At 59.0% G+C, this 113979-nt stretch carries 111 protein-coding genes, 4 tRNA genes and 1 pseudogene (1 of these 116 only partly in view); 22 read left to right on the plus strand and 94 right to left on the minus strand.

Annotation, left to right across the window (positions count from 1 at the left end; all coding sequences use genetic code 11):
* From ACYU70_RS13835 to ACYU70_RS13855, 5 genes are all read right to left on the minus strand, one after another.
* Positions 1-54: the beginning of a T9SS type A sorting domain-containing protein gene (locus ACYU70_RS13835; protein WP_342300625.1), read on the minus strand. It extends 1644 nt beyond the left edge of the window; only the first 54 of its 1698 coding nucleotides appear in the window; it begins with the start codon at positions 52-54; the stop codon falls past the left edge of the window.
* Between the two features lie 140 nt (positions 55-194).
* Positions 195-3605 (minus strand): preprotein translocase subunit SecA, encoded by a 3411-nt coding sequence (gene secA / locus ACYU70_RS13840; RefSeq protein WP_342300626.1) that lies wholly within the window; start codon positions 3603-3605, stop codon positions 195-197.
* Positions 3606-3848: 243 nt separating this feature from the next.
* Positions 3849-5027 (minus strand): UDP-galactopyranose mutase, encoded by a 1179-nt coding sequence (gene glf, locus ACYU70_RS13845; protein WP_342300627.1) that lies wholly within the window; start codon positions 5025-5027, stop codon positions 3849-3851.
* An 83-nt stretch (positions 5028-5110) separates the two neighbouring features.
* A complete protein-coding gene (locus tag ACYU70_RS13850; protein WP_342300628.1) occupies positions 5111-6415 on the minus strand; it encodes a glycosyltransferase family 1 protein in 1305 nt (434 codons plus the stop codon).
* A gap of 177 nt (positions 6416-6592) precedes the next feature.
* Positions 6593-7096 carry a GNAT family N-acetyltransferase gene (locus tag ACYU70_RS13855; protein WP_342300630.1) on the minus strand — a complete coding sequence of 168 codons (504 nt, stop codon included), beginning with the start codon at positions 7094-7096 and terminating at the stop codon, positions 6593-6595.
* A gap of 127 nt (positions 7097-7223) precedes the next feature.
* Between ACYU70_RS13855 and ACYU70_RS13860 the strand changes: the two genes are divergently transcribed.
* From ACYU70_RS13860 to ACYU70_RS13870, 3 genes are all read left to right on the plus strand, one after another.
* On the plus strand, positions 7224-7676 hold the full coding sequence (locus ACYU70_RS13860) for a MarR family winged helix-turn-helix transcriptional regulator (RefSeq protein WP_342300632.1): 453 nt from the start codon (positions 7224-7226) through the stop codon (positions 7674-7676).
* A gap of 45 nt (positions 7677-7721) precedes the next feature.
* Positions 7722-8156, plus strand: coding sequence for an organic hydroperoxide resistance protein (locus ACYU70_RS13865; protein WP_342300633.1), 435 nt, complete (start codon positions 7722-7724; stop codon positions 8154-8156).
* 105 nt (positions 8157-8261) lie between these two features.
* Complete coding sequence (locus tag ACYU70_RS13870) at positions 8262-8942, plus strand: type 1 glutamine amidotransferase domain-containing protein (RefSeq protein WP_342300634.1); 681 nt, start codon at positions 8262-8264, stop codon at positions 8940-8942.
* A gap of 74 nt (positions 8943-9016) precedes the next feature.
* Here ACYU70_RS13870 and dapF read toward each other — a convergent pair whose 3' ends face one another.
* From dapF to ACYU70_RS13885, 3 genes are all read right to left on the minus strand, one after another.
* On the minus strand, positions 9017-9814 hold the full coding sequence (dapF, locus tag ACYU70_RS13875; RefSeq protein WP_342300636.1) for a diaminopimelate epimerase: 798 nt from the start codon (positions 9812-9814) through the stop codon (positions 9017-9019).
* A gap of 50 nt (positions 9815-9864) precedes the next feature.
* Entirely contained in the window at positions 9865-11688 is a 1824-nt protein-coding gene (locus tag ACYU70_RS13880; protein ID WP_342300638.1) for a peptidoglycan D,D-transpeptidase FtsI family protein, read from the minus strand.
* Positions 11689-11791: 103 nt separating this feature from the next.
* Positions 11792-12280, minus strand: a complete 489-nt coding sequence (locus ACYU70_RS13885; RefSeq protein ID WP_342300639.1) for a DinB family protein — start codon at positions 12278-12280, stop codon at positions 11792-11794.
* Between the two features lie 201 nt (positions 12281-12481).
* Between ACYU70_RS13885 and ACYU70_RS13890 the strand changes: the two genes are divergently transcribed.
* The 3 genes from ACYU70_RS13890 to ACYU70_RS13900 all read left to right on the plus strand — a co-directional run bounded on the left by ACYU70_RS13890 (position 12482) and on the right by ACYU70_RS13900 (position 15639).
* A complete protein-coding gene (locus ACYU70_RS13890) occupies positions 12482-13366 on the plus strand; it encodes a class I SAM-dependent methyltransferase (RefSeq protein ID WP_342300640.1) in 885 nt (294 codons plus the stop codon).
* 104 nt (positions 13367-13470) lie between these two features.
* Entirely contained in the window at positions 13471-14424 is a 954-nt protein-coding gene (locus ACYU70_RS13895) for a Ppx/GppA phosphatase family protein (RefSeq protein ID WP_342300642.1), read from the plus strand.
* Between the two features lie 150 nt (positions 14425-14574).
* A complete protein-coding gene (locus tag ACYU70_RS13900; protein ID WP_342300643.1) occupies positions 14575-15639 on the plus strand; it encodes an Ldh family oxidoreductase in 1065 nt (354 codons plus the stop codon).
* A 76-nt stretch (positions 15640-15715) separates the two neighbouring features.
* On the opposite strand, the gene ACYU70_RS13905 is transcribed toward ACYU70_RS13900, so the two are convergent.
* The 6 genes from ACYU70_RS13905 to ACYU70_RS13930 form a co-directional block, all read right to left on the minus strand.
* The gene (locus tag ACYU70_RS13905) at positions 15716-16561 is read right to left on the minus strand and encodes a murein L,D-transpeptidase catalytic domain family protein (RefSeq protein WP_342300644.1); all 846 of its coding nucleotides are present in this window, start codon (positions 16559-16561) and stop codon (positions 15716-15718) included.
* Positions 16562-16920: 359 nt separating this feature from the next.
* Complete coding sequence (rffA, locus tag ACYU70_RS13910) at positions 16921-18057, minus strand: dTDP-4-amino-4,6-dideoxygalactose transaminase (protein ID WP_342300646.1); 1137 nt, start codon at positions 18055-18057, stop codon at positions 16921-16923.
* A 62-nt stretch (positions 18058-18119) separates the two neighbouring features.
* Positions 18120-18839, minus strand: a complete 720-nt coding sequence (locus ACYU70_RS13915; protein ID WP_342300648.1) for a GNAT family N-acetyltransferase — start codon at positions 18837-18839, stop codon at positions 18120-18122.
* Positions 18836-19738 (minus strand): glycosyltransferase family 2 protein, encoded by a 903-nt coding sequence (locus ACYU70_RS13920; protein WP_460616028.1) that lies wholly within the window; start codon positions 19736-19738, stop codon positions 18836-18838. The genes ACYU70_RS13915 and ACYU70_RS13920 overlap by 4 nt, the downstream gene beginning before the upstream one ends.
* A 93-nt stretch (positions 19739-19831) precedes the next feature.
* Positions 19832-21313, minus strand: a complete 1482-nt coding sequence (locus tag ACYU70_RS13925; RefSeq protein WP_460616029.1) for a DUF6056 family protein — start codon at positions 21311-21313, stop codon at positions 19832-19834.
* Positions 21314-22335: 1022 nt separating this feature from the next.
* Positions 22336-23226, minus strand: coding sequence for a murein L,D-transpeptidase catalytic domain family protein (locus tag ACYU70_RS13930; RefSeq protein WP_342297468.1), 891 nt, complete (start codon positions 23224-23226; stop codon positions 22336-22338).
* 530 nt (positions 23227-23756) lie between these two features.
* Here ACYU70_RS13930 and ACYU70_RS13935 point away from each other — a divergent pair.
* Positions 23757-24692, plus strand: a pseudogene (locus ACYU70_RS13935) (alpha-amylase family glycosyl hydrolase); the annotation flags it as partial.
* A gap of 945 nt (positions 24693-25637) precedes the next feature.
* Positions 25638-25940 (plus strand): T9SS type A sorting domain-containing protein, encoded by a 303-nt coding sequence (locus ACYU70_RS13940; protein ID WP_425293327.1) that lies wholly within the window; start codon positions 25638-25640, stop codon positions 25938-25940.
* Between the two features lie 294 nt (positions 25941-26234).
* On the opposite strand, the gene ACYU70_RS13945 is transcribed toward ACYU70_RS13940, so the two are convergent.
* From ACYU70_RS13945 to ACYU70_RS13970, 6 genes are all read right to left on the minus strand, one after another.
* Entirely contained in the window at positions 26235-28520 is a 2286-nt protein-coding gene (locus tag ACYU70_RS13945; RefSeq protein WP_342297471.1) for a TonB-dependent receptor, read from the minus strand.
* A 123-nt stretch (positions 28521-28643) separates the two neighbouring features.
* The gene (locus tag ACYU70_RS13950; protein ID WP_342297473.1) at positions 28644-28880 is read right to left on the minus strand and encodes a hypothetical protein; all 237 of its coding nucleotides are present in this window, start codon (positions 28878-28880) and stop codon (positions 28644-28646) included.
* 145 nt (positions 28881-29025) lie between these two features.
* Entirely contained in the window at positions 29026-29415 is a 390-nt protein-coding gene (locus ACYU70_RS13955; RefSeq protein ID WP_342297475.1) for a hypothetical protein, read from the minus strand.
* Between the two features lie 72 nt (positions 29416-29487).
* Positions 29488-30180 carry a HupE/UreJ family protein gene (locus ACYU70_RS13960; RefSeq protein ID WP_342297476.1) on the minus strand — a complete coding sequence of 231 codons (693 nt, stop codon included), beginning with the start codon at positions 30178-30180 and terminating at the stop codon, positions 29488-29490.
* A 1-nt stretch (position 30181) separates the two neighbouring features.
* Complete coding sequence (locus ACYU70_RS13965; protein WP_342297477.1) at positions 30182-31465, minus strand: tetratricopeptide repeat protein; 1284 nt, start codon at positions 31463-31465, stop codon at positions 30182-30184.
* A 163-nt stretch (positions 31466-31628) separates the two neighbouring features.
* Positions 31629-33821, minus strand: coding sequence for a DUF4331 family protein (locus ACYU70_RS13970; RefSeq protein WP_342297478.1), 2193 nt, complete (start codon positions 33819-33821; stop codon positions 31629-31631).
* A gap of 330 nt (positions 33822-34151) precedes the next feature.
* Here ACYU70_RS13970 and hscA point away from each other — a divergent pair, with 330 nt between their 5' ends.
* Together hscA and ACYU70_RS13980 are read left to right on the plus strand one after the other, a co-directional pair.
* Positions 34152-36023 (plus strand): Fe-S protein assembly chaperone HscA, encoded by a 1872-nt coding sequence (gene hscA / locus ACYU70_RS13975; protein ID WP_342297479.1) that lies wholly within the window; start codon positions 34152-34154, stop codon positions 36021-36023.
* A gap of 71 nt (positions 36024-36094) precedes the next feature.
* On the plus strand, positions 36095-37267 hold the full coding sequence (locus ACYU70_RS13980) for an anhydro-N-acetylmuramic acid kinase (protein ID WP_342297480.1): 1173 nt from the start codon (positions 36095-36097) through the stop codon (positions 37265-37267).
* Between the two features lie 43 nt (positions 37268-37310).
* On the opposite strand, the gene ACYU70_RS13985 is transcribed toward ACYU70_RS13980, so the two are convergent.
* The 21 genes from ACYU70_RS13985 to lepB form a co-directional block, all read right to left on the minus strand.
* Positions 37311-37847 (minus strand): hypothetical protein, encoded by a 537-nt coding sequence (locus tag ACYU70_RS13985; RefSeq protein WP_342297481.1) that lies wholly within the window; start codon positions 37845-37847, stop codon positions 37311-37313.
* A 93-nt stretch (positions 37848-37940) separates the two neighbouring features.
* Positions 37941-42311: a CARDB domain-containing protein gene (locus ACYU70_RS13990; protein WP_342297483.1), complete on the minus strand. Its 4371-nt coding sequence runs from the start codon at positions 42309-42311 to the stop codon at positions 37941-37943.
* A gap of 109 nt (positions 42312-42420) precedes the next feature.
* Complete coding sequence (locus ACYU70_RS13995; protein ID WP_342297484.1) at positions 42421-42738, minus strand: FtsB family cell division protein; 318 nt, start codon at positions 42736-42738, stop codon at positions 42421-42423.
* A 75-nt stretch (positions 42739-42813) separates the two neighbouring features.
* On the minus strand, positions 42814-44085 hold the full coding sequence (eno, locus tag ACYU70_RS14000; protein ID WP_342297487.1) for a phosphopyruvate hydratase: 1272 nt from the start codon (positions 44083-44085) through the stop codon (positions 42814-42816).
* Between the two features lie 246 nt (positions 44086-44331).
* Positions 44332-44892, minus strand: a complete 561-nt coding sequence (gene rplQ / locus ACYU70_RS14005; protein WP_342297489.1) for a 50S ribosomal protein L17 — start codon at positions 44890-44892, stop codon at positions 44332-44334.
* Positions 44893-45062: 170 nt separating this feature from the next.
* Positions 45063-46052, minus strand: coding sequence for a DNA-directed RNA polymerase subunit alpha (locus tag ACYU70_RS14010; protein ID WP_342297490.1), 990 nt, complete (start codon positions 46050-46052; stop codon positions 45063-45065).
* A 90-nt stretch (positions 46053-46142) separates the two neighbouring features.
* Entirely contained in the window at positions 46143-46748 is a 606-nt protein-coding gene (rpsD, locus tag ACYU70_RS14015) for a 30S ribosomal protein S4 (protein ID WP_210521201.1), read from the minus strand.
* Between the two features lie 26 nt (positions 46749-46774).
* Positions 46775-47167, minus strand: coding sequence for a 30S ribosomal protein S11 (rpsK, locus tag ACYU70_RS14020; protein WP_035567868.1), 393 nt, complete (start codon positions 47165-47167; stop codon positions 46775-46777).
* Between the two features lie 154 nt (positions 47168-47321).
* Positions 47322-47699: a 30S ribosomal protein S13 gene (rpsM, locus tag ACYU70_RS14025; RefSeq protein WP_196291020.1), complete on the minus strand. Its 378-nt coding sequence runs from the start codon at positions 47697-47699 to the stop codon at positions 47322-47324.
* A gap of 111 nt (positions 47700-47810) precedes the next feature.
* Positions 47811-47927 (minus strand): 50S ribosomal protein L36, encoded by a 117-nt coding sequence (gene rpmJ, locus ACYU70_RS14030; RefSeq protein WP_046246595.1) that lies wholly within the window; start codon positions 47925-47927, stop codon positions 47811-47813.
* A 21-nt stretch (positions 47928-47948) separates the two neighbouring features.
* Positions 47949-48167, minus strand: coding sequence for a translation initiation factor IF-1 (gene infA / locus ACYU70_RS14035; protein WP_035567874.1), 219 nt, complete (start codon positions 48165-48167; stop codon positions 47949-47951).
* A 5-nt stretch (positions 48168-48172) separates the two neighbouring features.
* A complete protein-coding gene (gene map, locus ACYU70_RS14040; RefSeq protein WP_342297504.1) occupies positions 48173-48958 on the minus strand; it encodes a type I methionyl aminopeptidase in 786 nt (261 codons plus the stop codon).
* A 6-nt stretch (positions 48959-48964) separates the two neighbouring features.
* On the minus strand, positions 48965-50284 hold the full coding sequence (gene secY, locus ACYU70_RS14045) for a preprotein translocase subunit SecY (RefSeq protein ID WP_342297506.1): 1320 nt from the start codon (positions 50282-50284) through the stop codon (positions 48965-48967).
* A 15-nt stretch (positions 50285-50299) separates the two neighbouring features.
* Entirely contained in the window at positions 50300-50749 is a 450-nt protein-coding gene (gene rplO, locus ACYU70_RS14050; protein ID WP_342297508.1) for a 50S ribosomal protein L15, read from the minus strand.
* A gap of 13 nt (positions 50750-50762) precedes the next feature.
* Positions 50763-50942: a 50S ribosomal protein L30 gene (gene rpmD / locus ACYU70_RS14055; protein WP_035567880.1), complete on the minus strand. Its 180-nt coding sequence runs from the start codon at positions 50940-50942 to the stop codon at positions 50763-50765.
* 5 nt (positions 50943-50947) lie between these two features.
* Entirely contained in the window at positions 50948-51439 is a 492-nt protein-coding gene (gene rpsE, locus ACYU70_RS14060) for a 30S ribosomal protein S5 (protein WP_035567955.1), read from the minus strand.
* A gap of 90 nt (positions 51440-51529) precedes the next feature.
* Positions 51530-51880, minus strand: coding sequence for a 50S ribosomal protein L18 (gene rplR / locus ACYU70_RS14065; protein ID WP_342297509.1), 351 nt, complete (start codon positions 51878-51880; stop codon positions 51530-51532).
* A 9-nt stretch (positions 51881-51889) separates the two neighbouring features.
* Positions 51890-52444, minus strand: coding sequence for a 50S ribosomal protein L6 (gene rplF, locus ACYU70_RS14070; RefSeq protein WP_342297511.1), 555 nt, complete (start codon positions 52442-52444; stop codon positions 51890-51892).
* A gap of 27 nt (positions 52445-52471) precedes the next feature.
* A complete protein-coding gene (rpsH, locus tag ACYU70_RS14075; protein ID WP_068191741.1) occupies positions 52472-52870 on the minus strand; it encodes a 30S ribosomal protein S8 in 399 nt (132 codons plus the stop codon).
* Positions 52871-53124: 254 nt separating this feature from the next.
* Positions 53125-53805, minus strand: a complete 681-nt coding sequence (locus ACYU70_RS14080; RefSeq protein WP_342297514.1) for a metallophosphoesterase — start codon at positions 53803-53805, stop codon at positions 53125-53127.
* A 154-nt stretch (positions 53806-53959) separates the two neighbouring features.
* Entirely contained in the window at positions 53960-55126 is a 1167-nt protein-coding gene (gene lepB / locus ACYU70_RS14085) for a signal peptidase I (protein ID WP_342297515.1), read from the minus strand.
* 195 nt (positions 55127-55321) lie between these two features.
* Between lepB and ACYU70_RS14090 the strand changes: the two genes are divergently transcribed.
* Entirely contained in the window at positions 55322-56044 is a 723-nt protein-coding gene (locus ACYU70_RS14090) for a hypothetical protein (protein ID WP_342297517.1), read from the plus strand.
* Between the two features lie 260 nt (positions 56045-56304).
* Here the strand turns inward: ACYU70_RS14090 and ACYU70_RS14095 are convergent, their stop codons facing one another.
* The 35 genes from ACYU70_RS14095 to ACYU70_RS14265 form a co-directional block, all read right to left on the minus strand.
* Entirely contained in the window at positions 56305-57342 is a 1038-nt protein-coding gene (locus ACYU70_RS14095) for a T9SS type A sorting domain-containing protein (protein ID WP_342297518.1), read from the minus strand.
* A gap of 101 nt (positions 57343-57443) precedes the next feature.
* Positions 57444-57713 (minus strand): 30S ribosomal protein S14, encoded by a 270-nt coding sequence (rpsN, locus tag ACYU70_RS14100; RefSeq protein WP_035567891.1) that lies wholly within the window; start codon positions 57711-57713, stop codon positions 57444-57446.
* 12 nt (positions 57714-57725) lie between these two features.
* Positions 57726-58280 (minus strand): 50S ribosomal protein L5, encoded by a 555-nt coding sequence (gene rplE / locus ACYU70_RS14105; protein WP_342297522.1) that lies wholly within the window; start codon positions 58278-58280, stop codon positions 57726-57728.
* 15 nt (positions 58281-58295) lie between these two features.
* Positions 58296-58643, minus strand: coding sequence for a 50S ribosomal protein L24 (gene rplX, locus ACYU70_RS14110; protein ID WP_342297525.1), 348 nt, complete (start codon positions 58641-58643; stop codon positions 58296-58298).
* A gap of 3 nt (positions 58644-58646) precedes the next feature.
* Positions 58647-59015, minus strand: coding sequence for a 50S ribosomal protein L14 (rplN, locus tag ACYU70_RS14115; protein ID WP_035567895.1), 369 nt, complete (start codon positions 59013-59015; stop codon positions 58647-58649).
* Between the two features lie 9 nt (positions 59016-59024).
* Positions 59025-59324 (minus strand): 30S ribosomal protein S17, encoded by a 300-nt coding sequence (rpsQ, locus tag ACYU70_RS14120; protein WP_168672178.1) that lies wholly within the window; start codon positions 59322-59324, stop codon positions 59025-59027.
* A gap of 5 nt (positions 59325-59329) precedes the next feature.
* On the minus strand, positions 59330-59542 hold the full coding sequence (rpmC, locus tag ACYU70_RS14125; RefSeq protein WP_035567897.1) for a 50S ribosomal protein L29: 213 nt from the start codon (positions 59540-59542) through the stop codon (positions 59330-59332).
* Positions 59543-59545: 3 nt separating this feature from the next.
* Positions 59546-59971 carry a 50S ribosomal protein L16 gene (gene rplP, locus ACYU70_RS14130; protein ID WP_035567899.1) on the minus strand — a complete coding sequence of 142 codons (426 nt, stop codon included), beginning with the start codon at positions 59969-59971 and terminating at the stop codon, positions 59546-59548.
* A gap of 106 nt (positions 59972-60077) precedes the next feature.
* The gene (gene rpsC, locus ACYU70_RS14135) at positions 60078-60968 is read right to left on the minus strand and encodes a 30S ribosomal protein S3 (protein WP_092676431.1); all 891 of its coding nucleotides are present in this window, start codon (positions 60966-60968) and stop codon (positions 60078-60080) included.
* 6 nt (positions 60969-60974) lie between these two features.
* Positions 60975-61397 (minus strand): 50S ribosomal protein L22, encoded by a 423-nt coding sequence (rplV, locus tag ACYU70_RS14140; RefSeq protein ID WP_227787158.1) that lies wholly within the window; start codon positions 61395-61397, stop codon positions 60975-60977.
* Position 61398: 1 nt separating this feature from the next.
* A complete protein-coding gene (rpsS, locus tag ACYU70_RS14145; RefSeq protein WP_068191730.1) occupies positions 61399-61677 on the minus strand; it encodes a 30S ribosomal protein S19 in 279 nt (92 codons plus the stop codon).
* A gap of 3 nt (positions 61678-61680) precedes the next feature.
* Positions 61681-62508: a 50S ribosomal protein L2 gene (gene rplB, locus ACYU70_RS14150; RefSeq protein ID WP_196291007.1), complete on the minus strand. Its 828-nt coding sequence runs from the start codon at positions 62506-62508 to the stop codon at positions 61681-61683.
* Between the two features lie 52 nt (positions 62509-62560).
* Positions 62561-62848: a 50S ribosomal protein L23 gene (gene rplW, locus ACYU70_RS14155; protein WP_035567908.1), complete on the minus strand. Its 288-nt coding sequence runs from the start codon at positions 62846-62848 to the stop codon at positions 62561-62563.
* Positions 62848-63486 carry a 50S ribosomal protein L4 gene (rplD, locus tag ACYU70_RS14160; protein WP_245115527.1) on the minus strand — a complete coding sequence of 213 codons (639 nt, stop codon included), beginning with the start codon at positions 63484-63486 and terminating at the stop codon, positions 62848-62850. Before rplD ends, rplW begins: the two co-directional genes overlap by 1 nt.
* A gap of 9 nt (positions 63487-63495) precedes the next feature.
* Positions 63496-64116: a 50S ribosomal protein L3 gene (gene rplC, locus ACYU70_RS14165; protein WP_196291005.1), complete on the minus strand. Its 621-nt coding sequence runs from the start codon at positions 64114-64116 to the stop codon at positions 63496-63498.
* A 161-nt stretch (positions 64117-64277) separates the two neighbouring features.
* Positions 64278-65546, minus strand: a complete 1269-nt coding sequence (locus ACYU70_RS14170) for an O-antigen ligase family protein (RefSeq protein ID WP_342297530.1) — start codon at positions 65544-65546, stop codon at positions 64278-64280.
* Positions 65547-65642: 96 nt separating this feature from the next.
* A complete protein-coding gene (rpsJ, locus tag ACYU70_RS14175) occupies positions 65643-65948 on the minus strand; it encodes a 30S ribosomal protein S10 (protein WP_035567915.1) in 306 nt (101 codons plus the stop codon).
* A 39-nt stretch (positions 65949-65987) separates the two neighbouring features.
* On the minus strand, positions 65988-68126 hold the full coding sequence (fusA, locus tag ACYU70_RS14180; protein WP_342297532.1) for an elongation factor G: 2139 nt from the start codon (positions 68124-68126) through the stop codon (positions 65988-65990).
* A gap of 102 nt (positions 68127-68228) precedes the next feature.
* Positions 68229-68696 carry a 30S ribosomal protein S7 gene (gene rpsG, locus ACYU70_RS14185; RefSeq protein WP_035567919.1) on the minus strand — a complete coding sequence of 156 codons (468 nt, stop codon included), beginning with the start codon at positions 68694-68696 and terminating at the stop codon, positions 68229-68231.
* Between the two features lie 96 nt (positions 68697-68792).
* Entirely contained in the window at positions 68793-69224 is a 432-nt protein-coding gene (gene rpsL / locus ACYU70_RS14190) for a 30S ribosomal protein S12 (protein ID WP_068191715.1), read from the minus strand.
* 183 nt (positions 69225-69407) lie between these two features.
* On the minus strand, positions 69408-69731 hold the full coding sequence (locus ACYU70_RS14195) for a DUF3467 domain-containing protein (RefSeq protein ID WP_046245258.1): 324 nt from the start codon (positions 69729-69731) through the stop codon (positions 69408-69410).
* 388 nt (positions 69732-70119) lie between these two features.
* Positions 70120-74472, minus strand: coding sequence for a DNA-directed RNA polymerase subunit beta' (gene rpoC / locus ACYU70_RS14200; protein ID WP_342297535.1), 4353 nt, complete (start codon positions 74470-74472; stop codon positions 70120-70122).
* A gap of 390 nt (positions 74473-74862) precedes the next feature.
* Positions 74863-78732 carry a DNA-directed RNA polymerase subunit beta gene (gene rpoB, locus ACYU70_RS14205; protein WP_342297597.1) on the minus strand — a complete coding sequence of 1290 codons (3870 nt, stop codon included), beginning with the start codon at positions 78730-78732 and terminating at the stop codon, positions 74863-74865.
* 276 nt (positions 78733-79008) lie between these two features.
* On the minus strand, positions 79009-79389 hold the full coding sequence (gene rplL, locus ACYU70_RS14210) for a 50S ribosomal protein L7/L12 (RefSeq protein ID WP_068191708.1): 381 nt from the start codon (positions 79387-79389) through the stop codon (positions 79009-79011).
* A gap of 63 nt (positions 79390-79452) precedes the next feature.
* Positions 79453-80001, minus strand: a complete 549-nt coding sequence (rplJ, locus tag ACYU70_RS14215) for a 50S ribosomal protein L10 (RefSeq protein ID WP_342297538.1) — start codon at positions 79999-80001, stop codon at positions 79453-79455.
* Between the two features lie 15 nt (positions 80002-80016).
* Positions 80017-80715 carry a 50S ribosomal protein L1 gene (gene rplA, locus ACYU70_RS14220; RefSeq protein ID WP_342297539.1) on the minus strand — a complete coding sequence of 233 codons (699 nt, stop codon included), beginning with the start codon at positions 80713-80715 and terminating at the stop codon, positions 80017-80019.
* A gap of 20 nt (positions 80716-80735) precedes the next feature.
* Positions 80736-81179 carry a 50S ribosomal protein L11 gene (gene rplK / locus ACYU70_RS14225; protein ID WP_342297540.1) on the minus strand — a complete coding sequence of 148 codons (444 nt, stop codon included), beginning with the start codon at positions 81177-81179 and terminating at the stop codon, positions 80736-80738.
* Between the two features lie 121 nt (positions 81180-81300).
* Positions 81301-81867, minus strand: a complete 567-nt coding sequence (gene nusG / locus ACYU70_RS14230) for a transcription termination/antitermination protein NusG (protein WP_342297541.1) — start codon at positions 81865-81867, stop codon at positions 81301-81303.
* 12 nt (positions 81868-81879) lie between these two features.
* Entirely contained in the window at positions 81880-82074 is a 195-nt protein-coding gene (gene secE, locus ACYU70_RS14235; RefSeq protein ID WP_342297542.1) for a preprotein translocase subunit SecE, read from the minus strand.
* A gap of 62 nt (positions 82075-82136) precedes the next feature.
* A tRNA-Trp gene (locus tag ACYU70_RS14240) sits at positions 82137-82207 on the minus strand.
* 149 nt (positions 82208-82356) lie between these two features.
* A complete protein-coding gene (gene tuf / locus ACYU70_RS14245; protein ID WP_342297544.1) occupies positions 82357-83547 on the minus strand; it encodes an elongation factor Tu in 1191 nt (396 codons plus the stop codon).
* 169 nt (positions 83548-83716) lie between these two features.
* Positions 83717-83788, minus strand: a tRNA-Thr gene (locus tag ACYU70_RS14250).
* A 15-nt stretch (positions 83789-83803) separates the two neighbouring features.
* A tRNA-Gly gene (locus ACYU70_RS14255) sits at positions 83804-83876 on the minus strand.
* Between the two features lie 22 nt (positions 83877-83898).
* A tRNA-Tyr gene (locus ACYU70_RS14260) sits at positions 83899-83978 on the minus strand.
* Between the two features lie 171 nt (positions 83979-84149).
* Positions 84150-86735 (minus strand): M1 family metallopeptidase, encoded by a 2586-nt coding sequence (locus ACYU70_RS14265; RefSeq protein WP_342297546.1) that lies wholly within the window; start codon positions 86733-86735, stop codon positions 84150-84152.
* Positions 86736-86831: 96 nt separating this feature from the next.
* Between ACYU70_RS14265 and ACYU70_RS14270 the strand changes: the two genes are divergently transcribed.
* The 3 genes from ACYU70_RS14270 (at position 86832) to frr (ending at position 88847) form a co-directional block, all read left to right on the plus strand.
* On the plus strand, positions 86832-87335 hold the full coding sequence (locus tag ACYU70_RS14270; protein ID WP_342297548.1) for an acyl-CoA carboxylase biotin carboxyl carrier protein subunit: 504 nt from the start codon (positions 86832-86834) through the stop codon (positions 87333-87335).
* A 45-nt stretch (positions 87336-87380) separates the two neighbouring features.
* Entirely contained in the window at positions 87381-88184 is an 804-nt protein-coding gene (gene pyrH / locus ACYU70_RS14275) for a UMP kinase (RefSeq protein WP_342297549.1), read from the plus strand.
* Between the two features lie 99 nt (positions 88185-88283).
* Positions 88284-88847 (plus strand): ribosome recycling factor, encoded by a 564-nt coding sequence (gene frr / locus ACYU70_RS14280; RefSeq protein WP_342297550.1) that lies wholly within the window; start codon positions 88284-88286, stop codon positions 88845-88847.
* A gap of 81 nt (positions 88848-88928) precedes the next feature.
* Here the strand turns inward: frr and nadD are convergent, their stop codons facing one another.
* The 6 genes from nadD to ACYU70_RS14310 all read right to left on the minus strand — a co-directional run bounded on the left by nadD (position 88929) and on the right by ACYU70_RS14310 (position 93207).
* On the minus strand, positions 88929-89495 hold the full coding sequence (gene nadD / locus ACYU70_RS14285) for a nicotinate (nicotinamide) nucleotide adenylyltransferase (protein WP_342297552.1): 567 nt from the start codon (positions 89493-89495) through the stop codon (positions 88929-88931).
* Positions 89492-90076: a guanylate kinase gene (gmk, locus tag ACYU70_RS14290; protein ID WP_342297554.1), complete on the minus strand. Its 585-nt coding sequence runs from the start codon at positions 90074-90076 to the stop codon at positions 89492-89494. The genes nadD and gmk overlap by 4 nt, the downstream gene beginning before the upstream one ends.
* Positions 90077-90094: 18 nt before the next feature.
* Entirely contained in the window at positions 90095-90385 is a 291-nt protein-coding gene (locus ACYU70_RS14295) for a hypothetical protein (RefSeq protein WP_342297555.1), read from the minus strand.
* A gap of 73 nt (positions 90386-90458) precedes the next feature.
* Positions 90459-91103, minus strand: a complete 645-nt coding sequence (locus tag ACYU70_RS14300) for a sigma-70 family RNA polymerase sigma factor (protein WP_342297556.1) — start codon at positions 91101-91103, stop codon at positions 90459-90461.
* A 290-nt stretch (positions 91104-91393) separates the two neighbouring features.
* Positions 91394-92443, minus strand: coding sequence for a glycosyltransferase family 9 protein (locus ACYU70_RS14305; protein WP_342297558.1), 1050 nt, complete (start codon positions 92441-92443; stop codon positions 91394-91396).
* Positions 92440-93207: a glycosyltransferase family 2 protein gene (locus tag ACYU70_RS14310; protein ID WP_342297560.1), complete on the minus strand. Its 768-nt coding sequence runs from the start codon at positions 93205-93207 to the stop codon at positions 92440-92442. The genes ACYU70_RS14305 and ACYU70_RS14310 overlap by 4 nt, the downstream gene beginning before the upstream one ends.
* Before the next feature lie 115 nt (positions 93208-93322).
* Here ACYU70_RS14310 and ACYU70_RS14315 point away from each other — a divergent pair, with 115 nt between their 5' ends.
* Together ACYU70_RS14315 and ACYU70_RS14320 are read left to right on the plus strand one after the other, a co-directional pair.
* Positions 93323-93553 carry a hypothetical protein gene (locus tag ACYU70_RS14315; protein WP_342297562.1) on the plus strand — a complete coding sequence of 77 codons (231 nt, stop codon included), beginning with the start codon at positions 93323-93325 and terminating at the stop codon, positions 93551-93553.
* Between the two features lie 127 nt (positions 93554-93680).
* Positions 93681-94211: a GNAT family N-acetyltransferase gene (locus tag ACYU70_RS14320; protein ID WP_342297564.1), complete on the plus strand. Its 531-nt coding sequence runs from the start codon at positions 93681-93683 to the stop codon at positions 94209-94211.
* Between the two features lie 117 nt (positions 94212-94328).
* On the opposite strand, the gene ACYU70_RS14325 is transcribed toward ACYU70_RS14320, so the two are convergent.
* From ACYU70_RS14325 to ACYU70_RS14340, 4 genes are all read right to left on the minus strand, one after another.
* Positions 94329-96452, minus strand: coding sequence for a T9SS type A sorting domain-containing protein (locus tag ACYU70_RS14325; RefSeq protein WP_342297565.1), 2124 nt, complete (start codon positions 96450-96452; stop codon positions 94329-94331).
* A gap of 58 nt (positions 96453-96510) precedes the next feature.
* Entirely contained in the window at positions 96511-97263 is a 753-nt protein-coding gene (locus tag ACYU70_RS14330) for a hypothetical protein (protein WP_342297566.1), read from the minus strand.
* A 122-nt stretch (positions 97264-97385) separates the two neighbouring features.
* Positions 97386-98372: a glycoside hydrolase family 43 protein gene (locus ACYU70_RS14335; protein WP_342297567.1), complete on the minus strand. Its 987-nt coding sequence runs from the start codon at positions 98370-98372 to the stop codon at positions 97386-97388.
* Between the two features lie 38 nt (positions 98373-98410).
* Positions 98411-98848 carry a hypothetical protein gene (locus tag ACYU70_RS14340; protein WP_342297568.1) on the minus strand — a complete coding sequence of 146 codons (438 nt, stop codon included), beginning with the start codon at positions 98846-98848 and terminating at the stop codon, positions 98411-98413.
* Positions 98849-99036: 188 nt separating this feature from the next.
* On the opposite strand from ACYU70_RS14340, the gene ACYU70_RS14345 reads away from it, so the two are divergent.
* Positions 99037-99846 (plus strand): S1/P1 nuclease, encoded by an 810-nt coding sequence (locus ACYU70_RS14345; protein WP_342297569.1) that lies wholly within the window; start codon positions 99037-99039, stop codon positions 99844-99846.
* Positions 99847-99984: 138 nt separating this feature from the next.
* Here ACYU70_RS14345 and ACYU70_RS14350 read toward each other — a convergent pair whose 3' ends face one another.
* Positions 99985-100995, minus strand: a complete 1011-nt coding sequence (locus ACYU70_RS14350; RefSeq protein WP_342297571.1) for a DUF1259 domain-containing protein — start codon at positions 100993-100995, stop codon at positions 99985-99987.
* A 62-nt stretch (positions 100996-101057) separates the two neighbouring features.
* On the minus strand, positions 101058-102554 hold the full coding sequence (locus ACYU70_RS14355) for an amidase (protein WP_342297573.1): 1497 nt from the start codon (positions 102552-102554) through the stop codon (positions 101058-101060).
* A gap of 150 nt (positions 102555-102704) precedes the next feature.
* Between ACYU70_RS14355 and ACYU70_RS14360 the strand changes: the two genes are divergently transcribed.
* A complete protein-coding gene (locus ACYU70_RS14360; RefSeq protein ID WP_342297574.1) occupies positions 102705-103061 on the plus strand; it encodes a glyoxalase superfamily protein in 357 nt (118 codons plus the stop codon).
* A 132-nt stretch (positions 103062-103193) separates the two neighbouring features.
* Here the strand turns inward: ACYU70_RS14360 and ACYU70_RS14365 are convergent, their stop codons facing one another.
* The 4 genes from ACYU70_RS14365 to ACYU70_RS14380 all read right to left on the minus strand — a co-directional run bounded on the left by ACYU70_RS14365 (position 103194) and on the right by ACYU70_RS14380 (position 107880).
* The gene (locus tag ACYU70_RS14365) at positions 103194-103940 is read right to left on the minus strand and encodes a LytR/AlgR family response regulator transcription factor (protein ID WP_342297576.1); all 747 of its coding nucleotides are present in this window, start codon (positions 103938-103940) and stop codon (positions 103194-103196) included.
* Complete coding sequence (locus ACYU70_RS14370; protein ID WP_342297579.1) at positions 103937-105061, minus strand: sensor histidine kinase; 1125 nt, start codon at positions 105059-105061, stop codon at positions 103937-103939. Before ACYU70_RS14370 ends, ACYU70_RS14365 begins: the two co-directional genes overlap by 4 nt.
* Before the next feature lie 85 nt (positions 105062-105146).
* Positions 105147-106091: an alpha/beta fold hydrolase gene (locus ACYU70_RS14375; protein WP_342297582.1), complete on the minus strand. Its 945-nt coding sequence runs from the start codon at positions 106089-106091 to the stop codon at positions 105147-105149.
* A 298-nt stretch (positions 106092-106389) separates the two neighbouring features.
* Positions 106390-107880 carry a pectate lyase family protein gene (locus ACYU70_RS14380; protein WP_342297584.1) on the minus strand — a complete coding sequence of 497 codons (1491 nt, stop codon included), beginning with the start codon at positions 107878-107880 and terminating at the stop codon, positions 106390-106392.
* 245 nt (positions 107881-108125) lie between these two features.
* Here ACYU70_RS14380 and ACYU70_RS14385 point away from each other — a divergent pair, with 245 nt between their 5' ends.
* Entirely contained in the window at positions 108126-108617 is a 492-nt protein-coding gene (locus ACYU70_RS14385; protein WP_342297586.1) for a carboxypeptidase-like regulatory domain-containing protein, read from the plus strand.
* Positions 108618-108623: 6 nt separating this feature from the next.
* On the opposite strand, the gene ACYU70_RS14390 is transcribed toward ACYU70_RS14385, so the two are convergent.
* Positions 108624-109049 (minus strand): hypothetical protein, encoded by a 426-nt coding sequence (locus ACYU70_RS14390; RefSeq protein WP_342297588.1) that lies wholly within the window; start codon positions 109047-109049, stop codon positions 108624-108626.
* Between the two features lie 37 nt (positions 109050-109086).
* Complete coding sequence (locus tag ACYU70_RS14395; RefSeq protein ID WP_342297590.1) at positions 109087-109449, minus strand: winged helix-turn-helix transcriptional regulator; 363 nt, start codon at positions 109447-109449, stop codon at positions 109087-109089.
* 223 nt (positions 109450-109672) lie between these two features.
* Between ACYU70_RS14395 and ACYU70_RS14400 the strand changes: the two genes are divergently transcribed.
* The 3 genes from ACYU70_RS14400 (at position 109673) to ACYU70_RS14410 (ending at position 113821) form a co-directional block, all read left to right on the plus strand.
* Positions 109673-110269: an FMN-dependent NADH-azoreductase gene (locus tag ACYU70_RS14400; RefSeq protein ID WP_342297592.1), complete on the plus strand. Its 597-nt coding sequence runs from the start codon at positions 109673-109675 to the stop codon at positions 110267-110269.
* Positions 110270-110593: 324 nt separating this feature from the next.
* Positions 110594-111382: a polysaccharide biosynthesis/export family protein gene (locus ACYU70_RS14405; protein ID WP_342297593.1), complete on the plus strand. Its 789-nt coding sequence runs from the start codon at positions 110594-110596 to the stop codon at positions 111380-111382.
* Positions 111383-111436: 54 nt separating this feature from the next.
* Positions 111437-113821: a GumC family protein gene (locus ACYU70_RS14410; protein ID WP_460616030.1), complete on the plus strand. Its 2385-nt coding sequence runs from the start codon at positions 111437-111439 to the stop codon at positions 113819-113821.
* The last annotated feature ends 158 nt before the right edge of the window (positions 113822-113979 follow it).

A 113979-nucleotide genomic window follows, 5' to 3' on the forward strand; every position in this document is an offset into this window, starting at 1 on the left:
CATTCCCAACGCCACCCACCGGCACCAGATAGAAAAAGAGAAGAAGTGTTTCATGCAACTACCGCAGGGAAAGAAAACTGCCCAGCCGGACAGACCGGCAAATATAGCCGACTGGCTACCGGGCCGCCTTAAAGACAAAAACGCCCCGACCAACTGGCCGGGGCGTTCCCGTTTCTACTCAAGAGGCTAACCAATTAGTCTACCAGCACAGCGCGGCCGCTTTCCACGTCCTGCTCCACGGACTTGTACTTCACGTCGCGCACCACGCGGCCGTCCATGTACTGCACGTTCACTTTGTCGTTGCGGTTGGCCACTTTCTGGCTGCGCACGGGCACCTGCTTTTCGGCTACCTGGGGGGTCTGGTAGTCGGGGCCCATATCCTCGGGGCCGGCCCCGAGCGAGTCGAGGTTGCTGGTATGCTCCACGGTGAGCTGGGGCGCGGGCTCCTCGTCTTCGAGGTAGTAGTCCTGCTCCTCGTTGGTGCCCACCATGCTGGTGTTCACCGGCACGTCGGCGTGGAAGAGGAAGGTTGTGGTTTCCTCGTTCACCTTACCAATCATGCGCTTAAATAACTCAAAGCTCTCAAATTTATACACCAGCAGCGGGTCCTTCTGCTCGTACACCGCGTTTTGCACTACCTGTTTCAGGTCGTCCATCTGGCGCAGGTGCTGGGTCCAGGCCGTGTCGATAACGGACAGCACCACCACTTTTTCCATCTGGCGCAGAATGTCGTGGCCGCCGGTGGCCTGGGCGCGGCGCAGGTTGGCAATGGCCTGCACCTGCTTCTTGCCATCGGTGAAGGGCACGGCGATGTTCTCGTAGGGTGAGCCGTTGCTCAGCAGGTCGTTCACCAGCGGCAGCGAGTTCGAGGCAATGTGCTCGTTCTTGCTCTGGAAGTAGCCCAGGGCCTCGTCGTATAGCTTCTGCGTCAAGGCCGGCACCTGCAAGCTAGTTAGGTCCTGCGCCGTGAGGTAGGTATCGTAGCCGAACACCTTGATGACGTTCAGCTTGAAATCCTCGAAATCGCCCGTGATTTTGTGGCCGGCAGCGATGTCCTCGCTCACGTCATAAATCATGTTGAGGATATCGACTTCCATGCGGTCGCCGTGCAGGGCGTTGCGGCGGCGCTTGTACACCACTTCGCGCTGGGCATTCATAACGTCATCGTACTCCAGCAGGCGCTTGCGCGTGCCGAAGTTGTTTTCTTCCACCTTCTTCTGGGCCCGCTCGATGGAATTGGTAATCATCGAGTGTTGAATCACTTCGCCCTCTTCCATGCCCATGCGGTCCATTAGCTTCGCAATCCGGTCGGAGCCGAACAAGCGCATCAGGTTGTCCTCAAGAGAAACGAAGAATTGCGAAGTACCCGGGTCGCCCTGGCGGCCGGCGCGGCCCCGCAACTGGCGGTCTACCCGGCGACTTTCGTGGCGCTCCGTGCCGATGATAGCCAGACCACCCGACTCGCGGCTGGTTTCGCGCAGCTTAATATCTGTACCACGGCCAGCCATGTTGGTGGCGATGGTCACGGTGCCGGGGTAGCCAGCGGCGGCCACAATCTCGGCCTCGCGCTGGTTCTGCTTGGCGTTCAATACCTGGTGCTGGATGCCACGCAATTTCAGCATGCGTGACATCAGCTCGGAAATCTCCACCGAAGTGGTACCCACCAGCACGGGGCGGCCGGCTTCCACCAGCTTCTGGATTTCCAAGGCCACGGCGTTGTATTTCTCGCGCACCGTTTTGTACACCTGGTCATCGGAGTCTTTGCGCGAAATCACCCGGTTGGTGGGAATCACCACCACGTCGAGCTTGTAGATTTCCCAGAACTCGCCGGCTTCGGTTTCGGCCGTGCCGGTCATGCCGCACAGCTTGTGGTACATGCGGAAGTAGTTCTGCAGCGTCACCGTGGCGTAGGTCTGCGTCGCGTCTTCCACGCGCACATTTTCCTTGGCCTCGATGGCCTGGTGCAGGCCGTCGGAATAGCGGCGGCCTTCCATCACGCGGCCGGTTTGCTCGTCCACGATTTTCACCTTGCCGTCGTCGGTCAGGATGTACTGGTCATCCTTCTCAAACAGCGTGTAGGCCTTCAGCAGCTGGTTCACGGTGTGCACCCGCTCCGATTTCTCGTTGTAGTCGCTCATCAGCTTGTCTTTCTGATGCAGCTTTTCTTCGGCCGAAAGCGCGGTATTTTTCTCGATGTCGGCAATGGCCATTCCGATGTCGGGCATGATGAACAGCTGCGGGTCTTCGCCCTGCGCCGTAATCAAATCCAAGCCTTTTTCGGTCAGCTCAATCTGGTTGTTCTTCTCGTCAATCGTGAAGAACAGCGGCTCGTCGGCCTTCGGCATTTGGCGCGAGTTATCGGCCAGATAGTGGTTTTCCGTAGCCTGCAGCACCGCCCGGATGCCGGGCTCCGACAGGAATTTGATGAGCGGCTTGCTCTTAGGCAAACCACGGTGGGCGCGGAACAGCATCAGACCGCCCTCGCCATTTTTGTCGCCGGCTTCCACGCCGGTTTTGCCAGCGGCGATTTGCTTGCGGGCTTCTACCAGATAGGCTTGCACCACTTTCTTCTGCTCGTCCACCAGGCGCTGGATGCGCGGCTTGAGCTGATAGAACTCGTGCACGTCGCCGCGCGGCACCGGGCCGGAGATGATGAGCGGCGTCCGCGCATCGTCAATCAGCACGGAGTCCACTTCGTCGACCATGGCGAAGTGGTGCTTGCGCTGCACCAACTCCTCGGGGTCGCGCGCCATGTTGTCGCGCAGGTAGTCGAAGCCGAATTCGTTGTTGGTACCGTAGGTGATGTCGGCCTGATAAGCGGCGCGGCGCTCCGGCGTGTTCGGCTGGTGCTTGTCGATGCAATCCACGGTGATGCCGTGGAACTCGAACAGCGGCGCGTTCCATTCCGAGTCACGCTTAGCGAGGTAATCGTTGACCGTTACCAAGTGCACCCCACGCTTCGACAGCGCATTGAGGAACGACGGCAAAGTTGAAACCAGCGTTTTGCCTTCACCGGTGGCCATTTCGGCGATTTTGCCCTGGTGCAGCACAATGCCGCCAATCAGCTGCACATCGTAGTGCACCATGTCCCAGACGATTTCGGCCCCGGCAGCCAGCCACTTGTTGCTCCAGATGGCTTTGTCGCCCTCAAAAGTCACGTTGGCGTGGGTGGCGGCATATTCGCGGTCGCGGGCGTTGGCCGTCACCACTAGCTGGCCGTTTTCCTTGTAGCGGCGGGCTGTTTCCTTCACAATAGCAAAGGCGGTGGGCAGCACCTCCATCAGCACGGCTTCAAGGTCCTTGTTGCGCTGCTTCTCTAATGCGTCAATTTGCTCGAATAAAACCTCCTTCTGGGCCACGTCCAGTTGCAGCTGTGTGTCGATTTGCTGGTGCAAACCGCCAATCTGCCCATCGAGGCCGGCGAGGCGCTCGGCAATGCGGGCGCGCACGGCATCGGTCTGCTCGCGCAGTTGGTCATCGGTCAAGCCAGCCAGTTTGGCATATTCGGCATTAATGAGGGCCACATAAGGCACAACATCCTTGAGGTCCTTTTCTGCTTTGGAGCCAAAAAGCTTGGCGATGGTTTTGCCGAGAAAATCTAACATTAGGTAGTCTTTTAGCGAATAAGCGCCGTGGCGCACCTCAAATTTACGCAGCCTTCCGCTAAAACCGTCCCAAAACGAAAAGCCCCGCCAAATTGGCGGGGCTTTTTTCTGTAGCGTGGACTCTGCGAGTCCGCGTCTCGCCGCCACGCGGCGAACAATCGTCAGGGTAATCGTGCAGCCGTTTTGTGGTTCCGTATTCGCCGCATGGCGGCGAGACGCGGACTCGCAGAGTCCACGCTACGGCTACTCCTGTTTCGGCGAGCGGCTTATCAGTTTTTCCACCAACGAGGTGCTGCCCGAAATGGCAGGCAACACCGGCTTGCTGGCATTTTCCTTCTCCGTCAGCTTCTTGTAAAGCGTCAGGGCCTGGGCCACTACCTGGTCCATGTTGTAGTACTTATAGGTAGCGAGGCGGCCCACGAAATGCACGCCCGGCGTCTCATCGGCCAGCTTCTTATACTTATTGTACAGCTCAGCGTTTTCGGGCATCGGGATGGGGTAGTACGGGTCGCCCTCGGCCTGCGGGTATTCGTACACGATGGCCGTTTTGGGGTGGTCCTGGCCGGTGAGGGCTTTAAATTCCGTGATGCGCGTGTAAAGATGCTCGTTGGGGTAGTTCACCACGGGGGCCGCGAGATGCTTCTCCTTATTCAGCGTTTCGTGCTTGAACTCCAGCGAGCGGTAGGGCAGCTTGCCGAATTTGAAGTCGAAATACTCATCCACCGGACCCGTGAAAATCATTTCCTTGAAGGGAATGAAGTCCATGATTTCGTGATAGTCCGTATTCAGCATCACCTTGATATTCGGGTGATTGAGCATGTTCTCAAACATCCGGGTGTAGCCGTGCAGGGGCATGGCCTGGTAGGTGTCGGTGAAGTACCGGTCGTCGCGGTTGGTGCGGGTGGGCACGCGGCTGGTGACGGACTTATCAAGCTGCGAGGGGTCGAGGCCCCACTGCTTGTTGGTGTAGTTCTTGAAGAATTTGTTGTAGAGCTCGCGGCCTACTTTGCTCACCACCACATCTTCCGAGGTCCTGATAACATCGACCGGCTCGGCCACGGAAGCGAAGAACTCTTCGACTTCGAAGCTGGTCAGGCTCAGGCCGTAAAGCTTATTGATGGTATCGAGGTTGATGGGCATCGGCACGTGCTGGCCGTCTACCGAGGCCAGTACGCGGTGCTCGTAAGGGCGCCAGTCGGTGAAGTTGCCGAGGTAGTCGAACACGTCTTTCGAGTTGGTGTGAAAGATGTGCGGGCCGTACTTGTGCACCAGAATACCGTCCTCGTTGTAATGGTCGTAGGCGTTGCCGGCAATGTGGCTGCGCTTGTCTACGATAAGGACTTTTTTATTGCTGCGGGTAGCGAGGCGCTCAGCTAATACGCTGCCGGCAAAACCGGCCCCAACGATGAGGTAATCAAACATAGTGCAGGTTATGGAAAGTGGTAAGAGGAAAATCTATTGGGCAGGAAATGATGGTGTAAAAACAGTAAGTCAGACGATTAAGTCTATCGATTGGGCACAACGGGCGGAAAGGTGACTTCCGAAACCTTGGTGGGCATGAGGGGCGCACCAGCCACGGTGGTGGTGGAGGCATCGGGCTTTTTGGCCCAGAGGCGGTCCTGCATCAGGTCCACCATCTGCTGCCAGGTCTGGTCCCACGAGATGGTGGCCAGGTAATCATCGGTGCGCTGGCGCCAGTCGGCATCGTCGCGCTGGGTGAGGGCCTTGGCAATGGCCTGGCCGAAATCGGCGGCGTTGTCGGCAATCTGCACCAGGTTCAGGTCGCCGTAGGGCCGCACCACGTCGCGGATGGGCGTGCTCACCACGGGGTTGCCGGCGGCCAGGTATTCCGGCGTTTTGGTGGGCGAGATGAACTTGGTGCTCTCGTTATCAGCAAACAGAAGCGTTGCTACATCCCAACCCTTTAAGTAAGCTGGCAGTTCCTTATAATCCTTGCCGCCGAGGTAATGCACGTTGGCGGTGCGGGGCAAGGTGGCAGGGTCAATCTTCACCACCGGGCCGATGATGACAAACTGCCATTCCGGGTGGTTTTTCGACAGCTCACGCAACAGCTCAATATCGAGCCGCTCGTCTACCACGCCGAAGAAGCCGATGCGCGGGTGCGCGATGCTGGCCTGGTCGGCGGGCTCAGTCATCGGGCCGCGAGCCTGGCCGAAGTGGGCTTTGTCGATGCTGCTGGGAAAAGGGTGCGCGTCGGGGTGCTGTTCGCGCTTGGATTCGTAGAGTGTGTGGCCGCCGGTAAACACAAGGTCGGCTTTGGCAAACAGCTCCTGCTCGCGCTTTTTGAGCTCGGGCGGGGCAAATTTGAAGGCTGCCAGCTCGTCCATGCAGTCGTACACGGTCAGCTCGGGGTGGAACTGGCGCGACTTGCCCAACGCCATCGGCGTGTAGTACCAGAAGATGTATTTCGTGACGCCCTGCTCGGCGAAATAGTGGGTTAGCACCTCGAATTCGGCTTGGTCGGCGGCTTCAGCGTCGGCGCGCAGGCGGTTGGGCAGGTGCACCACCACCACTTTCACGCCATTGTCGCGCTCCTTGATTTCAACGTGCGGCTCGATGCGGTCGTCGTTGTGGTAAAAAGCATCTTCGACGTAGAACACCCGGCCCTTCTGGGCGAAGCGAGACATGAGGTGCTGGGGCCGCTGCCACACAAAATCCCAGTGCAGGTGGGCGAAGCACACGAGGTCGGGCAAGGTATAAGGGGTAGTGTTTTCGGCGGCTGGGTCGCTGGGCCGGGCAGCGGTGGTGGAGGCACGCAATGGCACTTCCACCGTCGAAGAAGGGGGCATGAAGCTTGGCAGGAAAAAGGGGTTTCGCGCCGCGCCGGAGGGACTATCAACCTACCCGGCCGGGACGCTTGCTACCCTATACGGAGCCCGCCGGCCAAAGGATATAGCCCAGCTTATTTTACTAAACCTTCACCAATCCTTCACTTTATCAAGTAGATATACAGCTTTGTTAATCTTTTAGACACCCAGCAAAAATTGCCATTCCACGGCATCCTGCCAGCCGGTGGCGGTGCGCAGCCAAGCCTGCCGCGTGCCCACCTGCCGAAACCCAGCAGCGGCAAAAAGCCTCATGCTGGGCAGGTTGTCGGCCCCTACGGTGGCGTAAATCTGGTGCAGACGCAGGATGGTGCGGGCATGGTTTTTCAGGAGCTCCAGCGCCTGCCGGGCATAGCCGTGCTGCCGCTCGCGGGCCAGGATGGTGATGCCCACGCCGGCCCGCTGGTGCAGCGGGTCGTAGTCGAAAAGGTCGACGACGCCCACGGCCGGGCTGCCAATTTCAGTAGCAATGACCAGCCGCAACTGGCGTACGGCGTGGAAGTCGACGCTGGCGTGCTCCAGGTATTCGCGCAGGGCGTGGCGTGACACCGGTGCCAGGGTATCGGACACGCCCCAGATGTCAGGGTCGTTTTCGAGGGCGTAGAGGAATTCGAGGTCGTCGGGTTCGAGGGCGCGCAGGTGCATGGGGTAAAGGTAAACCTCTGTCTGGGGCCTTAGCGCGGGGGAGCAGACTAAAAAGCCAAGCGACAAAAATAAATTGTGCACAATTAAACATTATACAACCGTTATCCGTTTACCTTTACGAAACCACATGGCAACCACTCCTCCTCCTCCCGTCAAGAACTCGCTGCTTAAGCTGGAAAGCCAGATTTGCTTTCCGGTTTATGCCGTGTCGCGGCTCATCACCAAGGCCTACCAGCCGCTGTTGCAGGCCCTCGACCTCACCTACCCGCAGTACCTCGTGTTCCTGCTGCTGTGGGAGCATGAGCAGCTGACGGTGAAGGAGCTGGGCGAAAAACTGCTACTCGATTCGGGCACGCTTACGCCGCTGCTCAAGCGCATGGAGCAGAAGCAGTGGCTGAGCCGCCGCCGCGACCCGCGCGACGAGCGTTCGGTCATCATCGCGCTGCTGCCGGCCGGCCGGGCGCTGGAGGCTCAAGCCCAGCAAATCCCGTTGCAGATGCTCGACAAAATGCAGATGTCAGAGGCCGAAATAACTGCCCTGCGCACCCACCTCACGCATTTACTTACCCAGTTGGCCTAGTGGCCGACACCTATTGCTTACCCACTTTTTCTTACCAACATCCGGATGAAAATCGAAAAAATCTTCACTGCCCAGGCCCTTGCCAAAGGCGGCCGCGACGGTCAAATCACCTCCAACAACCAAGTGCTCGACCTGGTGCTGAGCACGCCCAAGGAAATGGGCGGCCCCGGCAAAGCCGGCTCTACCAATCCCGAGCAGCTCTTCGCCGCCGGCTACGCCGCTTGCTTTGAAGGCGCATTGGGCGTGGCCGCCCGCCAGGCCAAAGTACGGCTGGACAACGTGACCGTGGAGGCCCTCATCGGCTTCGGCAAGGCGGAGGATGGCGGCTACGGCATCTCGGCCGATTTGCACGTCAACCTGCCCGGCATCGAGCAGAAGCAGGCCGAGGAACTGGTGGAAGCCGCTCACGGCATCTGCCCCTACTCGCGTGCCACCAAAGGCAACATCGAGGTGAGCCTCACCACCACGACCAACGCTTAAGCGCAGCCGATTTCGCTTATTAATTGTTCTGACAAGGCCTCGGTCTACGCCGGGGTCTTGTCGTTTTCGGCAAGTATTGCCATCCAATTTTTAACCCCCAACGCTATGAAAATCGCCATGATTCTGACCTCGCACGACGAGCTCGGCAACACCGGCCACAAAACCGGCTTCTGGCTCGAAGAATTCGCCGCGCCCTACTACGCTTTCGTGGATGCCGGGGCTGATATCACGCTCGCCTCGCCCAAAGGCGGCCAGCCGCCCCTGGACCCTAAGAGCGACGAGCCCGGTGCCCAAACCGAAGCCACCGAGCGTTTCAAGAAAGACCCGGCCGCCCAAAAAGCCCTGGCTAATACGGTGACGCTCGATACCATTAAGGCCGAGGATTTTGACGCAGTATTTTATCCCGGCGGCCACGGCCCACTGTGGGATTTGGCCGAAGACAAAAAATCTATCTCGCTCATCGAAAGCACTTTCGCCGCTGGCAAGCCGCTGGCGCTGGTGTGCCACGCCCCCGGTGTGCTCCGCCACGTGAAGGCGGCCAACGGCGAGCCGCTGGTAAAGGGCAAGTCGGTAGCTGGCTTCACCAACACCGAGGAAGAAGCCGTGCAGCTGACCAACGTGGTGCCGTTTCTGGTAGAAGACATGCTGAAGCAGAACGGCGGCAACTACTCGAAAGGAGCCGACTGGCAGCCTTACGTGGTAACGGCCGGCAACCTGATTACAGGCCAGAACCCGGCCTCGTCAGAGCCAGCTGCACAAGAGGTTCTGAAGATGCTGGCGAAGTAAGCCAAGCGTCAACCAAACACAAAAAAGGCCTTCTGTTATTGCAGAAGGCCTTTTTGTGTATTCAAAAGTTGCGATTATACCTCGCCGCCAAATACCCGCACTGCCGGGCCGCTCAGCCACACGTTGGCGAAACCGCCATCGGCGCGGTGTTCGAAGCTCACTTCCAGTTCGCCGCCCATGGTTTGCAGGCGCACGGGCGATACCGCGCCGCGCTGCGAGGCGGCCAGCGCCACGGCCGTGACGCCGGTGCCGCAGCTCAGGGTTTCGTTTTCGACGCCGCGCTCGTAGGTGCGCACGGGCCAGGCGTGGGCGGGGTCGGCGGGGATTTCCACGAAGTTGACGTTGGTGCCGGCGGGGTCGTAGGCCTGGTCGTAGCGGATGTCGTGGCCGGTGCCGTACACGTCGAACTCGGCCAGCGTGGGCGATTCGGCGGGGTCGAGGAAGTGGATGTGGTGGGGCGAGCCGGTGTGCAGGAACACGTCGTCCTCCCCTATTTCGGCTTCTATCGGGGCATTCACGTCAATCATTTTGAGGCGCACGGTACCGTCAGCTTCTACGCGGGCATCGTGGGGGCCATCCACGGCCAGGAAATGAGTGGTTTCGCCAATCAGGCCCAGGTGTTTGGCGAAAGCTACGGTGCAGCGGCCGCCGTTGCCGCACATGGAGCTGGGGCGGCCGTCGGCGTTGAAATACACCATTTCGAAGTCGAAATCGGGCTTATTGCGCAGCAGAATCAGGCCATCGGCCCCGATGCCGAAGCGGCGGTGGCAGAGCTGGGCAATCAGGGCGTGGTCGGTTTCGTCGAAGGCGCGGGCGCGGTCGTCAATCATGACGAAGTCGTTGCCGGTGCCCTGGTATTTGTGGAATTGCATGACGTTCTGTTTTAATCTGCAAAGAAACCGCCGCCCCGGCATTTCGTTCCTCAGTGCCCTTGCTCGGCCAAATCGCCGCAGCGCAACCAGTTTTCCCAGCGCTTGCGCTTTTTGGCGATTTTGCCGCGCAGGTACTTTTCCATAATCAGGGCGGCGCAGGGGGCGGCGGAGAGTCCGCCGAAGCCCGCGTTTTCGATGTAGACGGCCACCACGATTTTTGGCTTTTCGGCTGGGGCGAAGCCGGCGAAGGTGGCGTGGTCGTCGCCCTCATCGTTTTGGACGGTGCCGGTTTTGCCGGCCACCGAAATGCCCACGTCGTCGAGGTTGGCCAGCTCGGCGGTACCGCCGCGACGCAATGCGGCCACCATGCCGGGGATGAGCTCGGCAAAATGGACACTATCGACCAGCGTACGGTGCTGCTCGCGGAAGCGCGGCAGCGGGCCGCTGGTGCCCACGCTACGCACAAAATGCGGGATGTAGTAGTAGCCGCGGTTGGCGATGATAGCCTGGACGTTGGCCATTTGCAGGCCGGTCAGGTTGATTTCGCCCTGGCCGATGCTGAGCGAATAGATGCTGCCGTAGGTCCAGCCGCAGCGGCCGCGCCGCTTGTCGTAGTAGCCCGGCGTGGGGATGAAGCCGGGGCGCTCCTGCGGCAAATCGACGCCCAGCAATGTGTCGAGGCCGAAGGATTTGACGTGCCGCGTCCAGGCGGCCAGGTTTTGATGGCGCACGGCGCAGGTGTCCACAGGCTGCACCAGCGAGTCGGGCACGTTATTCACCACGTTGCGCATCACCTGGTAGAAGTAGGGATTGCAGCTGTATTTGAGGGCCTGGGTGAGGTTGCGGGCATCGGGGTGCTCGTGCACGCAGTGGATGAGCGACTGGTCGCAGCGGAAGCCGGTGGTGGCCGTGATGCCACCCAGCTGCAGGGCCACGGCCGCGTTCACCAGCTTGAACACCGAGCCCGGCGGGCTGGCTTGCAGCGCGGCGCGGTTTAGCAGCGGCATGTCTTCACTGAGCAGCAGGGCGCTGCGCTCGCGGCCCCGGCCGAGGGCGGTGATAGTGGCGGGGTCGTAGGTGGGGGCCGAAACGTAGCAGAGTATTTCGCCGGTGGCGGGGTCCAGGGCCACGATGTAGCCCTTGCGCTCGCGCATGATGCGTTCGGCGTAAGCCTGCAATTCGGTATCGAGGCTGAGGTGCAGGTCCTGGCCGGGGTGGTAGATGGTATCGGTGGCCCAGGTGCCGTGGGGCTGGTTCAGCACATCCACTAAGGGGTGGTAGGCGCCGAAACTGCCTTTCAACAAGCCGTTGTAATAAGTTTCGAGGCCGCCGTTGCGCAGGCGGTAGAAGCGGCCCCGGGCCAGCCGCTGCGCCTGGTACAGAAAGGGCTGGGCATTGGCATATGCGTAGCCCAGCACGGGCGCGGCCACGTGCGTGGCGTAGTTGCGGGCCGTGTATTCGCGCAACTTGAGCTTGGGCCACTCGCTCTGGTGGCGGCGCAGAATGTCGTATTCGGACGCCGTTAAATCCAGCTGCAAGGGCAATTCGCGGCGGCGCAGGTCGCGGCTGCGATACTCGAAGGCGCTGTCGGGCCAGCCCAGCAGGCGATTGAGGCGGGTCGAATCGAGGTGGCCCCAGGACGGCAGCACGAGCAGGTAGCGCGGCCCGGTGTAGGCCAGCACCGAGTCGTTACGGTCAAGAATGCGGCCCCGGCTTGGCCAGAAGGCCTCGCGGCGCGGCGTATAGGTGTCGTGCGGCAGGATGAGGCCCACGCCGGGCACCGGCACGCGCCGCCACCACAGCACCAGGACCAGCCCGGCCAGCAGCAGGACAAAGAATACGGCAGTTAATTTCTTGCGGTGGGCCGGCAGCATCCGGCAAAGCTAGTGTTCTGCTGGCAGGTTGGCCCGCCGGCTTCGATGAACGGGGCCTGCCACCTCACGAAGCCAAGCTGCGGACGGGAATTTGGCCATGAGGTCAGGCTACTGCTTTGCGCAACAGCGCAATTTGCCCGGCGTGGTATAGGTAGTGCTGCGCCACGCCATGCAGGGTCACGTAAATGGAGGAGCCATAGCCCACCCGCGCATCGATGATGGTATTGATGGGCCGGTCCAGGGTTTCATCAGTGATAACTGCCGTAGCGTCCAGCAATTGTTCGTGCGTCTCGCGCAGGCTGGCTAACACAGCTTGCCAGTCGGCTTCGGTGGGGTTTTCGGGCTGCGGCGGCCAATCTTCGGCATTGCTGACTTGTACCAATTTGCCTTCGACTAAACGGCGGCGGGCCACCTCGGCCCACACGCTGGCGTGGCGCGTAATTTCCCAAATGCTGTGGGCATTAGCGATGGGCCGCTGGGCGGCTTGCGCGGCAGTCAGGCCTTTGAGCGTATCCAGCAGTGAGGGGCCGGACCACGGCTCGCCATCAAAGGCGAGGCGGAACTGGTCGAGCAGACGGGTGATTTCAGACATGGCGGGCGAAGAATTACGATAGGCAAAAAGATGAACGGCGAGGGTAGCCGGTGTTACGTGCTTCGTTTCTGAAAGGCTCGGCGGGCTGTCGTTCGCCCCTCGTTCAACGCCGAGACGCGAAGGGGCGCGTCTCTACAGGCTGTTACCTGCCCCAAACGGCACGACCCTACCCCGCCCCGCCCCTACCTTTGCCGCCTGCTTATGTACGACTTCCTCACCACCTCCCCCTGGCCCGATTACGAGCTGATTGATTCCGGCAACTTCCAGAAGCTGGAGCGTTTTGGCAAATACATCCTGGCCCGCCCCGAGCCGCAGGCCATCTGGGACCCACACCTGCCTCTCAAGGAATGGGAAAAGGCCGATGCCGCCTTCGCCCGCGCCCCCGGCTCCACCGAAAAAGGCCAGTGGCGCCTCAAGCCCAGCATGCCCGAGCAGTGGGTGATTGCCTACGAGCGGCCCGATGGGTTGAAGCTGAAGTTTCGGCTGGGTTTGTCGTCGTTCAAGCACGTCGGGCTGTTTCCGGAGCAGGACCCCAACTGGCAATTTATCTACAACCAGACCCGCAAGCGCCGCGCCAAGCTCCCGCGCGTGCTCAACCTCTTCGCCTACACGGGCGCGGCCACGCTGGCCGCCCGCGCCGCCGGGGCCGATGTCACGCACCTCGATTCGGTAAAACAGGTCAATTTCTGGGCCCGCGATAATATGGAAGCCAGCCAGCTCGACGGCGTACGCTGGCTGGTGGAAGACGCCATGAAATACGTGCGCCGCGAAGTGAAGCGCGGCAGCAAATACCAGGGCCTCATCCTCGACCCGCCCGCCTACGGCCGCGGCCCCAACGGCGAGAAATGGCAGCTCGAAGACGAGCTGAATGAGATGCTCAAGCTCAGCCAGCAACTCCTCGACCCCGAGGACCATTTCTTCGTGGTGAACCTGTACTCGCTGGGCTTTTCGGCCCTGATTCTGGATAACCTGACCACGGCCATTTTCCCTGGCGAAAAGGCTGTGCGCGAGTTGGGTGAGATTTATCTGCACGATGCCGGCCAGCGCAAGCTGCCGCTGGGCACGTTCTGCCGGTTTGCCACGTAGCGTGGTCGTACTCGGCAGGGACTTTTAGTCCGCGCCGGCTAGTCATCCGTATTGCCCACTCGCTTCGCTAAACTCGCGGACTGAAAGTCCGCGCTACTTCCTCTATGCACACGCCGCACGCCCATCGCCGCCTCGCGCTCATTGATTTGGGCACCAACACCTTCCACCTGCTCATCGTGGAAATCTCAAAAATGCCCGGCGAAAAACCGCTGGTGCTGCTGCGCACCAAAGCCGGCGTGCGCCTCGGCGAGGGCGGCATCAGTCAGGGCATCATCGCGCCCGAGCCGTATGCCCGCGCCCTGCACACGCTGGCCGGCTTCAAGGAAGAAATGGAGCTGCACGAAGTAACCGAAGTGCGCGCCACGGCCACCAGCGCCATGCGCGTGACGAAAAACGGCCCCGAGCTGGTGCGCGACATCTTCGAGCAAACCGGCATTCAGGTCAACGTTATTCCCGGCGAGCGCGAGGCGGAGCTCATCTGCCAGGGCGTGCGCCAAGCCGTGGATTTGGGCGAGGATGCGCAGCTGATTATGGACATCGGCGGCGGCTCGGTTGAGTTCATCATTGCCAACGAGCACACCATTTTCTGGAAGCAGAGCTTCGAAATCGGAGCCCAGCGCCTGCTCGACAAGTTTTTCCCCGACCCCAGCGGCGTATTTCCCGCCGAAGCCGTGGAAGCCGAACAGCGCTACCTCAGCACGGTGCTGGAGCCGCTCATCGAAGCTGTGCGCCGCTACCGCCCTGCCAGCCTCGTGGGTGCGTCGGGCAGCTTCGACAGCCTGGCCGATATGCAAATCGGCGAACTGCGCGCCGAAAGCCAGCTGCCGCCCTGCACCGAGCTGGCGCTGGAATCCTTCCAGACCAGCTACCGCCACCTGCTCAGCGGCAACCACGAGCAGCGCAAGGCCCTGCCCGGCATCCTTCCCATGCGGGCCGATATGCTGGTGGTAGCGGCAGTGCTCATCGATTTCGTGCTGGGCATTGCGGAAATCACGCGCATCCGCACCTCGGCCTACGCGCTGAAAGAAGGGCTGTTGGCGGAGATGCTGGCAGTATAGGCAGTTTCCCAACCAAAACAGAACGTCATGCTGAGCGGAGTCAAAGCATCTCTACCGCGTAAGTAATCCATTTACTATTGCGGTAGAGATGCTTCGACTCCGCTCGGCATGACGTTCCGGTTTTCATATTCCCCGACTAATATATTCCCGATGCCCACTTTCTCCTACAGTCAGCTTTTCACCTTCACCGAAAGCGTTTTCCTCGCCATCGGCTGCCCGGCCGATGACGCCACCCTGGCCACCGAAACCCTGCTCTCGGCCGACCTGCGCGGCGTGGATTCGCACGGCGTGGCCCGCCTTGTTGGCTACGTACGGCTGTGGGAGGCCGGCCGCATCAATGCCACCCCCCGTGTGGGCATCACCTACGAAACGCCCAGCACCGCCGTGGTGGACGGCGACAGCGGCCTGGGCCTCGTGGTGGGGCCCAAAGCCATGCGGATTGCTATTGAAAAGGCCCAGCAAGTGGGTTCGGGCTGGGTTTCGGTGAAGAATTCCAATCACTTCGGCATTGCCGGCTACCACGCCATGCTGCCCCTGGCGCACGACATGATTGGCATTGCCATGACCAATGCTTCGCCGCTGGTTGCGCCCACATATTCGCTGGATAGGCTACTGGGTACCAACCCCATTGCCGTGGCCGTACCCGCCGGCGAGCAGCCCGATTTCGTGCTCGACATGGCCACCACCACCGCCGCCAACGGCAAGCTCGAAATCGCGCAACGCAAAGGCCTGCCCCTGCCCGAAGGCTGGGCCCAAACCGCCGACGGCCAAAGCTCAACCGATGCCAACGCCGTGAAAAACGGCGGCGCGCTGCTGCCCCTCGGGGGAGCCACCGGCTCGCATAAAGGCTATGGCCTGGGCGCGGTGGTGGATATTTTCTCGGCCGTGCTTTCCGGGGCCAACTATGGGCCGTGGGTGCCGCCCTTCGTGGCTTTCCTTCAACCCTCGGCCAACCCCGTGGGCCAGGGCTTGGGCCACTTTTTCGGGGCCATGCGGGTGGACGCGTTTCGGCCCGCCGATGAGTTCAAAACCCACATGGACAACTGGATTTCGACCTTCCGCAACGCGCAGGCGGTGGAGGGCAAAAAAGTCCTGATTCCCGGCGACCCGGAGCGCGAAATGGCCGCCCACCGGCTGCTGGAAGGTATTCCGCTGCTCGATGCCGTGGTGCAGGATTTGGAAGGCGTGGGTGCGAAGTTTGGCGTACAGTTGTAGCCTGAATTCAGCTGTTTTAACGCAAAAGAGGCCCTTCGCAGCAGCAAAGGGCCTCTTTTACAAAATCTATTAGCGCTTAAGAAACACCATTGATTGCAGCTTGGGGCACCAGTGCGGCAATGGCCACGTCCTGGTTCAAGTACTGCGAGGTGTAGCCAGCATCCGACTTGTTTAGGAACAGGCAGGTACCGCCATTCACGGCATCAATAATCTGCGCATACTGGTCCATCGGCAGGGCCGGGCAGCCCAGGCTGCGGCCCAGGCGGCCATTTTGCTTGATGAAATCCTCGCTCACGTAGTCAGCGCCGTGCATTACCACCGAGCGGGCGGCGGCGTTGGTGTTGTAGCCTTCATCTAGCCCTTGCAGGTGCAGGGAATGGCCGTGCTTGCCCTCATATTCGCTGCCCGTGGCGTAGAAGCCGAGGCTGCTCATATTGCTCTGGTCGGTGTTGGAGAAGTTGGTGGCCTCGTTCTCGCCCGAGTTGTGGCCGTGGGCCACGAGCGTGTGGAAGAGGATTTCCTTCTTGCCCAAATCAAGCACCCAGAGGCGCTTTTCAGTCGAAGGAAGGTCAAAGTCGATAACCGTCAGGACTTGCTTATCCTCGGCCAGCTTGCCATCCTGGCGCAGGTTGAGGTAGCCGGTCATGGCTTTGGCAAAGGTTTCAAACCGCAGGCCTTCCTGCTCCGCCCCCAGGGCGTTGTAGGTGGCGTGCAATTCCTGATCGAACTGCGCTTTGGGCGAGAAGTCCATTTTGGGCATCCGCAGCTCATTGCGCGAGCCGGCCATCGACTCCTGGATATTGCCCGCCAATGGCGTGGCCAGAAACAACGAGGCCAGGAACGGCAGAACGCGACGCGCTAAGCGCTGACGACGCAGGCTTTTGCGTTTGCGTTGAACGATGCTGGGCTGATGCTGGTGCATAATCGAAGTGGCTGGTGATGAAAAAGAACCAGCTGCTGCAAGTGCGGCAGCTGCTTCGATACCTTATACGGAATAGAAATTCCGGTGGCTATTCTTAAACGCCCTACTCGCCTAAATGATTCCGTTTCCGGCGGGCTGACCAGCGCCGGCCGGCGCTTTTTGCTCCGGCAAGCAAGTGCTGTCGGCGCTTTGCCAAAACCCACGTCCCACGTCCCAAATTGTCGGTTTTATATTGCGAAGGGCCGGCTTGCTGCTTTAACCATCATTGCGATGATTAAAGCAGCAAGCCGGCCCTTCGGCTACTTCGTTTGCCTCCCGGCTCACTTAATGAAGAGACACGCTACCGCTTATTAGTTAACTTATTGCTGAGCGTAGAATGCCAGCACGCCATCGATTACGCGCTGCTGCAAGTCGGGCGTAAGCTCGTAGTACAGGGGCAGGCGAACCAGGCAATCGGTGTAGTGGTCAGACCAGGTCAGCTCACGGCCGTCGTGTTGAGCCGCGTAAAAAAGGCTCTTGTGCAACGACAGGTAGTGAAATACGGGCAGGATTTGTTGCTGCTTCAGGTAGTCAATCAAAGCCCCGCGCTCGGCTAAGCTGCGGGTTACCAGATAGAACATATGCCCGTTATTGGTCGCGTAGGCCGGTATCACTGGCAGGCCCACTCCCAGCGGCACCAGCGAAGCAAATGCCTCATAGTATCGGCTCCAAATGGCTTTGCGCTGGGTCTGAATGTCCTCCAGGTGTTCCAGCTGCGCCCACAGAAACGCGGCAATGATATCGGAAGGCAGGAAGCTGGACCCAATGTCTACCCAACCGTATTTATCTACCTCGCCCCGGAAAAAAGACGAGCGGTTGGTGCCTTTTTCCCGGATAATCTCGGCCCGTTGCGCGTAGAGCGGGTTGTTGATGGCCAGCATGCCACCCTCACCAGAGATAATGTTCTTGGTTTCGTGGAATGAAAAAGCGGCCAGGTCACTGAGAGTGCCCAGCGTTTTGCCTTTGTAGTAGCTGTCGATGGCCTGGGCCGCATCCTCTACCACGGCCAGCCCGTGCCGGTCGGCCACGGCCTGAATGGCATCCATGTCGCAGGCAATGCCAGCGTAGTGCACCGGCACAATGGCCCGCGTACGGTCCGTAATCAAGCCCTCCAGCGACGCTACATCGATATTCGGATTTTCGGCGGTGCTGTCGGCAAAAACAATCTTCGCGCCTCGCAACACAAACGCATTGGGGGTGCTTACAAAGGTGAACGAGGGTACGATAACCTCATCCCCGGGCTGCAGATTGAGCAGGATGGCGGCCATTTCCAGCGCATCGGTGCAGCTGGTGGTGAGCAGCACTTTGGCAAAGCCCAGCTGCTGCTCGAAAAACTGATGGCACCGCTTGGTGAAAACGCCGTCGCCCGAGATTTTACCGGAGCGAACTGCGTCCTCTATGTAGCGAGTTTCCGGCCCAGACAAGTAAGGCTTATTGAAAGGAATTGTAGGGAGCATGAACAGGTCGAATGAGAGCCGCAAAGGTACACCGGCCAGTCATACCAGCACAACGCTCGCGGCTACTCCAGCCAGAGGTGATAGATGTGCTCTTCGTAGCTGATGGCAAAGCCGCAGCTTTCGTAGAAGCCGCACGCGGGCGCATTATCCCGCTGCGTCACGACCTGCAGTTCGGTGTAGCCCGCGCCAATGGCCCAGCGCCGGGCTTCGGCTACCAGCCGCTTGCCTACCCGCTGCCCGCGGGCCTGCGCGTCTACTGCCAGCAGGCCAATGTCGGCCCGGCCATTTTTCTCGCCCAGCGTCAGCAGGCCCAGCTCCTTGCCCGTGTGGTCGGGCAGCGTGAGTACGACCCGCGCGATGGCTCCATTCAGCGAGTTGCGCAGCCATTGGCTATACAATTGCCGGAAGGCATCGGCGGGCAGGCGCTTGTCCAGGGCAAAGCGCGAATACTCCCCGCTCTGCCAGGCCAGCGACTCCAGCTGCGGCGTGAGGGTAGTGGTAGGCACGATGGCGGCATCAACCGGGGCGGCTTCGACGGGGCCGAGGGCCATGGCAAAGGTGACCTTGCGGTCGGCCAGCCACGCCTTATGCTGCTCCGCGAGCTGGTGGGCGGCCAGGTCATGGTAGGGCGCGTGCCAATAGACCAGCCGCGCGCCGGCGGTGCGGCACTGGTCCAAAGCCGTCCGTACTTCATCGGCGGTAGGCGTGTCGCACAGAATGCGGGCTACCCCGAAGCCGAAAAAGCGGCTATCCCAATCGAGAAACTGTACGACCGCACTCACGATATGCTCGTTGTATCGATGAGAAAAATAGGCCGGTTTTTCGCCTGCTCAAAGGTTTTGCCGATGTACAGCCCCACTACCCCCAGCACCGACAGCAGCAAGCCCGCAAAGAACCAGATGGATACAATAAGGCTGATGTAGCCCGGCTCCCAACTGTGGCCCAGCAGGTAGCGGGCCAGGGTGATGAGCACAAAGCCAAACGCGGCGGCCGAAATAGCCAGGCCCAGTTTCACCGTCAGGCGCAACGGCTTATCCGAATAGGCCAGAATAATGTCGAGGGCCAGGTTGATGAGGCGGCGCAGGTTGTAGCTGCTGGTGCCTTCCGAGCGCTCGGCATGTTCGACGGCCAAGCCCCCGCTCCGGAACCCCACCCACCGCACCATGGTAGGAAAATAGCGGATGCTTTCCCGCATCGAAAGCACCGCGTCTATCACCTTGCGGTGATAGATTCCGAAGTTGGCGATGGCGGGGTCTTGCTTGGTTTCGGTGAGATAGGACAGCACCTGGTAGAACGTGCGCGAGCCCAGCCGCTTCAGCCAGGAATCCTGGCGCTCGACGCGGCGCGCAAAAACCAGGTCGTACCCTTTCAGGGCCTCTTGGTATAAGCCGGGAATTTCTTCCGGCTGGTCCTGCAGGTCGCAGTCCATCACGATAATCCACTCGCCCCGGGCCTGCTCCAGGCCGGCCGTGATGGCCCGGTGCTGCCCAAAATTGCGCGATAAGCGAAATCCGCGCACCCGCTCATCCTTGGTTTGCTCCAAAATGGCTTCCCACGAATTATCAGGGCTGCGGTCGTCCACCAGAATAATCTCAAATGACCGGCCCAAAGGCTCGACTGCGGCCTTTATGCGGCTCACCAGCTGCGCGACCAGCGTATCGGCCCGGTACACCGGGCTCACGATGGAAAAGTAAACCTCTCCGGCTTGCGTATTATTTCCTTCCACTTATTTATATCTCGCTAAGTACACGATAAGCATCCTTCTACTGCGCTACTACCGGGGTTGGTGAACCCGCACGAATGATTTGCCGAAAAAATTGGCATACGCCCGGTTCGTCCAATGGGTCGAATCTTTCTCCAAATCGGCCAGAAAGATTGTTTGGGGCTTTGCCGATAATGAGTCCAGCTCCACGCCCGCATGGCCGGGGGCCAGCATCAGCTGGTAACGCTGTCGCTGTTGCTGGTCAAACTGTTTGGCCGCGCCACCCAACCAATCGCGGTAGGCCAGCGATATATTGTTTGCATTCTTGCCCTTACTGCGGTAGGCCAGTTTATAGTTAGCATCGGTTAGCAGCGCAAATACCAAGAAAATGCCCATTGCCAATGATAGGTAAGCCGGTTGCGCAGGGGCGGCCGGAGCCGTGCGTCGCCACCAGGCCACGGCTGCGTAGAGCAGGAAAATCCAGACCAGGATAAAAACCGCGTAAATCACATCAATGACACGGCCCGCCGGCGGGCCGCCCTGCGTCACGTAGGTAGGAAAGAAGGGCAGCGCAATCATTACCGCACCCGCCAGCAAGAAAACAAACCGATATTTAAAAAAAGTAACTATCGGGGCTTCTGCATTATCGCTGACCTTCGCTAACACCGGTATCAACATCACGGAAAACGCCAGAACGATGCCGTTGCCAAACCAGTTAATTATGCTATACACCAACAAGCCAACGCCATGCGTTACGCCATATACCAGCTTCCCCACGGTGCTGACATGGCTTGCCTCGAGGGATTGGTTTGCAGCGTTTAGTCGCACCGCATTGCCAGGGGCCATCATCACTACGCCGAAAGCGATAACGGCCAGCAGCAACAGGCCTAGCCACCAAAAACGGGTTGTTTTGTTGCGCAGGTTGAGCAATGCCCCTACTCCCACCCCAAACACGGCCAGCATGGCCGCAATAAAGTTGGTGCCTATCAGCAAAACCGTCATGAGTGCCGCAGCAGCCCAGTAGGCCCGGCTCACCTGTTCGTCCTGAAATGTGCGCATCACCAGCAGCAGTACAATGGCTCCCATGCTGATACTCATTTGGTAAGCCCAGTTGGCGTTCAGCCAAAACAGTGCTTCTGAAGTGCTGGGCAACTGGTACAGGTACAACACCATCACGGTGCACGTCAGCACCAGCGTTGCCAGCTTATCCCGCGTTAAGTACTTCATCAGCAGCCACACACTAACAATCATACTGCCCAGCCCGAGCCAGCAGGGTATCCAATACAAATCGAATCGGTTGTGAATTACTGGACTCAGCGGGCTGACCATTATCGCATTCGTCGTGTACAAGCCCTGCCACTTCATGTAAAAGTGTTTTTGAAATTCCAACCAGCCTAAGTGTTTGTAGAGGCTGGAGAAAACGTAGTCATCGGCACCCGGATGGCTATAAAAAGACAGCGCCAAAAAGGGAAGAACACTGATAAAAGCCAGTGCCAGGAAAAACACTTGATAAAGCCTGGTACTGTTGGGGATGAATTTGGCCGGATGGTCCATTGGGCAGTGGTCTATAATTTAGGAGTGAAGTTGTAAATCAACAAGTGTCTTTTACTCAACAGTGGTGCGCGTGCTGGAGTAGTGAGTGTATCGGGTGCATTGCCAGGTAGCGCGTTCGAGACAGGCATGTGGGTGAAGCAGGCCGCTCTCCGGCGCGGGTTGGGCTGGCGGCAGTATCCGAAGCGACTCAATATGCCCAAGCAATGAAGCGGCTGGCCGGCTGCATCTCGCCCCAGGTATCGTGCGAGCCAAGGCCGTTTCGTGCCGGCTGATAGCCGGGCTGCTAAAAAATGCGTAACGCTGCCTCCGCTGCCGCGACGCTGGCTGGCCATGGCGCGGGCCTCGTGCCGCATTGTGAATTGGTTGGTGGAATACCGGGACGTAGCCACGGTCCGGTCTCTGTGGGCAGCTTTGTCCCAAAGCTGACAGTCCTCCCCACACCAGGGGAAGAGGTACGCTAACGTGTTGCACGTCTGCAAATAGCCCTAGCCTTTTGGCGGCAGCAATTTCTGAGAGTACCACGGTGCTCACGCGTAGGATGATGCCGGCCCAAGCACAATGGCACTAGCGGTATTGGCAAAACCCGTAGTTGCCCATTGCACCAATGTTTGGGCGTGGCCGCGCAAAAACGCTGCTCGTTTAGCAACCGCCTGGCGATGTATAGCGCTCGAATTAAAATTACTATTGAGAGTCAAAACATCACCCTAAATTAGACTGCCACTACCTATTAAATACACCAAAATAGGATTTGTGCAAATATACACCACTCACGAGATACTGTCCTCGTTATAAGGTACAGTGGTAGGGTTTTTGCACAAAATCACAGGCCTTTCGGGGTAATAACCGGAGGTACTCTCTGCCACAGGCAGCTCGATTGAACTTGCGTTTGAGGATGCTGCGCGATGAGGCATTGAGCACTGCACAGTTCATTCGCCGGTTGGCTTCCGGGCGGGCTATTTAGGGTAGAAAACAAGGAAAACACCAGGAATACAACTCGTTTTCGCATGGCTTTTCCGGCACCTTCAGCGCCAGCCGCGCTGCAAAAACCGCCGGCCGGCGGCCCCGCCATCCAGCCAGCGCGAGGCCAGGCCGGGGCCGCTCACGAGGAGCATGCTGCCCACCCGTAGCGTGGCAATGATGTCTTTGAACTGCTCGGGCGGCAGGGCCGGGCAGCCCCGGCTGTAGCCCAGGTGGCCGTATTGCTGCACGTATTTCGGGCTGGCGTAATCGGCCGCGTGCAACACCACGTAGCGATCGAAGGCATTGGCATTTTGGCCTTTATCCAAGCCTTCGATGCGACGCGAGTAGCCGTGAATGCCGTCGTAGGTGCCCGCCGTGCGATAGAAGCCCAGCGAGGTGCAGGCCGAGGATTCCTGGTTGGAGAAGCGGCGTGCCCGCAGGTGGCCCGAGCCTTCGCCGTGAGCTACGAGGCTGCGGTGCAGCACCTGGGCATTCTTGAGGTCGATGACCCAAAGGCGCTCGGTGGTGTTGGGCAGGTCCATATCGGCCACGGCCAGCAGGCCGGCGCGTTCGATGCGGCCAGTGGGGTGTAGCGTGAGGTAGCCTACACAGGCCTGCTCCAGCACTTCGGGGCGCAGTGCGGCGGCGGCGGGGCCGAGGGCGGCGTGCAACTGCTGAATGGCTTGGTGCAGCGTATCGGGCACGGCGGCCAGCGCGGGTACCGGCGTTAGGCGGAGGGAATCGGGCAATGGCGCGGTGGTGGCCGGCGCGGCTGGGGTAGCGGCCGGCGTGAGGGGAGCAGCGGCCGAAACGAGTTTTTTGGCCGGCGTTTGTGCTTCCTCGGCCCGCAGTTGGCAGCCGGCTGTGAACAGCGCCGCCGCCAGGCAACTAACTAAGTGCACCCTTGCGGCGGCCGTTTTGGTAATGTCCCATAATGCTCTCAACCTAACCATGAGCCGAAATTACGGCAGGCCGCTACAGCTACCGCAAGCCAGCCAGCTCTTTTACAAAAATGAGTCAGTCATCGGACTGCGGACGGGCGGCGGACAAAGCACAGCACTAGGGATGAGCTAAAGACTAAAGAACAATAAATATTCGCACAGCACAATTATCCAAAAAATGCAATCGAATGCACAAATAATATTTTGTCATTTCAAGGCCATACAAACCATTTCTTCTACCTTGACGCCGTCAATCAGCAACAAAACCCGGTTTTTTGGGTGGCGACTGACTGGCAAGCCACACTTCAATTTTTCTTCACAAAACCCAATTCCCACACATGATGCATTTTACACCTCATTTTCCATTCCGCAAACGATTCCGGTTCACGCTGGCCCTGGCTTTGGCCCTGCTGGGGGCCGGCAACCAGAGCGCCCACGCCCAAAAAGTGGTGATGCAGGGCTTCTGGTGGGATTTCTGGAATTCGAACTACCCCAACGGCTGGGCCAATTACCTCGCCGACCTCGCGCCGCGCCTCAAAACCATGGGCGTGGACGCCATCTGGATTCCACCGACCATCAAAAACGCCAACCAGGGCAACGGCTACTCCCCTTTCGACAATTACGACCTAGGCGATAAGTGGCAAAAAGGCTTCCTGGCAACCCGCATGGGTACCAAGGACGAGCTGCTGCGCGCCGTGGCCGTGCTGCACGCCAATGGCGTAGAAGTAATTCAGGACGTGGTGCTGAACCACAACGACGGGGCTGGCTCCTCGAACGGCGCGGGCGGGCAGGACCCGGGGGCCTGGGAAGATGGCACGACCAGCAAGTACAAGAACTTCCGCTACGTGAGCTACGCCAAGCCCGTGACCGACGAGAGCGCCGCCGACTACTTCAGCCGCTCGGGACGCTTCTCGAAAAACTGGGAGAACTTCAACCCCAACCAAGGCAACAACTCGACCTCGGGCGACTGGAACGCACCCTACTTCGGCCCTGACATCAGCTACTACCCCGGCTCCTACGGCCAAAGCTCCAACGCCACCACCTACAACCCCGTGCAAGCCAGCGACTACATGCGCACCGGCAACCGCAACTGGCTGATTTGGTACAAGAAGCAGGTGGGTTTTGATGGCGTGCGGATGGATGCCGTGAAGCACTTCCCAGACTTCGCCAGCGAAGATTTCCTCTATAACCTGCAGAGCAATGCCGGCTGGGCCAGCGGCGGGGCCACCATGTACGCCGTGGGCGAATGGGTGGGCTCATCGAGTCAGATGGACGGCTGGGTGGCCAACGTGAACAACCGCGCCGGCACCTTCGACTTCTCACTGCGCAACGGGCTTTACAACATCGTGAGCCAGGGCGGCAGCTTCGATATCGGCACGCTGCCCACCTACCAGCAGAATACCCGCGTGGTGAACATCGGCGGGACGTATGTGCACCGCACGGTGCCCTTCGTGAACAACCACGACACGATGCGGCCCCAGGTGGACGCCAACGGCAACTACACCGGCTGGAACACCGGCTCGGAGCTGGCTCCGCACATCGACCCGTTCGACCCGCGCCTCTCGGCCGTGTATGCCGCCGCGCTGGCCATGGATGGCTCGCCGATGCTCTTTTTTGAGGACGTGTTCAACGTGGGCAACACCAGCAAGCGCTACAGCCACAGCCCCAAAAGCACCGTGGACCTGCCCACCCGCGACGACCTCGTGAACCTAGTGTGGTGCCACCAGAACCTGCATTTTAAGGACGGCGCGTACAAGGTGCGCTACCAGGCTGCCGACCACCTCGTGATTGAGCGCAGCACCAAGGCCATCATTGGCATCAACGACAACTTCACCACCTGGCAGAACAACACGGTGAGCTGCGATTTCGCCCCCGGCACCGTGCTCAAGGACTATTCCGGTGCCAACGGCACCGCTACCGTGACGGTGAGCGCCTCGCAGACGGTGGCCATCAACACGCCGCCGTGCAACGGCACAGCTGCCGGTGGCCGCCGGGGCTACTCGGTGTGGGCCCCCACCAACGCCGTGACCGGCTACACCCGCCCGGCCCTGACCACCACCCAGGAATGGGAGCTGGCCAACGACCTCGGCGACTCCGACAGCCGCTCGCTGGGCCAGGGCGGTGCGCTGCCGGCCGCCAGCACGGCCTACCGCACGGCCGGCCGCATCTACGTGGCCGCCAATAAAAGCGTCACCTACAACCTCTTTCCCGTTGATGCCACGCGCAGCCTGACGGTGGCCGTGCTCAACAGCGCCGGCACCGTGGTGAGCAGCCAGACCGGCACCGGCACCCTCACGGGCACCTACACGCCCACCACCGAGGGCTGGTACACCCTCAAAGCCAAAAACGCCAGCACCGCCAACCCCGCCCAAGGTGCCTTCGTGAAGGCCACCTACACCGCCCCCACCGTGGTAACCGGGGCCATGACCGGCCGCCGCGATGCCAACGCCCTGGCCACCACCCAAGAGGCCGCCACCGCCGAGGTGCTGGTGTACCCCAACCCCACCGCCGCCGACCGCATCGACGTGGTGATTACCGCCAACCGCGAACAGGCCGCCACCGTGCAGCTGCACGACCTCACCGGCCGCCTGGTGCACCAGGAAACCGTGCGCCTCTACAACGGCTCCAACGAGCTGCGCCTCGGCGTGAAAAAGTCGTTGCCGGCCGGCATCTACCAGCTGAGCGTGCCCGAGTTCCACGTTAGCCAGAAGGTGGCAGTGCAGTAAGTACCTACTTCATCTAATCAAAAAGCCTCTCTGGGAAACCGGAGAGGCTTTTTTGTGGCTGAGAGGGATGCGTTCATGCCATTTGTACATGCCATCAGGCCATTTGTATGTCCGATTGGACCATTTGCATATACAAACGGTCCATTTGCTCATCCGATTGGACTGTTTGTATGTACAAACGGTCCGTTTGCTTGTCCGATTGGACCGTTTGTACATGCAAATAGTCCATTTGCTCGTCCGATTGGACCGTTTGTATGTGCAATCGGTCCAATCGGACGAGCAAATGGATGTTCGCTAGAAAAACACGCTCACATTCAGCTTGGCATAGAATGGTGTGCCGGGGGTGAAGTGCAGTTCGTCCACGCCTTCGAGGGGTTCGCGCTTGGGAGCATTTATCAGACGGGTTTGGGTGGCGAACTGGGCCTGGTTCCATTCCACGTTCAGCAGGTTTTCGGCCGAAGCCCCGATTTGGAAGCGCGGCGTGGTGTAGGCCAGCACGGCATCGAGCAGGAAATAGCCGCGAGCGGTGATGCTGCCGTCGTCGTTGGCCGGGCGCGAGTCGATGTGGCGGTAGCGCAGGCTGCCGCTCAGGCCTTTGGGCGCTCGGTAAGTGAGGCCGCCGGTGCTGGTGAAGGTGGGTGCGAGCGGGATGTAATTGGCCTTTTCGGGCGCGTCGAGCTGGCGGCCGTGGTTGTAGTTGAAGTCGCCATCGACGAAAACCCGGCTGCCCAACTGGTAGCGCACCGACAAATCGAGGCCGTAGCGCTGGGTGGGGCCGGTGCTTTCCACCACGGCTTCATCGCCCACATACACCAGCTCATCCTGCAAATGCAGGCTCCAGAGGGCCGCATTCACCACCAGGCTGGGCAGAGGCTTGAACGTGCTGCCGATTTCGGAGCCCACGGCGCGGGGCAGCACGTTCGCATTCACGCCCTGAATTACGCCCCGCGCATCATTGGAATGGAACCCGAAGCCCGAGCGGGCAAACAGCTGCACGGCCGGCGTGAGTTGATAATACAGGTTGAGTTTGGGCGAGACGCGGGCGCGGGCCACTCGGCCCCGTAGCGGAGCCAGTTCGCCGGTGGCCTCATCGGTGCTCCGGCCCCGGAAATTGAAGGTGAAGAAATCGGCCCGCACGGCCGCGTTCACCGTGAGGCGGTCGGTCAGGGTCAGGGTTTCGTCGAGGTAGGCGTTGATGTTCTGTTCAAAGAGGCGGCCCGTGCTGATGGTATCGAGCACCTGCCGGCGCACGGTGTGGCGCAGGCCCAGGGTCGAGAAATCGTTGCGGGTGCCCACGCCCAGCGTGCTGTGCAGGGTGCGCGCGCCCAGCTGGTCGTCGCGCTCATACGTGGCGGTGTAGCCGAAGAGGTGCCGGTCGTCGGTTTGGTTGATTTCGTCGCCGTTGATTGAGTCGTGCAGGAAGAACGTAAAGTTGGAGTACAGGCTGAAATCGTACTTCGAGTAGTAGGCCTGCTGGCGCAGCACCGCATCGTGGGGCAGGGCGGTGGTGAGCACCGCGCTGGCGTTGGTGCGGCTGGTGCGGCCGCCTTCGGTGGGGTCGATGCTGCCGTAGCGCGAGATGATACCCTCCCGGATGCCGCGCTCGGGAATCTGCCCGCTGGCATCCCAGTTCGAGGTGAAGTGCGAGCCCAGCAGCGTGAGCGAAGTTTTATCGGAGAGCTGGCCCGTGTATTTGGCCATGCCGTTGAAGCGCTTGAAGTGCTGCGGCTGGTCGAAATACGAATTGGTGAAGTTGTACTCGGCCGCCACATAGGCGCTTTCGGGCTTTTTGCTGAGCAGGTGGTGGTTTTGGCCCAGCAAATCCAGCATCACCAGCGCCCGGCGGGTGTCAAACTGGCCCACTTCGAGCTTTACCTGGCTGTGCTCCAGCCGCGTTTTGGTGCTGAACTCGCCCGCGCCGGCCGTGGCAAAATCACCAAACCGCGCCGTGTACGGGCCTTTGTACACCTTCAGCTGCTCCACCGTTTCGGGTATCACGAAGTGAAAGTCGGCATAGCCCTGGCCGTGGGCGTGGCTCACCATGTTCACCGGCAGCCCGTCCACGCTCACCGCGAAATCGGTGCCGTGGTCGCAGTCGAAGCCGCGCAGGAAAATCTGCTCGGCCTTGCCCCCACCCGCGTGCTGGGCAATGAACAGGCCCGGCACAAGGCGCAGCAGGTCCTGGGCCGAGTTCACGGGCCGCAGCAGCTGGTCGATGTGCGAGATGGCGGCCAGGCTCTGGTTGGGGTCGCGGGGCTGGCTCACGGTCACTTCGGCCAGGCTGAGCGTGGTGGTGGCCACGCGCAGGCTCAGGCGCGGGCTTTCGCCGGCCGCCAGCGTCACGGGCACGGTCTGGGCGCGGTATCCCAGTGCCCCCACCCGCAGCGAGTAGCTGCCCGGCGCAAGGCCGCTAAGGCGGAACTGGCCCAGCGCATCGGTGGCGGTGCCGCCAGGCTGGCCCAGCAGACCTACGCTCACGCCTGCCACCGGCTGGCCGGAGAGGGAGTCAGCCACAGTGCCGCGTAGCGTGGCGGTGCCCTGCGCCTGCGCGGTCTGCGTCAATAAAAACAGCCCAAGCATAAGCCCCCAGGCTGAAAGTGCAGTAACAAGTTGTTTCATCTAGTCCGAAATCAAGGCCAATGGCAGGCAGCGCCGAAGCGCCGCCTGCCATTGGCTCAGTTGAATGAAAGGGAAATGTGCCGACTAGAAGTTGGCTTTGCTCATGCAGTTGGCACGGCACTGCGCCCGGTGCTGGGCCTGCTGCTGCGCTAGGTGGCCGCGCGACTGGTTGCGCCCGGCCGAAGCGGTATTGGCTGGCAATGCGCGGCTATTCGCATCGAACAAAGAGATGGCAATGCTGCCCGCCGCAGGCAGCTGCACGCGAGAAGTAACGCCCGTAGCGCCCGCTACGGGTTGGAGGGAATTGGCCCGGAAAATCATTTAATGAGGAGTTGAACGCGCCTCGGCACAGTGGCCCGCAGGCGGCGTCGGATTATTGGATAAGATGAAGCGGCACGGCTCCTTATCGGCAGCCGTACTCAGTGGCCCCGTTTGGATTCGAACCAAATCAGGACCAAAATTCAACTTATCCCCGACGGGGCGGTAACTCAATCTGGCCCCGGTAGCCCACAGGCACGGCCACCACACGGGCGGCCTGCCGGACCTCGGCAGCATTAAAAACCGGCCGGGCAAACACCACCCGCACTTCCGTGAGGCAGTGGGTGTCTAGGCCTTTGAGGGAGGTGAGCAGCTGCTGCAAAGGCAGGCGTTCACCGGTTTTCTTCACAGTGTACTGCACGCCGTTGCAGTCATCGAAACAGCCCAGGCGCAGGGTATGGCGCAGCTGGCAATCTTTGCTGTGCATGTAGGCAAAGGGCCGGTCAATCACCTTCGCCGGGCGCTCCACGAGGCCCGCCCCCACTACCAGCAGGTAGTTGAGCAGCAGCAGCAGCGTGAGGTACGGGCGGAAAAGCATGATGTGAAGAAGGCTGACGTTATCTACGGCGCAGGTGGTGAAAAAGGATGGATTAAACTTTCAATTAATTCTTCAGGCAAAAAACACGCGCTCCACGGTCCAGTAAGCCGCTATCAGGCCGATGACCACCGACACCGGCACTACCACCCGCTGCTTGTACCAGCTTTTGTTGGCGGCCCAGCGGCCCACCAGCGCCCAGCACAGCAGTATCACCGAAACCTGGCCCAGCTCCACGCCCACATTGAAGGAAATGAGCGAGCCAAAATAGTCCTTCTGCGGCAGCCCCAGTCCCGTGAGGGCACTGGCAAACCCCATCCCGTGCACCAGCCCGAACCCAAACACGATGAGCAAGCGCCACGGGTTGAGCTTATCGGTAATAATATTCTCGATGGCCACAAATAGGATGGACAGCGCGATAATCGGCTCAATCACCGACGAGGGCGGCTGAATAAACCCATACATGGCCAAGCCCAGCGTGATGGAGTGCGCCACCGTAAACGCCGTGGCCTGCATGAGCACCGGCTTCAGACGCGGCTCCAGAATGTAGAGACTGATGATGAACAGAATGTGGTCGAACCCCAGCGGAATGATGTGTGTGAAGCCCAGCTGCAGGTAAGTCCAGAAAATCTCCGTGCGCGAGAGCTTGCTCAGGTCCGTGTTGAGGACGTGCGCGGCGGCCGGTAGTGCCAGCAGCACCAGCAGCGGCAGGGCCACCAGGGCGCGGCGCGGCAGGCGCATTCCTCGCAACGGTCCGGTTGGTTTCATATTAGCGGGCGGCCAGCAGCTTTTTGCCCTCGGCCTCTACTTCGGGGTTGAGGTAGGGAGCGGTTTTCAGCGAGTTCTCAATCAGGGCCTGGCCCTCGGCATTCTTGCCGAGCTTGGTGAGAATGAGGCCGGCGCGGCATAGCAGCACCGGATTTTTCGAGCCCGTGCGGCGGGCTACCTGCATATATTTCTGAGCCTCGGCATACTGGCCGCGCTTGTAGAGCACCCAGGCCATGGTTTCGTTCACGTCAATGTTGTCGGGGCGGCGGTCGTACTCGATTTTGGCATGTTCCATCGCCTTGTCCAGCTCGTTGGTTTTGAGGTATGCGTAGGCCAGCTCGCGGTCGGCGTAGTGGCCCATTTGCTCGTTGCTATCGGCTTCCTTAGCGGCATTGGCCAGCATGTCGATGGACTCCTTCGCCATTTTATCGGCCTCGGCGGGCTGGCCATTGAGGCGGTACAGGTCGGTCAGCTCATCAGCAAAGGCATAATCCTTCACCGTAATGCGGGCTTCCTGGTAGAGCTTAATGGCCCGGGCATAGTCCTTATGCGCCGCCGCCATGCGACCCAGGCCTGCCAGCGCGTAGGCATAGCCGGGGCGGGCCGATAGCGCCATGAGGTAGTAGCCCCGGGCGTGGGCCGTGTCGCCGCTTACTTCGTAGAGGTGGCCCAGCGCCACGCGGGTCCACTCGGTTTGCTCCAGGCCAATGTAGCCGGCTTTGGTGGCCATATCCATGGCTTGGATGGCTCCAGGCACGTCGCCGTAAATCTCGCGCAGGTAGCTCACCCGGGCGTAGGCGGGCAGGTCGGGGCGCACGGCATTCATCTTGTCGGCCATCTTGATGGCCTCCTCGTAGTGGCCCATTTCCACGTTGGCATCGGTCAGCAGGCCGTATACGAAGCCGCTGTTGGGGTTCAGCTTCTGGGCCTGCTCGGCGATGCCGAGGCCCTGGGCGAAGTGGTGCTGCGTGAGGCAGAGCGACGCTTTGCAGCACAGGGCCTCAAAGTTTTCGGGCTCGGCGGCTAGCACCTGCTCCAGCAGGTCCATAGCCGCGCCGTCGTAATACGGGTGGTCGCCGGTCACGCGGCCTTCCTGCATGTAGGCCTGGGCCAGCAGCAGGCGGCTTTTCTGGTCCTTGGGGTTGGTGCGTAGCTTGGCCAACAAGCCCTCGATGGCGGCTTTGGTGTTCAGCCATTCGTTGCCCACCGAGAGGCTGCCGCGCCGGTCTTTCAACTCCGGCGTGCGAACCTCCGGCTTTTTAAAGAAGAATATGGCGGCCGCCATTAAGCCGAAAACAACCAATAAACCGGGGTATAAGTACTTTTTCAAAACAGAGAAAGATGACTGAGTGGAGGAGTAACCGTAAACATAATGCCTAAAAAAAGAGCCGCCGCCAGTCCAAACGAGGACCAAACGACGGCTCTTTTCAATCAGCTTCTAGCGCAGCTTATTGGCGCTCGATGCGTACCGATTGCACGACAGTGCTGCCGTTGTACAGCGTGGCGATGTATACGCCGGGGGCCACATCGCGGCCGGGCGTCCAAGCCAGCTCGTTGGCACCGGCACCGAAGGCTTTGTCCTTGGCAATGGTAGCCACCTTGCGGCCGGTCACGTCACTGATAACTACGCTCATCGTGCCTTTGGTGGGCAGCTCAAAGCGCAGCGTGGTGCGGTCGGCAAAGGGGTTGGGGTAAGCATTAGCCACCGTCAGGTTAGGCGACAAGCCGAGGCTGGACGAACGCTGCGCCAGGGCCACTGACTGGGCTTTAGTACCGCTCCAGGGTGTTTGCGAGTAAGGGAAAGCAGCTTTGAACGTGGTGTCGTTGGCCGTAACGCCGGCATTGAAGCCCAGCACGTTGCCCAACTGAGTGGTAACAGGGCTCGTCGAAGCCGGGGTGTAGTCGTCGTACCACAGGCCGATAGCAGCCAGCACCACGCCACCCACGGCTTGCAGCTCGATGCGGGTCACGTCATCCTCGAGGCGGCGACCGTTGGGGAAACCGTCCATGTTGGGGATGTTCTGCAGGCTAGCGTTGGCATTGTAGGTCGGGTTTGTCAGACCAGCTACAGCGGCGGCCAGCAGGCCCTCCGAACTGAAGCCAGCAGCGGCAGTACGTGGCGTAGGAGGCACAGCCATGTTCAGGCGCAGCATGTCGCCACCGGGGTTGCTGGCCGAACCACCCACCAACAGGAAGTTGTTGATGAAAGGCTTGCCGGCGGCCAGCGGGTTGCCGCCTTTGCCAGTAGCCAACTGATAAGGAGCCAGGTTTGGAACCCCCGTGTGGAAGATGGGCAGAATATCAACTGAGCGCGGCTTGCCGGCGCGCAGCAGGTAGGGGCCATAGGCATTAGCAGCCAATGCCGTACCGTTCAGGGCAGCGTTGCCAGCCAGGCCGCTCAAGCCGGCGGCTCCATTGCGGAAGTCAAAGCCAGCGAAGCTAGCTCCGCCCAGCCCACCCAGGCTCTGACCAGCCAGCGACTTGCTCTGAATACGCAATGCGTTGAGCAGCGTACCGGGGCCAGAAACAGCCTCCCCGTAGTACGTCGTGCTGGCAGTTTTGGGACCAGCTGGGGCTACCGGCGTATTGTCAGCCAGATACAGGCCCAGTTCGGGGTTCGACAGGTAGTCGTCCGTAGCAGCAACTTCGGCATAAGGAGTGCCGGAGTTCCAAGCATCTTTAGCACCAATGGGGTTGATAACTTCGTTCAGCAGCGGCATACCGATGCGCGACACCTGCACGTAGCTGCCCGACACGGTAGGCGCGGCACCCGTGGCCGACAGCACGCGGGTAGAAGGCCGGCTGGCCGAAGCCCACACGCCGATGATGTAGTTCGAATCCAGGATGTTGGTGGTGCTGGTGAGGGCCGTAGTGCCCGTCTTGGCCAGCACCGTCACCGGAATTTGCATCGCGATGGCGTGGGTGTTCTTGCGGGCGAGGCCGTCGCGGGCCGCGCCGGGAGCGCGAATACCGCCCAAGTCGAAGATGCCGCCGAGGTCAGCAAAGAACGGGTCGTCCGTCGGGCCGCAGAAGATTTTGGTGCCATCTGACAGCGTCTGAATGGCGTTGGTCATCAGCGTGGCATAAGGGGCTGTCTGGTTCAAGCCAGCAGGGCCATTAATAGAACGCGGGCCGATATTGGGGGGAGGCACAACGCCGTTGGTTACAACGGTTGTGAAGGCCCCACCACCTACGCTTTTTTCGCAGGTATAAGTGGTTTTCAGGTTCTGAAGTCCCAGCCGAATATTGAAAAAGGTGCCGGTGCCGGCTTCGTTGGTACGGGTGAACGTGAAACGGTACGTGATGTCGTCACCGGCCGTGGTCGGATTGTTCTTCACGTGGATTTCGTAGCGCACGTTTTCGCCGAACGTGTTGTAGTTCGGGCCGCCCTGGGGCAGCTCCAGCGGAATGTAGTTGGCGATGATGGTAACGCTGGCACTGCCGTCGTTGTTAGGCGAATCGGGGCTGCGGAAGGCGTACAGGTCGGTGTTATCGGCCAACGGGTCGTCGGCGATAAGTGGGGCTTCGCGGTGGCTGGAAGCTTCCAGCGTGTTGTGTTGGCTGCTCAGAGCCACCACACCTCCGGCCGCGGTTGCGAGCAGAGCAGCCTGGAAAAGAGGGCGAGTAAGTAGATTTTTCATAAAAAAGGATGTTGGGAAATGGGTTTTGGTGAAGGTGTAAGGCAACCTAAAAAACTCTCAAGCTGAACAGCATATTCCCTAATGCCCCGTGTGATGTGGCCTTTTTGAACCCGGCTGCGCAGTTGTACTTTCCTTACGTTCGTACTCACCGCCTCGGTTTGAATTTTTCTAACAATAGTTCAATAAGATTTTGGCTTGTTATAATGGCAGGGCCTGGGGGTATGTATTGCCCCGGTTATGGCGGGGTTTAGCCCGTACTTTTGCAGCGCGCTTTTCGGCGCCATTTACTTTCATTTTTCGGGCCGCCGGCAGTGGCCGCCCCTCGTTTATATGGCTACAGTAGCAATCAACCTGGCCACCGGCAGCCTTCAGCAGGAAGAAATCATCGTCGGCATCGACCTGGGCACCACCAACAGTCTCGTGGCCTACGTGCACCCCGAGAGCCACCAGCCCGCCGCCATCAACGATTTGGGCCGGGGCACCATCGTGCCCTCCGTGGTGCATTTCCCCGCCGATGGAGCCGACCCCATCGTGGGCACAGAGGCTCGTGAGTACCTCCTCACCGACCCGCAGCGCACCATTTATTCCGTGAAGCGCCTGTTGGGCAAAAGCTACCGCGACCTGGGCCAGCACGCCACCCAACTCGGCTACAAGGTCATCGACGACAACTCCGAAGGCTTGGTCAAAATCCGGGTCGATGACCGGTTCTTCTCCCCTATCGAGCTATCGGCCGATATCCTGCGGGAACTGCGGGCCCGCGCCGAGCACGCCCTCAAAACCCCGGTAAACCGCGCCGTTATCACCGTGCCGGCGTATTTCAACGACTCGCAGCGCCAGGCCACCCGCGACGCCGGCCGCCTTGCCGGCCTCGAAGTGCTGCGCATCGTGAACGAGCCCACGGCTGCGGCCTTGGCCTACGGCATCGGCCTCGACCCCGACGAAGAGAAAACCGTGGCCGTGTACGACCTTGGCGGCGGTACCTTCGACATCAGCATTCTGCGCATTCAGCAGGGCATTTTTGAAGTACTGAGCACCAACGGCGACACTTACCTCGGGGGCGACGACCTGGACCGCGCCGTGGTGGACCATTGGACGGCCACTTTCGGCCTTTCGGAGGCTTTCCACACCAACCCGCACCTCCAGCAGCAGCTGCGCTTGGCCGCCGAGATGGCCAAGAAATACCTCAGCCAGCACGATGATTTCACGACCCACCTCACCGACGAGGCCGGCCGGAATATCACCGTTACGCTCACCCGCGCGCAATTCAACGACCTCATCCGCCCGCTGGTGGACCGCACCATTGCGGCCTGCCGTCAGGCCCTGGCCGATGCCAAGCTCGAAACCAAGCTTGATGCGGTGCTGCTGGTAGGTGGCTCGACTCGCGTGCCGCTGGTGTACGATGCGGTTTCGGAGTTCTTCGGGCAGCCGGCTAACAATTCACTGAACCCGGATGAGGTGGTGGCGCTGGGCGCGGCCATTCAGGCCGATATTCTGGCCGGCAACCGGCGCGACGTGCTGCTGCTCGATGTGACGCCGCTCACGCTGGGCATCGAAACGCTGGGCGGCTTGCTGGACCCCATCATTCCGCGCAACTCGAAAATCCCGACCAAGGCCGGCCGCCAGTACACCACCAGCGTGGACGGGCAGGTGAACCTGAAAATTGCCGTGTACCAAGGCGAGCGCGACCTCGTGAGCCAGAACCGCAAGCTGGGCGAATTCACCCTGACCGGCATTCCGGCCATGCCCGCCGGCCTGCCCAAGGTCGACGTGAACTTCCTGCTGAATGCCGACGGCATCCTGAAAGTGGAAGCTATCGAGCTGCGCTCCAACACGCGCCAGCAGGTGGAAATAAAGCCCCAGTACGGCCTCACCGACGACCAAGTGGAGCAGATGCTGATGGATTCGCTGGTGAATGCCAAAGACGACGTAGCGGCGCGCCTGCTCATCGAAGCCCGCACCGCCGCTGAGCAGCTGCTGTACCAGGTGAATAATTTTACCCGCAAAAACCGCCAGCACCTCACCGAAACCGAGCTGACGGCTACCGAAGCCCAGGTTGCCACCGTGCAGGCCGCGCTGGCCGGCACCGACCGCGACCCCATTCTAAAAGCCATGGACGAGCTTGACGAGCTGACCCGTCCCTATGCCGAGCGGGTGATGAACATCTCTATCCAGCAAGCCATGGCGGGCAAGAAAATCGAGTAGCGCACTAAGAATCGGTACAACGGGGCACAAACCGCTTTTATACCTTCGCAAAAGTTTTCAAAGGCCCACCCGTGAATCCCTACCTCGCTCGCCTTTTCGCACTGGCTCAGCAGCCCAGCCGCCGCATCATTGGCCTGATGTCGGGCACTTCGCTCGATGGGCTGGATGTGGCGCTGTGCCGCTGCAAGGGCCACGGCACTCAGTTGCAGACCACGCTGGAGCACTTTGCCACGCTGCCCTACTCGGCGGAATTTCGGCAGCGGCTGCGGGCCATTTCGCAGCCCACTGTGGCGTTGCAGGATGTTACCATTCTCAACGCCGAGGTGGCCCGGCAGCACGCAGAAATGGTGCTGGTCTGCCTGCAATCCTGGCAGGTGGCGGCGGCCGAGGTCGACCTCATTGCCAGCCACGGCCAAACCATCTGGCATGCCCCGCGCCACCAGCATCAGCAGGCCGGTTTTCCGCACCACGCCACGCTGCAAATCGGCGATGGCGACCACCTGGCGGCGCTCACCGGCATCATCACCGTGGCCGATTTCCGGCAGAAACACGTAGCCCACGGCTTTGAGGGCGCCCCCCTAGCTGGCTATGCCGACGAGCTGCTGTTTTCTTCCCCCACCGAAAACCGACTGCTGCTCAATCTGGGCGGCATTGCAAACTTCACGTACCTACCGGCTCAGCCCACCCCCGGCCTGCCCCTCACCACCGATACCGGCCCCGGCAACACGCTGCTTGATGCCGTAACGCGGCAGTATTTCCCCGGCCGCGAGTACGATGAAAACGGTGCGATTGCGGCCAGTGGTACCGCTCATCCGGCTCTGCTACAGGAGCTACTGAGCCATCCATTTTTCGCCGCACCGCTGCCCAAAACAACTGGCCCGGAGCTATTCGGCCCCGACTACCTGCACGAGGCCCAGCTTAAAACCGGCACCACGTCCCTCCCACCCGCCGACGTGCTGGCCACCCTGGTTGAGCTAACGGCCACGGGCGTGGCCAGCGCCGTTCAGCAGTGTCTTCCAGAAGCCGAGCGGCCCGATGTAGCCTGCTACGTGAGCGGCGGCGGCAGCCACAACGGCGCGCTGCTACAGGCCCTGCAACGGCACCTGCCCACCGCCCGCTTTGCATCCATTGATGCGCTGGGCATTCCCGCCGATGCCAAGGAAGCCGTGCTGTTTGCCGTGCTGGCCAACGAAACCGTGGCGGGTAATCCTGACATCAGCCTGGGCAAAATCTGTTTGCCGTAGCCGTTTGCGTTATATGGCGCGGGGCAGGGCGGCAGCGCAATAGCTACCGGCTTTGTGATTTTTTCACCACCTGCTTTTTCGGCCGAGCAACCTCAGTCAGGCGCAGGCTGAAACCCAGTACTGCCCGGGAAGCCGTGTCCCGAAAAGTAACTTCCAGCAACTCTGATGGGATTCGCAGACTGGAATCAGCCGCGAAAGAAAAGCTGTAGAACAGCCGTGCGCTGCCCCTGTCGCCCAGGCGCACGCCCAGTTTGTAGAGTTCGATGGCCGTACCGCGCCCAGGCCGCTGACCACTTTTCCAGAGCGGCCGGGCCGCCGCAGTAAACCGGGCCAGGCCAATGCCCTGCCGGATTTCCGGTGCCAACCTACTATAAGCAGCCGAATAATTGGCCCGAAGTACGGCCCGCAGAAACTGGCCCGCCGCCTGCCCCTGGCTGAGCGGACGCCCCGTTTCTGCTCCCTGCCGCGCAGTCACCAGGCCACCGCCAACCGCTTCCACGGCTGCAAGAATGAGCATTAGCAGGCTTGCCCTGATGCTGATTTGCCACCGCAGTTGTTTCAGTCCTGGAAGTGCTTGCATGGCCAAAAATAAGCGGGGGCGGCTGGCCCGGACCAAGGTCCGGGCCGCCGCCCCCGCTCCGGCTCCTGGTGGGGGCCGGTTAGCTTGCGCAGGTTATTCGATTACCACGCGGCGCGTCACGTTCAGGTTCGTGCCCGTGAGGTGCAGCACATACACCCCGGTGGCCAGGCCGCGCGTCGAAATCTCGGCCTGATTGGCGCGGCCGGTGCCCAGCTGCATTTGCTGCGAGCTTACCCGCTGCCCCAAGGCATTGAATAAGTCGACCGAAGCCGTGCAGGTAGCGCCTACACCGGTCATTTGCACGCGCAGGGCGTTGCCATTGGCCACGGGGTTAGGCGCTACGGCCACGCTATAACCGGCAGTTTGCTCACGAGCAGCGAGCCCCTGAGTTACCGTCACGGCCAATGATGCGAGGTTGTTGGTTTCGTTCGCTTCCGTCACCACATTCAGCGGGTCGGCCACAAACAGCACGTAGTAAGCCCCCGGCGTGGTGTTAGCCGGCACGGCTGCCACCAACTGGCGGTTGGCACTCACGCTGGATGCCAGCGAAGTACCGGCGCTGCTGCCCAGCAGAATGTCGCTGGCATCCAGCGTCTGGTTGGTCGAGAGGTAATAGCCCACGGCCGAGCTGGCCGCCGAGCCGCCGCCCTGGTTGGCCACGGTAGCGCTCAATGACAAGTTGCCACCGGCGGGTACCGACGAAGGCGAAGCCCCAATCTGCGTCAGCAGCAGGTCGGGCAGAATCGTGGGGGCAGTTACGCAAGTCACGGTGGCATCGAAGCCCGAACCTACTACGCTGGCATCGCTCGTGAACACCAGCGTCAGAGCACCGGTCGAGTTGGTAGCCATGATGGGCAGCGAGGGCATTCCCGTCAGCGTGGCCAGCAGCGGCGACTGCGCGTCCGGTCCATCGTAAATCATCAGCCGGTCGCAGCAAGCCTCTACCGCAAACGAGTTGAACGAAAGCTGAATGCGGCTGTTAGCCGTGCCAGGGTTGATGGTCAGCGTGCCGTTGGCATTGTCCGAGTAGTTGCCAAATCCAGCGTGGTCATACACCGTCGTGCTGCAGGTGGTCACGGTATTGGTGCCCGAGAAAGGCACGACAATGCCCGTGAAGGGGCCCGTTACCGTGAAGTAGTAATAGGCCACGTTGTTGGTTTCGTTGGTTTCCGTCACCACGTTCGTGGGGTCGGCCACGGCCAGCAGGTAGTAGTTGCCAGCGGCGGTACCCGTCGGAATAGTCACGTTGCCATACGAGGTGAACCCCTGGAAGGCACCGAGTTGGCCGCCGGTGGTCGTGCTCATCAGCACATCGTTGGCATCCAGCGTCGAGTTCGTCGACAGGTAGTAGCCCACGTTGCTGCTCGGCGAGGGCGTGTTGCCCGCGTTGTAGACGTAGGAAGTAACCGCAACCGAAGTACCAGGAGCTACCGAGGTGAGCCCCATATACGTCTGCGTAATCTGCAGGTCGATGCTCGGGGCAACCACCTGAATGTTAGCAGTAGCCACGTTGTTGTTTTCGTTGGTTTCGGTCACGGCGTTGGCCGGGTCGGCCACGAACAGCACGTAGTAATAGCCCGGGGCTGTGCCCGTGGGAATAATAGCCGAAGCCGTGCGATACGAGCTGCCATTGGCCGCCAACTGGGTCCCAACCCCTGTAGTCAGCAGTACGTCGCTGGCATCCAGGGTCGAGTTCGTCGACAGGTAGTAGCCCACCGTGCTGCTTGGCGAGGTGATGGTGCCCGTGTTGTAGATATAAGAAGTGAAATTCAGCGTTGAACCCGTGCTCACCGTATAAGGCGAGGCATACACTTGGCTCATTTGCAGGTCGATGCCCGGCGCCGTCACCACCAAAGTAGTGCTGGCCACGTTGTTGTTCTCATTGGTTTCGGCCACCGCGTTGGTCGGGTCAGCCACAAACAGCACATAATACGTGCCCGAAGCAGTACCGGTCGGCACGGTAATAGTCGAGTAGATGTTCAGGTAGCCACCGCCGTTCAGCGTGCTGTTCGGCTGGCTGCCCACCAGCACGTCATTCGCGCTGAATACGTTGTCCGTCGACAAGTAGAAGTTGATGTTGGCCGGGGTGGCCGCGCTATTGCCCAGGTTGTTGAGGTAGCACGAAGCATTGGCACTGGCCCCCGCCGCCACCGTAGTGGGCGATACATACGGGTAGGTCACCGACAAATCAATCGTCGGCGCAACTACCTGAATAGTGGTGCTGGCGACGTTGTTGGTTTCGTTGGTTTCCGTCACCGCGTTGGCCGGGTCGGCCACGAACAACACGTAGTAGTAGCCCGCCGCCGTACCTACCGGCACTGTAGCCGAAGCATTACGGTACGAGCTGCCATTAGCTGCCAGTTGGGTTCCAACCCCTGTAGTCAGCAGTACGTCGTTGGCATCCAGGGTCGAGTTCGTCGACAGGTAATAGCCCACCGTGCTGCTTGGCGAGGTGATGGTGCCCGTGTTGTAGATATACGAAGTCAGGGTAAGCCCACCGCCAGCGCCTACGGTGTAAGGTGAGGCATACACCTGGCTCATTTGCAGGTCGATGCCCGGCGCCGTCACCACCAGGGTCGTGCTGGCCACGTTGTTGTTCTCATTGGTTTCCGTCACGGCATTAGCCGGGTCGGCCACGAACAGCAGGTAGTAAGTGCCCGAAGCAGTGCCGGTCGGTACCGCGATGGTCGAGTAAATGCTCAGGTAACCGCCGCCGTACAGCGAAGTATTCGTCTGGCTGCCCACCAGCACGTCATTCGCGCTGAATACGTTGTCCGTCGACAAGTAGAAACCAATATTGGCGGGACTAGCCACGGCATTGCCCAGGTTGTTGAGGTAGCAGGAAGTGCTGGCGCTTGCCCCCGCCGCCACCGTAGTCGGCGATACATACGGGTAGGTCACCGACAAGTCAATCGTCGGCGCGATTACCGTCAGGGCCAAGCTGCTCACGTTGTTGGTTTCGTTGGTTTCCGTCACCACGTTCGTGGGGTCGGCCACAAATAGCACGTAGTAGCTGCCCGCCGCCGTGCCCAGCGGCACCGTCAGGTTGGCCGAGCGGTACGAAGCCAGGTTGGCGGCCAGTGAGCCACCCGTTACGGTCGACAGCAACACGTCGCTGGCATCCAGCGTGGTGTTGGTCGACAGGTAGAAGCCCATCGTGCTGCTCGTGGCCGTCACGTTACCTTGGTTATATATCGATGCCGAAGCCTGCACTGTGCCACCCGCCACGGTAGAGTTGTAATAGAGCGACGGCTGCTGCACTATCAAATCCACGCCGGGAGGCGCTACGGTAATGGCAACCGACGCCACGTTGTTCGTCTCATTAGTTTCCGTTACCTGGCCCTGATAGTCGGCCACAAACAGGATGTAGTACGTCCCGGGCGTCAGGCCCGTCGGAATAGCCGCCGTGCCGTAGCGCGACGACGAATACGTCGTCGTGAGAGGCCCACCGTACTGCGAAGTCAACAGGATGTCATTGGCATCCAGCGTGGTATTGGTCGAAATATAAAAACCAACGCTGCTGCTGGCCGCCACGGCATTACCCGTGTTCAGGATAGAGCAGTTCATGGATATCGGGGTGCCCACGGCCGTAGTCGTCGGCGTCACCGAAGGCTGCAAAATGGTCAGGTCAATGCTGGGAGCCGTTACCGTCACGTTCACCGAGGCCACGTTGTTGTTTTCGTTGCTCTCGCTCACCTGGCTCAGATAATCGCCGGCAAACAGGATGTAGTAGCTGCCCGGAGCAGTCGTGGCCGGAATGGTAACCGTGGCATAGCGGCTGCTCGACAAACCCGGGTTCAGTGCGTAGCCCGTCGAATTACCCAGTAATACGTCGTTGGCATCCAGCGTAGCATCCGTCGAGAAATAATAGCCAACGTTGCTGCTGGTAGCCACCCCGGCCCCAATGTTATAGATAGAGCAGCTCAGCGACACCGAATTGCCGGCCACCGTGCTCAGCGGGCTCACCGAAGCTCCCTGCACGGCCAAATCGGCCAGCGGCACCGTCGTCACGCACGAAATGGCCGCCTCAAAGCCGCTAAAACTGTAGTAGTAGTCGCTCTGGAGCACCACCGTCAGGCTACCCGTCGCGTTGGTGGCATATATCGAAGCCGGGGGCAGATTGTAGTTGGTGTACTCGCCAATCAACGGGGCCGAGGTCGAACTGCCGTCATAAACCCGTACTACATCGTAGTAAGGGTCGATATTGAACGGACTGAATTGCAACCGGATTTTATTGCCGGCCGTGGCGGGCACCAGCGTAGTGCCCCCCAGCGCGTTGGTCGAATAGGCTCCCGACGGCCCGCCATCGTCATAGAGCGTGCCCGCGCAGGTAGTTACAGTAGTCATGCCCGAGGCGGGCAGCAGGTAGGTCTGCGCAGTCGCCAGTTGGCTCCAGAGCAGCACGGCCACCAATACGCACCAGCGCAAAGGTTTCCGGAAAATCGCATTGTAGGATTGTTTCATGTGAAAAGGTTTAGGAATGAAAAGGGAATTAGTAGTAATGTCAGAAGTGGGAAGACAACAGATTCCACCCAACGATATTGTTATACCGTTGCGCTACCGCAGTTTTCCGCTATTGATTTTCGCTTTGGGGCACCAGCACGAATACGTCCTCACCGGGGCGTTTCATCAGATATTTTTCCCGCGCAAATTTTTCCAGCAATGCTGGCGAGCTCATTAGTTCGGCCCGGTCTTTTTTTACCACCTCAATATTGTCGAGGTAATATTGCTTCTCATTGCGCAGTTCTTTCCACTTCTGGTAGATATCGAACTGTTTGCCCACATCGTTGGCATCGAACACCAGCATCCAGACTAAAAAGCCCACGCCGGTCAAAAAATAGAAGCTGCGCACCACCCGAAGTATCGGGCTAATGAAGAAAGGTAGATTCATCGATATAAAGGTAATACAAACGGCCAATTCCGCGAATGCGAAATTGGCCGTTTGTGCTCTTAATCACTGAAATAATTACATCTTCTTACCGGGGAAGTACGCCACCTCGCCTAACTCCTCCTCAATGCGGAGCAACTGGTTGTACTTAGCCATCCGGTCTGAGCGCGAAGCCGAGCCCGTCTTAATCTGGCCGGTATTCAGCGCCACGGCCAAATCAGCAATCGTGCTGTCCTCCGTCTCACCCGAGCGGTGGCTCATGATGGACTTGTAGCCATTACGACGGCCCAGGTTCACAGCCGCAATCGTCTCGGTCAAAGTGCCAATCTGGTTCACTTTGATGAGGATGGCGTTGGCGATGTTCTCGTCAATGCCACGCTGCAAACGGTCCACGTTGGTCACGAACAAATCGTCGCCCACCAGCTGGGTCTGCTTGCCCACGCGCTCCGTCAGCGACTTCCAGCCGCTCCAGTCATCCTCGTCCATGCCATCCTCCAGGCTGATGATGGGGTATTTCTTCACCCAATCAGCCCAGTAGTCCACCATCTGGCTCGAAGTCAGCTTGTCACCGGTGCTCTTCTTGAAGTGGTACACGCCATCCTCGTAGAACTCCGACACGGCCGCATCCATCGCAATGAACACGTCCTCGCCGGGGCGGTAGCCAGCCGTTTCAATGGCCTGCAACACGATTTTGATAGCGTCCTCGTTCGACTTAATGTTCGGCGCAAAGCCGCCTTCATCGCCCACGTTGGTGCTAAAGCCCTGCTTTTTCAGCACCGCCTTCAGGTTGTGAAAAATCTCCGTACCCCAACGCAACGCTTCCGAAAAAGACGAAGCGCCGGTCGGCATAATCATGAATTCCTGGAAGTCAATCGAGTTGTCGGCGTGCGAGCCACCGTTCAGGATGTTCATCATCGGCACCGGCAAGGTCGAAGCCCCTACCCCACCAATGTAGCGGTAAAGCGGCATGCCCGCATCCTGCGCCGCAGCGCGGGCAGCCGCCAAGCTCACGCCCAGAATCGCGTTAGCACCCAGATTGGCTTTGTTCGGAGTGCCGTCCAGCTCAATCATGATTTTGTCGAGCAGCGCCTGCTCGTACACCGAGAAGCCAACCAATTCCTCCGCAATGCGCGAATTGACGTTCTCCACCGCCTTCAGCACACCCTTACCCATAAACTGACTGGCGTCGTCGTCGCGAAGCTCAACAGCCTCGTGTTTGCCTGTGCTGGCACCCGAAGGAACGGCCGCCCGGCCCACTACACCGGAGTCAAGCGTAACGTCTACTTCTACCGTCGGATTACCGCGGGAATCAAAAATCTGGCGAGCGTGAATTTGCGAGATGAAGCTCATAGCAAGTCGTTTTGTAAACAGTTAAATACGCTGCAAACGTACGCGAATCAGCCGGCATAAGCACGATTCGTACATTAAAAGAACGTTTTGGAGCGGCTTCAATGGCAGTATGCATAGCCTGCGCTAACGATTGAATCTGCCCTAGCAAGGAGTATGGTTTGCTGTTGCCGCCCAGAAATTTTCGCACAAAAAAGAGGGACACACCTCACGGCATGTCCCTCTTCAGGTCTTAGTAACTTGCGTTACTTAAGCAGCAGTTTCGTCAGCTTTGGTTTCAGCAGCCGGAGCAGCTTCTTCCGTGGCAGCAGGAGCAGCAGCTTCAGCTTTCACTTCGGTAGCCGAAGTGGTAGCGTCATCGCCAGCAGCCTTCTTACCACCACGACGCGAACGACGGGTAGTAGCAGCAGCCTTCTCGGTAGCAGCCTGCTTCGACTCAATCAGGGTCTCGTTGAAGTCAACCAGCTCGATGATGCACATCTCAGCGTTGTCACCCAGACGGGTATCGCTCAGCTTCAGGATGCGAGTGTAGCCACCGGGACGGGTTGCAATTTTGCTCGAAATGTTCCCGAACAATTCTTTAATCGACTCCTTGTCCTGCAAAGCAGCGAAAACCATACGACGCGAGTGCGTGGTATCGTCTTTCGACTTAGTCAGCAGGGGCTCGATGTACTTACGCAGGGCCTTAGCCTTAGCCACCGTGGTGGTGATGCGCTTGTAGAGGATGAGCGAAGACGACATGTTCGACAACATGGCGTGGCGGTGGGCGGTAGTCCGGCCCAGGTGGTTGATTTTTCTTCCGTGACGCATCGGTCGTTTGAAAAAGTGTGTGCTTGCGGGCGGCGACCACGGCGGGCCTCTAAGGCCTCATTAGAACCGCTGCCCCTGGGGCACACTGGTGAAATAGTAAATGGATAAAAAAGAAGATGTGCTAACCCGCCGGACAAGTCCAGCCAATCAGCACATCGTTAATATGTATTCTAGTCTTCGTCCAGGCGATACTTGCCCAGGTCCATCCCAAACTCCAAACCACGCTCTTCAACGAGGTTTTCCAGCTCGGTCAGGCTCTTCTTGCCGAAGTTGCGGAACTTCATCATGTCGGCAATTTCGAGCTGCACCAATTCGCCCATCGTCTTGATGTCGGCAGCCTTGAGGCAGTTCTTAGCGCGTACGCTGAGCTCCATGTCCTCCAAGGGAGTCTTGAGCATCTTGCGCATTTGCATGGTTTCCTCATCAATCGGCTCATCTTCGGTCACGCGCGGACCTTCGAGGGTCATCGTGTTGTCCGAGAACAGCATGAAGTGCTGAATGAGGATGTTAGCCGCACCTTTCAGTGCTTCCTCCGGGTGAATCGAACCGTCGGTCTGAATCTCGATAACGAGCTTCTCATAGTCCGTCTTCTGCTCCACGCGGGTGTTCTCGATGCTGTACTTCACGTTCTTGATGGGCGTGTAGATAGCGTCGATGGCAATCTGACCGAAAACCTGGTCAGCCGGCTTGTTCTCGTCGGCGGGCACATAGCCACGGCCACGGGCAATCGTCAACTCAAACTCCAACTCGGTGCTGGGGTCCAAATGAGCGATAACGTGGTCGGGGTTCAGCACTTCGAAGCCGCTGGCGAACTTGGCAATATCAGCGCCCGAGAAGGTATCCTGGCCTTTCACGCGCACCGTAATTTTATCCGAGATGGCGTCGCTCACCTTCTTGAAGCGAACCATTTTCAGGTTCAGGATGATTTCGGACATGTCCTCAATCACCCCTTCGATGGTCGAAAACTCGTGCAATACGCTGCTAGTGCGTACCGACGTGATGGCGAAACCCTCCAGCGACGACAACAGAATGCGACGCAGCGCATTGCCGATGGTGACGCCGTAGCCCTTCTCGAGCGGCTTAAATTCAAACGTCCCGGTGAAGTCGTCGGATTTCTCCATCACCACTTTCTCCGGCATCTGAAAAGCTAAGATTGACATATGTGGGGCGTAAAAAATGTAAAAAATGGGGGTGAAGTATACGCACAAGAGCGGCCCGACAAATTGCCGGGCCGCTACCAGTAGCGCTATTTACTTCGAATACAGTTCGACGATGAGCTGCTCGGTGATTTTCTCCGGAATCAGCTCACGGGCGGGGGCGTTGATGAACTTGCCAGCCAACTCCTTGCCGTCCCACTCCAGCCACGAGAACTGGCGCGAGTTGCGAACCGACAGGCTCGTGGTGATGGCTTCCAGTGACTTCGACTTCTCACGCACGGCCACAATGTCGCCGGGACGGAGGTGGTACGAAGGGATGTTCACCACTTCACCGTTCACGGTGATGTGCTTGTGACCAACGAGCTGGCGGGCAGCGCGACGCGTCGAGGCAATGCCCAAACGGTACACGGCGTTGTCCAGACGGGCTTCCAGCAGGGCGAGCAGGTTGTCGCCGGTGATGCCGGGGAGGGCTGCTGCTTTGTGGAACAGGTTTTCGAATTGCTTCTCCAACATGCCGTACATGTACTTCACCTTCTGCTTCTCCATCAGCTGGACAGCGTACTCCGACTGCTTCTTGCGACGGCCACGGCCGTGCTGGCCCGGAGGATAGGCTTTCTTGTTGAGCGCTTTGCTCGGGCCGAAAATCGGCTCGTTGAAGCGACGGGCAATTTTTGAGGTAGGGCCGGTATAACGTGCCATTGTAATCTAATTTCTGAAGTGGAAAACTAAACGCGACGACGCTTGGGGGGGCGGCAGCCGTTGTGCGGCAGCGGCGTTACGTCGCGGATGGTGGTCACCTCAATGCCCACGTTGCCGAGGGCGCGGATGGCCGACTCACGGCCCGAGCCTGGACCTTTTACGAACACTTCGGCTTTGCGCATGCCCAGGTCGTGGGCCACTTTGCCGCAGTCGCTCATCGCCATTTGAGCGGCGTAGGGCGTGTTTTTCTTCGAACCGCGGAAGCCCATTTTGCCGGCCGAAGCCCACGAAATAACTTGACCGTTGTTGTTGGTGATGGAGATGATGATGTTGTTGAACGAGGCACGGATGTGTACCTGGCCCACCTGCTCCACCACGACAACGCGCTTCTTGGCTTTGTCTTTTCTTTTTTGTGCCATTTGGTTATCGCAAAAAATGCGGGAGGTGTTAGGGTCAGTAGTAAGTAGCTAGTAGTAAGTAGTAAGATTGGTTTGGAACGCATTCGCGCAGCCATCTTCGTCTTACTACTTGCTACTTGATACTTACTACTAATTCCTGATTCCCGGTTATGAATTATTTGGTTGCCTTCTTCTTGCCGGCCACCGTTTTGCGCTTGCCCTTGCGGGTACGCGAGTTGTTCTTGGTGCGCTGACCACGAACCGGCAGACCTTTGCGGTGACGCAGACCACGGTAGCAGCCGATGTCCATCAAACGCTTGATGTTCGTCGTTACTTCCGAGCGCAGCACGCCCTCAGTCTTGTGCTCGGCGGCAATGATGGCGCGGACGGCACCCGACTCCTCGTCGGTCCAGTCCTTCACCTTCTTGTTGACGTCGACGCCAGCTTTTACCAGAATCTTGCTGGCGTTGCTCCGGCCAATGCCGAAAATATAAGTCAGCGAAATTTCGCCGCGCTTGTTGTCCGGGATATCAACCCCTGCGATACGAGCCATTGTGTGTGGTTATGTGTTTGCGGACAGAAACCCGGCAACTACTTGGAAGGCGGGCCGAAGGCTAACAACCAACGACCCAGTACCCAAGGTTCCGGGGTTCTAAAAATTGAATTAACCCTGACGCTGCTTGAAGCGTGGGTTTTTCTTGTTGATGACGTAGAGCTTGCCATTACGGCGGACCAGTTTGCAGTCCACGCTACGCTTTTTCACCGAGGTTTTTACTTTCATGACCTGTGAAGGGAAACGGGTTTATTTATAACGATACTTAATCCGGCCCTTCGACAAGTCGTAGGGCGACATTTCCAGTTTCACCTTGTCGCCGGGCAGAATCTTGATGTAGTGCATCCGCATCTTGCCCGAAATGTGGGCAATCAGCTGGTGACCGTTCTCCAATTCCACGCGGAACATGGCGTTAGAAAGGGCTTCCAGGATGGTTCCGTCCTGCTCAATCGAGGCTTGTTTTGCCATAAGGGCTACTGCTGCAATGCTTTTTCGATGTATTCAAAGGAGGTGAGAATCTCCGCCTTTTCTTTTCTAACTACTACGGTGTGCTCGAAGTGCGCCGAGGGCTTGCGGTCTCGGGTGCGGATAGTCCAGCCATCCGCCTCCTGCACCACGTCCTTCTTACCCAGGTTCACCATCGGCTCAATGGCGATGACCAAACCCGTTTGCAAGAGCGGCCCGGAACCCCGTTTGCCGTAGTTCGGCACATCGGGACTCTCGTGCAGCTTCGCGCCAACTCCGTGACCGACCAACTCGCGCACCACCCCATAGCCCAAGGGACTTACATGGTTCTGGATAGCGTAGCTGATATCACCCACGCGGTTGCCGCTCACGGCTTGTTCGATGCCTTTGTACAGCGATGCTTTCGTTTCCTTGAGCAGCGTGAGTACTTCCGGCGCCACCTCCCCGATTGGGTAAGTGTAAGCACTATCTGAATGAAAGCCATTCAGGAAAACCCCGCAGTCCACCGATAGCACGTCGCCACTTTTCAGCGGCTCGTCGGTGGCAAACCCGTGCACCACCACCGAGTTCGGCGAGAGGCACAGGCTGTAGGGAAACTTATTGTAGCCTTTGAAGGACGGTACCCCACCGTTGTCCCGGATGAATTCTTCTGCGCGCTTATCAAGCTGCCGCGTCGTCACTCCTTCCTTAATCATGCTCGCGACTTCGCCGTGAGCCTTAGCCAGCACTAGCGCACTGGCCCGGATGAGGTCAATCTCTTCTTCGGTCTTGTATTGAATCGGACCTTTTGCCATTGCTACTTACGAGGCTATCGAAATGGGCTGGGCCGTGCGACCGCGCAGTTTGCCCGATTTCATCATGCCGTCGTAGTGCTGCATCAGCAAGTAGCTCTGCACCTGGTTCACCGTGTCGAGTACCACACCCACCATGATGATGAGCGACGTACCGCCATAGAAAGCCGAGAACGGACGAGTTACGCCAAGCAACAGGGCGATGGCCGGGAAAATGGCAATCAGCGCCAGCGCTACAGCACCCGGCAGCGTTACACGCGTCAGGATTTCATCGATGTACTCCGAGGTCTCACGGCCTGGCTTCACACCGGGTACGAAACCACCGCTCCGCTTCAGGTCATCGGCAATTTGGTTAGGATTGACGCTGATGGCCGTGTAGAAGTAGGTGAAGATGATAATCAGCAGGCCGAAGGTCAGGTTGTACTGCCACGAAGTGTAGTCCGAGAACTTCACGCCGATGTAGCTGGCGGTATCACTCTGGTTCTGCCATACCGACGCCACAATGGCGGGCACGAACATCAGCGACTGCGCGAAAATGATGGGCATTACGCCGGCCGCATTCACCTTGAGGGGAATGAACTGACGTTGCGCATCAAGCTGCGTGGTGCCGCCTACCTGCTTAGCGTACTGCACCGCGATGCGGCGAACAGCTTGCGTGAGCACGATAACCGCCATTACCACTAGGAACAGCACCACCATTTCCAGCAGGAAAATCAGGGACTTGTTCACGCCTTTAGCAGCGGCTTCACCGATGATGGCACCGGGGAGACGCGATACGATGCCAATCATGATAATCATGGAGATACCGTTGCCGATGCCTTTGTCCGTGATTTTCTCGCCCAGCCACATGCAGAACAACGTGCCGGCCGTGATGATAATCATGGTCGAAACGGTGAAGAATGTGCCGGGGTTGATGATGGCCTCAGCGTTAATCGTGGCGATAAAGCCAACCGATTGGGCCAATACAATCGGAATCGTAAGAATCCGGGTGTACTGGTTGATTTTCTTACGTCCCGACTCGCCTTCCTTCTGGAGCTTCTGAAAGTAAGGCACAGCAATCGTGAGCAGCTGCAACACGATAGACGCCGAGATATACGGCATGATGCCCAGTGCGAAAATCGACGCGTGGCTGAATGCGCCGCCGAGCAGCGTATCCAGAATGCCAAACAGACCCTGGGCACCCGTCTTGAGTTGGGTGGGGTCCACGCCCGGCAGCACCACGTACACGCCGAGGCGATAGATGGCAATGAAGAAAAGCGTATTGAGGATTCGCGTACGCAAATCCTCAATCGCAAAAATGTTTTTTATCGACTCGATAAACTTATTCATTGCCGAAGGTAGCTTTTAGAGCGTTACCGCTTTGCCGCCAGCTTTCTCGATGGCTTCAACAGCCGACTTCGAGAATGCGTGAGCATGAACTTCTACTGCCGTGGCGATTTCGCCGCGACCGAGGATTTTGATTTTAGCGTTCTTGGAAACCAGGCCGTTAGCCACGAAGTAGGCAGCATCCATCGTAGTGGCGCTGTTTTTTTCGAGGAGGGTAGCGAGCGCATCGAGGTTGATGGCTTTATACTCTACACGGTTGATGTTCGTGAAGCCGAACTTAGGCACACGACGCTGGAGGGGCATTTGGCCACCTTCAAAGCCGGACTTGCGCTTGTAGCCCGAACGCGACTTGGCGCCTTTGTGACCACGGGTCGACGTGCCACCGCGCGTGGAGCCTTCGCCCCGGCCAATCCGCTTCTCGTTTTTAGTCGAGCCGTAGGCGGGCGATAAATTGCTGAGATTGAGCATGACGATACTAGTCTTACAGTTCGGTTACTAGGAGCAGGTGCTGCACGCTTTTAACCATGCCCATAACGGACGGGTTCACTTCGTGGGTAGCAGTGCTGTTGAGTTTGTTCAGGCCGAGGGACTGAACGGTGCGCTTCTGACGCTCGGGGCGGTCAATGGCGCTGCGCACGAGCTTTACTTGAATTTGTGCCATGTCAATTAACCGTTAAAAACGCGGGCCAAAGAAATACCACGGGCTTGAGCGATTTGCAACGGGTCGCGCATTTTGGCGAGGGCTGCAAACGTAGCTTTAACCACGTTGTGAGGGTTCGACGAGCCTTTCGACTTCGCCAGCACATCCTTGATACCGGCGCTCTCGAATACGGCGCGCATTGCACCGCCGGCGATTACACCCGTACCAGCCGCTGCGGGCTGGATGAGCACGAAACCACCGCCGTAGCGGCCTTCCATGAGGTGAGGAACGGTGTGCTTGTACATCGGCACTTTCACCACGTTCTTCTTGGCGTCGTCAATGCCTTTGGCAATGGCGTCGGTTACTTCGTTGGCTTTGCCGAGGCCGTAGCCTACGTTGCCGTTGCCGTCGCCTACTACCACGATGGCAGAGAAGCTAAAGCGGCGACCGCCTTTCACCACCTTCGCTACGCGGTTGATGGCTACTACTTTTTCTTTGAAGTCGGAGTCAGCACCCATGCGGGAGTTGTCCTTGTTCCGGTCGCGGTCGTTGCTGCGCTGACGGTCTCCGCCAGGACGATTGTTGTCGCGTTCTTGCGCCATGATAGTTTAGAAATTGAGGCCGCCTTCGCGAGCACCTTCAGCCAATGATTTTACGCGACCGTGGTAGAGGTAGCCCGAGCGGTCGAACACCACTTTCGTGATGCCTTTCTCCAGGGCAACGGCGGCTACCTGACGGCCTACGGCGGCGGCCAAAGCCACGCCATTGCCACCCTCGGCCGTTACTTTTTTCGACGTGGCAGCAGCCAGCGTGCGGCCGGTCGTGTCGTCGATAATTTGAGCGTAAATGCCCGTATTGCTACGGAACACCGACAGCCGGGGCCGCTCGGAGGTGCCAGCCACCTTGGTACGGATGATGCGCTGAATCCGCTTGCGGCGAGTTGCTTTATCAAAAGCCATAATGCGAATTTATTTAGAGGCCGTTTTACCAGCTTTGCGACGGATGATTTCGCCCACGAAACGCACGCCTTTGCCTTTGTAAGGCTCGACTTTACGCAAGGAACGAATTTTGGCGGCCACTTGGCCCAGCAACTGATTGTCGATGCTGTTGAGCGTGACAATCGGGTTTTTGCCTTTGTCGGTAACAGCGGTAGCCGTTACTTCACCCGGCAGGGCGATGTACACGTTGTGCGAGTAGCCTAGGGCCAGCTCCAGCGTGCTGCCTACCAGCGAGGCTTTGTAACCTACACCTACCAGCTCCAACTTCTTCTCGAAGCCTTTGCTTACGCCTTCCACCATGTTGTTGATGAGTGAGCGGTAGAGGCCGTGCATGGCCTTGTGGCGCTTCTGCTCGGTGGGACGGGTTACCGTGAGGGTGCCGTCTTCGATGGCTACGGTGATATCGCGGTCTACTTGCGTAGTGAGCGTGCCTTTAGGGCCTTTCACCGTCACCGCGTTGTCTTTGTCGACCGAAATAGCGACCCCGGCGGGGACGGAAATCGGCAGTTTACCAATACGTGACATAATTGAATTTGCTAAAGCGGTTCCGGACTAGTACACGTAGCACAGCACCTCGCCGCCCACGTTCTCGGTTTTGCACTCTTTCTCCGTCATCACGCCTTTCGAGGTCGAGATGATGGCGACACCCAGGCCGCTGAGGACGCGGGGCAGGTTGTCGGCGGCCACGTACTGACGCAAGCCGGGCGTCGAAACGCGCTGCAGCTTGGTGATGGCGGGCGCCTTCGTGGTCGGGTTGTACTTCAGAGCAATTTTGATGGTGCCCTGAACCGACGAATCATCAAAACGGTACGACTGGATGTACCCTTTGTGGTACAGCACTTTCGTGATTTCCTTTTTGATGTTGCTGGCCGGGATTTCTACCACCCGGTGGTTCGCCTTGATGGCGTTGCGTACCCGGGTCAGGTAGTCGGCAATGGGGTCAGTGTTCATTATTTATTAAATACGTCCGCTTTTTTCGGAGCGCAAAGATAAGAAAATTTCGCCGGGTGCCCAACGGGACCAACGAAATTTCGGTTAAGACTACTTGGCATGTCCGGCGACGGCACAGCCAATGGTTTCTTTTGGCAACCTGCCAAAGGTTTTTGAGGCAAGCCTCGGGGTTTTGGGAGTGCAAAGGTAGCAGGCTTACAGGGCTTTTGCAAGTGGGCTGCGGAAATTCCCATTACAGTATCGACTGTCGGCGCTTATCTGCCCTTCACACCGGGGTATAGCTCGGGCACCGGGTCGCTTTGCACAAACTCTTTGGTGCGCACATTCAGCATACTCAGACGGCCATTATAGCCTGCACCCTGGTCGAGGTTCCAGACATTGTGGGTATGGCAGGGGACTTCCTTGTAGGACCAGGTGGACGTGTGCCCGATAAAGCATTCGTGGTAGCCCGTGGCAGTTTGGTTGCCACTCCAGAGGTCGCGGTTCCAAATCAGGTCATAGGGGTCCTGCTCGGCGATGGGGCGGGTAGGGTCGTAGCCGCCGTGCATGTAGAGGTTGTTGGCTTCGTCCTCGAAGTAGGGAAGCTGCTCACAGAAAAATGATTCAAAGTGCTGGTACCGCCCCGACCGTGATAAGTACTGGTAGGCATCGAAAGTGGCTTTTCCGCCTTGTCGATACCAGCTTTGGCTCACGTCTTCCAATGGGAGTTGGGTGGCCAGCCATTCGGAGGCCCACCAGTCGTGGTTGCCTTGTAGCCAGATGCTGTTGGGGATGCTGAGCAGGCGCTCGACGCAGGCGGGGGTTTCGGGCCAGCCGTCGGCCACGTCGCCGAGCTGGATGAGACGGTCGATGCCGGGGCGGAAGGGGCTGCGCTCCAGTACCTGGTCGAGGGCACGTGCAGCGCCGTGGATATCACCGATAACGTAGGTTTCCATGCTCGTGGGATTGTTGATGCTTTCGCTATGGAATACGGACAGCTTAAAAATAGGCGCGGCTTGCGTTTCAAATGAAACTGTTTGAAAACAGAAACAGGGTCGCACCGATGAACGGGCAACCCTGTTTCTGTTTTAGCTAACTGGCTACGGCAGTTTAACTAATGGAGCGGAACAAGCGGCTCCACCGGATTTTGTGCAGGAAGTCGGCGTTGGGGTCGAGGGAAAGCCAGACTAATATGGCCTTGCCCACAATGTGGTCTTCGGGTACGAAGCCCCAGAAGCGGGAGTCTTCGGAGTTGTGGCGGTTGTCGCCCATCATGAAGTAGTAGTTCTGCTTGATGGTGTAGTGCGTCAGCGGCTGGCCGTTTTGCTGAATCATGCCGTCCTTCCAGCTGATGCCTTGGTTGTGCTCGTATTGCGACACGATTTTGTAGTAGACTGCCGCATTGGCTGGCGTCAGAGTAATATTCTGTCCCTTCTTCGGCACGGGCAATGGGCCGTAGCTGTCGAGTTGCCAATGGTTGGGCGCGACACTGGCAGCGGTTGAGACATCAAAATCGGCCGCATCGGGGAATAGCTGGACCTCGTAGGGCAGCACGGTCAGGGCTTTCACGTAGGGCTGCTGCCGGAAGTAGCTGGCCACCGCAGCAGGGCAGCTGATGACGAAGCCCGACTGCCCGGTAGTTGGGTCGGCCACGACCTGGGGAATACCATCGGGCTCGCGGTAATCGACCACGCCGTGCTCGCGCAGGGCTTGGCGGATTTCATCGTTGGGCGCGGGCACGGCCATGAAGTAGGTGGTTTGGGGCTGGCCGGCTACCGCGCCCGGCTGGCCATTGAGGAACACCTGGCCGTTGCGTATTTCCAGGGTGTCGCCGGCTACTGCGATGCAGCGCTTGATGAGGTTGGTGCGCAGGTCGGCGGGTCGTTGCGGCTCGTGCGGCACATGAAAGACCACGATATCGTTGCGCTGCACCGAGCTGAACCCCGGGAAGCGGTAGGTGGGCAGCTGAATGAGGTCGCAATAGCTTGGCGGCCCTTTCTCCCAGAGAGTTTGGTGCGTGAGGGGCACCTGTAAGGGCGTTTGGGGCGTGATGGGGCCGTAGTGCAGCTTGCTCACGAACAGGTAATCGCCCACCAGCAGGGTGCCCTCCATGCTTTCCGAAGGGATGGTGTAGGCCTCCACCGCCGACCAGCGGAGCAGCGTGGCCGCCACAATCGCAAAAATCAGCGAGTCGGCCCACTCCCGGGTTTTGGTTTTGGGCGGCTTGGGCGCGGGGCAGGGAGTGGTGCGTTTGGTTTGGAAGAAGGGTATCCGCATGGGTTTCGGCTGAAGAGTGGGTAAGACAATAGCCACGGCCGCGCCGCAGCAACAAGGGTTGCTCTAACGCACCAACAGCCCAAATAGTACGGTAGGACGGTATAGCCCCGCCCCTCCCCTATTCCCCAGCATTTCCTGCCTACTATTGATGCGCCTGCGGGCAACAATGCCCGTGGTTTATTTACCCTATTCCCAATGGCCAAATCCCCCAACAAGCTTTTCAGCCGCAAATTCCGCAACTGGCTGCTGCACCTCGTCGTGTCGCGGCAGGATTTGAAATCCATCACCGGCTACACCCTGCAAGCCCTGCAGCAGGATGACAAGCAGTGGCAGGAGAAAATCGACCTGCTCCAACCCCTCTATGACGGCTTCGAAACCGGCCTTGTGGGCCAGGCCGGGGCCAGCGCCGGCCGCGGCTCCCAAACCTTGCTGGCCGAAACGGCTTTCGGCCTCGTACAGCAGTTCATGAAGCGGGCCTATAAAGTCAATTTCGCCGCGCTCGAAGAAACCGCGCCGGAGCTGTTCAAGAAATTCTTCCCCGAGGGCCGCTCGCAGTTTTCGGGCGCCTCGCGCCAAACGATGGGAACCGCCTTCGCTGCCTTCGTCAAAACCCTGACGCTGCATAAGGACGACGTGCCGCAAGGTGCGGCTTTGCTCAAAGATGCCCAGACGCTGAACACCAACTACACCCTGGCCCGCCAGCAGCAGGACCAGCGCAAGAAGCAAGTCAAAACCGCCGGTACCGACCTCGATGCCGGCGAAACCGATATTCTCACGGAGTTATTCGGCGTGTACGCCGCCCTCTTGGCCCACTACTACAGAACGCCCGAGCGCGTGGCCGAATACTTCGACTTTTCGGTGCTGCCCCCCTCCTACCGCTCCTCCGATGAGGAAGCGACAGCCCTGGCCTCAGCTTAGCAGCCATCAAGTGTTCTACCGACACCTCCAAATTTTCAGAGGTGCCCGTAAAATGGTTTTCAATGCTTCTGGAAATTCAGAAGGTCCCATAGAGCGTTTTACAGAGCCCCTGGAAATTCGAAGGCCTCCGAAAAACGTTTTGCGGGTACTTCTGGATTTCCGGAAGCCTCTGTAAAAACCCCGTTCACCTAAAGCAAAAGCGGGCTGCTCCATCACTGGAGCAGCCCGCTTTTGCTTCAAGACGGTCAATCAGCGCGCTACTATTCCAGCGTCAGTTTCCGCAGATAATTCCCGTGGTCAGTACTAACCCGGACCACATAAGCACCTGCTGCCACGGAGGCCACATCCAGCACTAAGCGGTTATCAGCCGCCATCGCGGGGGCCGCGTCGATGGTTTTGCCCATCATGTCAAGCAATTCTACCCGGGCCACCTTTTGCTTAAAACCGGGCCCAAACTGCAGCGTCACCCGGCCTTTCGCCGGGTTGGGATAAATCGCCAAATTGGCGTTCAGCTGTTGCTGGCCGGTGCTGCTGGCCACCGTGCACAACGACCCCGCCTTGGGCCCATTAAACGAGAAGTTGTCCAGCAGCTCCGCCCCCCCTTGGCGCGAAGCCGCAATGTCGATGGTGTGGCGGGTCGAAGCCACCCACAGCGCATCCGTGAAGGTGACGGTGCGACTGCCCACGCTCACCGGTGTGCCAGTACCCGTCGTGCCGATATCGAAAAGCTCAAGCTTGGCATACACCTGGTCGTTAAACTGGCCACCGTCCGAACGGTGCTGCACCACGAACTTGTACCAATGCCCGGTGACAAGCGCAGCCATTATCGTCTGGCCGTTTGCGCCATAGGTAGTATACGACAGCTCAAATACCCCGGGCTGGTAATTCACATACCGGCGAAGCTGGCAAATCAGGTAATGGTTTACGGCGTCGCTTTCGAAATTAATCTTGACTGGTTGAACCACCGCGTTAGGGTTCACCAACGTCGCATTGTACTTAAAGCACAGCGACGTTTCCGTTAGCCCCCCCACCGGATTGGCATAGGTCGAGCAGTAGTTGTAATAGTCTAGGTTGTAGTTCGCCACACTCGGGGGCACCACTGCCCCGCCGGTGATGCCCCCCGTGGCAACCTGCGTGAACAACCCCGGCGCCGCCGCCCGCCCAATCAGGAATCGGTTAGCTAAATCATTATCGGTCGCCGAAACATAGGAATTAAAATCAACGGTTTCGACCACCGATTGGCCCTGCCCCACACGGGCAACACCAGCAAGCAGAAAAAGAAGAAGAAGTTTTTTCATAAGAGTATGCTAGAATAACGTCCACGAGAAAGCCCCTCCGCAAATGGCTTACACCACCGACGGAAGGGCTTTTTACTTAAGCGAAAAGCCTAAACCGGATACTACCAGCTCGACTTGGTTACACCAGGAATCTTCCCGGCGAGAGCCATTTCGCGGAAACGCACGCGGCTGATGCCAAACTTGCGCATGTAGCCGCGGGGGCGGCCGTCAATCATGTCGCGGTTGTGCAGGCGCACGGGCGAAGCGTTTTTGGGCAGCTTGTCGAGACCTTCGTAGTCGCCGGCAGCTTTCAGAGCCTTGCGCTTCTCAGCGTAGCGGGCCACGGTGGCAATGCGCTTGCGCTCCCGTGCTTTGATGGATTCTTTAGCCATGAGTTCGGGAGATTAAGCTTCTTTTTTAGCGTTGGCGAAAGGCATACCGAAAGCTTTCAGCAGCTCGTAGCTCTGCTCATCGTTCTCAGCCGTGGTCACGAACGTGATGTCCATGCCCGAGATGCCTTTGATTTTGTCAATCGAGATTTCGGGGAAGATGATTTGCTCCTTCACGCCGAGCGTGTAGTTGCCACGACCATCGAAACCTTTGTCGTTGATGCCTTTGAAGTCACGTACGCGGGGCAGGGCTACCGTCAGCAGACGGTCCATGAACTCGTACATTTTCTCGCCGCGCAGCGTCACTTTCGCACCGATAGGCATGCCTTCGCGGAGCTTAAAGTTCGACACCGATTTCTTGGCGATGGTGGCAATGGCTTTCTGGCCGGTGATAACCGTCAGCTCTTCCACGCCGTTGTCGACCAATTTCTTATCGGCTACCGCCGCGCCAATGCCGCGGTTGATGCAGATTTTGGTGACTTTGGGTACCTGCATGATGCTCTTGAACTGGAATTTCTCCTGGAGCGCGGGTACGATGTCCTTATTATAAATGTCTTTGAGACGGGCCATGATGAAGGGGGCTGCTTAAGCCGTTTTCTTGGCAGTGGCACGCTTGGCTTTAGCCGGAGCAGCAGCCGGAGCTGCAGCCGAGGCGGCGCCTTTACGTACCCGCTCACCAGTGGTGGGGTTGATAGCCTGCACGTTGCTTACGTGCATGGGCGCCTCCATCTTGGTGATGCCGCCCTGGGGCGATTTGGCGCTCGGCTTGTTGTGTTTCGTCACCAGGTTCAGCCCTTCAACGGTTACGCGCTGGGTTACCCGGTTTACCGACTTAATCACGCCGGTTTTGCCCTTTTCGTCGCCAGCAATCACCTTCACGGTATCGCCCGACTTTACGTGCAGCTGCACGGGGTCTGCTTTTCTGATAGCCATGGCTTAGAGTACTTCGGGGGCTAGGGATACGATTTTCATGAACTGACGCTCACGCAGCTCGCGGGCCACTGGGCCGAAGATGCGCGTGCCGCGGGGCTCGTCGTTGTTATTGAGCAACACAGCAGCGTTGTCGTCGAAGCGGATGTATGAACCGTCTTTGCGGCGTACTTCTTTCTTCACACGCACTACTACGGCCTTGCTCACGGTGCCTTTCTTGGCGTTGCCCGAAGGGATAGCCGACTTGATGGCTACCACAATCTTGTCGCCAACGCTGGCGTATTTCTTGCCCGTGCCACCCAAAACGCGGATGCAGAGGACTTCCTTGGCGCCGCTATTGTCGGCCACCGTCAGGCGGGATTCTTGCTGTATCATCGAATTAGATTATTTAGCGCGTTCAATAATTTCCACCAGGCGCCACCGCTTGGTTTTGCTCAGCGGGCGGGTGCTCATGATGAGAACCGTGTCGCCTTCGCCGCACTCGTTTTTCTCGTCGTGGGCGTGGAATTTCGTGGTTTTGGTCACGAACTTGCCGTATTTGGGGTGCTTTTGTTTCTGCACCACAGCCACGGTGATGGACTTGTCCATCTTGCTGCTCGTCACCTTGCCGGTGATTTCTTTGCGCATGTTGCGCGAAGCTTCATCAGCAGCGGTTTGGTCTTGGGTTGTTACGTCGGTTGCCATCGGAATTAAGCGGGGTTAGAGGCCTGCTCGTTGTTCCGACGAGTCTGCTCGGTGAGCAAGCGGGCGACGTTTTTACGGTTGGCCTTGAGGCGGGCGGGGTTTTCCAGGGGCGAAATCGCATGAGCGAAACGCAGCTGCTGGCCCGTAGCCTGCTCGGTTTTGATTTGCTCTTTCAGCGCGTCGGCGGAAAGGCCTTTGTGGTCGGTCTTGTTCTTCATGACTTAGGCAGCGTCCGTATAGTCGCGGCGAACCACGAATGAAGTACGAACCGGCAGCTTCTGAGCCGCGAGACGCAGCGACTCTTTGGCTACTTCCAGCGATACGCCGTCCGACTCGAACATGATTTGACCCGGCTTCACGCAGGCTACCCAATACTCGGGCGAGCCTTTGCCCTTACCCATCCGCACTTCAGCAGGCTTCTTGGTAATGGGTTTATCGGGGAAAATGCGAATCCATACTTGCCCTTCGCGTTTCATGGCGCGGGTCATGGCAATACGGGCAGCCTCAATTTGGCGAGCCGTAATCCAAGACACTTCCAGCGACTTGATAGCGAACGAACCGAAGTCTATGGAGCTGCCGCGGTAGGCGAGGCCTGTTACGCGACCCTTTTGCATCTTGCGATACTTGGTCCTTTTCGGTTGTAACATTTGATTTTAAATAAAGAGAGTGTTCTGTAAGAGAGAGGGTCGAACAGCCGAACATTTCGCTTCGTTCACCAAAGCGGCAAACGAAGCGAAATGACTTGGCTTGGTTCTAGCGACGCGGGCCGCGAGCGGCACCACCGGCAGCACCACCACCTTGGGCGGGGCCGTTGCGGCGGGGACCAGCGTTGTCGCCGCGGGGAGCACCACCGCCGGCGTTGCCGCCACGGTCGTTGCCACCACGGCCACCAGCACCACCGTCACGACGCGGGCCGCGGTCGCCTTCACGACGCTCGCCACGGGGGCCACGGTCGTCACGACGTCCACCGGCATCGCCACCGGGGTTGGTGAGCTGCTGGTTCGGCGAGAGGTCGGGCTTGCCGAACACCTCACCGCGCATTACCCACACCTTGATGCCGATTTTGCCATACACGGTCTGAGCTTCCGACAAAGCGTAGTCGATGTCAGCGCGCAACGTGTGCAGCGGCGTACGACCTTCTTTGTACTGCTCCGAACGGGCAATCTCCGCACCGCCGAGACGGCCACCGCACTGAATCTTGATGCCTTCGGCACCAACACGCATCGCAGCTTGAATCGACATTTTCATGGCGCGACGGAAGGAGATACGAGCGGCCAACTGCTGGGCGATGCTCTCGCCTACCAGTTTGGCATCCAACTCCGGACGCTTGATTTCGAAGATGTTGATTTGAACGTCTTTGCTGGTGATTTGCTTCAGCTCGTCCTTAATCTTGTCAACTTCCTGGCCGCCTTTGCCAATCACCACACCCGGACGAGCCGTGTTGATGGTGATGGTGATGCGCTTCAGGGTGCGCTCAATCACAATGCGGCTGATGCCACCTTTCTGAATGCGCGCGTTGATGTACTTGCGGATTTTCTCGTCCTCCACCAATTTCTCGGCGAAGTCCTTGCCGCCGTACCAGTTGGAGTCCCAGCCTTTGATAACTCCCAAGCGGAAGCCAACCGGATTTACTTTCTGTCCCATATTAAATTAGGATTTGGCGTCGGCCTTAGGGTTTTCGGTAGTACCAACTTGCTTAGCGTGCTCGGTGGTTTTTTTGCCGAGCTTCTCCACTTTCGTGTCGATTTTCAGCGTCACGTGGTTGCTGCGCTTGCGGATGCGGTGACCACGACCCTGAGGGGCGGGGCGCAGGCGCTTCAGCTGGCGTCCTTCGTCCACGAAGATTTCGCTGATGTAGAGGTTTGCGTCCTCAATCCGCTCTTCTTCGTTGTGCTGCTGCCAGTTGGCCAAGGCCGAAAGGAGCAGTTTCTCAATCTTCTCGGCGCCGATGTTGGCTTCGAAGCGCAACAGGCCGAGGGCCTGGGTCACTTTCTTGCCGCGCACGAGGTCGGCCACCAGTCGCATCTTACGAGGCGAGGTCGGCACATTGCGGAGTTTTGCTACTGCTTCCATCTTAGCGCTTGCCTTTATCTTTTTTGGCGACGTGACCACGGAAGTTACGCGTCGGGGCAAATTCGCCCAACTTGTGCCCTACCATGTTCTCGGTCACATACACCGGGATGAACTTATTGCCGTTGTGAACAGCGAACGTGTGGCCAACGAAATCCGGGGAAATCATCGAGCGGCGCGACCAAGTCTTCACCACCGATTTCTTACCAGCCGTTTCGAGTGCCGTGACTTTCTTTTCCAGCCGGAAGTCAATGTACGGCCCTTTTTTGAGTGAACGTGCCATATATTACTTCTTGCCTTTGCGGCTCACAATCAGGTTCTCCGAATACTTGTTCTTGTTACGGGTCTTCTGGCCCTTAGCCAAAATGCCGTTACGGCTACGCGGGTGACCACCCGACGATTTGCCTTCGCCACCACCCATGGGGTGGTCGACAGGATTCATTACCACACCACGAACGCGGGGACGACGACCAGCCCACCGGTTCCGGCCAGCCTTACCCATCACAGTGTTCATGTGGTCGCCGTTCGACACGGTACCAACGGTAGCCATGCAGGTAACGAGCACCATGCGCATCTCGCCCGAAGGCAATTTCAGCGTGGCGTACTTCTCTTCGCGGGCTACGATTTGGGCGTAGGTACCAGCCGAGCGAGCCATTGCCGCACCCTGACCGGGCTGCAATTCGATGTTGTGGAGGATGGTACCGAGGGGAATCTCGCGTAGCGGCAGGGTGTTACCTACTTCGGGAGCGACGCCGGGGCCCGACACAATCTTCGCGCCTACCGTCATGCCGGCGGGAGCGATGATGTAACGCTTCTCACCATCGGCATAGTTGACGAGGGCGATACGCGCAGTGCGGTTGGGGTCGTACTCGATGGACTTCACGACGGCCGGAACACCGGCTTTGTCGCGCTTGAAGTCCACGATGCGGTACTGGGTTTTATGACCACCGCCGATGTAGCGGTTGGACATTTTACCGGAAGAGTTCCGGCCACCCGATTTGGAGAGGGAAGTCATCAAAGACTTCTCCGGGGTCGACGTCGTAATCTCGTCGAACGCCGGCGCAACGCGGAAGCGCTGCCCTGGGGTTGTTGGTCTGAGTTTTTTAAGTGCCATTACTAGCTAGTTGTGCTTTTGCGGCGAAAAATTTGAGGCGAAGCTTTGCGGCCTAGAGGTTGCCGTAGAAGTCGATAACATCGCCTTCTTTCACGGTAACAATGGCTTTCTTGCCGTGGGCGCGACGACCGGAAACCTGGCCGCCTTTGGTGCCTTTCGACTTCATTTTGCCAATAGTGCGCATCGTGTTGATGTCGGTAATCGTCACGCCGTACAGCGTTTCGATGTCCTTCTTAATTTGCACTTTGTTGGCGGTGCGCTCCACTTCGAAGGTGTAGCGACCTTTCTCGTTGAGGCCGGTGGCCTTTTCGGTAACGATGGGGCGTTTCAGCGTGCTCATTATTCGGCGGTGCTATAGAGTTCAACCAATGAAGCCATGCCGTCTTCCGAAATCAGGAGCGTGTCCGTGTTCAACAGGTCGTGGGTGTTGAGGCCGATGGGCGTCGACACTTTCACTTTCTGCAGATTGCGGGCGCTGAGGATGACGTTCTTGTTCACCTCGCCGGTTACAAGCATGGTCTTTTTGCCGTTGGTCAGCTTGAGGCCGTCCAGGATGGCAACGAAGTCCTTGGTGCGGGGAGCCGACATGGCAATGTTCTCCACAACGGAGATTTTGCCATCCTTCGCCAAGCTCGACAGAGCCGACAAACGAGCTACGCGCTTGGTCTTCTTGTTCAGCTTGAAGCTGTAGTCGCGGGGCTGCGGACCGAACATCCGGCCACCACCTACGAACACACCCGACTTCATGCTGCCGGCGCGGGCACCGCCCGTACCTTTTTGTTTCTTCAGTTTCTTCGTGGTGCCGTGCACCTCGTTGCGCTGCTTGGACTTGTGCGTGCCCTGGCGCTGGTTGGCCAGGTACTGCTTCACGTCCAGGTACATCACGTGCTCGTTTACTTCGAGACCGAAGATGGCGTCAGACAGGGTCACTTTGCGGCCGGTGTCTTCGCCTTTGAGGTTATATACTGCGAGTTCCATCGTACTAGTCTATTTCTCGATTACCACGTAAGAATTCTTCGCGCCGGGAATCGAGCCGCTCACCAGAATCAGGTTCTTGTCGCCTACTACGCGCATCACCTTCAGGTTCTGCACTTTCACGCGGTCATTGCCCATGCGGCCACCCATGCGCATTCCTTTGAATACGCGCGAAGGCCAGGAGCAAGCACCGATAGAACCGGGGTGACGCAGGCGGTTGTGCTGACCGTGGGTCTGGCCACCAACACCCTGGAAGTTGTAACGCTTTACAACACCCTGGAAACCCTTGCCTTTGGAAGTGCCTACTACGTCCACAAACTCGCCCTCTTCGAAGAGAGTCGCGTCGATGGTAGCGCCAGCGGCGTAGGTCGATTCGGCGTCGAGGCGGAATTCAACCAATTTTTTCTTGGGGGTCGTACCGGCTTTTTTGAAGTGACCAACCAAAGCTTTGGTGGTGTTCTTCTCTTTTTTCTCGCCGTACCCAATTTGAATGGCGGTGTAACCGTCATTCGCGATAGTCTTAACCTGCGTCACTACGCACGGACCCGCTTCGATGAGCGTGCAGGGAATGTTTTTCCCGTCCGGAGTGAAGAGGCTTGTCATACCGATTTTTTTACCGATGATGCCAGGCATTCTATTTGGTTATTAATGAACACAAAAAGAAAACGGCCGAGTGCCGTTTTCGCTAAGGGAGTGCAAAGATAGAAAAAAAGCCCGGGCTATCACAATGATGGGTAGAAATATTTTCTCAGTGAGGCTGTTAGCTTTCTAAAAGAGGCTATTTGCGGCCCGGTTTACGCCGGCCGCCAGGTTGGGTCACTCTCTTCGCATGGCATCAGGCCCTGTAGCGCCAGAAGCAGGAAGAAAACCACGAATGCAAGGCCCACCTGTGTTTCCAGCGTGTATTCGACAAGGAATGATAAGGCAATGCTGACGTATTGCGCTAATAGCAAAGGCGCATGTTTGCAGCGCGCCCACCAAGCGGGATAGAACAGACTGAGGCAGAATATGAGCAATCCAATAGCGCCATAAGCCGCCAGATTGTACAGGTATTGGTTGTGGGGCAGAATGTAGAATTCCGGCGTGAGCTGCGGGTACAGCTTAGCATAGCGCTTGGCCATTTCACCTTCTAGGTTTGGCTTCCCCACTCCTACCAGCTTATTATCACGCCACACTGCAAGTGCCGCTTGGTACGAATACACCCGGGCCGAGATGGAGAAATTCTTCCCTTCGGAACTCTCCTGCACTTTGCTCACATCTTCCTGAGTATTGTAGACCCGATTGCGGAAGGTGGGAAATACTAGGTAGCTCACCACGGGTAGCAATATCAATGCTACAGCTAAAAGCATGGCCTTCTTCCATTGGTTTCTGGAAAAAGCCAGCCATAGCACGACCATTCCACCCAAAGCGTAAAAGGTCATCTCCCCGCTTCTCACAGCTAGCAGGTGCAGGAATAGCGCCAGCCCTACAATGGCAGCTTTAACCCAACTACGCCATGCCTGTGATATTGCCTGATGGGCAAGTAGCAGAACGGCGGCGGCAATAGCCATTGTGATGATGATGCTGAAGCGGATATGGTCCGGCTCAGTCGGCATCACTTTAGAGTGCATGTAGGACTCGTTGATTTCCTGGGCATGCAACAGATAGTTAATGGTGGCACCCAAAGCTGCCAGCACCGTCATGGCGATAAAAATTCCCCATAACCGGCGTAAGTAGCGGCTGGGCAACGCGGGCAATAGCCAGAACGAAAGCGGCAGAATCAGGAATGGCATCTGCATTCCCAGGTCAAATCGATACTCGTCCATATTATCGGCTCGGGTATGAAATCCGGCCATCACATGCAATACAAAAACCATTGCGATGCTCCCGAAGACGGGCCACAACGTGCGGTTAGCAATGCGTTTATGCACCAACGCGAAAATCACGCTCGTCACCGCCAATCCTCCCATTGCAATACCCAGCGCTACCCGTAGCCAATTGACTAGGAAAATGCTGATGATAATGCAGGCACAAAAGAAGAACGCTGACTGGTGTATTCGCTTAAGAGAAAAAAGAGACGGCATGAATATTCAGTAGTGGCAGCGCAAGTTCGAAAGAAAAAGCCCCACCGCGACGAATCACGGTGGGGCTTTAACTCAATTAAGACTGAAATCGGTGCCTCAGACTTTGATTTCTACGTCAACGCCGCTGGGCAATTCCAGCTTCATCAGGGCATCTACAGTCTTCGACGAGGTCGAGAAGATGTCCACGAGGCGCTTGTAGGTGCAAAGCTGGAACTGCTCCCGGCTCTTCTTGTTCACGTGGGGCGAGCGCAACACGGTGAACTTTTCCTTTTGGGTCGGCAAAGGAATCGGGCCGCTAACGATGGCACCGGTGGCCTTCACAGCTTTCACGATTTTCTCGGCCGATTTGTCTACGAGGTTGTGGTCGTAGGACTTCAGCTTAATGCGAATTTTCTGGTTCATTGGGGGTTTTGGTCCGATTGACCAAGTTAGTGACCGGTATTATTTGTTGCCTTTTACTTTAGCGATGATGCCTTCAGCCAGGTTGCTCGGCACTTGCTCATAGTGCGAGAACGTGAGCGATGCCGAAGCACGACCCGACGAAATCGTACGCAAGGCGGTTACGTAACCGAACAGCTCCGACAGCGGCACATCGGCCTTAATCAGCTGGGCACCGCCTTTGGTGTCCATGCCTTTCATCAGACCACGACGACGGTTCAAGTCACCGGTTACGGGACCCGTGTACTCGTCGGGGCAAACCACTTCCACGCTCATGATGGGCTCGAGCAATTTCGGGCCAGCCTGACGGGCAGCTTCGCGGAAACCACCACGGGCGGCGAGTTCGAACGACAGGGCGTCCGAGTCAACGTCGTGGAAGGAACCGTGATAGAGACGCACTTTCATGCCCTCAATCGGGAAGCCGGCCAACGGACCTTGCTTCATGGCCTCTTCAAAACCTTTCTGAATCGGCTGGATGAATTCGCGGGGGATAACACCACCCACGATGGCGTTGTCGAACTCGAAGCCGGGCTTTTCGGGCTCGGTCTCTTTCGGGCCGAGTTCGAACACGATGTCGCCGAATTTACCGCGGCCACCGGTCTGCTTCTTGTAGGTTTCGCGGTGGTCGACTTTCTTGGTGAGAATCTCCTTGTAGGCCACCATTGGGGCGCCCTGGTTGATTTCCACTTTGAATTCGCGACGCATGCGGTCGATGATGATTTCCAAGTGCAACTCGCCCATGCCACGGAGAACGGTCTGGCCCGTTTCGGGGTCGGTGTTAACTTTCAGCGTGGGGTCTTCCTCGATGAGCTTGGCGATTGCCATGCCCATTTTATCAACGTCAGCCTGCGTCTTAGGCTCGATGGCGTAGCCAATTACCGGCTCGGGGAAGCTCATCGACTCGAGGACGATGGGGTTCTTCTCGTCGGTCAGCGTATCGCCGGTTTTGATGTCTTTGAAACCAACACCTGCAGCAATGTCACCGGCCTGAATCTTGTCGATGGGGTTCTGCTTGTTGGAGTGCATCTGCATGAGGCGCGAGATACGCTCCTTCTTGCCGGTGCGGTTGTTGAGCACGTACGAGCCCGAGTCCAGCACACCGCTGTAGCAGCGGAAGAAGCACAGACGGCCTACGAACGGGTCAGTAGCAATTTTGAACGCCAGGGCGGTGAAAGGCTCCGAGTTGTCGGGGTGACGCTCGATTTCCTCACCAGTTTCGGGGTGGGTACCGATGATGGCGGGCATGTCGAGGGGCGAAGGCAGGTAAGCCATAACGGCATCCAGCATCGTTTGAACACCCTTGTTTTTGAAAGCCGAACCGCACAATACGGGCGAGAATTTCATGTCGATAACCGCCTGGCGGATAACAACCATCATTTCCTCTTTCGTAATGGAATCGGGGTTGTCGAAGAATTTCTCCAGCAACGCGTCATCGTACTCAGCTACGCTCTCCACGAGCTTCTGACGCCACTCGGCTACCGTTTCAACGAGGTCCTCGGGAACGGGGATTTCGTCGTAAGATTTGCCTTCGGTTTTGTCGTCCCACACAATGGCTTTGCCAGTCAGCAGGTCAACTACGCCTTTGAACGTGTCTTCAGCGCCAATCGGAATCTGCAACGGAATCGGGTTAGCACCCAATTTGTCTTTGATTTCATTAACGGCCTTGAAGAAGTCGGCACCGGCACGGTCCATCTTGTTGACGAAGCAAATGCGGGGCACTTTGTACTTGTCAGCCTGACGCCATACGGTTTCCGACTGGGGCTCAACGCCCGAAACGGCGCAGAACAGGGCCACAGCTCCGTCGAGCACACGTAGCGAACGTTCTACTTCTACCGTGAAGTCAACGTGGCCGGGAGTGTCAATCAGGTTGATTTTGTACTGCTTGGTGTCAGCAGTCGGGTCACCCTTGATATCGGTGGGGTAGTTCCAGAAGGTAGTAGTGGCAGCCGAGGTAATCGTGATGCCGCGCTCCTGCTCCTGCTCCATCCAGTCCATCGTGGCGGCACCATCGTGCACTTCCCCGATTTTGTGGGTTTTACCCGTGTAATACAGAATACGCTCCGACGTCGTGGTCTTACCGGCGTCGATGTGCGCCATAATCCCGATGTTACGGAGGTAATAGAGGTCTTTGTTAACGGCCATTGTTACGATAAGTGAATGAGTGAATGGCTGAATGGGTGAATGAGGTAAATGGTTCCGCTTAGAAACATTCACTCATTCACCCATTCAGTCATTCGCACTTGTTTAGAAACGGAAGTGCGAGAAGGCTTTGTTAGCCTCGGCCATGCGGTGGGTGTCGTCTTTTTTCTTAACGGCAGCACCTTCGCCTTTGGCGGCAGCAATGATTTCGCCAGCCAGCTTGTCCTTCATGGTCTTCTCACCACGACGACGGGCGTACTGAATCATCCATTTGGCACCTACCGAAATGCGGCGGTCGGCGCGCACTTCAATCGGAACCTGGAAGGTGGCACCACCTACGCGGCGGCTTTTCACTTCCACGGTGGGCATCACGTTGTTCAACGCTTTGCGCCACATTTCGAGGCCGCTCTCCTTTGTGCGCTGCTCCACGAGGTCGCAGGCGTCATAGAAGATGGTGTACGCCAGGTTTTTCTTGCCGTCGTACATCATGTAGTTCACGAAACGGGTTACCAGCGTCTCCTTGTACTTAGGGTCCGGCAGCAAGATGCGCTTCTTCGGTTTTGACTTTCTCATGATAGTAGTAAGTATGTAGTAGTAAGTATTGAGTAATAAGTAGCAAGACCGTATTGGTCTCACTACTCAATACTTACTACTTGCTACTAATTCTATTTATTTCTTTTTAGCGGGTGCGCCTTTGCCACCCTTGCCAGCTGCTGCGGCGGGTTGACCCGGCTTCGGACGCTTGGCACCGTACTTCGAGCGGCGCTGCGTGCGGCCGCTTACACCGGCGGTGTCCAGGGCGCCACGGATAATGTGGTAGCGAACACCTGGCAAGTCTTTAACCCGGCCACCACGAATCAGCACGATGCTGTGTTCCTGGAGGTTGTGGCCTTCACCGGGGATGTATGCGTTTACTTCCTTACCGTTGGTAAGGCGCACACGGGCCACTTTGCGCATAGCCGAGTTCGGCTTCTTAGGCGTGGTGGTGTACACACGGGTGCACACGCCCCGACGCTGCGGGCACGAATCAAGGGCGGGCGACTTCGACTTGGTAGTCAAAGCCTCACGGCCTTTCCGTACTAACTGATTGATGGTTGGCATTTAGCGAATGGTTTGTTTGGAGCCGTTTGCCCCTAAAATTTGGCTTGCAAAGGTAGGATTATTTCGCCGCAATAGCAAACAGGGTGAGGATGTTAATTTTAAGAGTGTCCGTTTTGTCCGAAAATCGAAAGCGCCTCCACTGAAAAATGGAGGCGCTTTCGCAGCTAGAGCGTCTGGTTCAGCTTACGCCTCCCCTACCGCGCCGCCGAAGTTCATCGGATAGCTGGGGGCTTCGCTTTGCATCTTGATGGTGCCGAAAGCGGCTTCAAACCGCTCGATGTTCTCGGTGAGGGCTTGCAGGAGGCGCTTGGCGTGCTCGGGCGTGACGACGATGCGTGCCTTTACCTTGGCCTTGGGCAGGCCAGGCATCATGCGGATGAAATCAATCACGAACTCGCTGTTACTGTGCGCAATCATGGCGAGGTTGGCGTATTCGCCTTCGGCCATGGCTTCGGAAAGCTCGATATTGATGGCGTTGGGGTCCGGGTTTTGGTCAGTTGGTTGCATGATTCTGGTTTATTAGAAAAGCCCGAACAATGATATCATTACTCGTTAGCTCTGGTTTTTGGGGAAGAAAATCAATGTATAAATCCCAACTAGCATTGGAACAGGAATGAGTAAGATAAACCATCCCATTGCGTCACCAATTATTGGAGGACCTGCAATAGCCAATATGAGTGCTACTAAAGCACCTCTTTTTCTTGTAGAGGATGACTTTCTGTTCAACACCATAACTAACGCTACTATGAACAGTAAGCCAATTACAAGCCAGAGAATCCAATGCATCAAATTGAAGTTTTAGGTAGAAGTGTGGAATGAGGTCTGGCGTAAAGTAAAATAGAAAAAGCCGACCGGGATACCCCAGTCGGCTTTTCCATTACAAACCTACGGCAGATTACTCAGCCGACACTTCGCGCTTGCCAGCACGGCTGGGGCGTTTGGCGGGAACGGCAGCTTCGGCAGCCTGGGCGGCTTGGGCAGCCTCCATCTCCTCTTTCGAGCCGACAATCTGACGCGTGTATTCGCGCAGACCGGTACCGGCCGGGATGAGGTGACCGACGATTACGTTCTCCTTCAAGCCCAACAACTGGTCGGCCTTGCCACGGATGGCAGCTTCGCTCAGCACCTTGGTCGTCTCCTGGAAGGAAGCGGCCGAGATGAACGACTGCGTGCCCAGCGAGGCCTGCGTGATGCCTTGCAGCGTGGGGCGCGAAACCGAAGGCTGCGCGTCGCGCACTTGCACGAGGGCAAGGTCGCGGCGTTTCAGGCTGCTATTCTCGTCGCGGAGGCGACGGGCCGTCACAATCTGACCAGGCTTCATGTTGCTCGAATCACCAGCTTCGGTCACCACTTTCATGTCGATAATCATGTCATTCTCGGCCATGAAGATGATTTTATCAATCACCTGATTTTCGAGGAACGACGTGTCACCCGCATCCAGAATCACCACTTTCTGCATCATCTGGCGAACAACCACCTCGATGTGCTTATCGTTGATTTTCACACCCTGCAAGCGGTACACTTCCTGAATCTCGTTCACGAGGTACTCCTGCACGGCACCGGGACCCTGAATGCTCAGGATATCCGAAGGCGTGATGGCACCATCCGACAGCGGCATGCCGGCGCGGATAAAGTCGTTGTCCTGCACCAGAATGTGCTTCGACAGCGGCACCATGTACTTCTTCTTGACACCGTCTTTCGACTCGACGTAGATTTCACGGTTACCGCGTTTCACGGTGCCGTAGGTTACGACGCCGTCGATTTCCGATACTACAGCGGGGTTCGACGGGTTCCGGGCTTCGAAAAGCTCCGTCACACGCGGCAGACCACCGGTGATGTCGCGGGTCTTGCCCACCGAGCGAGGAATCTTGGCGAGGATGTGACCAGCCGTGATTTTCTCGTTATTCTCAACGTTCAAGTGCGAGCCCACCGGGATGCTGTAGGCTTTCTGACCTTCGGCATCGCCCTTTTTGCCGGGGCGGATGATGATGGACGGGTTCTGGTCCTTGGCTTTCGATTCGATAATCACCTTCTCGCGGTGACCGGTCTGTTCGTCCGATTCCTCACGGAAAGTGATACCCTCGGTGATGGCGTCGAACTGAACGGTACCATCAAACTCGGCCAGAATAACGGCGTTGTAGGGGTCCCAAGTGTTCAACTCCGTGCCTTTATCTACTTCCTGGCCTTCCGATACGAGCATGAACGAGCCGTAGGGAACGTGGTTGGAAGTGAAGACGCGGCCGGTGCCTTTCTCCACGATGCGGATTTCACCCGAGCGGCCCATTACCACGGCACCCTTCACGCCTTCCGGCGTCACGGTGGCGACGGTACGAACGTCTTCGAATTCTACCACACCAGCGAATTTGGCTTTGATGTTCGACTCAACGGCGATGTTGGAAGCCGTACCACCTACGTGGAAGGTACGCAGGGTCAGCTGCGTGCCGGGCTCACCAATCGACTGCGCGGCGATAACACCCACGGCCTCGCCACGCTGCACCATGCGGCCCGAAGCCAAGTTGCGGCCGTAGCACTTGGCGCAGATGCCGCGCTTGCTTTCGCAAGTCAGCACCGAGCGGATTTCCACCGATTCGATGCTCGTGGCATCGATGCGGCGGGTGGTGTCCTCCTTGATTTCGGAACCCGAAGTCAGGATGACGTCGCCGGTCAGCGGGTCGATGATATCGTGAACCGTCACGCGGCCCAGGATACGCTCGGCCAGTGGCTCCACGATGTCCTCGTTGTCTTTCAACGCAAAGGTTTCGATACCGCGCAGCGTGCCGCAGTCCGGCTCGTTCACAATGACGTCCTGCGAAACGTCCACCAGACGACGGGTCAGGTAGCCGGCGTCGGCCGTCTTCAGAGCCGTATCAGCCAGACCTTTACGGGCACCGTGCGTCGAGATAAAGTACTCGATTACGTCGAGGCCTTCTTTGAAGTTCGACAGAATCGGGTTTTCGATAATCTCGCCAATCGAGCCTTGCAGCGACTTCTGGGGCTTGGCCATCAGGCCACGCATCCCGCCCAGCTGACGAATCTGCTCGCGCGAGCCACGGGCTCCCGAGTGCATCATCATGTAGATGGAGTTGAAGCCCTGATTTTCCTTCTCCAGACGGCCCATCAACGTTTCCGTAATCTGGTTGTTGATGCGCGTCCAGATGTCGATAACCTGGTTGTAACGCTCGTTGTCGGTAATCAGACCCATCTGGTAGTTCTGGGTTACCGCCTTCACGTCGTTCTGGGCTTGCAGCACCAGCTCGTCCTTCTCTTTCGGGATGTTGATGTCGCCCAGACCCATGCTCAAGCCGCCTTTGTAGGCCGACTGGAAACCAAGGGTCTTGATGTCATCAAGGAATTGCGCGGTACGAGCCATGCCCGTGCGCTTAAACACCGTCGAGATGATTTGCTGGAGTTTCTTCTTCGTCAGCAGCTCGTCCACGAAACCTACCTCTTCCGGCACGAGCTGGTTGAACAGCACGCGGCCGGCAACGGTATCCACGATTTTGGTTACCAAATCGTCGTTTTCGTCGCGAATCTGCGTCCGCACCTTAATGAAGGCGTGCTTCGAAAGCTGACCTTCGTTGATGGCAATCACAACTTCTTCGTCCGAGTAGAAAACCCGGTCTTCACCGACAATCTTCTCGTTTTCGGTGCTGCGCTTGCCTTTGGTTACGTAGTACAGACCCAGAACCATGTCCTGCGACGGTACCGCGATGGGCGCGCCGTTGGCAGGGTTCAGGATATTGTGCGAGGCCAGCATGAGCATGGAGGCTTCCAGAATAGCGGCCGGGCCGAGGGGCACGTGCACAGCCATCTGGTCACCGTCAAAGTCAGCGTTGAAGGCCGTACAAACGAGGGGGTGCAGTTGGATAGCCTTGCCCTCGATGAGGCGCGGCTGGAACGCCTGGATGCCCAGACGGTGAAGCGTAGGAGCCCGGTTGAGGAGCACTGGGTGGCCTTTCAGCACATTTTCCAGGATGTCCCACACCACAGCGTCCTTGCGGTCCACAATTTTCTTAGCCGATTTCACCGTCTTCACAATGCCGCGCTCGATGAGCTTGCGGATGATGAACGGCTTGAACAGCTCGGCCGCCATGTTCTTGGGCAGACCGCACTCGTGCAGTTTCAGCTCCGGACCCACCACGATTACCGAACGACCCGAGTAATCGACCCGCTTACCGAGCAGGTTCTGACGGAAGCGGCCCTGCTTGCCTTTCAGCATATCGGACAGCGACTTCAGGGCACGGTTGCCTTCGGCGCGCACGGCGTTCACCTTACGCGAGTTGTCGAACAAGGAGTCAACAGCTTCTTGCAGCATGCGCTTCTCGTTCCGCAGAATCACTTCAGGAGCCTTGATTTCAATCAGGCGCTTGAGGCGGTTGTTGCGGATGATAACGCGACGGTACAGGTCGTTCAAGTCGGAAGTGGCGAAACGGCCACCGTCGAGCGGAACGAGCGGGCGCAGTTCTGGGGGAATCACCGGCACCATGCGGATAACCATCCACTCGGGCTTGTTCTCCACACGGGTAGCAGCGTCGCGGAAAGCTTCCACTACGCGCAGACGCTTGAGGGCTTCTGCCTTCCGCTGCTGCGAGGTTTCGTGGGCAGCCGAGTCACGCAGCGAGTAGCTCAACTCGTCCAGGTTGATGCGCTCTAGCAGCATGTGCAGGGCATCGGCACCCATGCGGGCGATGAACTTGTTGGGGTCCTCGTTGGGCAGCATCTGGTTCTCCCGGGGGAGTTTGTCGATGATGTCCAGGTATTCATCCTCGGTGAGGAAGTCGAGCACTTGCACGCCTTCTTCAGCCAGCGAACCGGGCTGAACGACGACGTACCGCTCGTAATAGATAATCTGATCGAGCTTCTTGGTGGGCAGGCCCAGCAGGTAGCCGATTTTGTTGGGGAGCGACTTGAAGTACCAGATGTGGGCAACGGGCACCACCAATTCGATGTGGCCCATGCGCTCCCGACGCACCTTCTTCTCGGTCACCTCCACGCCGCAACGGTCGCAGATAATGCCCTTGTAGCGGATGCGCTTGTACTTACCGCAGTGGCATTCCCAGTCCTTCACAGGGCCGAAAATCCGCTCGCAGAACAAGCCACCCATTTCGGGCTTGTACGTGCGGTAGTTGATGGTTTCAGGCTTCACCACTTCGCCGGTGCTGCGCTCCAGAATTGCTTCGGGCGAGGCCAGCGAAATAGTGACTTTGGAGAAGTCCTGAACTATTTTCTTGTTTTTTGCGAAAGCCATTTGATTGGTTTTAAGCTGATAGCTGTTGGCTTTGAGCTGTTTGACGCCTCATTCTTCGCCAGAAGAATGCAAGAGTTCCAAACAGTTTGACGCTTAGAAAAGTGCCTTTGCGGAACAGATAGGTATGTTGAGCAAAGGCACTTCTAAAAGGTCTATTTATTAAATCTGACGGCAGAGCAGAACGGCGGGAAGGCCTTCGATTAAGTTGCTTAGGGAGCTTTGATGCTGAACTGACCATATCTCGGAACAGCTTCCCCAGCTTCTTTCACCGAAGCGTTTTCTCACCTTTCGTTACCAGAGTCGCTCAATCAGCGCCTCCTGTTGCCTGCCGGCAGACAAACCGCGAGTTGCGGCCGAAGCTTGCGCCCCGGCCGCAACTGCAGCAATTCACTATTCCATCGTGATTTCGAGTGCCAGACCACGGAGTTCGTGGAGCAACACGTTGAACGACTCGGGGATGTTCGGCTTGGGCAGAACGTCGCCTTTTACAATGGCTTCGTACGCCTTGGCACGGCCCACCACGTCATCCGATTTCACGGTCAGGATTTCCTGCAGCACGTTGGAAGCACCGAAGGCCTCCAATGCCCACACCTCCATCTCGCCGAAGCGCTGGCCACCGAACTGCGCCTTACCACCCAGCGGCTGCTGCGTGATGAGCGAGTACGGCCCGATGGAGCGAGCGTGCATCTTGTCGTCAACCAAGTGACCCAGTTTGAGCATGTAAATCACGCCCACCGTCACCGGCTGGTCGAAACGGTCACCGCTCAGACCATCGTGCAGGTAAGCACGGCCCCAGTCGGGCAAGCCAGCCTCGGTCAATTCGCGAGCTACTTCGTCCTCGGTAGCGCCGTCGAAAATCGGGGTAGCATAAGTGCGACCCATTTTCAAACCAGCCCAGCCAAGTACGGTCTCGTAAATCTGACCGATGTTCATCCGGCTTGGTACACCAAGCGGGTTCAGCACGATGTCCATCGGGGTGCCATCGGGCAGGAAGGGCATGTCCTCATCGCGCACGATGCGGGCTACTACACCCTTGTTACCGTGGCGGCCGGCCATTTTATCACCCACCTTCAGCTTGCGCTTCTTGGCGATATAAACTTTGGCAAGCTGCACGATGCCAGCGGGCAGTTCGTCGCCCACTTCCAGGGTGAAGCGCTGACGCTTGAATTTCGCGGTGATGGTGTTGCGGCGCTTGGCGTAGTTACGCACCAGCTCCAGCACCAGACCATTCACGCGGGCATCAGCCGTCCAGCCTTCCAGAATCAGGTCCTTAAACAGGTTCACTTCTTCCGGAACGGCGTAGTTGCTTTCGTCCTTGTAGGGGTTCTTCTCGGGGAACATCCCCTCGTTGATGTTCTTGCGGTTGAACTTCACGCCCTTGGCAATCATCTCCTCGCCGAAGCGGTGTTTGATGCCCTGCGACGTTTTGCCTTCCAGCAATTGCACCAGCTTGTCAATCATGATGGCTTTCACACCACGCAGTTCCTGCGCGTAGGTCGCCTTCAAATCTTCCACTTCCTTCTTCGACTTAGCCCGGAGGTTTTTGTCTTTCTTAGGACGCGAGAAGAGCTTGGTGCCGATAACCACACCCTGCAAGGAGGGCGGCGCTTTCAACGAAGCATCCTTCACATCGCCGGCCTTGTCGCCGAAGATGGCACGGAGCAGCTTCTCTTCCGGAGTTGGGTCCGTCTCGCCTTTCGGCGTGATTTTACCAATCAGAATGTCGCCCTCTTTCACCTCCGCGCCGAGGCGGATAATGCCGTTGTCGTCGAGGTTGCGGACAGCTTCTTCGCTCACGTTCGGAATTTCCGAGGTCAGCTCTTCTTCGCCGCGCTTGGTCTCGCGCACTTCCAACTCAAACTCCTCAATGTGAATCGAGGTGAAGATGTCGTCGCGAACTACGCGCTCCGAGATGACGATGGCATCCTCGAAGTTGTAGCCCTGCCACGGCATAAATGCCACCTGCATGTTGCGGCCCAGAGCAAGTTCGCCCTGGTTGGTGCCGTAGCCTTCGCAAAGCGCCTGGCCTTTGGTCACCCGCTCGCCGCGCTTCACGAGCGGCGTCAGGTTGAGGCAGGTGTCCTGGTTGGTGCGACGGAACTTGATGAGGTCGTACGTAATACGCTCGGCGTCGAAGCTCACCATGATGTCGTCCTCCGTGAGGTCGTACTTCACCACGATTTTGTTGGCGTCCACGTAATCAATCACGCCTTCGCCTTCCGACATAATCAGGGTACGCGAGTCGCTGGCAATGCGGCCTTCCAGACCCGTACCCACAATCGGAGCCTCGGGACGCAAAAGTGGCACTGCCTGGCGCTGCATGTTCGAGCCCATCAGTGCTCGGTTGGCGTCATCGTGCTCCAGGAACGGAATCAGCGAGGCAGCTACCGAAACAATCTGGTTCGGGGCCACGTCCATGTAGGAGTACTCCGACGGGTTCACCACCGGGAAGTCACCCTCAAAACGGCCTTTCACCAACTCCTGGGTCAGGTTGCCGCCTTCATCCAGCAGGGAGTTGGCCTGCGCGATGTGGTGGGTGTCCTCTTCCTCAGCAGTCAGGAATTTCACGTTGGGGCTCATGTCCACCTTGCCGCCTTTCACGTCGCGGTAAGGGGTTTCGATGAAGCCCATGGCATTCACGCGAGCGTGCACGCACAGCGACGAAATCAGACCAATGTTAGGTCCTTCCGGCGTTTCAATCGTGCAAAGACGACCGTAGTGCGTGTAGTGAACGTCACGTACCTCGAAGCCAGCACGCTCCCGCGACAGACCTCCCGGCCCGAGCGCCGATACGCGACGCTTGTGCGTCACCTCGGCCAGCGGGTTGGTTTGGTCCATGAACTGCGACAGCTGGTTCGTACCGAAGAACGAGTTGATAACGCTGGACAAAGTCCGGGCGTTAATCAAATCCACCGGCTTGAAGTCCTCGTTGTCACGCACGTTCATGCGCTCCTTGATGGTACGCGCCATCCGGGCCAGGCCCACGCCAAACTGAGCGTAAAGCTGCTCGCCTACGGTCCGCACGCGACGGTTGCTCAAGTGGTCAATGTCATCGACAATGGCCTTCGAGTTGCTCAAGCCAATCAGGTACTTCACGATGAGCACAATGTCCTCATTGGTCAGCACCCGCGACTCCTGGTCCATGCCAATCTGGAGCTTCTTGTTAATCCGGTAGCGGCCCACCTCGCCGAGGTCGTAACGCTTGTCCGAGAAGAACAGCTTCTGGATGATGTCACGGGCAGTTTCTTCGTCAGGAGCCTCCGTGTTCCGGAGCTGACGGTAAATCTGCTCAACAGCTTCCTTCTCCGAGTTGGAGTTGTCCTTCTGCAGCGTGTTGTAAATGATTGCGAAATCCGCAATGTTCACATTCTCGCGGTGCAGAATAACCGACTTCGCGCCGGCCTCCAGAATCACGTCGATATCAGCTTCCTCAATCGTCGCATCGCGCTCCAGCAACACCTCGTTGCGGTCAATCGATACTACTTCGCCGGTGTCTTCGTCCACGAAGTCTTCCGTCCAAGTGCGGAGCACCCGGGCAGCCAGCTTGCGACCAACGGCTTTCTTGAGGTTTTTCTTGTCGGACTTCACTTCCTCCGACAAACCGAACAGGTCGAGAATGTCCTTATCAGTGCCGTAGCCGATGGCGCGAAGCAGCGTCGTCACCGGGAATTTCTTCTTCCGGTCGATGTACGCGTACATCACGTTGTTCACGTCCGTGGCAAACTCAATCCACGAACCTTTGAACGGAATAATGCGGGCCGAATACAGCTTGGTGCCGTTCGTGTGCTTGCTCTGGGCGAAGAACACGCCCGGCGAGCGGTGCAACTGCGATACGATAACACGCTCGGCGCCGTTGATAACGAACGAGCCCTTTACGGTCATGTACGGGATGTTCCCGAGGAACACCTCCTGCTCAATCGTCTCGAAGTCCTCGTTGTCCTTATCATTGCAAATCAAACGCAGCTTGGCTTTCAGCGGAACCGAATAAGTCAAACCACGGTCGATGCACTCGTCAACCGAATATTTCGGCGGGTCGACGTGGTAATCGATAAAGTTGAGCACGAAGTTTTCGCGCGAGTCCGAAATCGGGAAGTTCTCGGCGAACACTTTGAACAATCCTTCGTTAGAACGACGCTCAGCAGCGGTTTCCAACTGAAAGAATTCCTGGAACGAGCGCACTTGCACGTCCAGGAAGTCCGGGTACTCGATAACCTTCTTAATCTTGGCGAAATTGATTCGCTCGGCGGCCGTTTTCTTCAGGGCGGCCGTCTTTGCTTTCGGTGTAGCCAATGCGATGGGGATTAAAAGATGGACACAGAAGCGTAATAAAGGAAACCGCTGGGGCGGCTCGTCAGCGTTGCCAAGCAGCACCTGGCACTCCCTAACGCGCACGTAAACAGTGACGTTAGCTGACGCAAAGAAGCGCGAACTAGAAAGCTCGCGCTTTTGACACACTACAAACAGGAAAAGACCTGGCTAAGTTGCCAGGTCTAATCCTTATTCGAAGCGGGTCCGGAGATGCTTCAGGAGCAGAAACTACTTAACTTCTACTTCAGCACCGGCTTCCTCGAGCTGCTTCTTCAGCGACTCAGCCTCGTCTTTGGTTACGCCTTCTTTCAGGGGCTTGGGAGCACCGTCAACCAGTTCTTTGGCTTCTTTCAGGCCCAGACCGGTCAGGTCTTTCACCAGTTTCACCACAGCCAGTTTGGCACCACCGGCAGCCTTCAGGATAACGTCAAACGACGTCTTCTCCTCGGGAGCCTCGTCAGCAGCAGCAGCGCCACCACCGGCCATCATTACGGGAGCAGCAGCAGCGGGCTCGATGCCGTACTCGTCCTTCAGGATGGTTGCCAACTCGTTTACTTCTTTCACCGTCAGGTTTACAAGCTGCTCAGCGAATGCTTTCAAATCTGCCATTTCTGTAGATTGTTAAAAAAATGTGTTGTTGAAAATTTAATGGGGGTGCGAAAAAGCAGCTTATTAAGCGGCCTCTTTTTCGCTGAGGGTTTTGAGGATGCCGGCCAGTTTGTTGCCACCGCTCTGAAGAGCCGAGATAACATTTTTGGCGGGCGACTGGAGCAGACCGATGAGTTCACCGAGCAGTTCCTGCTTGCCTTTGATGCTGGTCAGGCCTTCGAGCTGGTCGGAACCGATGTAGATGCTAGCATCAACATAAGCGCCTTTCAGCACGGGCTTGGGGGTAGCACCGCGGGGGTAAGCTTGGGCTTTATAGAAGTCGCGCAGCATTTTGGCAGGAGCCGAGCCGCTCTCCGTAGAGAACAACACGCCCGACTGGCCTTTCAGCGCGGCATCCATCTCCGACGTATCGTGGCCGAGCGTGTCCAGTGCTTTCCGGATGAAGGTGTTTTTGTACACCTTGTATTCCAGACCGCGGTTGAACGCCAGACGACGGAAGTCGTTGATTTTCGCTACCGACATCACCGAAGCATCGACGATGTAAAACGAGTTGTGCGATTGCATTTTTCCGCTCAACTCATCCACGAGGGCTTGTTTTTCTTCCCGAGTCATGTTTGGTTGGTTTAATTAGCTAGCGGAATTTACTTGGCTGTCCACTGGAACGGCGGGCGACATCGTGCTCGAGAGCGTGATGCTCTTGATGTAAGTGCCTTTCGAAGACGAAGGCTTCAGGCGACCCAACGTCTGGATTACCTCCAGGGCGTTTTCGGCCAGCATCTTCGGGTCGAACGATACTTTACCCACCGAGCAGTGAATGATACCGGTTTTGTCAACTTTGAAGTCGATTTTACCAGCTTTCACTTCCTGCACAGCCTTGGCTACATCGGTCGTTACAGTGCCCGACTTCGGGTTCGGCATCAGACCACGGGGACCGAGCACACGGCCCAGGCGACCTACCTTAGCCATTACGGCGGGCATGGTGATGATTACGTCGATGTCGGTCCAGCCTTTCTCGATTTTCGAGATATAGTCGTCCAAACCCACGAAGTCGGCGCCGGCGGCCAGAGCTTCGGCCTCCTTGTCGGGAGTAACCAGAGCCAGAACGCGAACGGTTTTGCCGGTGCCGTGGGGCAGGGTGGCCACGCCACGAACCATCTGGTCCGCTTTGCGGGGGTCCACGCCGAGGCGAACGTCAATATCAACTGAAGCGTCAAACTTGGTGTAGGTAATGTCCTTCACCACGACTGCGGCTTCCACGAGGCTGCGCATTTGCGTCAGGTCGTGTTTGGCAAGGGCTTCCTTGCGCTTTTTGCTTACTTGTGCCATCTGTTCGTTTTTCCTTTTAATTATTCAGCAAAAGGAGAATCGCCCTTGATGGTAATACCCATGCTGCGGGCCGTACCAGCTACCTGCTTCATGGCGGCTTCTACTTGGAAAGCGTTCAAGTCAGGCATTTTGGTTTCGGCGATGGTACGCACCTGGTCCCACGTCACGGAGCCCACTTTGTTACGGTTAGGCTCTTTCGAACCGCTCGTCAACTTAGCAGCTTCCATGAGCAACACCGGAGCCGGTGCCGTCTTCACCACGAAGTCGAACGACTTGTCGGTGTACATGGTGATGAGTACAGGACAAACTTGGCCGGCTTTATCTTGGGTGCGAGCATTGAACTGCTTGCAAAACTCCATGATGTTCAAGCCTTTGCTACCAAGTGCAGGTCCTACCGGCGGCGATGGGTTCGCTGAGCCTCCCTTTATCTGCAGACGCAGATAACCTCTGATTTCTTTGGCCATTTGATTGGTTTGGCTGGGACTCCTGCGTCGTAACTCGCGCTTGCCTCAGTTTAGTAAACTCCTATTTGGAAGCCCCGCCGACCCGGAGCAATCAGTCGGCGTGGTATAATCGATGGGTTGTTTAAACCTCTTTTTCTACTTGGGTGTAGCTGAGCTCTACCGGCTGCGAGCGGCCGAAGATTTTCACCACTACGTTCAGCTTCTTACGCTCTTCAAATACTTCATCCACATTGCCGGAGAAGCCGTTGAAGGGGCCGTCTACCACTTTCACGAGTTCGCCCACTACGTAAGGCTTGTCGAGGGTAGCATCGGCTTGCTGCTCGGCTTCATCCACGATGCCGAGGATGCGATTGACTTCCGAAATGTGCAGCGGAACAGGTTTGTTGTTCGATGCGTCTTTCTTGTCTTTGTCACCGAGGAAACCAATCACGCCGGGCGTGCTGGTGATGATGTGGTCAACTTCACCGTGGCCGAGGTCGGCGTGGATGATGATGTAACCGGGGTAGAGGTTCCGCTCGCGGACGCGCTTCTTACCGTTGCGCATCTCAAACACCTTCTCTACCGGAATCAGTACCTGCGGAACAAGCTCGGTCAGGTTGTGCCGACCGAGCTCCGTTTCGAGGTAATTTTTGGCTTTTTTCTCCTGGCCGCTCACGGAGCGTACCACGTACCATTTCAATTCGCCCATCTTGATTGCTGATTAGCGAAACGAGTTGTAAAACGCTTTAAGTACCGACTCAAAGCTGACATCCATGATACCTACCACCACGGCAAACACGAGCGAACCAATCAGCACCAAGCCGGCGCTTTTTTGCAGTTCCGTCGTCGAGGGCCACGTTACGTTGTAGCGCATCTCTTCGATGGTGGTGCGGAAATAATTGCTCAGTTTGTCCATTGTGATGAAAAACACAGCGTTGCCGCTGAAATAACATGGAGCGGACCAACTGGCCCAAATTGCACGAGTGGAGAGATTCGAACTCCCGTCAAAGGTTTTGGAGACCCGTATGCTACCGCTGCACCACACTCGTTTTTAAACATTCCCACATAGCGCATTTCGCTAAAGGGAGTGCAAAGGTAAGAGAAACAGAAGACAAAACAAATACTTGCTTCTGTTTCAGCGTAAAAAAGCCGCCCCCGAGGAGTCGAGAGCGGCTTTTTTTACTGATTAAGCCGGAGCTTAGTCGAGAACTTCGGTTACCTGACCGGCACCTACCGTACGGCCACCCTCACGGATAGCGAAGCGGAGGCCTTTCTCCATTGCCACCTTGTTGATGAGCTCAACAGTGATGGTGATGTTGTCGCCGGGCATTACCATTTCAACGCCCTCGGGGAGGGTGATGATGCCGGTAACGTCGGTGGTACGCAGGTAGAACTGCGGACGGTAGTTGTTGAAGAACGGCGTGTGACGGCCACCTTCCTCTTTCGAGAGAACGTAGACTTCAGCCTTGAACTTCTGGTGAGGAGTTACCGAACCGGGCTTGCAGATAACCATGCCGCGACGGATGGCTTCTTTTTCAATACCGCGGAGCAGCAGACCTACGTTGTCACCAGCTTCGCCACGGTCGAGGATTTTGCGGAACATTTCCACACCCGTAACCGTCGACTTCAGGCCGGCAGCAGCGCCCATGCCCAGGATGTCAACTTGCTCACCCGAGTTGATGATGCCGCGCTCGATACGACCGGTAGCAACAGTGCCACGGCCAGTAATCGAGAACACGTCCTCAACAGGCATCAGGAAGGGCAGGTCGGTCAGACGAGCAGGAATCGGAATGAACGAGTCAACAGCGTCCATCAGCTCCTCGATTTTGGGAACCCAGTTGGCATCGCCGTTCAGGCCGCCGAGGGCCGAACCCTGGATAACCGGAATGTTGTCGCCGTCGAAGTCGTAGAACGAGAGGAGTTCGCGGATTTCCATTTCCACCAGCTCGAGGAGCTCGGGGTCATCCACCATGTCCACTTTGTTCATGAACACCACCAGCTGGGGAACACCTACCTGACGGGCGAGCAGGATGTGCTCACGGGTCTGGGGCATCGGGCCGTCGGTAGCAGCTACCACGAGGATAGCACCGTCCATCTGGGCAGCACCAGTTACCATGTTCTTCACATAGTCAGCGTGACCGGGGCAGTCAACGTGAGCGTAGTGACGGTTGGCCGTCGAGTACTCTACGTGCGAGGTGTTGATGGTGATACCACGCTCTTTTTCTTCGGGGGCGTTATCAATCGAACCGAAATCGCGCTTTTCAGCCAAACCTTTGCCGGCCAGTACCTGCGTGATAGCAGCAGTCAGGGTAGTCTTGCCGTGGTCGACGTGACCGATGGTGCCGATGTTTACGTGCGGCTTGGACCGGTCGAAATTTTCTTTAGCCATTGTAAAGAGTAAAAAAGAGGTGGTGAAGTGAATTTGAAGTAAAAACGGACCCTACACGAAGAAAGCGAGACTCAGCCCCTACTGTAATAGAAAACTGTGCGTCGCTTGCCTGAGAGAACCGTGCCGGCAGCCGGAATGATTCCGACTGCTGGACTTGTGTTGTAATCTGAGCCATTTATGGGATTTGAACCCATGACCTCTTCCTTACCAAGGAAGTGCTCTACCACTGAGCTAAAACGGCTTATTCTGTGAAATGAGCGGGAGACGAGGTTCGAACCCGCGACCTGCAGCTTGGAAGGCTGCCGCTCTACCAACTGAGCTACTCCCGCAGATGGCATCATGTAAAAAAAGTGGGGGTAACAGGACTCGAACCTATGAACCCGAAGGAGGTGAGTTACAGTCACCCGCAATTGCCGCTATGCGATACCCCCAGTTTTGGTGCTTCCCGGCCGATTGCTGAGAGGCGTAACCCCTTCCGTTTCGCTGCTACCGAAGTAGTAGTGTTTCGTAAGGAGTCGCAAAATTAGAGGTTTTTTGACACAAGGCAAGGGATGGAGCAAAAAAAGGTTGTTCTTTTTTTGCTCCATTTGCGGAAGTTGCTCCTACATAAGGTTATAAAATGCTTTGAGTCGGTCGTCAGTTTCCTTCTCCCGGATGTTCTGGAGCGTGGCTTTGAGGCTGGGCATGGATGGAAGTAGCAAGGCGAGGCTCTTGTAGGCCCCCAAGCGGATGTCGTAGCGCGGAGCGTTGCGGGCATAATCCTCGAGAATTTTGAGGCCCTTGTCACGCTCTACGGGCGGGATGTGGGTCATGAGTGTTCCGAAGGACTGGAAGTAGGCGTAGAGGTCGCCTTCGGTCACGTCGGGAAGGCGGCGCAGGAACCAAGGGTATTGGTCGAGGTTACCATTGAGGGCGTAGTAACTGGCAATGGCGACGAGAAGCGGACTGCTCGTGGTGTTTTCGATGGCGGCGACCTGCTGACGGGTGGTGGGCTCAGGCTTTTTGGCGAGGACTTCGAGAGCGGCGGCAGCTACCAGCGCAGAGCTGTCGCCGACGGCTTTTCCGTAGATGGAGCCATAATTACCGTCGGGGAAGGTGGCGAGCGTGGTGATGGCTTGGGCGCGGACGCGGGACACAGGGTCGGAGGCGAGGCGCTGGATGTCCTTGCGCATGCCTTCGGGCTCGGGGCCGCGATAGCGACGGAGGTGGTCGAGGGCGAGGCGGCGCACGTTCCAGAATTTGTCGTTGAGGGCGTTGCGGAGCATGCTACTCACGGACATCTGGTCGGTTTTGTTCTGGAGCAGTTCCAAGACTTCGGATTTCTGCTGGTAGCTCTGAGCATGGTAGAACTGGAAAACCAGCTCATCGGTGGTGCGCTCTTCATCGAACTGGGCCAGGAGTTGGCTTTCGCTGTCGAATTTTACGAGGTTGGGTTTCTGGTTGGCGGGCAGCTGGAAAGTCTGGTCGGCTTTGGTGACGGTGATGTGGTGCTCGGTGGGCTGGTTGCTGCCGGTCCAGACGGCGACGGTTACGGGCAGGCGGTAGACGGGCTGAAAGAGCGTGTCCTGGGTTTGCTGTACGCGCAGGCTCACCTGGCCGTTGGTGTAGCTGTGGGTGATGCGCAGTTCGGGATGGCCGCGCTTGAGGAACCACTGGTTGAAAAACCACATCAGGTCTTCGCCGGTGGTTTCTTCGAACGCGACGCGCAGCTTGGAGATTTCGACGGCGGAGAGCTTGTTCTGGGTGAGGTAGCGGTTGAGGGACGCGAAGAAGGCTTCGTCGCCCACGTATTTGCGCAGCATATGGAGTACGCGGCCGCCCTTGTCGTAGGAATGGCGGTCGAGCATGTCCTCGCGGTTGACGTAGCGGTAGCGGATGAGGGGTTCGCGCTTGGACTGGGCTTCTTCGAGGTAGTTGTTGATTTTGATTTCCTGGACCAGGCCGGCTTCGTCGGCGCCGTACTTGTACTCGGCCCAGAGATATTCGGAATAGTCGGCGAAGGACTCGTTCAAAGGCAGGTTAGCCCAGCTTTCGCAGGTCACGTAGTCGCCGAACCAGTGATGGAACAGCTCGTGCGCTACCACAAACTCGGAGGTCTGGAAATTGGCGTCGAGCAACTCACGCTTGGTGGTTTGCACGAAGCTGCCGAAGGTGGACGCGGTGGTGTTTTCCATGGCTCCACTCACGTAGTCGCGCACGGCTACTTGAGCGTATTTTTCCCAAGGGTATTCTACGCCCAGCTTTTTGGAGAAGAAATCCAGCATCTGGGGCGTGTGGCCGAAGACGGCGCGGGCGGTGCCGGCGTATTTCGGCTCCACGTAGTAATCGACAGGCTTGCCGTGCCAAGAGTCGCTTACCACGGCGAAGTCGCCGACGACCATAGTGGCTAGGTAGGGTGCGTGGGGCTCGCTGAGCTTCCAAGTATCGGTGCGGGTGCCGTCGGGGTTGGCGTGGGAGGAAGTGAGCAGGCCGTTGGAAAGCGTTTTGAACTGCTTTTCCACCGTCATGCTGATTTCCTGCGTCATGCGCTGGTTGGGCTTGTCGATGGTGGGAAACCAGCAGGAGCTGGACTCCGTCTCGCCCTGGGTCCAGATTTGGCGGGGCTTGTTCTTCTCAGCGCCCAGCGGGTTGATGAAGTACAACCCCTTGTCATTGGTGATAGCGGCGGAACCGCCCTGGGGCAGCTCGTTGGGCTTGGCCACGTACACGATGCGCACCTGGTAGGGCGTGCTGCGCGGGTACGGGTGGTCGAGGGCAATGACGAGCTTGCGGCGGTTGTAGTTGTAAGTGAGGTTTTTGGTTTTCTTGTCGCTCACCAACTCAACTTTCTGCACGTCGAAGCCTTTGGCATCGAGCACTAATTCCGACTGAGGATAGAAATGCGAGCGCAGCGTGAGCAGCGCCGTGCCCAGTAGGTGCTGCTTTTTGTAATCGAACCGAACGTCGAGCTTGGTGTCGGTTACCTCGGTGAGAATGGTGGCGGCGGGCTGGATTGGAGCCTCCGAAGGCAGCCAGGACGGCACCACGAGGCCAGCCGGCGCGGGCGCGGTAGGCGGTGCGGGTGCGACTTTTTTATGAACGGGCGCTTTGCTGGGCAACCTGCCCGAGCCGGACGTGCCTCTTTGCGCAACCGCCAGAAACTGTACGAATAACAACAGGCTGGTAAGGCCCGGAACCAGATACTTCATGCCAACAGCTACAGGCGAAAAACGCCTCAATTTCTGAATTAATTTGAGATTTGGGCTACCTTTAACCCCGCTTTCCTCCCACCCCATTCGCTTTCGATGTTCCAAATCAGCACCGCCCCCGACCAAGTTTGGGAAGTAGACTATCGCGCCACCGACGCTATCATGCTCAATGGCCAGCCGTTGGCCTGGGATGTAGTGGATTTGGGCGAAGGTCGGTTTCATGTGCTTTACGAAGGTCGCTCCTACAATGCGGAAGTTGTAGAAATTGACCACGCCACCAAAAACATTGTGTTGAAGCTGAACGGCCAGCGCGTGGCCCTGGCGGCCAAAGACCGGTTCGACCTGCTCCTCGAACGCCTCGGCATGAGCAACGCCGCTGCCGCCAAAGTAAACGAGCTGAAAGCCCCCATGCCCGGCCTCATCGTAGATATCCGCGTGACGCCCGGCCAGGCCGTGCAGAAGGGAGACCCGCTGCTGGTATTGGAGGCCATGAAAATGGAAAATATCCTGAAAGCGCCCGCCGATGGCACCGTGGGCAGCCTGAAAGTGAACCTGCGCGACAACGTGCAGAAAGGCCAAGTGCTGGTGCAGTTTGCCTAGCGTCGGTCGCCTAATATTTAGCTTGAACTACTCAATCCTCTCGACTTGAAATACAATCGCATCCTCCTCAAGCTCAGCGGCGAAGCGCTGATGGGCCAGCAGCAGTACGGCATCGATGCCGAGCGGCTGATGCAGTACGCCTCCGAAATTAAATCTGTGGCCGCGACGGGCGTGCAGGTGGCCGTCGTAATTGGTGGTGGCAACATCTACCGCGGCGTGCAGGCCGAAGCCTTCGGGCTCGACCGCGTGCAGGGCGACTATATGGGCATGCTGGCCACGGTCATCAACTCGATGGCCCTGCAAAGCGCCCTGGAGAAGCTGGAAGTGAGCACGCGCCTGCTTTCCGGTCTCACCATTCAGCGGGTGTGCGAGCCGTATATCCGGCGGCGCGCGGTGCGGCACCTGGAAAAAGGTCGCGTGGTGATTTTCGGGGCCGGCATCGGCTCGCCTTATTTCACGACAGACTCGGCGGCTTCGCTGCGGGCCATTGAGATTGAGGCCGACGTGGTGCTGAAAGGTACCCGCGTGGACGGCATTTATACGGCCGACCCGGAGCAGGACCCCACGGCCACGCGCTACCCCGAAATCACGTTTGATGAGGTGCTGAGCAAGAATCTGAACGTGATGGATATGACGGCCTTCACGCTTTGCAAGGAGAATAACCTGCCCATCATTGTGTTCGATATGAACACGCCCGGCAACCTGGAGCGCCTGCTGAACGGCGAGGCGATGGGCACACTGGTGAGCGACGGCGGCACCGGCCCCGGCCGCGATGGCCGCAAGCCATTACTTGACACCAAGAAAAGTCTCCTCCAGCCGCTGGTGGGCAACCAACCGGAACAAGCCTAATTTTTAGTTGTCAGGTGTTCATTGTCCGTTGTTAGTTTGCAGCGGAAAACTGATAACCGGACCTGACAACTGATAACCAATAATTGACAACTCACTAAAATGGACGAAGAAATTCAGTTTTACCTTGATGAGCTCGCGGAGTCGATGAGCAAAGCGCTGGCGCACGTAAACGTGGAAATGAGCCGTATCCGGGCCGGCAAGGCATCACCAGCCATGCTCGACGGCTTGCGCGTGGATTACTACGGCACACTCACTCCTATCAGCCAGATTGCCAACATTACGGCTCCTGATGCCCGCTCGCTGCTCATCAAGCCTTGGGAAAAAAACATGATTAGCGAGGTGGCCAAGGCCATCAAGAACAGCGACCTGGGCCTGAACCCAGTTTCGGATGCCGAAGGTGTGCGCCTGAACATCCCGGCCATGACCGAGGAGCGTCGCCGCGAGCTGGTGAAGCAGGCCAAGAATGAATCGGAAGCTGGCAAGGTGCGGGTTCGGGGCATCCGCAAGGATGTGAACGAGTCGCTGCGCAAGCTGCTGAAAGAAGGTGCTTCGGAGGATGCCGTGAAGAGCGCCGAAGAGAAAGTGCAGAAAACGACGGATTCTTACATTGCCGAAGTTGATAAAGTCCTCAGCAAGAAGGAATCGGAGATTATGACTATCTGATTTGGTCTGATTGAAAACAAAAAAGCCCGGCGGATTATCGTCGGGCTTTTTTTGTGGCGTTTTACTTTACGCAGTGCTGTTCTACTGCGTCAATTCGGCTTCGACGGTGGCGGGTACCAAATAGCGGATGCTGTGGCCAGCGCGCAGGCTTTCGCGGATGTAAGTGGCCGAAATGTCCAGTAACGGCGCGGTTATCACCTGCACGCGGGGAAAGGGTACTAAATCGGGGCTGGGCGAGCCGGGCCGGGGATACACGTAGATATCGATTTCGGCCAGCAGGCGGGCTGATTCGTGCCAATTTGGGAGGCCGGGGAGGTTGTCGCTGCCCATCAGGAGCACGAAATCGTGCGTGGGGTGGCGCTGCCGCAGGGCGTCGAGCGTGGCGATGGTGTAGCTGGGGCGCGGCAGGCCGAACTCGATGTCCTCGGCGCGCAGGCGGGGGTTATCGGCAATGGCGAGCTGCACGAGGTGCAGGCGCTGGGTGTCGGGCAGCAGGTCGGCGGCGGCTTTGAAGGGATTGTGGGGCGTGACCACGAGCCAGACTTCGGCCAAATCGGTGCGCGTGGCAAAATGCTCAGCCAGGATGAGGTGGCCGGTGTGCACGGGATTGAACGAACCGAATAGCAGACCTACCCGGCGGCCACTCATACGATGGCCGGCTCGCCGCTGATGAACTGGCGCACCAGCTTTTCGGCGTGGTCGGTGGCCTCGTCGAGGTTATCGTTGACGACGGTGACATCGAAACGATTCTCGAACCCAAGCTCGAAATTGGCTTTGTAAATCCGTGAGGAAATGCTGGATTGCGAATCGGTGGCGCGGGCCTGCAGGCGCTGCTCCAGAACTTCGATGGACGGCGGGCGGACGAAAATAGCCAGCGCCCGGTCCTTGTAGAATTCCTTGATGCTGAGGCCACCTTTCACGTCGACATCGAGAATGGCGTGCTTGCCATTGTCCCAGATGCGTTCGATTTCGGACTTCAGCGTGCCATAAAACGCGCCTTCGTACACCTCTTCCCACTCCACGAACTCATCGTTGCGGATTTTGTCCTGGAATTCCTGAACGGAGATGAAATGGTAGTCTTTGCCTTGCACTTCGGCCCGGCCGCGGCGGTCGCGGGTGCAGGCGGAAATGGAAAAGCTAAGCTCGGGCAACCGGTCCATAAGGCGGTGCACGATGGTGGTTTTGCCAGCGCCCGAGGGGGCCGAAAACACAATGATTTTGCCTTGCATCACGCAAAGCTACCGGTATTAGGCCATTTGCGCACCTACACGGGCCAAAATGGCATCGTGAAGGGTAGCCGGAATGGGCTGCCGGGTAACGCGCTGGTTCAAAAAACCGATGAAAACGCGCTGCTTTTCGAGGTCGTCGAAGCAGGGCGAGCAGTCCGTGGCGTGGTCGTAGAGGTAGTCTTCGTCCTCGGCGGTCAGGTGCTGGCCTTCGATGAGTTGGTCTAGTACAGTATTCACTCGTTCGCAGTCGGGGCCATTAGCTAAAATGGGAGCCGACGTATTGGTTTCTTTAGTAGCAGATTGGTTCATAATTGAAAATGCAGGAAAGGGGTGAGAAGCAATGAAGTATGCGGCCGAGAATAATGCGTCCCTGTTGATGACGTTAATTATTCTCGGCCTCGGTTAGTTCCGTATCGTCGTCTATTGCATCATTGCCATAGCCCATCGACTGGGCGTATTTCTCTAGCTTATCCTTGAGGAAATTGCGGGCCCGGTGCAGGCGCGAACGCACCGTACCAATCGGAATATCAAGCACTTTGGCCATCTCCTCGTAGGTAAACCCTTCGAGGTCACAGAGGATGATGACGGTGCGAAAATCGACTGGCAAAGAATTTAACGCGCTGGCAACTTCATCACCGATGAGGTCGCGGGCCGACTGCTGGCGCATGTCGGAAGAGGAAGCGCCGATTTCGCCTTCGGCCTCTACGTCGTCGGGATTGTAATAGCCCTCAATCTCGCTGTAGTCGACCTTGGCGGGCTGCTTGCTTTTCTTGCGGAAATCGTTGATAAACGAGTTCTTAAGAATGCGAAAGAGCCAGGCCTTGGCGTTGGTACCGGGCTCAAAGTACTCGAAGAATCGGTATGCTTTGAGGTAGGTTTCCTGCACCAGGTCGTTGGCATCATCCTCGTCGAGGGTGAGGCGGTAGGCAAAATTGTAGAGCGGGTCGAGCACGGGCATCAACTCGGCCTGAAAACGCCGGTCTTTTTCCTCTTTGCTCAGTTTGACCCGTTCGGGGGAATCGCTCATACAGGTGGGCGGGGGAAATTGCAGGCCGAAACCTACGAAGGAATAGGGGATTATGACACTAACACTCGTATATGCCGCTACTCGGAAGTGGTGGGTGGCCGAGTTGCTTCACGTCAAAACCGCCCGCTACGCAATGCTACTGGCAGTCATTAGAAGCCAAAAATAGCAAAGCGCAACGTGCGGCGCATTGCCCGATGTACGGATTGCAGCGTCTGCTAGGTTGCGATACAGTGAATAAGCAGCAAACTAACTGGACGAATTGGCCATTGTTTGACGCTAAATGCCATTTATTATTCGACCGGCAACGGCACCCAGGCGGCCACCCGCGCCGCTACCGCCGCCGCCTCGATGGCTCGGATGCAGGTGCAGGCAGCGGGCTGCTGCCGGCAGTCGTCGCAATTGGGCTTGTCGAAAACCATAAATTCGGCGTGCTCGCCCAGCGGGGCCCAGCGGCCGGGGTGCATGGGCCGGATGGGCGGGTAGAGGCCCAGCGCGTAGCGGCCCAGCGCGGCGGCCAGGTGCAGTGGGCCGGTGCTGCCGGCCACGAGGCCATCGGCGGCGGCGATGAAGGAGATGAACTGCGGCAGGCTGAGCTGGCCGGTGAGGTCGGCGGCGAGGAAGGCGGCGTTTTCCTGAAGCCAGGGGGCTAGCTCCTCCCCTTCCGCAGCCGTGCCGGTGATAAAGACGCGGTGGCCGGCGCGGTGTAGCAGGCGGGCGAGCTGGGCGAAATTATCGAGGCCCCACTCGCGGGCGCTGCCCCGGCTGCGCGGGTGGAGGATGACGTTGAGCTGGCCGGGCTGGCGCTTCTGTAGTAGCTGTTGGAATTGCGGCAGCAGAGTTTCGGTGGCTTGCAGGCGCACCAGATGGGCTATTTCGGTTAATGAAGGCTCGGAAGTATCGCCCAAAGGCTGAAGCAGCTTGTGATTTAGCTGGGATTCGTGCAGAGGCGAATGGCGGCGGCTGAGGGCCACCAGCCGGTTGCAGGTCAGCCAGTGCTGCCAGCGGTTACGCGTGCCGATGCGCAGGGGAATTTTGGCTTTTTGGGCGAGGCGGGCGAGGGTTTTGTTGGGGAAAACGTGGATGATGGCGGCGGCTTCGTAGGCGCGCAGAGCTTCTACTTGGGCAGTTTCGGACTGTTTCAGCAGCTCATCCAGGTTCAGGAAATCATCGACCCACGGGCAGGCGGCGGCCACAGGCGCAGTGTAGGTGCGGCCAATGAGCACCACCCGGCAGCCCGGGAACAGCTGCTTGAGCCGCCCGCACACCGGCAGGGTCAGCACCACGTCGCCGATGGCGTCGGTGCGGGAGACGAGGAAGGTGAAGTTTTTTTCCGGGCTCATGCTTCGGCTTGTTCGGTGCGGGTTTTCAGCTTGGCGAATTTCAGGAACACGCCCCAGGCCGAGATGCCGGCGATGCACAGGCCGGCGAAGCCATCGAGAAAGCCGAGGCGGAAGATGTAGCCGTGCACGAATTTCCAGAGCGGCTTGAGCAGCAGGTGAAACAGATTGACGTTGGTGCGGCCGCGCAGGGCCAGCTCCTGGGCCGTGATGCTGGTGAACTTATTGAGCTGACTGACGTGCTGCGCGATGCTGTGGTAGCTGTAGTGCAGGGCATCGCCGGTGAGCGGGGCGGTGGTCTGGCCGGGGTTTACCTCGAATTTTTCGTGCAGGAGTAGGCCGGTCCAACGGCCCAGGCGACGGTCGTAGAGGCGCAGTTTGCGGTCGGGATACCAGCCGCCGTGGCGCACCCAGTGGCCGCAGTAATTGGTGAGGCGGGCCAGCGAATAGGCGGCGTGCTGCCAGTTTTGCTTGGCCTGGCGAATGGACTGGCGCAGCTCCTCGGTCAGGACTTCATCGGCGTCGAGCTGCAGAACGTGGTCGAATTGAGCTTGGCTGGTGGCGTAGTTTTTCTGCTCGACGTAGCCGGCGAAAGCGTGCTGCAGGACGCGCACGCCGTGCTGGCGGCAGATTTCCACGGTGGCATCGGTGGAGAAGGAATCGACTACGAGCACGTCGTCGGCCACGTCGCCCAGGGCCTGGAGGCAGCGGGCGATGTTGGCCGCTTCGTTGAAGGTGATGATGACGACGGAGAGGGAGACGGGCATGGGTGGGCAAATATCCGGCGTTTTTACTGACCGGGGCTTCGGCCGCTTGCGCAATATTTTCGTATCGCAACCCGCCGGGCGTGCGTAACTTGCGCCCGAATTCGTTTCTCAACACATGAAAAAAACGCTCCTCCCCGGCCTGTTGGCCGCTGCTCTGCTGTCGCTCACGCTGCCTTCGTGCGGCCCGTCTGCCACCGAGGGCGACGATGACATCGCCACCACCACCCTGCCCCCGCTGCCCGCCGCTCCCGACACCACCAAAGGTGCCAAGCAGCCCGAGCAGATGCGCGAGCTGAACTCGGTGAACGCCACGGAGGACATCAAGAAAATGCAGCCGCAGATGTAATCACGGCTTTTTGCTGGATTAACCGTGATTTTGCTGCTGTCGTTTCAGCCTCTTTTGCGGGTATTAATCGGGCCGTTACTGCTGAGGCGGTGGCGGCCCGATTTCTTTTTCTTCCGACTCAACTATCATGGAAAACAACATTGTGCTGCGCCGGGGCGTGGAAGCGGATTTAGCCCAAGTGCTGGGCCTGATTCAGGAACTCGCTGAGTATGAAAAAGCGCCGGAGGCCGTGACCAACACGCTGGCCGCTATGCAGCGCGACGGCTTTGGCCCGGCTCCCATCTTCGGCTTTTTCGTGCTGGAAAATGAGGCGGCTGAAATTGTTGGACTGGCGCTGTTTTACACGGCTTACTCCACCTGGAAGGGCCGGATGCTCTACCTCGAAGACCTGGTGGTGACGGAGGCGGCGCGGCGCGGCGGCCTGGGCCGGCTGCTGTTCGATGCCGTGGTGGCCGAAGCCCGCGCCACTGGGGCCGTGCGCCTGAAATGGCAGGTGCTGAACTGGAACGAGCCCGCCATCACCTTCTACAAAAAGCTGGGCGCTACCATTGAGGATGAGTGGCTGAACGGCAACCTGGACGAGGCGCAGCTCGGGCGCTACGAAGTGGCCCCGGCGGCGACGGCTGTGGCCGCGCCAGTCACGGGGCGTAGCTTGTAGCTCCTGAAGTGACGACAAAAAATCAACCCCCGCCGGGCTCGTACCCGGCGGGGGTTGGTCGTTTTATCGGAACTGGTTTTGCTGAAGCTGTTAGGTAGTGGTGCAGCACTAATCAGCTCACAGCCGGATAAATTTCTGATTACCGGTGCGGCCCTGCGCGTCCTGCCAGCGCAATACGTACAGGCCGGGCCGCGTGTCGGGCAGGTTTAAATTGAGCACGTTCAGGCCGGTGGGTACGCTGAGGGCGGTGGCCAGGATGCGGCGCCCCAGCGCGTCGAACACCCAGAAAATCACCGTGCCATCAGCCGAAGCGGGGTATTGGAGGCGCAGTTGAGAAGCGGTTACCGGGTTAGGAAAAATGCTGACCCCGGCGCTCTCCGAGCTAAGGGCCACGGGGGCGGGGTTGTCGAGCGAGCCATCGGGGCGCTGGAGGCGGAGGCGGTAGTAGCGCAGGCCACCGGGCGGCTGGGCATCCACGTACTGGTACTGACTGGCGGGGGGACGCGGGGCCACGATGGCAATTTGCTCCCACGCGGTGGTGTCGCCGCTCAGGCTGCGCTCTACCACGAAGCGGCTCAGGAAGCACTCGTCGCGGGTGGTCCAGTTGAGGGTGGCCCCGGTCCCGGCCGCATACTGGGCGCTCAGGCCGGTGAGCGGGGCGGGCAGCAGGGCCGGACCGCTACAGCCCAGGTTGCGGAAGCTGCGCACCCGCAGCACCTGCCGGCCACCGGCTACTTCGCTGAGGGGGTCCAGCGCCCGGGTATTCTGGCCAAAACTCAGCGCGTAGTGCATCACCGCGCGGGGCAGGTTGAGGTGGTTGAGCTGCTGGGCGTGGCCCAGCTCGTGCACGGCCACCGACTCGAAATCAATCTGACTGGAGCTGGCAAGGGCTGGCCCGAACTGAAAGGCTGACCCATCATCGAACTGCATGTCGATTTCCTTCACCCAGAATACCACCTCGCCGTTGGAGGCGTAGCAGCCTTTGTAGTAGCTGGTGGTGCGGCCCAGCACGCGGGCGGGCAGCTCGGCCCCTTGGTCGAAAGCGACGACGTTCTGGCCGTCTTCGGCAATGGTATTGGTGGCGTTGGCGGAGCCTGTTTCCCAGTTCATGCCAGTCTGGCAGCGCCAGGTGGCCAGCGCCCGCTGCCAGGCCGCGGCGGGCGAGGCCGTGAAATTGGGGCCGAAGCGGAAGGTGATGCCGCCGGTGGCATTCAGGGCAATGTGGTTGGGGCGCTGGAGGAGCTTGCCGTCGGTGCTTTCCACGTTGGTGAGGGCGTAGACGATGGTGACGGGCGTGCTGCTTTCCACAGTGAGCTGGTCGGAAGTGGTGACGCGCACGGGGCCGGAGCCGGCGGGGTGGCCGTTGCTCACCGGGCTGCCGCCATTGGCCGTGGAGGGCACCCGCACCTGGATTCGGTTATTGGTCCAGCTGATATAATCGTCGTCGCGGACTTTCACGCGGGTCGAGCCGCCATCGTCGGCGTTCCGAAACTCGACAAAGCCACTGCCCCGGGTGCTGCCAAAGCCGTCGCCGGTGATGGTGAGCACCGCGCCGGTGCCGGCCGTGAGGCTCACGGGCGAAAACCCGGCGATGGTGGGGGCCGCCGTGCCGCGCCGCACGGGCGTGGCCGTTTTGGCCAAGGCAGGGTTGGCCTGCAATACCTGGCGCGCCTGCCCCGTGAAGGCAGTTATTTCCTGATAAAAGCCCGAATCCAGCCCTTTGTAAACGCGGAATGGCTCGGTGGCCGTGCCCTCGATGGGGTTGAATTGGATGAAGCCCTGCTCGCTGCCTACGGGGGTGTAAGCGGCGGGGCCGACCACTGGCAGTCCCGGCCACGGTGCGGCTTTCAGGAAGAAAACGCCCTGCTGGCCGGGCGTGAGCTGCAGGGTGTTGGTGAGAATTTGCTGGTCGAGGCCAAGGCGGCCGCCTTCGGTGAGGACGGTGAGGCCGGTGGTGTCGGCCACCTGGCCTTTCAGCAGGGAAAATACCCGCAGGCGGTGCCGGGTGAAGAGGTGCCGGTGGTCGGCATCCCAGAAGCTGCGGGCATCGAGTACCTGCGCTTCGACCACCAGGTCCGACTGCCGGGCGCGGCTAGCGGGCTCCAGGGGCAGCATCAGGCAGCGCGTTTCGGCGGGGGCCTGGGCCTGAGCGACGGCCGGGATGGCTGCTAATACCAGCACTCCCAATACGCCCGCCCATTTGCGGCTTCTAACACGGTTAATCAGTAGCGAAAACGACATAAGCAAGAAGGAAGAGCGAGGGCCACCCAAGATACGGAAAACCGGAACGAAGGAGGCCTTAGCGCCCGCGTTGGGCCTGGGCCAGCTCGCGGGCCAGCCGGCGGTTTTGGTGGTACTGGCGCAGGTCGCGCCAAATGACGCCGACGAACACGTTGAGCCGGTAGCTGAAGTACATGCCGTCGAAATCATCTTTGTAATCAATCTCAAATACCGATTTGCGGTAGCCCACGCTGCCACTCACCCCCACCCAGCGAAAAGGTTTGACCAGGACGGCAAGGCCCGCCTCGACGGGCACGAACAGGCCCCGGCTGTCGGTGGTGGTGCGGCCGGTTTGGTCGGTCACGGTGTAGTGGCTGCGGCCCAGGCCCACTTCCAGCGGCAGGCTGATTTCGAGCCAGGGCCGCTGGAAGAAAACGTAGCTCACGTTGGGCGTGAAGTAGGTAAGGTCGAGCTGGGGCGTGAGGGTATCGGGGGCCTTTTTGGTGCGCTTGCCGTTTTTATACTGATAGATGTAGAGGGCAGTATAGTCGCGGCTGAGGGTGTAGCCGCCCAGGCCCAGCCGCCAGCGCCGGCCGGGCAGCACCACGCCGGCATTGGCCCCGATGATGTGCACGGCCGACGACTGCACGAAAGACTCGCGGTTATCGAGCGAAATCACGAAGCCCACCCGGCGGCGCGGGGCCACGGCCGCCGGGCACGGCGGCCCCGCCACCTCGCCGGCCGAATCGGCGGCGGGCCGGCTTTGGGCGGCCCCGGCCCGGGCACCCAGCAGCAAGGCGGCCAGCAAGCCCGCCCCGAGATAACGCGTCATAGCAAAACAGTAGAGTTGAGGCAATCGGGCTAAAGCTAAGGCCCTGGCATGAGTTATTTATGTAGCCGGCCGCCCACAGAGACAAAGCGCGGCGCAGGTCGTTTAAGGCGCAGGTCGTTTAATCAGCCGGCTAGGCCAGCGGGCGCGGGCTGGGGCTGCCATTCGGGCGAATTGTTGGCCACCACGGGCCAGCCGTTGGCATCATATTCCAGCCGGGCCAGGATGAGCACGCGGCGCGAGTAGCCTTCGGAATCGTCGATGGCATCGAAGGTGGGCTGGCGGGGGTCGATGGCGTGGCAGGCCAGCCAGTCCTGGCCGGCGGCATCGGTCACCACGCAGTTGTGGCCGGGGGCATGCCAGTGGGCATTGGCGGCGAGCAGGGCGGCATGGGGGTTGGCGGTGGCGGCGGCGTAGCTTTCGAATGGCCCGGTGGCGTGGCGGGCGCGGGCTACCAGCACGGCGTAGTGGGCGCGGGGGCCGCAGCAGTTATCGCCCGAAAAAAACAGGTAGTACCAGCCGTTCCGTTGGTGCACCCAGGCCCCTTCGATGAGGCGGTGGTAGTCGGCGGGGTCGTGGGAAACGCTGGGGTGCAGCACGGCCACGGCCTCGCTGCCGGGGGCGAAATTCAGGCGGTCGTCGGCCAGCTCGCGCACCCAGATGGGGCCGAAACCCGAGCCCCAGTACAGCAGCCGGCGGCCGGTAGCGGGGTCATCGAACGCCATGGGGTCGATGCAGGTGAAGCCCGGGCCGGGCAGCATGGCATGGCCAATGTCCACGAACGGGCCAGCGGGCGCATCGGCCACGGCCACGGCGAGGCTGAAATAATTGGCTCCATCGGGCCGGGTGGAATAGTAGAGGTAGTAGCGCCCGCCGTGCTCGCTAACGTGCGGGGCCCAGATTTTCTGGCTCAGCAGCGCCCAGTCGGGCTTGGCGGGCAGGCCTTCGCCGAGGTATTCCCAGGCCACCAAATCGCGGGAACGGGCTATTTGCAGGTTGATGATGATGCCGGCACGCTTGGTTTGGGTACCGTAGGCGTAGTACCAGTCATCTGGGGCTCGGATGATGGTGGGGTCCGGAAAATTGTCGTCGATGACGGGGTTGGTGAACATGGGCGGCGAGTGGGTGGCGGGGCAGTATACGCGGCGGCCTACCGTTCTCGCTGCTGCTGTAGCCACAGGCAGGCCGAGGCAATATCATCGAAAGTGCCCACCAAGGGGTTGCTGATGGGATATACCCGCTCCTCAGTGGCGTGGCGGGCTTGCAGGCTGAGGGGCAGTACCCAGGCGAAGTAGCGCAGGCCTGCGGCCTGCATTTCCTGTAGCCACCGGCCGCCCCATTGGGTGCGCGGCATGTGCACGGCGAGGACGTTGGTGCCGTCGGTCAGGATTTTCTGGCAGGGCCACTGTCGCAGGCTGGCCAGCATCTGCTCGCAGGCGGCCAGGGCCAGGGGACCGTCGTAGGGGCCGCGCAGGTCCACGTAGAGCCAGCGGTTCGGCTCGTCGCGGCCGATGAACAGACTGGGAGAATCGACAACGGTTTGCAAGGGCAGATTCAGAGACAGGGCGGGCAAGGGCGTTTGGCGCATTCAAATAACGACAGGAAACCCTCCCCAGCCACGAATTTTGCCGCCCGATGCCGGGGCGCAAATACTTTGCGGGCCGCGCATCTATCTGCTGCGGCCGGGCGCTAGCTTTGTGGTTCTGCTTGCGCCGGAAGTTGCCCGAAAGTCCGGGAAACCGCTTGCTCTCGCCCTCACTCCCACCCTCTTTGCTGATGTTCAAAAAAAGTGTTGCCCTGCTGGCTTTGTTGTGTGCCCCGTTTAGCCTGCTGGCCTGGGGCGTGATGGGCCACCGGGCCGTGGCCAAAATTGCCGAAAACCACCTTTCCGCCACCGCCAAGCGCGAAGTAGCCCGCATTCTGGGCACCCAAACCATGCCGCTGGTGAGCACCTGGGCCGATGAGCTCCGCGCCGACCCGCAGTTTAAGGATACGGCGCCCTGGCACTACCTCAACGTGGTGACCGGGCTCGATTTCGCCGCCTTCGTGAAGCAGTTGAACGACCCGGCTACCCTGGCCCCGGCCGCGCCCACCAACGCCTACACCGCCCTGCTCCAAGCCCGCCGCGACCTGAAAGACCCCAAGAAAACCGCCGACGAAAAGCTCGTGGCCCTCAAATTCGTGATTCATCTGGTGGGCGACGTGCACCAGCCCCTGCACGTAGGCCACGCCGAAGATAAAGGCGGCAACAGCATCATGGTGAACTGGCGTGCCAAGGAAGACACCAACCTGCACAGCGTGTGGGACACGGCCCTGATTGAGTACCCCGGCTTCACCTACAGCGAAATGGCCACGGCCTACGACCACGCCACGCCCGCCCAAATCAAGCAGTGGCAGAAGGACGATATGACGACCTGGCTCTTCGAGTCGTACCAGCTCTGCACGCCCATCTACGCCAGCGCGGCCACCCCGCCCACCAAGTTCGACTGGCACTTCTACCCCACCTTCGGCCCCACCGTGGAGCAGCAGGTGCTGAAAGCCGGCATCCGCCTGGCCGGGGTGCTGAACGAGACGTTTGATAAGTAGTAGCCAACCCGCCCTGCGCGGGCAGCCCGAAACAGAAGAAGCCCCGGCCGCGTGAGCAGCCGGGGCTTCTTCTGTTTTAGAGCAACCTGATGTATTGGGCTGAACAGCCGCCCAACACTTAGGTGCGCCCTCAAGGCATTAGTGCTTCATGCCCGGCATGGCTTTGGGGCTAGCCTGGCCCAACTGGTCGAGCGCGGCGCGGAAGCCGCGAGCCAACTCAGCAGCAGGCCCGCGGCCGTAGTAGTGCAGAAACATCATGCGCGGCGTGTCGCCCAGCATGTGGTTGTGCACGGCCACCACCTCCAGGTTATGGGCCCGCAGGGTTTTGATGACCGGATTGACTTCGTGCTCCAGCATGGCAATGTCGCCGGCAATGTGCGCGTCGTCCTGCCGGCCCGCAAACGCCGCCCAGGAATTCAGGCCAATGGCGGCCGTCATTTCCGTATTCATCATCACCGACTGCACATCGGCGCGGCCCACCGTGTATTTGCAAGTGGGGCCGTTCACCACGCCGGGGTACTTCACGATGGCATCGAGGGCGGGCAGGTCGAACAGGTCTTTGCCGGTGGGCACCCCGGCGGCCGGCGCGGAAGCCGGCGGCTGGTTGGCCGGCAGCAGCTTCGAGTCTTTGAGCGTGGCCGCGAACTTGCGGGCCAACTCGGCGGGCGCGCCCATGCCCATGATGTGCATGTAGAACACGCGTGGCTCTTCGTAAAAGAAGTGGTTGTGAATGGCTGCGATTTCCAGCCCATTGGCCAGCGCGGCCGAAATCAACGGGTTTACTTCTTCCTGCAGCAGCACGGTATCGCTCATCAGCATGGCGGCTTTGCCATCCAGCGTGTGCTTGATGGCCACCCAACCGCCAAAGCCGAAGGAAATCGGCACCGCCGCGCCCTTGATTGTGACCTTCAAATCATTGCGCGGCAAGCCAATGAGGTGCGTGGCCTGGGACTCGTTGTAAGCCCCTTTTTCACCCAGCGCCGCATCGATAGCCGCCTGGTCGGCGGGGCTCAGGGCGGGCGTTTTGCCAGCGGGCGGCGCAGTGGTCACCGGTGCGGCCAGGGCATCGGAGCCGCTCAGCAACGCAGTGGTGCCCAGCAAAGCGGCGGCCCGCAGGGCTTCGCGACGAGAAACAGCCGTATGATTCATGGCGCGCGGTGTTAAGGTTGACCGAAGAAAAGATAGTGCTTTTTAGGGTATTATCTTTCTGCCTACCCCACCAGCGCCGGCCGCTTATCAAACCACGGCCGAGCTTGCTCCAGCTGCCCGGCCAGCCGAAACAGCACGTCCTCGGCTCCCAGCCTCGCGATGAACTGCACGCCGCAGGGCAGGCCGGCAGCCGTCCAGTGCAGGGGCACCGACATGGCGGGCTGGCCCGTGAGGTTGGCCACCTGGGTGTAGGGCGTTTTTTCGAGGCTTTGCTCAGCCAGCTTCTCCACGATGCCGGAGCGGCGGATGAGGCCGCCGAGGCCGAAGGTGTTCACCAGCTTCAGCAGCTTTTGCTCCAAGGGCCTGGGTTGCAGCTCGCCAATGCACACGGGCGGCGTGGCTAGGGTGGGCGTGAGCAGCAGGTCGTAGGTCTGATGAAAGCGGCCGAAGGCGCGGGCGTGGTCGTTCCAGGTTTGGCGGGCGGCGGCGAAGTCGGCGGCGGTGTAGGTGCGGCCCAGCAGGCCCAGCAGCCAGGTGGTTGGCTCCACATCACCGGGCCGGGCGGGGCGGCCCAGGTGCCGGGCCAGCGCCGCGATGCTAGCCCCGGTTTCGCCAAAATACAGCATCAGAAAGGCCGTGGATACGGCCCGGCCATCAAAGGGCAGCGGCACTTCGGCCACGTCGTGGCCCAGGCTTTCGAGCAACTTGGCCGCTTCCAGCACCGCCGTGGCGCACTCCGGGTGCAGGGCGCTGCCCAGCGGGTGGCCCAGGCTGAAGGCGATGCGCAGACGGCCGGGCTCCCGGCCTACCTCCTCCAGGTACGGCCGGGCGGGGTTGGGCAGGAAGTAGGGCGCGCCCGCATCCGGCCCCTGCGTGGCGTCGAGCATCGCGGCGCTGTCGCGCACCGAGCGGCTGAGGACGTGCTCCACGGCCGCGCCCTGCCACTTTTCGCCCTGCTCGGGGCCGGTGGGCACGCGGCCCCGGCTCGGTTTCAGCCCAAATAGGCCGCAGCACGCCGCCGGAATCCGGATGGAGCCGCCCCCATCGCCCGCGCCGGCCACGGGCGTGATGCCCGCCGCCACGGCCGCCGCTGCCCCGCCACTGCTGCCGCCGGGCGTGTGGCCCAGGTGCCAGGGGTTGCGGGCAGGGCCGTGCAGCAGGGGCTCGGTCACGCCCATCAGGGCAAACTCGGGGGTGTTGGTTTTGCCCAGAATATTCAGGCCGGCGGCCTGCCAGCGGCGCACCAGCTCGGCATCTTCTTTCGGCACGAAATTGCGCAGTGCCCGGCTGCCCGAGGTGTGCGGTGCCCCGGCGTACTGCGCCCCGAAGTCCTTGAGCAGAAACGGCACGCCGCCGAATGGGCCGGCCGGCAGCCCGGCGGCGGCTCGCGCCCGGGCCGGCTCGTAGAGCGGGTGCACCACGGCGTTGATTTGCGGGTTCACGGCTTCGGCGCGGGCGATGGCGGCGGCGCACAGCTCGGCGGGCGTGAGCTGGCCGGTGCGCACGAGGGCGGCCTGGGCCAGGCCATCGAGCCGGTCGTATTCGGCGGGAGAAATCATGGGCTAAATGTAGGCGGGACCGGCCGGGCAATCTGAAAAGGACGCGGTGGGCGTATGTCAGACCGCAGCGCGGAATATTGGCTATTTTGAGTTATATTTCCACGAAATATCAGCACAAAACCAACACGCACGGTTCAGTTACTTCTCCCAATGGTCACACCCATTTTTCGGATTTCTGATTACCAGCAAGCCCTCGATTTTTACATCGACTGGCTGGGGTTCCGGATTGATTGGGAAGACCGGTCGGAACGGGAGCCGCTGTACATGCAGGTGTCGCGCGGCGGCATTGTGCTGCACCTTACCAACCATCCCCAGGAAAGCGGTGCCGGGTCCAAGGCCATTGCCGAAATCAACGGCCTGATTGCCTACCATCACCTGCTCACGAAAAGGGATTCGGCCTTCCCGAGCCCGGCCCTGCAAAAAACCACCTGGAGCGACAAAGTGATGCAGATAGAAGTGACCGACCCATTCGGCAACAGCCTGGTGTTCGCCGAAATCTGCTCCTAAGGGGCCGGAATGGCCGGCTCGCCTGTCCCCAACATGGGTTGGTATGGCCCAAGCGGGGGTTGGATGGCATCACGGATAGGTTAGATGGTCCCAAATGCAGGTCGACATGGCCCACTCGCGGGCTAACACGGGCTAGAGGCTCAGCAGCTCTCGAAACCGCACCGACTGCTGCCGCGATACTTCCACTTCGCCGCCGCCGCGCAGCGTTAGTTTCAGCGTGTTGCTGAACCAGGGCTCGATGCCAGCAATCCATTTGAGGTTGATGATTTGCTGGCGATTGACGCGGAAAAACACTTTGGGGTCGAGGCGGGCTTCGAGCTGCTGCAAGGTGCGCGGGATGAGCGGCTGGTGGTTTTCGAAGTGAATGCGGGTGTAGCTGCCGTTGATTTCGAAGAGCTTGATGTCGGCCAGCTTCACGAACCAGCACCGCTCGCCGTCCTTCACAAACACCTGGTCCTGGGCCGTGAGGGGGGCCTGCGGGGCCTCCTCGGGCGGGCCGGCGGCGGCGACTTCAACCAGTGCCGGGGCAGTGCGGCGGGCGCGGGCCTTGGCCAAGGCGGCGGCCAGGCGGGCTTCCTGCACGGGTTTCAGCAGGTAGTCGAGGGCATTTACGGCGAAGGCTTGCAGGGCGTATTCGTCGTAGGCCGTGGTGAAGATGACGTGCGGGGCCGCATCCAGCGAGGCCAGCAACTCGAAGCCGGTCTGGCCGGGCATCTGCACGTCGAGCAGCAGCAAATCGGGCCGCAGGGCCTGAATTTGGGCGCGGGCCTCGTCGGCGTGGCGGGCCTCGCCTACCACGGTCACGTCGGGGAAAGCCTGGAGCAGGTGGCGTAGCTCGGTGCGCGCCAGGCGCGAGTCGTCAACGATAAGAACGTTCATTCGGAAGCGAGGGAAAGAGTGGGCGCAGTGACCAATAAGGGCAGGCGTAGCTCGGCCGTCACGGTATCGGCCTGTCGGGCATCATCGCCAATGACGAGGCTGGCCGTGGGGCCAAAGAGCAACTGGAGGCGCTCGTGGGCGTTGGGCAGGCCGATGCCGGTGTGGTCGAGGGCGGCGGGGCCGTGCCCGGCAGGGTTGGGCTGGTAGCGGCCGGGGTTACGCACCGTGATGAGCACCTGCCCGGACCGTTCCAGTTGGGCCGAAATCTGGATATCGCCCCCGCCCGGCCGGGGCGCGATGCCGTGCTTGATGGCGTTTTCGACCAGCAATTGCAGCGTCATGGGCGGCAGCAGTACCTCCAGGGTGGCGGGGGCAACGTCGAGGGTGTAGGTCAGGCGCTCTTCCAGCTGCAGGGTTTCGAGGGTGAGGTAGTGGGCCACGATTTCGAGCTCACGGGCCAGCGGCACCTGCTCGCGGGTATTGAGCTGGAGGGAATAGCGCAGCAGGTCGGAAAGGTGCGTCATCATCTCGCGGGCGCGCACTGGGTTCTCCAGCACGAGGGCGCGGATGTTGTTGAGGCCGTTGAAGAGGAAGTGCGGGTTAATCTGGGCCTTGAGGGTGCGCATCTCAGCGTCGCGCACGGCGGCGGTCAGCTTCCATTTCTCGATTTCGGCCTGCCGCAGGTTGTCGAAATAATGCAGGCTGAAATAAGCCGCCGACCACAGCAGCATGGAGAAAAACGAGTTGGCCGTGTAGCCCACGTATTGCAGCCACGGAAAGCCCTTCCCGTCCTGACTGGTCGGCTCCACCAGCCAGAATAGCAGCGTGACGAGTACCCCGGTGAGGGCCATGCTGCCTACCGATACCAGGAGGTTGCCCAGCAGCAACCGGGGCAGCAGGGCTGCCAGCGGCAGGCGCGTCCAGCCGTGGCGGCGCAGGTACAGCCGCAGCAGGTGGCTGCCCAGCACCAACGAGCCCGCCACGATGATTTCAATGGGAATGATTATCGGCTTGAATTTGCCAAAAACCGCTGCCAGCACCCCGCCCAGCACGCCATACGCTCCCCAGCCGCCAAGCTGTAGAATCCAGTACAAACGGGGGCGGGCGGAAGAGCGGGGCATAAAATAGTGGTACTAACAAACGGCAAGTTACAGGAGTAGCGGCGGCGCATAACCGCCCGGATGCTACCATCCGGGCGGTTGACAGTTATTTCTTAGCCACGGCCGGCTGCTTCAGAAATGCATCGGCCTGGGCCAGGAACCACACCGTGTCGTCATACATCAGGAAGTGACGGCCGGCTTCCGACATCTCAATGCGTGTCTGCGGCAGCTTGGCGTATTGCTGCGCGAAGATGGCCCGGGTGCTTTCCTTCGTCGAGCCGTACTGCGCGTAGGCGGCCCAGGCCCCCAGCACCAGCACCGGCTGCTTGATGCGGCTGATGTCGTTGCGCAGGTCGATGGTGTACATATCGTACATGGCCTGGGCGGTGGTGGCGGGGTCCGAGACCATGCCCCAGCGGGCAATCAGGGTTTGGCGGGCGGTGTCGGTGGCCATGCCGGCCACCATCTGGCGCTGGGCGGCGGCGGGCATGTGGCCCTGCTTCATCTGCTGGCGCATCTTGTCGGCCATGGGCCGCACGGTTTCCACGGTAGCGGCCGGGTTCTGGATGGCGGCCATGTAGGGCAGCGAATCCACAATCACGAGCGGGCCGATGGCGTCGGGCTGGGCCGCGCTCAAAGCCAGCGCCATGAAGCCGCCCAGGCTGTGGCCCACCAAGGTGGGCTTGCTCAGCTTCTGCGTTTTGATGTAGGCCAGGAGCTGGTCGCGCACGGCGGGTAGCAGCGGGTCGGTCACGGCCGCCGGGGCCGTGCCGCCGAAACCCGCCAACGAAATAACGTGGCACTGGTACTGCGATTGGTAATGAGCCACGGTTTCGTCCCACACCGCGCCGGTGCAGTTCAGGCCGGGAATCAGCAGCATGGGCTGGCCCTTGCCCACCACCCGCACCGTGAACGTGGGATGCGCGGCGGGGTTATCGGCCACAACTTTTGCGGCGGGCACGGCGGCCGGATTCGTAGCGAAAGCAGAACCCGCCGCGCTCAGCAGCAACAGCGACAAGGACAGGCGGCGGGCGAAAGCAGAAGTTTTCATCGGGTAAGTGTGGGGTGATGGGTGATTGAATGACCCAAACTTACCGGCCCGTTTCAGCGGCCGAAACGGAATTTAAGCGAACGGTATCCCGGCCCGCTGAACGGGCGGAAGGGCGGCTGAACGGAAACGGGGCACTGACTTAAAACTGAACGGTCATGCTGAGCGCAGTCGAAGCATCTCTACCGCAGTAGTAATCCTTTCAATTGGATTTACTCTCACGGTAGAGATGCTTCTCTCACGGTAGAGATGCTTCGACTGCGCTCAGCATGACCGTTCTCAATTATCCCTGGCTCCTGTTCTACTTCCCTCCCATCCCCACCAGACTGTTCAAATAGCTTTCCAGATTGGTGTAGCCATCCGTAGCGCGCAGGCCCCGGTCGGCCGCGTCTTTCGGGTTGAGCCCATTGGCCTTTTCCCACGCATCGGGCATCCCGTCGTGGTCGGTATCGAGGGGTGCGGCGGTGGATTTCAGCACCGGCCAGGCTTTTTGGGAAATGCTGTAAGGCGTGCCGTGCGGGTAGTGCCCCTGCACATCGATGAGGGTGCCGGTACGGGTGCGCACCTCCCGCACAATGCGCTGGTCGAGCGTGTCGCGTTGCGGACAGATGGCGCCCGCGCCGTTCAGCACGGCCTCGTAGGCGGCGGGGGCCGTTTGCAGGGCCAGCGGGCCAAGGTCGAAGGGGGTTGTCACTTTCGATTGGGCGGTGTCGGCGGCGATGCCGCCGTTCATCACCACACCGCGCCAGTTGCGGGCCGTCACGGCGGACGCGCCGTCCACGTAGTTGCCGGTCAGGTAGAACTTGCCGTAGGGCAGGCGGCCTTTTTCCTTGTCGATTTTGTACGGGTTCAGCACCTGGGCCTGCACTTTGGGGTTGGTGCTGGGGCCGGGCTTGTAGTAGTTGTTCACCACGTTGTAGTTGCCGCCCTCGCCGGCATACACGTTGTTTTCGCCCCAGTCATAAATCACGTTGTTGCTGAAATCGGCATTCTCGAAGCCCGCCGGGTGCGTGTAGCGGCTGCCATTGAAGCGCGGCGTGCGGTTTTTGCAGTGCGCAAACAGGTTGTGGTGAAACGACGAATGCTGCCCGCCCCAAATGCCTCCGAAACCGTGGCGCTCAAAGTCGGTATCGCCCTTTTCGTAGTGGTAGGAGTAGTTCAGCGGCTCCGCGATGAGGTTCCATTGCAGGGTGGTGCTGTCGCCCTCGTACACGCTCAGGCCCTCGTCGGTGCTCCAACTCATCGAGCAATGGTCCACAATGAGGTGGTTGTTGCGGGTGCCACCGAAGGCATCATCACCGCCCGCGCCGTCCACAAAACCACCGTTCTGGTTCTTATCGCCCATCCGGAAGCGGATAAAGCGCACAATCACATTGTTCGCCTTCACCGATACCGGATAATCTGCCAGGCAAATGCCGTCGCCGGGAGCCGTCTGGCCTGCAATGGTGGTATTCGGCTTATTAATGAATAGCGGCGAAACCAGGTGAATGGTGCCCGACACCCGAAACACGATGGTGCGGGCCGGAGCTTTGGCCGCGTTCAGCATCAGTGCGTAGCGCAGGCAGCCTGGTTTATTATCATCAAGCAGGTTCGTGACTTCGAGCACCGTGGTGGGCACCGCCGCCGTGCCCCGCCCGCCAGTGGTGAAGCGCCCCGCGCCCTCGGCCCCCGGAAAGGCCACCAGGCCCTGCGCCCGGCTCGTCGCTGGCAGCAGCAACAGGCTTAAGCCCAGCAAATAAATCATCCGCGCCGGGCGCAGACGGGAAAAAGAACGTTTAGAAAAATGGAGCATACTGGCTGATTAAGGCAACAACTTAAGCCCTACTGCGTGAATGGGGTGTGAAACCTCGCTTTTTGAAACTAAGTAAAAACCGCGCCAGTTGATTGGGCTGAGTGCCTCAGAAGCTCTTTTTAAACAGGCGTTCGAAATCAAAAAAAGCATCATTCCGATAAAAATTGTTGTCATTATTGTTATAATTTAATTATTAGACAATATCTTCACATAACTTCCTGCCCTCGTCCTTTACCACTTTGCCCATGCGCCCATATTTCCTCGCCGTCGCAGTCACCCTTCTTGCCATAGGAAGCAGCCAGATTGCCGCCGCCCAAAGCGCCAGCACGAGTACCTTATCGCCGTCCGGCAATGCGCAGGACCGTATTGCCATGTCGTCGCGGCCCGCCGCCAGCAGCTCGGCCCGGTCGGCTATGCGCCTGGCGTGCGCGCCTCTTGCCGGCGTTATTTATGAGCCCAACGGCCGCCCGCTGATTGGCGCAACGCTCCTCATCAAAGGCACCCACGACGTGTACGTGACCGATTCGGAAGGCAAATTCCGCCTCACCGACCCCGTGTACCAGGGCCAGACGCTGGTGGTGGGCGCGGCAGGCTACACGCCCCAGGAAATTGCCCTCACCGACTGCACGCTGCCACGGTTGGTGCTGGAGCAGGCCGAAGGTGCCCGCATCAAGCGCAGCGGCAAGCGCGCTGGCCAGGTCGTGCGCCTCAACAACCGCAATACCAACCTGAAATAAGCGGCCTCAGGGCTGGCCCTGGGCGGCGGCGCAGGCTTGCAGCCACTGCATGGCATTGAGTTCTTCGGTGAAGCGCTGCACGTGGTACTGACGACCGTCGAAGTACGTGAGCGGCGGCACTGTGGCGTCGTGCTCCAGCTCGTACAAATGCGTGGGCATGAATAGATAGGCCATGAATACCGCCCCTCCCAGGCGCTGGGGCAGCTGGGGCATGAATTCGTCCATCATCCAGCCGGTGTTTTGCTGGTTGGCGTGAGCGCGGCGGCGACCATCAATCAGCCAGAGGCGAGCCCCGCAAGCATCGGCCGCATCGAGCAGGTGGTAGTAGCCGGCGTGGAGTTCGTCATCGGTGGGTTGGCGCAGCCAGCGGCCTACCAGCACCTGGAGGTCGGGCCGAAACTGGTATTGCAGGTAGTCGTGGGTTGGGGACATGGGCGGCGAGCTGGCTATTTTTTAAGAACGGGATTGACTAAACCGCCACCGCACCAGCCGCTTCCAGACGCTGCTGATGCTGCAGTCCCCATGCCCTCAGGACCTCAATCACGGGGTCGAGCGAATGGGCGTAGGGCAATAGCTGGTAGTCCACCACCACCGGCGGGCCGGGGTAGACCGTGCGGGTGATGAACTGATGGGCTTCCAAATCCTTCAGCTCCTTGGCCAGCACTTTGGTGGAAATGCCCGGCACGCTGCGCTCCAATCCACGAAAATGCCGGGCACCGGACAGCAGCGCCACAATAATCTGGAGCTTCCACTTGCCATTCACGACCAGCAGGGCGTGGCGCAGGGCCTCCATCGTCGGGGCGCATTGGGAATGGTCGTTGGGTACGGTCATGGGAATTCAAGAAAAGGGCGAATGGAGCTGATTACCTGCCGGTAATCAAGCTACCGCGACGTAATCTGTAGTTGAAGCAAGTTACTAACAAATGCCCGACTGATTACTTGAGGTAATCAGAGTACCAAACAACAGCTTGGCTACTCAGGGAGCGGGCAGTCGCCTTTGGCCGGTGGGCCACGGGGATTAGCGCGCCGCTCATCACCTCATTTCCCCCTTTTTTATGCAGATTCTGCAAATCATTTCCAGCGCCCGCGGGGCCGAATCCATCAGCACCCGCCTCAGCCAAGGCATTATCGACAAGCTGCTGGCCGCGCATCCCGGCAGCACCGTGGTGGTGCGCGACGTGGCCACCCATCCGTTTCCACACCTTGAGGAAGCGCACCTGCAAGCCTACTTCACGCCGGCCGAAAGCCGCTCGGCCGCGCAGCAGGAAGCCGTGCGCCACTCCGATGAGGCCATTGCGGAAGTGATGGCGGCCGATGCCCTCGTGATTGGGGTGCCGTTCTACAACTTCAGCATTTCCTCGTCGCTCAAGGCGTGGCTCGACCACCTCACGCGGGCGGGCGTCACGTTCCGCTACACCGCCACCGGCCCGGAGGGGCTGATAACGGGCAAGAAGGTGTACCTGGCGGTGGCCAGCGGCGGTATCTACTCCGAAGGCCCAATGCAGGCCTATGATTTTGCCTCGCCCTATCTCAGCTTTATGCTTGGTTTCCTGGGCCTGACCGATGTAACCGTGGCCCGGGCCGAAGGACTCAAAATACCAGATTTACAAGCTACTGCGCTGCAAAAAGGCATCGATAGCGTGGTGGTATAAGGTTAGGACTGCCGCGCTACGTGCGCGTTCGGTTAATCAGCTGGTCCCGGCCGCTGCTCCCATTGGCCGGAGCAGCGGCCGGGACTTTTGCGTTCAGGCCGCTGCAGGGCGATGTTATTCATGGGCAAATTCATTGGTTTATGGCAAGATTAAACCGCCATTAAAAATTGATTAATACAGAAAAATAAATAATTTATACTATATATCGAATAATTCATTAAATTAGCTCTTATTCTCCATTACCCGAGGCGGGAAACGATGCCTGAATCCGGCGCACGAAGGTGCTGGTTCGGCACCGGGCCAGCGCCTCGCTACGGCCAGTCTATGAGCTCATTGGTTTACTTCCGCGCGTGGGTTTTAGGGTTGCTGGTGGCGGGGGCTTTGCTGGGCTCGTGCGTGTCGCAGCAGCAGCTGCCGTACCTGCAAGGGAAGGACTACTCGACCCGGGCGGCGGTGCAAGTGGAGAATGAGCGGCAGGTGTACCGGCTGCAGCCCGGCGACGTGCTCAGCATCCGGGTGCAGAGCGTGCAGCCGGCCCTGAACGACCTGTTTAGCGTGACCAGCGGGCAGAACATTCAGAGCGGCGACCCGGGCAACATTTTTGCCTCCGGCTATTCCGTCGATGACACCGGCAGCATCAACCTGCCCACGGCGGGCCGGCTGAAAGTGGCCGGCCTCACGGTGGAGGAAACCCAGCAGCTCATTCAAAAGGAAGTAAGCCGCTTCATGCGCGAATCCAACGTACTGGTGAAACTCACCAGCTTCAAGCTCACCATTTTAGGTGAAGTTCGGTCGCCCGGGCGCTACTTCGTGTACAACTCGCAGGCCACGGTGCTGGAGGCGCTGGGCCTGGCCGGCGACGTGGGCGAATTCGGCAACCGCACCAACATCAAGCTGATTCGGCAGACACCCAAGGGCTCGGAAGTGGTGCTGCTGGACCTCACCGACCCCAACCTGCTGCGCTCGAAATACTACTACCTGCTGCCCAACGATGCCCTGTATGTGGAGCCGCTGAAGGCCCGCACCAGCCGCGGCAACGCCAACAACCTCGGGTTGGTATTCGGCGGCTTATCGACTATCATCTTGCTCCTGAGCTTTATAAAGGCGAACTAAGCCGGCCCGGCCCTGCGCCTGGTGACTCGCCCCACCCTATTTCTGCTTCTGACTATGGAAACCCGGCCCGCTCCTGATGAGATTGATTTGCACGCGCTGTTTTTTAAGCTGCGCACCCGCTGGCCGCTGTTTGTGCTGGCGCTGGTGCTGGCGGGCAGCTGCGCCTACCTGTATCTGCAGGTGAAGGCGCCGGTGTACGCCTTCCGCTCCACCATGCTGCTTGGCGACCAGGGCACCGGCTCGAAACAGGCGCAGGAGCTGCTCCAGCTGCTGCAGGTGCATGAGAAAGGCCCAAAAATGGAGGACGAAGTGGGCGTGCTCACCTCGGCCGAGTTTGTGCGGCAGGCCGTGGCCCGGCTGCCCTACGCGGTGAGCTACTACGCCCAGCCCACCACCTGGCTGAACAAGCTGCGGCCGCTGAAGGTGCGCGAGCGGGCGGCTGGTGCGGTGCCGTTTCGGGTGTGGGTCGATTTGCAGGCACCGCAGCTAACGGGCGTGCCTATTTATGTGGAGCCGGCCGGGCCGGGCCGCTTTCGGCTGCGCGCCACGGCTAAGAAAGGCGGCCTGTTCAGCCTGCCCACCAGCGAGCGGATTTCTGATATATCCGATGTGAACGTGGACCAGACCGCCGCCTGGGGCGACACCGTGCGCTCGCGCCTGCTCACGGCCGTTATTCAGAAGGACCCGAGCATGGTTTTTGGCCAGGAGCCGGCGGCTTATTACTTCGTGCTGAATGACCTGAACGGCGCGGCCGGCCAGTACCAGGGCAGCCTGGCCGTGCGGCCCATCGACCACGAATCGCGCATCATCGAGCTGACCATCAAAAACACGGTTCCGGCTAAAGGAACGCAGTTTTTGGATACGCTGATGGCGCAGTATATCGCCGAAGACCTGCGCGAGAAGGACCAGACCGGCCGCAAAACGCTGGCGTTTCTGAACCAGGAAATTGACAAGCTCTCGGGCCAGCGGCGGCAGTCGGCCGAGGCGCTAGCCACCTTCCGGGCCACACGCGGGGTGCTGGACGTGGCCGCGCAGTCGAGCACCGGTATTCAGCGCATGAGCGGGCTCGAAGCCGAACGGGCCCAGGTGGCCACCCGCCGCAAATACTACCAGAACATGCTGGGCTACCTGCGCGCCAACCGCAACGCCAGCCAGGTGGCCTCTCCCAGCAGCGCGGGCATTGAGGACCCCGTGCTCAATAGCCTGATTATGCAGCTGAGCAACCTGAACGAGAAGCGGGCCGAGCTGAGCGCCACCGCCAGCGGCGAAAATCCGCTCCTGACGGTGCTCGACGGCCGCATCCGCAACACCAAGGAATCCCTGATTCAGACGCTGGCCAACATGAGCCAGGCCAACGACATTGCCCTGCGCGACCTCGACAGCCAGCTGGGCCAGATACGCGGCCAGATGAGCCAGATGCCCGAAAGCGAGCGGCAATTGACCTCGCTGAAAAGCACCAGCGACTTTAATGAGAAGAACTACAACTTCCTGGTGGACAAGCGCAACGAGGCCGCCATCGCGCTGGCTACCAATGCGACGGACAAGAAAATCATCGACCCCGCGCAGCAAACCAGCGCCGGGCCGGAGTCGCCGAAACCCATGCTGGCCTGGCTGATGGCCGCGCTGGCGGGCGTGTTGCTGCCTACCGGCCTCGTGCTGCTGCTCGACAAGGCCAACCGCCGCATTCAGGGCCGCGAGGACTTGGCTGAAGTCACGAGCATTCCGCTGCTAGGCGTGGTGGCGCACGGCTCGAAGCAGGACAAAGTGAACATGCTGCAGGACCCCAAGGGGCCGATTGCGGAGTCGTTTCGCTCCATTCGGGTGAATCTGCAGTACCTGGCGGCGGGGCTGGATAAGAAGGTGCTGGGCGTCACATCATCGATTCCGGGCGAGGGCAAAACCTTCTGCGCGGTGAATATTGCCACCGAGCTGGCCATGGCCGGCCGCCGTGTGATGCTGGTGGAAACCGACCTGCGCCGCCCCACCGTGGCCGGCTACTTCGACCTCGACCCCGTACCCGCTCACGGCCTGGCCAGCTACCTGCGCGAGGAAAGCACCCTGGAAGAGGCCTGCCGCCCCAGCGGCGTGCCCCACCTCGACGTGATAACCTGCGGCCAGATACCGGCCAACCCCACCGAGCTGCTGGAGCGCCCGCGCATGGCCGAGCTCATCACCCAACTCCGCGCCGAGTACGACTACGTGGTGCTCGACACCCCGCCGGTGGGCTTCGTGGCCGAATACTTCGTGCTGGTGCGCTTCCTCGACGCCAACATCTACGTGGTGCGCCACAACTACACCGAGCGCAGCCTGGTGAACCAGATTAATGAGCTGCACCAGTCGCAGCGCATCAAGCAGTTATACATGATTATCAATGACATGCACTTCAGCCGCAACTACGAGTACCGGTATAAGCAGAAGGCTTATGCTTATGGGTATTGAGGTGCGGTGAACGAAATAGAACGTCATACTTCCGACCGTCATGCTGAGCGCAGCCGAAGCATCTCTACCGCTTCGTCCAACTCCCCTCTCTTTTGGAGAGGGGCTGGGGGTGAGGTTCCGGCAGACAAAGCGGTAGAGATGCTTCGACTGCGCTCAGC

Source organism: Hymenobacter segetis, from assembly GCF_054776495.1.

Coding starts and splice junctions, on each gene's coding strand:
- secA (WP_342300626.1), bottom strand. CDS start 3,605: ATGTTAGATTTTCTCGGCAAAACCATCGCCAAGCTTTTTGGCTCCAAA.
- glf (WP_342300627.1), bottom strand. CDS start 5,027: ATGTTTGATTACCTCATCGTTGGGGCCGGTTTTGCCGGCAGCGTATTA.
- ACYU70_RS13850 (WP_342300628.1), bottom strand. CDS start 6,415: ATGCCCCCTTCTTCGACGGTGGAAGTGCCATTGCGTGCCTCCACCACC.
- ACYU70_RS13855 (WP_342300630.1), bottom strand. CDS start 7,096: ATGCACCTGCGCGCCCTCGAACCCGACGACCTCGAATTCCTCTACGCC.
- ACYU70_RS13860 (WP_342300632.1), top strand. CDS start 7,224: ATGGCAACCACTCCTCCTCCTCCCGTCAAGAACTCGCTGCTTAAGCTG.
- ACYU70_RS13865 (WP_342300633.1), top strand. CDS start 7,722: ATGAAAATCGAAAAAATCTTCACTGCCCAGGCCCTTGCCAAAGGCGGC.
- ACYU70_RS13870 (WP_342300634.1), top strand. CDS start 8,262: ATGAAAATCGCCATGATTCTGACCTCGCACGACGAGCTCGGCAACACC.
- dapF (WP_342300636.1), bottom strand. CDS start 9,814: ATGCAATTCCACAAATACCAGGGCACCGGCAACGACTTCGTCATGATT.
- ACYU70_RS13880 (WP_342300638.1), bottom strand. CDS start 11,688: ATGCTGCCGGCCCACCGCAAGAAATTAACTGCCGTATTCTTTGTCCTG.
- ACYU70_RS13885 (WP_342300639.1), bottom strand. CDS start 12,280: ATGTCTGAAATCACCCGTCTGCTCGACCAGTTCCGCCTCGCCTTTGAT.
- ACYU70_RS13890 (WP_342300640.1), top strand. CDS start 12,482: ATGTACGACTTCCTCACCACCTCCCCCTGGCCCGATTACGAGCTGATT.
- ACYU70_RS13895 (WP_342300642.1), top strand. CDS start 13,471: ATGCACACGCCGCACGCCCATCGCCGCCTCGCGCTCATTGATTTGGGC.
- ACYU70_RS13900 (WP_342300643.1), top strand. CDS start 14,575: ATGCCCACTTTCTCCTACAGTCAGCTTTTCACCTTCACCGAAAGCGTT.
- ACYU70_RS13905 (WP_342300644.1), bottom strand. CDS start 16,561: ATGCACCAGCATCAGCCCAGCATCGTTCAACGCAAACGCAAAAGCCTG.
- rffA (WP_342300646.1), bottom strand. CDS start 18,057: ATGCTCCCTACAATTCCTTTCAATAAGCCTTACTTGTCTGGGCCGGAA.
- ACYU70_RS13925 (WP_460616029.1), bottom strand. CDS start 21,313: ATGGACCATCCGGCCAAATTCATCCCCAACAGTACCAGGCTTTATCAA.
- ACYU70_RS13930 (WP_342297468.1), bottom strand. CDS start 23,226: ATGGTTAGGTTGAGAGCATTATGGGACATTACCAAAACGGCCGCCGCA.
- ACYU70_RS13940 (WP_425293327.1), top strand. CDS start 25,638: ATGACCGGCCGCCGCGATGCCAACGCCCTGGCCACCACCCAAGAGGCC.
- ACYU70_RS13945 (WP_342297471.1), bottom strand. CDS start 28,520: ATGCTTGGGCTGTTTTTATTGACGCAGACCGCGCAGGCGCAGGGCACC.
- ACYU70_RS13950 (WP_342297473.1), bottom strand. CDS start 28,880: ATGATTTTCCGGGCCAATTCCCTCCAACCCGTAGCGGGCGCTACGGGC.
- ACYU70_RS13955 (WP_342297475.1), bottom strand. CDS start 29,415: ATGCTTTTCCGCCCGTACCTCACGCTGCTGCTGCTGCTCAACTACCTG.
- ACYU70_RS13960 (WP_342297476.1), bottom strand. CDS start 30,180: ATGAAACCAACCGGACCGTTGCGAGGAATGCGCCTGCCGCGCCGCGCC.
- ACYU70_RS13965 (WP_342297477.1), bottom strand. CDS start 31,465: ATGGCGGCCGCCATATTCTTCTTTAAAAAGCCGGAGGTTCGCACGCCG.
- ACYU70_RS13970 (WP_342297478.1), bottom strand. CDS start 33,821: ATGAAAAATCTACTTACTCGCCCTCTTTTCCAGGCTGCTCTGCTCGCA.
- hscA (WP_342297479.1), top strand. CDS start 34,152: ATGGCTACAGTAGCAATCAACCTGGCCACCGGCAGCCTTCAGCAGGAA.
- ACYU70_RS13985 (WP_342297481.1), bottom strand. CDS start 37,847: ATGCAAGCACTTCCAGGACTGAAACAACTGCGGTGGCAAATCAGCATC.
- ACYU70_RS13990 (WP_342297483.1), bottom strand. CDS start 42,311: ATGAAACAATCCTACAATGCGATTTTCCGGAAACCTTTGCGCTGGTGC.
- ACYU70_RS13995 (WP_342297484.1), bottom strand. CDS start 42,738: ATGAATCTACCTTTCTTCATTAGCCCGATACTTCGGGTGGTGCGCAGC.
- eno (WP_342297487.1), bottom strand. CDS start 44,085: ATGAGCTTCATCTCGCAAATTCACGCTCGCCAGATTTTTGATTCCCGC.
- rplQ (WP_342297489.1), bottom strand. CDS start 44,892: ATGCGTCACGGAAGAAAAATCAACCACCTGGGCCGGACTACCGCCCAC.
- ACYU70_RS14010 (WP_342297490.1), bottom strand. CDS start 46,052: ATGTCAATCTTAGCTTTTCAGATGCCGGAGAAAGTGGTGATGGAGAAA.
- rpsD (WP_210521201.1), bottom strand. CDS start 46,748: ATGGCACGTTATACCGGCCCTACCTCAAAAATTGCCCGTCGCTTCAAC.
- rpsK (WP_035567868.1), bottom strand. CDS start 47,167: ATGGCACAAAAAAGAAAAGACAAAGCCAAGAAGCGCGTTGTCGTGGTG.
- rpsM (WP_196291020.1), bottom strand. CDS start 47,699: ATGGCTCGTATCGCAGGGGTTGATATCCCGGACAACAAGCGCGGCGAA.
- rpmJ (WP_046246595.1), bottom strand. CDS start 47,927: ATGAAAGTAAAAACCTCGGTGAAAAAGCGTAGCGTGGACTGCAAACTG.
- infA (WP_035567874.1), bottom strand. CDS start 48,167: ATGGCAAAACAAGCCTCGATTGAGCAGGACGGAACCATCCTGGAAGCC.
- map (WP_342297504.1), bottom strand. CDS start 48,958: ATGGCAAAAGGTCCGATTCAATACAAGACCGAAGAAGAGATTGACCTC.
- secY (WP_342297506.1), bottom strand. CDS start 50,284: ATGAATAAGTTTATCGAGTCGATAAAAAACATTTTTGCGATTGAGGAT.
- rplO (WP_342297508.1), bottom strand. CDS start 50,749: ATGCTCAATCTCAGCAATTTATCGCCCGCCTACGGCTCGACTAAAAAC.
- rpmD (WP_035567880.1), bottom strand. CDS start 50,942: ATGGCACAAATTCAAGTAAAGCTCGTGCGCAGCGCCATTGACCGCCCC.
- rpsE (WP_035567955.1), bottom strand. CDS start 51,439: ATGGGTGCTGACTCCGACTTCAAAGAAAAAGTAGTAGCCATCAACCGC.
- rplR (WP_342297509.1), bottom strand. CDS start 51,880: ATGGCTTTTGATAAAGCAACTCGCCGCAAGCGGATTCAGCGCATCATC.
- rplF (WP_342297511.1), bottom strand. CDS start 52,444: ATGTCACGTATTGGTAAACTGCCGATTTCCGTCCCCGCCGGGGTCGCT.
- rpsH (WP_068191741.1), bottom strand. CDS start 52,870: ATGAACACTGACCCCATTGCCGACTACCTGACCCGGGTACGCAACGCC.
- ACYU70_RS14080 (WP_342297514.1), bottom strand. CDS start 53,805: ATGGAAACCTACGTTATCGGTGATATCCACGGCGCTGCACGTGCCCTC.
- lepB (WP_342297515.1), bottom strand. CDS start 55,126: ATGCGGATACCCTTCTTCCAAACCAAACGCACCACTCCCTGCCCCGCG.
- ACYU70_RS14090 (WP_342297517.1), top strand. CDS start 55,322: ATGGCCAAATCCCCCAACAAGCTTTTCAGCCGCAAATTCCGCAACTGG.
- ACYU70_RS14095 (WP_342297518.1), bottom strand. CDS start 57,342: ATGAAAAAACTTCTTCTTCTTTTTCTGCTTGCTGGTGTTGCCCGTGTG.
- rpsN (WP_035567891.1), bottom strand. CDS start 57,713: ATGGCTAAAGAATCCATCAAAGCACGGGAGCGCAAGCGCATTGCCACC.
- rplE (WP_342297522.1), bottom strand. CDS start 58,280: ATGGCCCGTCTCAAAGACATTTATAATAAGGACATCGTACCCGCGCTC.
- rplX (WP_342297525.1), bottom strand. CDS start 58,643: ATGGCTATCAGAAAAGCAGACCCCGTGCAGCTGCACGTAAAGTCGGGC.
- rplN (WP_035567895.1), bottom strand. CDS start 59,015: ATGATACAGCAAGAATCCCGCCTGACGGTGGCCGACAATAGCGGCGCC.
- rpsQ (WP_168672178.1), bottom strand. CDS start 59,324: ATGGCAACCGACGTAACAACCCAAGACCAAACCGCTGCTGATGAAGCT.
- rpmC (WP_035567897.1), bottom strand. CDS start 59,542: ATGAAGAACAAGACCGACCACAAAGGCCTTTCCGCCGACGCGCTGAAA.
- rplP (WP_035567899.1), bottom strand. CDS start 59,971: ATGTTACAACCGAAAAGGACCAAGTATCGCAAGATGCAAAAGGGTCGC.
- rpsC (WP_092676431.1), bottom strand. CDS start 60,968: ATGGGACAGAAAGTAAATCCGGTTGGCTTCCGCTTGGGAGTTATCAAA.
- rplV (WP_227787158.1), bottom strand. CDS start 61,397: ATGGAAGCAGTAGCAAAACTCCGCAATGTGCCGACCTCGCCTCGTAAG.
- rpsS (WP_068191730.1), bottom strand. CDS start 61,677: ATGGCACGTTCACTCAAAAAAGGGCCGTACATTGACTTCCGGCTGGAA.
- rplB (WP_196291007.1), bottom strand. CDS start 62,508: ATGGCACTTAAAAAACTCAGACCAACAACCCCAGGGCAGCGCTTCCGC.
- rplW (WP_035567908.1), bottom strand. CDS start 62,848: ATGAGCACGCTGAAACGCCCCATCGTTACCGAAAAGGCCACCGGCCTC.
- rplD (WP_245115527.1), bottom strand. CDS start 63,486: ATGGAACTCGCAGTATATAACCTCAAAGGCGAAGACACCGGCCGCAAA.
- rplC (WP_196291005.1), bottom strand. CDS start 64,116: ATGCCTGGCATCATCGGTAAAAAAATCGGTATGACAAGCCTCTTCACT.
- ACYU70_RS14170 (WP_342297530.1), bottom strand. CDS start 65,546: ATGCCGTCTCTTTTTTCTCTTAAGCGAATACACCAGTCAGCGTTCTTC.
- rpsJ (WP_035567915.1), bottom strand. CDS start 65,948: ATGAACCAGAAAATTCGCATTAAGCTGAAGTCCTACGACCACAACCTC.
- fusA (WP_342297532.1), bottom strand. CDS start 68,126: ATGGCCGTTAACAAAGACCTCTATTACCTCCGTAACATCGGGATTATG.
- rpsG (WP_035567919.1), bottom strand. CDS start 68,696: ATGAGAAAGTCAAAACCGAAGAAGCGCATCTTGCTGCCGGACCCTAAG.
- rpsL (WP_068191715.1), bottom strand. CDS start 69,224: ATGCCAACCATCAATCAGTTAGTACGGAAAGGCCGTGAGGCTTTGACT.
- ACYU70_RS14195 (WP_046245258.1), bottom strand. CDS start 69,731: ATGCAACCAACTGACCAAAACCCGGACCCCAACGCCATCAATATCGAG.
- rpoC (WP_342297535.1), bottom strand. CDS start 74,472: ATGGCTTTCGCAAAAAACAAGAAAATAGTTCAGGACTTCTCCAAAGTC.
- rplL (WP_068191708.1), bottom strand. CDS start 79,389: ATGGCAGATTTGAAAGCATTCGCTGAGCAGCTTGTAAACCTGACGGTG.
- rplJ (WP_342297538.1), bottom strand. CDS start 80,001: ATGACTCGGGAAGAAAAACAAGCCCTCGTGGATGAGTTGAGCGGAAAA.
- rplA (WP_342297539.1), bottom strand. CDS start 80,715: ATGGCACAAGTAAGCAAAAAGCGCAAGGAAGCCCTTGCCAAACACGAC.
- rplK (WP_342297540.1), bottom strand. CDS start 81,179: ATGGCCAAAGAAATCAGAGGTTATCTGCGTCTGCAGATAAAGGGAGGC.
- nusG (WP_342297541.1), bottom strand. CDS start 81,867: ATGGGCGAATTGAAATGGTACGTGGTACGCTCCGTGAGCGGCCAGGAG.
- secE (WP_342297542.1), bottom strand. CDS start 82,074: ATGGACAAACTGAGCAATTATTTCCGCACCACCATCGAAGAGATGCGC.
- tuf (WP_342297544.1), bottom strand. CDS start 83,547: ATGGCTAAAGAAAATTTCGACCGGTCCAAGCCGCACGTAAACATCGGC.
- ACYU70_RS14265 (WP_342297546.1), bottom strand. CDS start 86,735: ATGAAGTATCTGGTTCCGGGCCTTACCAGCCTGTTGTTATTCGTACAG.
- ACYU70_RS14270 (WP_342297548.1), top strand. CDS start 86,832: ATGTTCCAAATCAGCACCGCCCCCGACCAAGTTTGGGAAGTAGACTAT.
- frr (WP_342297550.1), top strand. CDS start 88,284: ATGGACGAAGAAATTCAGTTTTACCTTGATGAGCTCGCGGAGTCGATG.
- nadD (WP_342297552.1), bottom strand. CDS start 89,495: ATGAGTGGCCGCCGGGTAGGTCTGCTATTCGGTTCGTTCAATCCCGTG.
- gmk (WP_342297554.1), bottom strand. CDS start 90,076: ATGCAAGGCAAAATCATTGTGTTTTCGGCCCCCTCGGGCGCTGGCAAA.
- ACYU70_RS14295 (WP_342297555.1), bottom strand. CDS start 90,385: ATGAACCAATCTGCTACTAAAGAAACCAATACGTCGGCTCCCATTTTA.
- ACYU70_RS14300 (WP_342297556.1), bottom strand. CDS start 91,103: ATGAGCGATTCCCCCGAACGGGTCAAACTGAGCAAAGAGGAAAAAGAC.
- ACYU70_RS14305 (WP_342297558.1), bottom strand. CDS start 92,443: ATGAGCCCGGAAAAAAACTTCACCTTCCTCGTCTCCCGCACCGACGCC.
- ACYU70_RS14310 (WP_342297560.1), bottom strand. CDS start 93,207: ATGCCCGTCTCCCTCTCCGTCGTCATCATCACCTTCAACGAAGCGGCC.
- ACYU70_RS14315 (WP_342297562.1), top strand. CDS start 93,323: ATGAAAAAAACGCTCCTCCCCGGCCTGTTGGCCGCTGCTCTGCTGTCG.
- ACYU70_RS14320 (WP_342297564.1), top strand. CDS start 93,681: ATGGAAAACAACATTGTGCTGCGCCGGGGCGTGGAAGCGGATTTAGCC.
- ACYU70_RS14325 (WP_342297565.1), bottom strand. CDS start 96,452: ATGTCGTTTTCGCTACTGATTAACCGTGTTAGAAGCCGCAAATGGGCG.
- ACYU70_RS14330 (WP_342297566.1), bottom strand. CDS start 97,263: ATGACGCGTTATCTCGGGGCGGGCTTGCTGGCCGCCTTGCTGCTGGGT.
- ACYU70_RS14335 (WP_342297567.1), bottom strand. CDS start 98,372: ATGTTCACCAACCCCGTCATCGACGACAATTTTCCGGACCCCACCATC.
- ACYU70_RS14340 (WP_342297568.1), bottom strand. CDS start 98,848: ATGCGCCAAACGCCCTTGCCCGCCCTGTCTCTGAATCTGCCCTTGCAA.
- ACYU70_RS14345 (WP_342297569.1), top strand. CDS start 99,037: ATGTTCAAAAAAAGTGTTGCCCTGCTGGCTTTGTTGTGTGCCCCGTTT.
- ACYU70_RS14350 (WP_342297571.1), bottom strand. CDS start 100,995: ATGAATCATACGGCTGTTTCTCGTCGCGAAGCCCTGCGGGCCGCCGCT.
- ACYU70_RS14355 (WP_342297573.1), bottom strand. CDS start 102,554: ATGATTTCTCCCGCCGAATACGACCGGCTCGATGGCCTGGCCCAGGCC.
- ACYU70_RS14360 (WP_342297574.1), top strand. CDS start 102,705: ATGGTCACACCCATTTTTCGGATTTCTGATTACCAGCAAGCCCTCGAT.
- ACYU70_RS14365 (WP_342297576.1), bottom strand. CDS start 103,940: ATGAACGTTCTTATCGTTGACGACTCGCGCCTGGCGCGCACCGAGCTA.
- ACYU70_RS14370 (WP_342297579.1), bottom strand. CDS start 105,061: ATGCCCCGCTCTTCCGCCCGCCCCCGTTTGTACTGGATTCTACAGCTT.
- ACYU70_RS14375 (WP_342297582.1), bottom strand. CDS start 106,091: ATGAAAACTTCTGCTTTCGCCCGCCGCCTGTCCTTGTCGCTGTTGCTG.
- ACYU70_RS14380 (WP_342297584.1), bottom strand. CDS start 107,880: ATGCTCCATTTTTCTAAACGTTCTTTTTCCCGTCTGCGCCCGGCGCGG.
- ACYU70_RS14385 (WP_342297586.1), top strand. CDS start 108,126: ATGCGCCCATATTTCCTCGCCGTCGCAGTCACCCTTCTTGCCATAGGA.
- ACYU70_RS14390 (WP_342297588.1), bottom strand. CDS start 109,049: ATGTCCCCAACCCACGACTACCTGCAATACCAGTTTCGGCCCGACCTC.
- ACYU70_RS14395 (WP_342297590.1), bottom strand. CDS start 109,449: ATGACCGTACCCAACGACCATTCCCAATGCGCCCCGACGATGGAGGCC.
- ACYU70_RS14400 (WP_342297592.1), top strand. CDS start 109,673: ATGCAGATTCTGCAAATCATTTCCAGCGCCCGCGGGGCCGAATCCATC.
- ACYU70_RS14405 (WP_342297593.1), top strand. CDS start 110,594: ATGAGCTCATTGGTTTACTTCCGCGCGTGGGTTTTAGGGTTGCTGGTG.
- ACYU70_RS14410 (WP_460616030.1), top strand. CDS start 111,437: ATGGAAACCCGGCCCGCTCCTGATGAGATTGATTTGCACGCGCTGTTT.